We start from the raw sequence: 111,889 nt of genomic DNA, 5'->3' as shown, positions 1-111,889 counted from the left end.
GGGCGGCCAGGTGCCGCTCATGATCTTCTGCTCGATGTCTTCGAAAATGCGCTGGTGAAGCGAGGTCAAGGCACGGCTCTCCGGTCGGCGGACAGGCGGTGCGGACACGGCACGACGCTTGCATGTCACTCGCATGACAAGGGCAGCGGATGCCGCACACCGCGGGCAGTTTGTCGTTGACACCTTATGCAAGGACCTGTCTATTTGTATAGTCAAAATGCAGGACGCAGAAGCCTGCAGATCCAATTCTGAAGACGGGAACGCCGCGTGAGATGCGGCACGATACTGGAGAGACGACCATGAAATCCCATTTCCTGCTGAAGGGCCTCGTTGCCGCGGCCTTCCTGCTCGGCGCGACCTTCTCGGCCCACGCCGAAGACGCACTCGCCCGCATCAAGGCCGCCGGCACCATGAAGGTCGGCACCGAAACCGCCTTCGCACCCTTCGACTTCATCGATGCCGGCGAGCATGCGGGCCTCAACGTGGATGTCTTCGCCGAACTCGGCAAGGAGTTGGGCGTCGAGATCGAATGGATCGCCCTCCCCTGGGAAGGCGTCCTGCCGGGCCTCGAAGCCGGCAAGTTCGACATGGTCGCCGGCCCCGCCACGATCACCAAGGCCCGCATGGAGCGCTACCGCTTCACGCCGCCGGTGGCCGAAGCGACGGTCGCGATCCTGAAGAAGGCCGGCGACACCAGCATTACCAAGCCGGAAGACATCGCCGGCAAAGCGATCGGCGTCGGCAAGGCGACGGCGCAGCTCGCCCAGCTGCAGGGTTATTCCGAAAAGCTCCCCGCGAAGGTCGATATCCGCGAATATCCCGCCTTCACCGAATCCTACGCCGATCTCGCAGCCGGCCGCATCGCCGGTGTGGCAAACTCCCTGCCGAACATCGCCTTCGTCGCCAGCCAGCGCAAGGATACGTTCGAGGTCGTGATGCCGCCCTTCGGCCAGAAGGCCTATTTCGGCTTCATCGGCACAAAGGATGCGGACCACGCGCCGCTGATGGACGCGATCGACGCAGCGCTCCTGAAGATGAAGGGTGACGGACGCCTCGCCAAGCTGCAGGAAAAGTGGTTCGGCGCCAGCTTCGACACACCGGATGCAGTCAAGGACCCGGCATTCTAATCAGGACCGTTCCCTGATCCAAAGCGGGGCTGAACCGGCACGACGCACGTGCGCACAGTCGGCCCCGCCCTTCCGCTCGCCCCACTGCATCATTCCTGAAGTCGGAATCGATTTTTGGATCGGATGATGCAGCAGGTGTAAAGCGTTACAGCGAACTGAGGGCGTCCTATCTGACGCACCGCACTGTACCGCGTCCGACAGCCCACCCGACGAATTGGCCGGCAATGTCCTTCAAGCTGTTCGAACTCCTTCTCAAAGCCTCGCTCTACACGATCGGCATCAGCCTCGTGTCGATTCTGATCGGCTTTGCGATTGCCATTCTCCTCTCCGGCATGCTCCTGTCCGGCCGCCGCGTCATGGCGGTTCCTGCCCGAATTTTCATCAGCTTCTTCCGCGGCGTGCCTCTCCTCGTGCAGTTGCTGCTAATCTACAATCTCCTGCCCGTCATCGGCCTCAACGTGCCCAGCATCGTCGCTGCCATTATCGGCCTTTCGCTCTGCACCGCGGCCTATCAGGCGGAAAACCTGCGCGGCGGCTTTGCGAGCGTCCCCCGCGGCCTGATCGAGTCGGCCGAGATGGTCGGCCTCACGCCCTCCCAGGCCTTCCGCCGCATCAAGGTGCCGATCGCGCTGCGGCTGACATTTCCCGCGCTCGTCAACGAGGCGATCCTGATCCTCAAGGCCTCCTCGCTCGTCTCCGTCGTCGGCATCGTCGAGCTGACGCGCATGGCGCAGGATCTGGCGGGCAGCACCTTCCTGCCGCTGCAACTCTTCGCCTGCGCCGGCCTTATCTATCTCGTCATCAACTGGGTGGTGGCGCGTACCGGCAGCCTCATAGAGCGGTCCCTGCCCGGAGTGCCGCGATGACCTTCGATATCAACGTCATTCTCGCGCAACTCCCAGCCATCCTCTCCGGCGCCGGCGTCACGCTGCTTCTCTGGATCGCCGGCACCATCGGCGGCGCGGCCGTGGGCTTTCTCGTCGCCGTCGGCCGGCGCTATGGCGGCCGCATCATCGACTGGCCACTCGGGCTTGCCGTCGAAGTGCTGCGCGGCACGCCGTTCCTCATCCAGATCTTCCTTCTCTATTACGGCGGCCCCTTCATCGGCCTCGCGCTCGATCCGATCCCCGCCGGGCTCTTGGGCCTGACGATCTACGGCGCCGCCTATTTCAGCGAGATTTTTCGCGCCGGTTTTGCCGCCATCCCCAAGGGCCATATCGAGGCGGCGGAATGCGTCGGCCTCAGCCAGGGCCAGATCGTGCGGCGCATCCTTCTGCCGGAAATGACCATGCTGGTGCTGCCCCCCGCCATCAACATGGCCGTGATCCTGATGAAGGAAACCGCGATCCTCTCCATCATCACCGTGCCGGAGCTGACGCTCACCGTCAGCGCCATCGGCTCCCAGCAATATGCCTTCGTCGAATCGCTCTTCCTGCTCGCCGTGTTCTACTGGGTGCTGGTGGAAGTCACCGACAAGCTCGGCCGTTATGCCGAGCATCGCTTGTCCCGATACAGGTTTTCCCCGACATGACCCTTCCCGCCATCGCCGTCCGAAACCTCGTCAAGCGCTACGGCGACACCGCCGTGCTGCATGGTATCGATCTGGAGATCCCGCCCGGGCAGGTCTCCTGCCTCATCGGCCCGTCGGGCTCGGGCAAGAGCACGCTCCTGCGCTGCATGGCCTTTCTGGAGGAGGCGACAAGCGGCACCATCACGGTGGATGGCGAGGTGCTCGGGTTCTCGGAGAATTCGAACGGCATGCGCGAGCGCATTCCCGCCGCCACGAACCGCGCCATCCGCTCGAAGATCGGCATGGTCTTCCAGCAGTTCAATCTCTGGCCGCACATGACGGCGCTCGGCAATGTCAGCGAAGCCCTGCGTACCGTCCACAAGATGAGCCGGAAGGACGCCGAGGCCCGCGCCATGGAGCAACTGGTCAAGGTCGGGCTTGAGGCCCGCGCCGGGCACTATCCGTCGCAGCTGTCCGGCGGGCAGCAGCAGCGCGTGGCGATTGCCAGAGCTTTGGCGCTAAAGCCGAAGATCATGCTGTTCGACGAACCCACCTCCTCGCTCGATCCGGAACTGACCGGCGAAGTGCTGAACGTCATGCGGGATCTGGCGGCCGAGGGCATGACCATGGTCGTCGTCAGCCATGAGATCGGCTTTGCGGCGACCGTCGGCAGCCGGATCAGCTTTCTCGATCAGGGCCGCCTGCTCTTCTCCGGCCCGCCATCCGAGGTCTTCGGCAAGCCCCGCCACCCCCGCCTCGAGCAATTCCTCGACACCTACCTCGACCGCGGCGCCTCGATGCTCGTGTGATAGGGGCTGGTGTGATAGGCGGCCTTACGCCACCGGCAGAACCTTGCCCGGATTGAACAACCCCCTCGGATCCAGCGCCTGCTTGATCGCCCGCATCGTCGCCAGCTTCACCGGATCGCCCGTCGCCAGCAGCGCATGAATGCGCTTGGAGCCGACGCCGTGTTCGGCGGAGAACGACCCGCCCATCGCGCCGATCCCGTCATAGAGCACCTGCTCCACGGCATCGCGGCGCGCCTCCGTCATCCAGCTCCCCGGCCGGTCGAGCACGACATGCAGGTTGCCGTCGGCGACATGGCCGAAGATGAAGGGCGAAAGGCCGTCGATGGCCTCAAGCAGCGGCGCGACCCGCGCGAGATAGGCGCCGAGCCGGTCGATCGGCACGGAAATGTCATAGGAGGGCGCTGCCGGAAAGGCGCGATACATCAGCGCCGTCTCCTCCCGAAGCCGCCAGATCTCGTGCGCCTGCTGCACGGAGCCCGCAACCACCGCCGTCGTTTCCGGATAGGTCTCGCAGATCGCCTCGTAAAGCCCGGCAAGGACGGTGAGAAGCGCCTCGTCCGTCTCGCCGCCGAGCCCGATGGCCAGATGCACCGGCGTCGCATCTCTCGTTTCGCGCCAGCCGAAATGCTGCGCCGTAAAGCCAAAATAGCGCGACCACATCGCCTCGCAGGCCCGCAAGTTGCCCGTGGCCCGGGCAAGCCCCATCAGCGCCAATGCGGCGTCCGTCGAGGGCAGGCCGAACAGCGCCGTGGCGCTCGCCGCCGGCACCGGATCGAGCTTGACCACCAGCCCGGTGATCACGCCGAGCGTACCCTCGGCCCCGATCAGCAGATGTTTCAGGTCGTAGCCGGCGGAATTCTTCACCACGCGCACCATGTCGCGATAGATGCCGCCATCCGGCAGCACCGCTTCCAGCCCCAGAATGCGATGGCGCATGACACCGTTGCGGAACGCCATGACGCCGCCGGCATTGGTGGAGGCCATACCGCCCAGCGTCGCCGATCCCCGTGCCGCAAGGTCGATGCCCGGCTCCAGCCCGTGAACGGCGGCGGCCTGTTGCAACGCCTCCAGCGTCACCCCGGCTTCGACCACGGCCACGCTGCCGACCGGGTCGATCTCGATGATGCGGTCGAGATTTTTCAGCGAGATCACGACGTCGCCCGCCGCAGAGATACCGCCGCCGACCAACCCCGTCCGTCCGCCATGGGTGACGACAGGAATGCCGGCCTGCGCGCAAATGCCGACGATGGTGGAGAAGGAGGCAACATCGCGCGGCGCAATGACGGCGGAGCCGCCGAGATTGTCGGGATGTTCGCCGGGATGAAGCGCCGATATATCCGCCCCGATGCGCATGTCCACGCCGGGAACGGCCGCAGTGATGGCGGCGAGGACGGCGTCGATCTCGGGCATGTGGGTCGTCCTATTCGGGAAGCAGCGTGCGGAAGCCGCCATTGAAGTAGAGAAGCGGTGCCACGTTCTGCCGCACCCGTACGCTGCGCACGCGGCCGATGAGGATGGCATGCGTGTGGCGATGCAGCGCCTCGTCGAGGCCGCAATCGATAACGGTCAGCGCATCGGCAAGCGCCCATCCGCCGCTGTCGAGCCGGGTCCATTCGGCGCCGGCATAGCGCTCAGCCCCCCGGCGTCCGTCCGCGCCGGCAAAGGCCTTGGCAACGCCGTCCTGACCTTCCGCCAGCACGTTGACGCAGAAATGGCCGCTCCGCTCCAGCACGGGCCAGGAGGAGGATGTGCGGTTAAGGCTGACGATGACCGAGGGCACTTCGGCCGAGAGCGAGGTGACCGACGTCGCGGTAAACCCGGTCCGCGCCTCGCCATCGCCCACCGTGATGACGCAGACAGCGCCTGCGAGATGGCGCATGGAAAGCTTGAAGGCCGCGGCATCGGGGCCGGCCGCGTCCACAGGCGACGGAGAAACGGCAGCAGTCATGTCACGACACCTCGCATCTGGAGCATTCCGGTCGACGGCATATCCTCGGTCGGGGCTCCCTGTCTATCCGAATGCACTGAACATCTTCCTTCCACCAAAAACAGGACTGCGAAGGACGGAGCTCGATCTTCGCGTATGCTTTACGGAGCCTGAACGCCCGAGGTGCCGGAACGTTGCCGGGCGGCGGTGTGACGATTGATCGGTACGGAGATGCCGAGGTTCTCGCGCAGCGTCTCGCCTTCGTATTCCTCCCGGAACAGGCCGCGGCGGCGAAGCTCCGGCAGGACCAACCGAGAGAAATCCTCAAGGCTCGCCGGCAGGGTCGGAAACATCAGGATGAAGCCGTCGGCCGCGCGCGTCTCGAACCATTCCTCCATGAAATCCGCGATCTGCACCGGCGTGCCGGTGATACCGTTGCCGGTGTGCTTCTCGGCATAGAGCCGGATCAGCTCGCCCACCGTATGGCCCTTCTTCACGAAATCGGTCAGCTCCTCGAACAGCGCCTTGGAGCCCTTCGGCTGTTCGGGAAGCCGGTCCATCGGGAAAGGCTCGTCCAGCGGCACGCCGCGCAGGTCCGCCTCCAGGAATTCCGACAGCATCAGCCGTCCGACATCGGGATGCAGCCTATCGATCAGGAACGCGACCTTGGCCCGCGCCTCGGCCTCCGTCTCCCCCACATTCAGCACCACGCCCGGCATGATCTTGAGGTCGTCAGGATCGCGCCCCAGCGCCGGCATGCGCCCTTTGACGTTCGCGTAGAATGCCCGGTTCCGGTCGATGTTGGAGGCGAGGCTGAAGACGATCTCGGCCGTGCGCGCGGCGAGGTCCATGCCGGCCTCCGACCCGCCCGCCTGCGCAATCACGGGCCGCCCTTGCGCCGAGGGCGCGATGTTGAGCGGCCCGCGCACCTGATAGTGCTTGCCGACATGGTTCAGCATGTGATGCCGGGCCTTGTCGTAGTAGAGGCCGCTATCGCGGTCGAGCAGCAGCGCATCCTTCTCGAAACTGTCCCAGAGTCCGAAGACGACATCCACGAATTCCCGGCAGCGTTCGTAGCGCAACTCGTGCGGATCGAGCCCCGTGCGGTTGAAATTGTAGCCGGTCTCGTCATGATCCGACGTCACGACATTCCAGCAGGCGCGGCCGTTCGACAACTGATCGATGGAGGCGAAGATGCGGGCGAGGTTGAAGGGCTCGTAATAGCTGGTCGATGCGGTCGCCACGAGGCCCAGCCGCTCCGTCACCATGGACAGCGCGGAGAGCAGCGTCAGCGGCTCGAAACGGTTCATCTTCGTGGGGCTGCGGGCCAGCGCATCGGGATCGCCGATGCCGGCCGCCGGCGAATCCGCCATGAACAGGAAATCGAACTTGGCCGCTTCGGACATCTGCGCGACCTTTTTCAGATGCGCGATATCGTTCGCCCCGGTCACATCGCTGGAAGGGTGCAGCCAGCTCGCGGGATGGAACCCGAAGGTGTAGACGAACGTCCCGAGCTTGAGCTTGTCCTGCCGTGCCATGCGAGGTCCCTTCCTGTGATCGACTGCCCGGAGTATGGCGGGAACCGGCCGGCGGACAAGCCCGGGAAACGACGTTCTATGTGAGTTTTTCTAAACAGTCGCGGAAAGTCATTGCGGCGCCGACGCAAGTCCCTGCCGCCGCCCAAGCGCCGTCAGCCAGCCATGGAACGCCTGCCCATGCGGCTTGTCGAGGGCGGAGCGGTCCCAGGCGAGAAAATAGCTCTCCGGCAGCGGCAGCCGCAGGTCGAAGGGCAGGACCAGCGTGCCTGCGGCAAGCTCGTCCGTGATCATCGACATCTGCGCCAGCACGAAGCCGCGCTTGTTGACCGCGGCATCGATGGCGCTGGATGACAGCGTGAACGACAGGCCCGGCCCACCCTCCGCAAAGGCGACGCCAGCCGCATGCGCGAAATCCCGCCAGTGCGGAAATGTCGAGAAATGCTGCTCCCAGGCGATATGCAGCAGCGGATGGCGCAGGATCTCCGCAGGGCCAACAGGGCCGGCATGTTCCGCGATCAGGGCCGGCGCGCAGGCCGGCACCACCCAGTCGCGAAAAAGCGCGGTGCTGTGGGGATGCGGACTGCCGCGCAGGCCATAGGTGATCCGGAAATCAACCTCGTCGATGCCGAGCCGCGGCTCCGCATCCTGCCCGAGAATGCGGATCTGCGCGTCGGGATGCACGGCCTGCCAGTCGAAGATCCGGCGGCCGATCCATTTGTTGACGACGGAGGATAGCGCCGACAGGGTCAACCCGCCCGTATTGCGCGCCCGTGCCAGCACGCGGCCCGCCGCCTCGAACTGCAGGAAGCCCTTGGCGATTTCGGCATGATAGAGATGACCGAGCGCCGTCATCGCGATGCGCCGGCCGCGCCGCTCGATCAGGCTTACGCTGAGATGCGCCTCCAGCTTGCGCAGGTGCTGGCTGACGGCGCCCGGGGAAACGCCGAGCTCGACGGCAGCCGCCGTCACGCTGCCAAGCCGCCCCACCGCCTCGAAGGCTTGCAGAGCCCTGAGGGCGATGACCGTCATCCGCTGCCTTTCAGGTTCACACCACCTTACGCATCGCCGATCGGCAGACGCTGCGCGAGGCGCACGAGATAACCGTCCGGATCCTGTACCAGCAGCTCGCGCGACGCCCGGTCCTCACCCCCGACATTGTAAACGGCATCCTGAACGCCCCGGAAGAGCGGCCAGTCCGCCTGCGCCAGCCGTTCGGCGATGGCGGCGATATCGGAAACCGCGATCTGGAAATTCATACCGCGCCCGAGCGGCGGCTCCAGCGGCGCCGTGACCCAGGTGCCGTTGATCTGCGACAGCATGATCTGCGCACCCTCGCGCTCCAGATAGGCAAAGTTCGCGGCCTTGCGGTCGTAGGCAATGGCAAAACCGAGGAGGTCGCACCAGAAGGTCAGGCTGCGGCCAAGGTCCGTCACATCGAGTTCCGGCACGAGCGCGTTGAACCCGCCCGCCGGAAGCCCGCCGGCACTATCGGCGGCGTTGCGTTCGCTCTGCCCGAGGCGGGGTGGCGTTATATCGAGGCTCATGATGCCGACGCCTCGACCGGCGCATAGCGCCAGGGCTCCAGCGTGTCCGGTCGCCCGGCCAACGACAGCTTTGCCGTGCGCGGTGGCGTCTGCGCGATGACCTTGCCGCGGCGCAGCACCATCAGCCGGTTCGCCCGCATGCGCACGGCCTCCGCCGCGTCGCGCGCTTCGAGAAGCACGAGGTCGGCATGGCAACCCGGGGCGATGCCGTAGCCTTCCAGCCCGAAGGTGCGAGCCGCGTTTTCGGTCACCGCCCGGAACGAGGCTTTGACCGCCGCCGGGCTCGTCATGTGTCCCGTGTGGACGGCCATGTGCGCGACATCGAGCATGTCGGCATTGCCGAACGAATACCAGGGGTCCATGCAGCTGTCCTGCCCATAGGCGACGTTGACGCCGAGCGCCATCAGCTCGGGAACGCGCATCATGCCGCGCCGCTTCGGATAGCTATCGTGCCGCCCCTGCAGCACGATGTTGGCCAGCGGATTGGGCACGCAATGGATCTGCGCCTCCGCGATCAGCGGCAGAAGCTTGGAAACGTAGTAGTTGTCCATCGAATGCATGGATGTCAGATGCGAACCGGCCACGCGCCCCTGAAGCCCGAGGCGCTGCGTTTCGTAAGCCAAAGTTTCGATATGGCGCGACATCGGGTCGTCAGTCTCGTCGCAGTGCAGATCGACCAGCAGCCCCCGTTCCGCCGCGATCTCGCAGAGCGCGGTCACCGAGCGCCGCCCGTCCTCCATCGTCCGCTCGAAATGCGGAATGCCGCCGACGACATCGACGCCCATGTCGAGCGAGCGTTCGAGATTGCGGGCCGCCGTGGGCGAACGGAAATAGCCGTCCTGCGGAAAGGCCACGAGCTGCAGGTCGAGATAATCCCGCACGAGATCCTTCACCTCCAGCAGCGCCTCGACCCCGGTCAACCGCTCGTCGCAGACATCGACATGGCTGCGCACGGCAAGCAGCCCTTGCGAAACCGCGAGATCGCAATAGCGCAACGCGCGCTCGATCACCGCCTCCTTGGTCAGGAGCGGCTTCAGCTCCCCCCAGAGCTGGATGCCTTCGAGCAGCGTGCCCGACCGGTTGAGCCGGGGCGTGCCGAGCGACAGCGTCGCATCCATGTGAAAGTGAATGTCGATGAACGGCGCACTGACGAGCCGGCCACCCGCATCAATGACCTCGCCCGCTTCCGCCGTGATACCGGGTTCCACCGCGACGATCCGGCCTTTGGAGATCGCGATATCGACGCCCATCCGGTCATCGGCAAGGTTGGCATGGCGAATGATGGTGTCGAACGTCATAGACGGCTCCGTCAGTAAAAAGGCCCACCGGCATCTTAAACGGTCGCATCGCCCCGGCAAGCGCGCAAAGCCGGCAAAACGGCGCTTTCCCCACAGTCATCCGTGGCTTACGGAACTTTCGAAGAAAGCGTGAGTTGTGCCGAAAACCAGGAGAGATGCCATGTCGATACGATTTGCAGCCCTGACAGCCTATATCGCGCTGACCGCAACCTTCATGACGGCAACCGTGCTGTCGCAGCCGGATGCCCCTGTTGTCTCGATGAGCTCCATGTCGCTGGAAAAGACCAACCGCGTCCTGCAGGGCTCACCCGATAGCTTCGTCATGGAACGGTTCGCCGGCTGATTTTGCTGCACTGCAAAAAGTTAGCGACGACGCACCGTAATTTCTGATAGATTGCGAACTGTTGAGAAAATTCGAGGTCGTCAATGTCGGAACTCGCATTCGCAGCACGTCACCTTTCGACAACGCCGAAAGGCCTGAATACGGTCTTTCACTTTCGTGACGAGAACGGCAAGACGCTGGCGCTCCTTCTGGATGGCGACGTCGGCCGCGACTTCGTGGACCACTGCCGGATCTACTACGAGCCCGAGCCCGACCTTGTCTCCGCCGAAGAGAAGCAGATCGATCTTGCCGTTATCGAACTCTTCGAAATCGATGCCGCCTCGGCGGATGAGTCCGACCCGCGGCAGATTGCCGACGCGCTGGATCGGGAACTGCGCATTCTGCTGGCAGCCGGCGACGGCACAAATTAAAGCGCATATCTACCAGACGAGGCGAACCAGGGCGTAACCGCCGACCCACAGTCCGGCGGACAGAGCGAGGGCACCGGCAATCGCCAGAATCCTCAGTGTCGGCCGCACTGTTCGGCTTTTCTGGCCGCGAGCGGGCCGGGGCCGCAGCATCGGCATGGCATGGCCCTCCATTGTCTCTTGCATGACCTGCCTCTTTCCAACGACATCACATGAAACCGCACCGCAGGCACGCCTGGTGATGCACGTCACACCTCGTCTTGTAGGCCTCTTTCGGAATCAAAATCCTAAAGCAATCGGTCGCATTTTCAGCAGTTCTTCGAGATATGGCCAAAACAAAACAAAAAGCCCGACTGTGGAACAGCCGGGCTCGGAAATCTTGAAATGGCGTCAGCCTAAGCGTCTTCGACGACCCGCAAGGCCTGCGCCCGCGCAAGAGCGGCCTTCTGCACCGCGTCCTGCACCTTTTCGAAGGCACGAACCTCGATCTGGCGGACGCGTTCTCGGCTGATCTCGAATTCGGTCGAGAGTTCTTCCAGCGTCACCGGATCTTCCGTCAGGCGGCGCGCCTGGAAGATGCGGCGTTCGCGATCGTTGAGCACCTCCATCGCACCCGACAGAAGCGAACGGCGGTTTTCCAGTTCGTCCTGCTCGATCAGGATGTCTTCCTGGCTGTCGCTGGCATCGACCAGCCAATCCTGCCACTGTCCGGATTCGCCCTCGCCCGCCTTGATCGGCGCGTTCAGTGAGGCGTCGCCGGAAAGCCGCTGGTTCATCGAAATGACCTCGGCCTCCGATACGTTCAGAGTGGTCGCGATCTGCTTCACCTGATCCGGCTTCAGGTCGCCGTCATCCAGCGCCTGGATCTTGCCCTTGAGGCGACGCAGGTTGAAGAACAGACGCTTCTGGTTGGCGGTGGTGCCCATCTTCACGAGCGACCACGAGCGCAGGATATATTCCTGAATGGACGCCTTGATCCACCACATGGCATAGGTCGCCAGACGGAAACCGCGTTCCGGATCGAACTTTTTCACGGCCTGCATCAGGCCGACATTGCCTTCGGAAACGACTTCGCCGATCGGCAGGCCATAGCCGCGATAGCCCATGGCGATCTTCGCCACGAGGCGCAGATGGCTGGTCACGAGCTGATGGGCGGCCTTGCGGTCGTCATGTTCCTGGTAGCGCTTGGCGAGCATATACTCGACCTGCGGCTCCAGCATGGGAAACTTGCGGATTTCATCGAGATATCGATTGAGACCACCTTCGCCGGCGGTCAGTGTCGGCATCGTACTACGGGCCATGTTTGCACCCCTTTCTCGTTCCGGCCTCCATCTGGCAAGCCGGGCATGTGGGTCCTTCGACCCCACAGGTCACCAAGATAAGAACGCGCAGCGCACGATTCAAGTATGCAGCCGCGCGATTGCGACCCCATCCTTGGGCTTCGGAATATCTCGGTAAGATCGGCATCGAGGGGCTGAAATCAACCCCTCACGCCGGATTTTCCGGAAGTTCCGGACAGCGTCAGCGGATGGCTGCACCGTCATCTTCCTGCTCTGACAGGAACGCCTCGTCACTCTTGGCGCTGAGGCGAACGCGGTTGTCGTCTACGCTCTCGACGAGCGACAGGGCGATGAAATGATGATGGTCCTGATGACCGACCGGATTGTCCTTCTTCGTCAGCTTGATGCGGTCGCCCTCGACACCGTCGACGGTTCCGACATGAACGCCATCGGCGCTGATGACTTCGGCATGTTCCTTGATCTGGCTGGCATCGATCATGATGTCTCTCCTTGGCTATCGATACCGGAAAACGCCGGCATCGACAAAAGGATGCATGCAAGGCTTGAGATTTCACGAGTGCCCGCCAGAACGCCTGCGGACTTACGCTTTCAGGGCTGCAGCCAGCTCCAGCATATCGTCCGGCAGCGCCGAGGCGAAGCGCATCGTTTCCCCGGTCGCCGGATGTTCGAACGCCAGCATGAACGCATGCAGCGCCTGGCGCGGGAACCGGTCGACGACGGCCTTGGCGGCATCGGGCAAAAGGTTCGATTTCGTCCGGAATGCCGCGCCATAGTCGGCATCGCCCACCAGGGGATGCCCGATATAGGCCATGTGGACGCGGATCTGGTGGGTGCGCCCCGTCTCCAGCCGGCATTCGACCATGGCGGCCAGCGCCGTCGCATCCGGCTTTTCGTGGTAGCGCTCGGTCACCTCGTAATGGGTGATGGCCTCGCGCGCATCGTCCGCATCGTGCTTCTTCACCGCCCGCTTGATCCGGTCTCCGGCGCGCCCGAGCGGCGCGTCGATCGTGCCGCGCAGTCCCCGCGGTCGGCCCCAGACGATGGCGGCATAGGCGCGTTCCAGCGGTCCGGTGCGTCCGTGGTCGGCGAACTGGTCGGAGAGGTGCCGGTGGGCAAGATCGTTCTTTGCAACGACCATGACGCCGCTGGTGTCCTTGTCCAGACGGTGGACGATGCCCGGCCGCTTGACGCCGCCGATGCCCGAAAGACTGTCGCCGCAATGATGGATGAGCGCGTTGACCAGCGTCCCCGTCCAGTTGCCGGCGCCGGGATGCACGACGAGCCCCGGCGGCTTGATAAGCACGATCACGTCGTTATCTTCATAAAGGACGTCGAGCGGGATGTCCTCGCCCTTGGGTTCGGGATCTTCCGGCTCCGGCATGCCGATCTCGAACACGTCGCCCGGCTGCACCTTGCGCTTGGGCTCCAGCACCGGCTTGCCGTTGACGCGCACGGCGCCCTGTTCGATCAGTGCCTTGATACGATTGCGGGAAAAAAGTCCGTCCATCTGCTCGGTCAGCCACGCATCCATGCGCCCGGATGCATCGTCTTGCGCCGTCAGGACTTTCCCTGGGGCTGCCGTTTGTTTAAAGGGGTCGTTCATACTTACTCGATCCGTGAGGTCAAACCGCCCATGTCGCTCCAGGAACCTGACGAACAGGACGAAAAGCCGCTCGATCCGGTGATGGAAAACGTTCGCCGCAAGATGATCCGCCTGCAGCTGGTCTCGGCGGGGGTGATGTTGGTCATGCTTATGGCCGTGCTGGGCGCGATTGTCTACAAGGTCACGCGCCCGAGCGCCGCGCCGTCGCTGGCAAACAGCACAGCCGGTGTGCCGAGCGATGCGCCGCTGGCAGCCACCGCCGTGCTTCCGCAAGGCTTCGAGATCACCGACACCTCGCTTTCGGGCGGTCAGATCCTGTTCTTCGGCACGCTTGCCGGTGTCCGCAAGGCGCTCGTCTACGACATCGCCGCCAACCGCATCGTCGCCGATATCTCCGTACCCGCGAACTGACCGTGCCGGACACCGAGCGCGTCGCCGAGCGCATCACGGACCCGGCCGATCCGCGCATCGCCGCCTTCGTCTCGATCCGCGAGCGCGACCTGACCGGCCGCCACAACCGCTTCATCGCGGAAGGCACCGTGGTGCTGCGCATGCTGGCGGCATCGGCTGCCGGCGGCGGTCCGTTTACGGCCGAGGCGATCCTGCTTCTCGAAAACCGGCTTGCGGGCGTTGCCGACATTCTCGCGCAGTTCGAGGACACGGTGCCGGTCTTCGTCGCGGATGCCACGGTCTTCAACGCCATCGCCGGCTTCGACATGCATCGCGGCGTGCTCGCCATCGGCACGCGGCAGAGGCCGCAAACGCTGGACGGCCTGCTCTCGACCCTCCCGGACGAGGCTTTGATCCTCACCGCCTGCGGCCTTTCCAATCACGACAATGTCGGTTCGATCTTCCGCAACGCCGCCGCCTTCGGCGCGAGCGCCGTCCTCTTGGACGAAACCTGCTGCGATCCGCTGTATCGCAAGGCGATCCGCGTCTCGGTCGGCGCGGTGCTCACGGTCCCCTTCGTGCGGCAGGGCACGGCGGGTAACCTGCTTGCGGCCATCGAGGGCCGCGGGTTTGCGCTGTGGGGCCTATCGCCGCGTGGTGAAACCGATCTGGACGATATTTCGCCCGCGCCGCGCACGGCGCTGGTGGTAGGTGCCGAGGGCGAAGGCCTGCCGCCCGCCATCATGGCCGCGATCCGCACGGCCCGCATCCGGCAGAAGCCGGGCCTCGACAGCCTCAACGTCGCCACCGCCACCGGCATCGCGCTTCACCGGATCGCCAGCCTCAACGGCCTCGTCTAACGTTTCAGGAGATAGAGGACAGAAGCGACCGGGTCCGCGCGGCCAGCGTCGTCGCGCCGCCGTCCGCCTCCCGCGCCAGCAAGGCGGGGATGGGCGATGCCTCTCCTTCGTTCTTTGCCGTCAGAGCCGTCATCGCCGCCGCAATCTGCAGGAGGTCTTCGCGCAGTGCCAAGTCGTCGGCCGGATCGGACGCCATAAGGCGGTCGATGAAGGCGCCGGCATCCGCCGCCAGGCGTTCCGGCGTGGGGATGCCGGGCGGCGAGAGCAGCGTGGTCTCGTCCGGTGCAGGAAGTGCGATCGCGTCCTCTCGCCCAGTGGTTGGCAGGCCACCATCATCGGCCGCCTCTTTCGCAAGGGATCGCGGCTCAATCCCCGCAGCACGCAACGCCTGCATGGCGGCCGCCAGCTCCGCCGTCATCTCGCGAACGCGCGTGGTGAGGCGGTCGATTTCCGCGCTGCCGCGTTCCAGATGGGTCTCCCGGTCGGCCAGAAGCCCATTGGCCGTCGTCAGACGGGATTCGAGCTGCTTTGCCCGGATCTCCTGCTGCGCCAGCTTCAGTTCCAGGGCCTTCGCCTTCTCGCTCTCGCGGCGCCGCTCGTCGCGCAGGGTTTCGCGCTCATCGCGCAAGCCACCGGCCCGGGCATGGAGTTCATCGACCTGCGACGCTTCGGCGACCGATACGGCGCGGACCTCGTCGAGTTCGGCCGAAACGCGATCGAGCTGACGCGCAAGCAAGGCCGCCTGCTCGGTCTTGGAGGCGTAATCCATCTCCAGCGTGCCCAGCGCATCCTTCAGCCGCTCGATATGCTGCTCCAGAAGCCGGATGCCGGAGCGCAGGTCTCCCGCCTCCCCGTTCATCTCGTCCAGCTGCGCATGAAGCTCCTCATTCTCGGCGCGTATCGTCCGCACGTCCTGCTCGGCCTTCTCGCGGGCCAGCATGAGGGAGATCGCCTTGTCGCGCTCGCGCTTCAGCGTCTGGCTGGTGCGCACGTTTTCCGCAGCATAGATCGCGCGCGCCGCGTCCTTCTGGGCGCGAACCTCCTGTTGCGTCAGCGGCGTCGTCGCTTTCAGCCGGTCCTCCGCAAACCGCACGATCCGCCGATGGATGACGGGCGCGACCAGCGCGCCGAGAAGGATCGCGGTGAGGAAGCCCAGGGCGAACAGCAGTGCAAATTGGATCACGCGGAGGTCACTTCACAGGCGGTTGGGCAAGGGCATCCTTCTTGCGCATCATTATTCGCGCTCGGCCCCGGATTGGCAAGCGGTGGACCGGTTAGCAGCGCAAGCCAGGCACGCTCAGAAAGGGTTCCAGGTCGGCTGCTGGGTCAGCTTGAGGTAGCCGACATTGATGCCGAGGCGGGCGCCGACACCGGTGCGGATCGGCACGAGCACGATATGCTCGTCGGTTAGCACCGTCATGCCGACCCCGGCCACGACATAGGCCGACCCGGAGACGCCGCCGAACCGCTTGTAAAGGCCGGGCACGCTCGGAAGATTGTAGACGAGCATCATGATGCGGCTGCCCTGCCCGCCGGCATCGAGGCCGAGCGAAGGGCCCTGCCAGTAGACGCCGTGCTGCCCGGCATTCTTGGTGTTCAGGCTGCCCTCGCCATAGGTGAGGCCGGCGACGAAGGCACCGGAGCCCTCCTGGCCGAGAATGTAGCCGTTCGGCAGGCCATAGCTCTGGAACGCCCGCTCGACCACCTTGGCAAGACCGCCGGATGTGGACCCGAAGAAGCCGTGTCCCGCATCGACGATTTCCTGGATGGAATATTGCGACGTGTTGTTGGCGGATTGCGCGGCGGCAGTGGAGACGGCGACGCACAGCGCCAGCGCGCCGAACATAATGGCTTTCACGGCAGACAGCAGGCTGCGCCGCTTGACGCGGGCGGCAACGTCTTTCGATGGCGCAAATTTCGATCTCGGCAGCATCGCATCCTCCGTTATCCCAAGGCCGATAGGGTATCGGCAGGAGCAGGCCGTGCCTGTCTGAGGCCCCGGCCCGGGATTCCGACACTCTGAACCCATCATCTTAACAATTGGTTTACCAAACATGGTGTCATTATGGCCGGACGGAACACGAGACCGGACACGCCACGTCCGCGCAATCTTCACCCTCTAGACCATAGCCGAAAACAGCCCCGCGCGATGGCATTGCGCACCGGGATGCCAGATCAACATCGGCAAGGGCGACCTTAAAGGACAAGACGATGGAAAAGAATCCGAACCTGACCCTGACCGGCCCCGACCTCGCCGCCCTGCTCTGCAGCCGCGTCTGCCACGATATCATCTCGCCGGTCGGCGCCATCAACAACGGCCTGGAGCTTCTCGACGAAGGCGGCGCCGATGCCGACGCCATGGACCTCATCCGCACCAGCGCGCTGAACGCCGCCGTCCGCCTGAAGTTCGCCCGCCTTGCCTTCGGCGCCTCCGGCTCGGTCGGCGCGTCCATCGACACCGGCGAAGCGGAAAAGGCAGCGCGTGACTTCGCTGTGGTGGAAAAGAAGACCGAGATCACCTGGACGGGCCCGCGCGTCATCATTCCGAAAAACCGCGTGAAGCTGCTGCTCAACCTCTTCCTCATCGCCTACGGCGCCATTCCCCGCGGCGGCTCGCTGGATGTGACGCTGGAAAACCCGGAATACGACGCCGTCTTCAAGCTCGTCGTGCGCGGCAAGATGATGCGCGTACCACCCAGGCTTGTCGAACTTCTCTCCGGCACGCTGGAAGAAGCCGTCGATGCCCACACGATCCAGCCCTATTACACCGTGCTCCTTGCAGACGAAGCCAGCATGAAAATCGAGATCCTCCCGACCCCGGAAGAGATCGTCTTCATGGCCTCCTCCATCTAGCATCGAACGTCGTCGTCACTCTTCGCTGCTCCGGTAACGGTTTGTTTGCCAACGGCGCCTTATAATCCCGAGAAGAGCGTACACCTCCGGTCTCGCATGCGAGATCGTGAGAGTGCGCAACTGGACGTTGATGCAGCGCCGGGGCGGATATCCGCCTTCGGCTTTGTGTCGAGGTCTTACGTTCACGGGAATGAAAGGGCAAGGAGCTCCCATGCAGCGCTTGATGATCGCCGACGACTCCGACGTGGTGCGCAAGGTCGGAAAGCGCATTCTCTCCGGCATGGGCTTTCTCGTCTCGGAAGCCGCCAATGGCCTCGAGGCGCTGGCGCGGTGTGAAGCCGAGCTTCCCAACATCATCGTCGTCGATGCGGGCCTGGATGGCGCGCTGGAGCTGATCGCCAACATTCGGGTGATGTCCGAAGGCAAGTCCGTGCGCATCTACTACTGCGTCATCGAGGCTGACCTGCGCAAGATGATGGCGGGCAAGCGCGCCGGTGCCGACGATTTCCTGCTGAAGCCCTTCGACCGCAAGATCCTGACCAGCGTCTTCGGCGCCTACGCCGCCGCTGCCTGAGCGAGCCCCTTGGGGCTTCCCCTCCCCTGACCTGAGACCGGCCGCCCGCAAGGCGGCCTTTTTCGTGTCAGCAAAATCCCCGCGTTTTCCAGACCGCTGAAAACGAAAAACCCGCCACGAAGGGCGGGTCGGTCGGCGCCGATAACGGCGATCCTGCACTGCGGGATGCATGATCGCCGATGGCTCTCAAAACATCCGGAAGATCAGGCGCTCTCGGCGAGATCGCCTTCCGGTTCGCGCAGCACGTAGCCGCGGCCCCAGACGGTCTCGATGTAGTTCGCGCCGCCGGCAGCGTTTGCCAGCTTCTTGCGCAGCTTGCAGATGAAGACGTCGATGATCTTCAGTTCCGGCTCGTCCATACCGCCGTAGAGGTGGTTGAGGAACATTTCCTTGGTCAGCGTCGTACCCTTGCGGAGCGAAAGCAGCTCCAGCATCTGGTATTCCTTGCCCGTCAAGTGAACGCGCTGCCCGCCGACTTCGACGGTCTTCGCATCCAGATTGACGATCAACTCGCCGGTCGAGATGACGGACTGGGCATGACCCTTGGAGCGGCGAACGATCGCATGGATGCGCGCCACAAGCTCGTCCTTGTGGAACGGCTTGGTCATGTAGTCGTCAGCCCCGAAGCCCAGGCCCCGAACCTTATCCTCGATACCGGCCATGCCGGAGAGGATGAGGATCGGCGTCTTCACCTTGGACAGGCGAAGGGTCCGGAGCACCTCATAGCCCGACATGTCGGGAAGGTTGAGGTCGAGCAGGATGATGTCGTAGTCGTAGAGTTTGCCGAGATCGACGCCCTCTTCACCGAGATCGGTGGTGTACACATTAAAACTCTCGGACTTGAGCATCAACTCGATGCTCTGCGCTGTCGCGCTGTCGTCCTCGATAAGCAGAACCCGCATGTTTTTGTCCCCTTTTCCGCCGCTGAAAGGTAGTGCAAGGCTGCCTGACGCTAAACGGATCCAGTCGTTGCCTGATTTGGAGCTTGCCACCAAATGGTTAACAAATTCTGATTCCCTCTGGCAAGGTGCACAGCATTTGTTAAATATATTTCTCAGCCCCTTGATTTTGTTCGTTTTTGATAAAACGGCTTTCTCACCCTGAAAGTGAGCGAACCGCCTTATCGGATTCCAGAGACTCGCCAAAACACCAAAGCGTCACATTTCGCGTTGGCCATTTACCGGGCCTTAAATGATCGTCCCTAGGATTAACTATGCCCGTAAACGAAACGTTACCAGCGGTAGGCATTTGTTAAGATCGCTGGGGTTTTTTCGCGGAGCCGCAGGCATGAGCCTTCGGTAAGGGTTGCAAGTGAGATGCCGGGTCTCGCACCGCGGGAGTATTGCGTATGAAGTCACGTGAGAGCCTTGTCCGCCTGAAGGAATTTCAGGTGAAAGACAAACAGCGTCAACTGAAGCAGCTTCAGATGATGATGGCTGAATTCGAAAGGATGACCAAGGATTTGGAGCATCAGATCGCATTCGAGGAGAAAAAGTCTGGCATTTCGGATCCGTCCCATTTTGCCTATCCGACCTTTGCAAAGGCGGCCCGCCAGCGGGCCGACAATCTGCAAGTGTCGGTTCGGGAACTGAAAGTCCAGCAGGACGCGGCAGAACTCGCTCTGGAAGACGTCCAGGCCGAATTCGCCAAGGCCTCCGCGCTCGAAGAACGCGACGGTCTCGTGCGCCTGCGCGCCTGATCCTTATCTGCCGGCAGTCGAACCTGACCGGCAGTCCAGCCTGACGAACGACGCCGCGCCTCGCTCCGAAGCGCGGCCGTCGTCGTTTGTGCTTTCCATTCCCCGTCTTTCGCCGACGACCGCGCTCCCTCGCGCGACCGAACGGCACATGTGACGAACGGTAAGCTCAGGAGCTTGCGCGAAGCCTTCCCGCGGCCACACCTGGCCGCAGCCAAGCGTAGCCGCAGCCATGTCTCGAGGCTCGCCGGCGCGCGCGCGCAGTCGTGCCCTCTTCACCTCGATCGAAACGCGTCCATCACCGGAATCCAAAACGCAATCGAGCGGCCGCGACGAAGGTCGCGGCCGCTCGAGCCGATCGATGACGCCCTGATGATCTCAGTGGCGATATTGCTGGATGCGCGTCGTGCGCAATCCTGCGAGACCGTGATCGTTGATCGAAGCCTGCCAGGACAGGAACTCCTCGACCGTCAGCGTATACCGCTCACAGGCCTCTTCAAGGCTCAGCAGGCCGCCGCGAACAGCTGCCACCACTTCTGCCTTCCGTCTAATCACCCAGCGCCGCGTGTTCGCCGGGGGAAGATCGGCGATCGTCAGTGGGCTGCCATCCGGGCCGATGACATACTTCACGCGGGGTCGTACCATTTCGGTCATTGGACTCTCTACACATACTCAAGACCATATTCGGAGAGCCTAGCCTGCCACATTTAAGATTTGCCTAAGCTCGACGGCACAATTTATCCATCATTCGAATGACTTGCCGCAAAGGGCTCCTCCGATGCGGAAAGAAGGGCCATTTCCGGTCTCACGGCGGGACACCACGCCCCGATTGTATCGGGTCCCCGCACACCGCAAAGCCGTGGAAAACCTGCATTGTGCGAAGACTCCGCCGCATAGCTGCCATGCGAAAGCAGCGGGTAGGAAACGTCGTAAGATTTTCGTACAGATCGCCGCGAAGCAGCAGCATGCGGCGCGTCCGCAGCAGGCATCGACCGCATTTTTCGTCGTCACGGGGCCTCGAACGGTCTCCACGATAGTGCCGCGAGGCACGACGACGTCGGGAAACTGCAGGATATCAGCCTCGCGCCATCATAGGCTGCGAGATTTCACGCATGCGCATCCTTGGATGCCATCACGGTATTTTTCCGTTAGACTGCAATGGCCGATGCCGCCCGACGCGCCCGCCCAATGAGGTCGAGACGCCGGCCGCGCAACGGAACCGTTGCATTTGCAGGCGGAAGGACGCGCACGAAACAAGGAGCCGGCCGAGCCGGCAGTGGTGAAGACGCAATGCCCGACGTCGATGAAACGGTGAGCAGCGGGAGATCGAGCCTGCTCTTTCCGACCCCGGATCCGTCCTCCGTCCACACGGAATACGAAGTCCTGCGCCTCATGCGGCAATGCGCCGCCGAATTCGGCTTCGACAATTTCATGATCGTGCGCGCTCCCGCTGGCGACCAGCAGAATTTTGCCGAACGCCTGGTCGTCAGCAGCTGGCCTTCCGATCTTGTGCGGGGCTACGACGCGCTCGACATTTTCCGGCTGAGCCGGCTGGTGGAGGAGCTGCGCCACACCAAGTTGCCCGTGTTCAACGAGACGGCCACCCTTCTCGGCCTCCGCGGCAAGCCCGTGACCGCCGTCGAGATTACACCCTCCATGGCCTTCACCCTCGCCGTGCTGCTGCACACGACCTATGCCGATCCCTTCATCGTCACGCTGTCCGGCAGCCGCGACGCGCCGGAAGGCATCGAGGCGGCAGAGCTCTATTACGTCCTTCTGCAGCTGTTCGAGCGGCTGGAGCGCTCCATGGACGCCGGCGTCACCACGCGGGAAAAACTTTCCGCCCGCGAGATCGAATGCCTCCGCTGGGCCGCGGCCGGCAAGAGCAGCGACGAGATCGCCATCATCCTCGGCATCTCCGCCTATACCGTCAGCAGCTACTTCAAGACCGCCGCCCGCAAGCTCGACGCCGTCAACCGCATGCAGGCGATCGCCCGCGCCATGCGGCTGAAGATCATCTGACGGTTTTGTGCCCCGTCGCCGCGGCTTGCGCGGTGCGCATCGCCGGCCACGCGTGGCAGTGCTTGTAGACCCGGCCTCGACCTTTTATATTGGCGTCAAGCAAGGTGCAGGCGCGAACGCCGCGCCGGTCATCCGACAGAATCGGACCATCTCTCGTGAACAGCCTCGATTTCGACCGCAAGCCTGAAGATACCCGCGTCGTCGTCGCCATGTCCGGCGGCGTCGACAGTTCCGTCGTCGCAGGCATTCTGAAGCGGGAGGGCTACGACGTCTTCGGCATCACGCTGCAGCTCTACGACCACGGCGCTGCCGTCCACCGCGCCGGCTCCTGCTGCGCGGGCCAGGATATCGACGACGCACGCCGCGTCTGCGACGTGCTCGGCATTCCCCATTACGTGCTCGACTACGAGCAGCGCTTTCGCGAAACCGTCATCAATCCGTTTGCCGAGAGCTATATCGCCGGGGAAACGCCGATCCCCTGCGTCGCCTGCAACCAGACCGTCAAGTTCGCCGATCTGCTGGCGACCGCCCGCGACCTCGGCGCCGATGCGCTGGCGACGGGCCACTATATCCGCTCGCGCGCCAATCCGCAGCCGGGCTTCCCTGGTCGCCGCGCGCTCTATCGCCCGACGGACGCCGACCGCGACCAGAGCTACTTCCTGTTTGCGACCACGCAGGAGCAGATCGATTACCTGCGCTTCCCGCTCGGCCACCTGACCAAGGCGGAAACCCGGGCGCTGGCCGAGGATATGGGCCTCGTCGTCGCCAAGAAGGCCGACAGCCAGGACATCTGTTTCGTGCCGCAGGGCAAGTATAGCGACATCGTCTCCAAGCTGCGGCCGAATGCGGCGCTGGCCGGCGATATCGTCCATCTCGACGGCCGCGTTCTCGGCCGGCACGAGGGCATCCTGCACTACACCATCGGCCAGCGCCGCGGCATCGGCGTCGCCACCGGCGAGCCGCTTTATGTCGTTCACCTCGACGCCCGCTCCTGCCGCGTCATCGTCGGCCCGCGCGAGGCGCTGGAGACCCGCCGCGTCGCGCTGCGCGACATGAACTGGCTGGGCGATGTGGCGCTGGAAGACCTGCCGGCGGAAGGCCTTGCCTGCTACGCCAAGGTCCGCTCCACCCGCGTTCCCGCCCCGGCCCTGCTGAAGGTCGATGCGTCGGGTATCACCGTGGAACTCATGGAAGGCGAAGCCGGCATCGCGCCCGGACAGGCCTGCGCGCTCTATTCCGGCCCCGGCGAAGACGCCCGCGTCTACGGCGGTGGCTTCATCCTGCGCTCGGAACGCGAACCCGCCGCCGAACAGGCCCTGCGCCACCTCCTCGAAACCCCCGCCGCCGCCTGAACCGGGCGATGGCCAACCCCTGCCCCACAAGCGCTCGGCCCCCGCCCCGCACATCCTCCCGCTTTTTTTCCACCATCGCTTGACACCCCCCTGACCCACATCTTATAAGCCGCCCACCGCAAGCGACCGACCAAAGGTCGCATCCGGCGGCGGGGTAGCTCAGGTGGTTAGAGCAGCGGAATCATAATCCGCGTGTCGGGGGTTCGAGTCCCTCTCCCGCTACCAAATGGTTTTGCGAACGGCGACCAACAAGAGATCGCGTAATCCCCGCTTATGGAGCGTCCGGTTTCGGCCCATTGCGGAAATTCCGATCTGAAACTCTTAATCCAGCTTTGCGCGTCGTCTCATTCATACCTATGACCGGAAACTATCGTCGAAACCAGCCGGTCCTCTCGGTTTGATACTGGAGAGTGGGTAGGGTCGCGGCCTCTTGCTATATCGCTATGCTTACTCTGCATTTCTGAAAATGATGTCGCTGACCATCTCCGCGCCAAGGAAGAAGACCAACATGTTGGAATTTGCGATATCCTCATTCATTAGCGCCCCGATCGCCTGACCGACCACTACCTCCCAAGGCTTCTTACACCCGAGCACGGCACAGACGAGCTGACGAATCTTTTTGATCTTCTTGTGACGTAGCCGATCGTCCGATCCAGCTAGTTCGTGAATCGAGATTTTGTCCGGGTGCTCCGGGTTTTCCTCAACCCATTTCGTCGCCGCAGCTATAAAACCCTCCCAAGTCGTCCCCATCACAGCGAGGCAGGGATCACTTAGAAGGACATTTTCGATCGCATAGCATTGCAGGCGGTATCGCCTAATAGGCGGACGATGTTGGAGCGGCTGATCGATCACGCCGTCGCCGTCGCGAAGGGAAAACGCGATGGGGTTGTCGTAAAGCGTACCGAGCAGATCGACGCAGAAGCTCTCTAGTTCACCCTGCTGGTCTACGCTGCCTGCCAGCACAGGAAAGACCTTGATCCGTCCCTGCGATGTTCGCGCCGCCTGCTGCCAAACGCGTTCGTCGTCCTCGCCTTCAAGGATCAGCGCCGCGTCTTCGCTCAGCGAAAGTGAAAGGGGGTGGCCGAAGAACGGGGCAATCTTCCGAAGTTCCGCGCTGGTCGGTTTGAGTTCAACGGTATCCACCGCGAAGTTCTTGGTGCCAATCGATACATATTGCGAATCCGCGAGAGAACAGACTAGCGGGCTGCTATGTGTAGAGAGGCATATAGCGATGCTGTCCGCGTGGTTGTTGAACTCATCGAGCATGGCGATGATCAGTTTGCCGAGCCGCGCCTGAAGGTCAGGGTGAAGGTGCACGTCTGGCTCGTCAAGGAGAAGTACGTTGAACTTCGTTGGGTCAATTGTATCGAAGAAATAGAGAATCTCGGAGGCCAGAGCCACGGCTTCTGATTCGCCGCTGCTGATTGCGTCCGGGCTTATTGTTTGGCCGTCAGCGAGTGAACGAAACTCGAAATCGGCGTTGCCCATCTCTAGTGAGATATTAGTGAGCAACTGATTGACCTTGCTTAGCCGGTCCGTCTCGAAGTTGCGAGTTCGGTCCATCCGGATTTCAGGCGTACTAGCCAGGCGACGCAGGTAAAGTGTTTCGGCTTCGCGGAAAAGCATCGCCGATGCGGCTTTGAAGTTATTGGCCTGATTCACCGCCCGAGTTTGCCGAAGCCAACTGGGATCATTACTCATAGCTGTGAGGACGTTGCCATCGCGTTTGAACGTCCCAGCGCGCTCTGGGCTGACGTACCGGACAGAAAAGAGATGGTTGCTCTGACTGATCATTGCTTCGATGTCACGAAGGAAACGGCTCTTTCCCGCGCCATTGCGGCCCATGATTAAATTGATATTGTTGAGATTGATGAGATGGGCTGTTTGCCCCTTCAGTTCGTTTACATTCAACGTCGCACACCGTTCTTCATCGGCTATTATGGATTCGGACAATGCAACCTAACAGGGTTGGTCAAAGTTTCTAGACGTTTGCCGCCGCATCGACTGCAAATGTTCAGTCGCAGAGCAGTAGCGTCTGCCAGGTGAACAAGTGGAACTTGCGGAATGGACTAACGGAAGTAAGCATCAGCTTTTGAAATGCTTCTAGACCAAGCTGCTCGTTGACCCAAGGTCCGCTGTCCAGCTTCGCCGCCTGAAAGTTGCCAATCTCTAAACGGCGTAGATCGGACAACGCGCCGCCTGAAGCTAACGTCCGCTTGTGGCGCATAGCGGAAATACAGCCCCTGCAAGGATATTGTCACCGTCATTCTTATCTAGCGTGACCATTGGCTAAAATCTTGTTTTTGCGAGACAAAGACTAGAGATGACGCGGTGACACTATTAAAATTGGTTGAGATCGGCCAATTCGCCATTGCAGGCCAAAATCTGACAACGGAGTGGGTCGCGCCCCATCGTTACAAATCAATGATTTGAAGAATCCTAAAGGGCGTTTCGAGGGGTCTTGAAGCCCTCTTCACAGACGCCGGCAGATTTGGCGAAAATGGCCAAGTCGCGCGGATTCTGCCACTGCCTCGCTGTCAAGAACTCGTGCAGCGCGCCGTGAGACAGAGAGGCGCAAACTCCGCAGGACGGACGGTTGCTCCCATGGATTGCCGCAGCCACGCTGCTGGTCCGCGCGTCAGCATATGCTAGGGTTGCGTGAAGAACACCACTTTCTGCCCGATGGAATGTCGATGAACGAAACCTGGATTGCGCCTGCGATATTCGGATCTCTGTCTGTGGCGTCTGTCGGTGCCATGCTGTTGTCCCCGAGGATGTCGGTCCGGCACCGCGACGATGACACGAACACGGTCGTGAGACTTTTTGCCAACATCTTCGTGGTCATGTCCTCTCTTGTTTTCGGCCTGATGATCAATTCGGCGAAGAACACGTATGAGAGCATCGATACCAGCGTGCACGCTTTCTCGACGAACATCATCTTGCTCGATCGCACTCTGAGGACATACGGTCTCATGGGTAAGGAAGCGCGCGACAAGCTGCACGACTATGTCGTTCATGCTCTTGCCAATCCCGCCGCAGCGGATGTTCGTCGGCCGGATGACGGTGGGCGTGCGCTCGATGCCGTGGGGGACGCGATCACGGCCATCCAGCCCGCCGATGACTTTCACCAGAACCTGCTGATCGATATACGGCAGCAGTATCATCGCCTGGTGGAGCAGAGGTGGAGCATCGTTGGAAACGCCGAAGGTGCGATCCCCATGCCGCTGATCGCCTTGCTCGTCGCCTGGCTCACGCTCATCTTTGCCAGTTTCGGCTATCGCGCGCCGTTGAATGCCGTCGTGACGATTTCCTTCCTCGTTGGCGCCAGCTTGATCGCAACGGCATTTTACCTCGTCCTGGACATGGATGTTCCGTTCGAAGGCACCATTCAGATTTCGGACGCTCCGCTACGCCGCGCTCTCGCGGAGCTGCAGCCTTGAGTCTCAAAATGGCTCCGACGCCACCGCCCTCCCGCAAATAGACCATTCATGGACTGGACTTATATCCAAGCAAACCTCGACTGGCTCGGCCACATCGTCGAAGCCATCGTCATGGCCGCGATCGTGGCCCTGTTGCTCTGCGTTCTCTTCGAGCGGCGGGTGGCGGTTCTCATGGGATTGGCCTTTGCCCTCGGGCATTTCCATGGGCGGGAAAAGCGGGATTTCGAGGTCAGTGTGAATATGAAGCCGCCGCATCTCGAAGGGTATGAGATGTGGAAATGGTCGTTCGATCAGATGACGGACTTCTGGCCGACGGCGCTGGTGATCCTCGCGGTGGCCGTCGTCTTGCACAGGCGGTGGCGCTGACGCCGCGTCTCCCGAAGCCTCGCCAGATGACCGGGCCTCGATCCTTTACGGTGCTGTATCCGCGCGGATGATCGTGGAGTAATCCGGGCCGTTGCTGGGTTGCGCCAAGGCCTTGGCGCTGATGGCGGCTTTGGCGCGCAGCTCTTTTTCCGGCAGCCTCCAGAGCGTCGCATCCTGATCGAGGAGGTAGCTCGGGAGATAGCCGGACAGCAGGATGCGCCAGTCCATGGGAATGCCGGGCGAGACCAGGCGGGCGAGATCGAAAATGACGGTGGTGCAGTTGCTGGTCAGCGTATCGTAGAATTGCGGCGTCTCGGCGCGCTCGTTGGCGGCGTTGATATAGGTGAGGAAAAGGGCGGCGGCCGCCTGCCGGGGCAGCGCCAGCGGGTAGAGATAGGTATCCTCCCGGCGCATATTGGTCCGGAGATAGAGAATGTCGCTCTCGTCGGCGGCGATGAAGGCGAGCTCGTAACTCTTGAAAAAGCCGGCGATGGAGGAAAATTCTTCCGTTTTCTCGCGCCGGATTTCGACTGAGAAGGTCACGCGCTGGCCATCGGCAAAGCTGAAGCTGACGAGCGTATGGGCGATGGCGTCCATACCCCAATAGGACAGGACGAGATCCGTGCCGGTGATCGTATCGAGATCATAGCTTCGGGTTTCCCACAGCGGCTCGGCATCCCGGTCGCTTGTCCAGCGGAAATTGCGCACATTGCGGAGCGTGACGACATCGCCGCCGCTCCCCGCATTGCCGTTGCCGATCGTGCCCGTCACCGTGCGGGCGACATCGGGCGCCCAGTCGCGATCGAGCCGCGGGCGGATCGTCTGCCACCAGATGCCCACGGCGAGGAGCCCCACGAGGAAGATACCTGCGGCGGCAAGGGGATAGCGGCGACCGAACAGGATGAGGCCGAGGATGAAGACGACCCAGAGGAACACCGCCACGCCGCGCAGCAGCCCATCGCCGGGAATGCGATACCACAGCGCCAGCGCCGTCCACACGGTGGCCAGCAGTGCCGCGAGCAGGAAGAGCGCGCTGACGAGGCCGGTGGCAAGGGTCGTGAACAGTCGCATGCTTTGAACCTCTTCAGGGATATTGATGGCGGTGGTATTTGGTGCGCGGCCGCCGATGCTATTTCGGGGCGAGAATGCGGCCGGCGACGGTGAACGGGCTTGCCACCACCTGCCCCGCTGCATCGAGAATGAAGGCACCGACATCCCCAGGCGTCGCCGCACCGGGACGGCCGAGGGCGCTGACCTGCGGCGCAAGGGCCGCAAGGCTCGCATAGCGATCATGGCCGAGCCCATCCGGCGCATTCAGCGAGGTGATATCGACCACGAGGACGCCATAGGCCTTCGCCGTTTCCCGCACCTTCGGATCCTCGACATCCAGCCGACCGACCCGCGGCCGGGAACCGCTGAGCAGGCTCGATGCCGCCAGTGCTTCGTCCTTTGGCGAGACGAGCAGCACCAGCGGCGAGCGCAACCGGCCGACCACGTCCATCTGGCGGCGGAAAAGGTCCGCGTCGATATCGGGTGCCGCGAGGATCACCGTCAGCTTGTCGAGCACATCGCCGCGATCCGTCAGGCGCAGCTGGCGCAGCGATTCCATGATGAGAAAACCGCCCATGCTGTGGCCGAACACGAGGATCTGTCGCACCTTGCGGGTTTCGGCGAGCGCGGCCATCAGCGACACGAGGTCGTCGCGGGAGAAGAGCACGGCATCCCGATCGGCGAGATAGCCCGAAAGCGCGCCTTCGGACGGCCAGGAAAACAGCACCGGCGTCGCCTTGCTGCGCGAATCCACCGCCATCTGCGCCAGCCGGAACACGCCCTCCTGATAGCGATAGTTGAACCCATGCACGAACAGCCCGATCGTGCCGTCGAAGCCGGGCTGCGAGACGATGGCAGCCACCATGCTGCGCTGGTCGAGCGCGCGACGCTCGCGCACCGTCATCGCCCGTGTCGGATCGGCCTTTTTCGTGGGGTACTCGATGGCCGCGGGCTTGTGCGCCGCGGGTATGGACAGCCGGTAGCGCTCATAGGTCAGAGCACGGGCGCGACCGCTGTCGAAGCCGTCCCCGTCCCGCTCGCGATTGGTGACGGCAAAAAGCGTAAGCGCCTTGCCGCCGGACGCGGCCGCATCTCCGGGCGTGCCCCGAGCAAGGGACACGGGATCGAGCACCGAGGCCGCCGGCCGGCTGGCACAGCCGCCGAGGGTCGTCAGCAGGGAAAACAGGAAGATGAGGAAGGCGGGGCGGACACGCGGCAAGGCGGCGGCGGCGCGGATCGCGATCATCAGGCTTCCTCACGGGTTCGTGCGCACCGCTGCGCGGACAGTCTCGATACCCGGCATACGCTGCGGGCACCATGCTGGACAACATAGGGCCGCGCCGGCCAACTGACCATCTCGCGGTTTCGGAAGAACGACATGCGTCAAGACAACGGGCGAAAGCCCGTCGTACGTCGCTTTTTTCACGCAACGGGCTTTCGGCACTTTCTAACACACGCATGAGACGCATTCGTGACTTTCATGCAACAGCCCCATTTTTCGAGGTGAGCCAGACCGCATTTTGGCGCTGTCCCCTCTACTGCTCGCGTGAAAACCGACTACTTACCCACCATCCGACGCACACTTGCTGATTGCGCCGCTCTCTTTTTGAAGGATAGCTTCATGACCCGCTTTACCAAGATCTTGCTCGCTGGTGTCGCTCTGGCGGCTTCCGGCTCCATCGTCCGCGCTGCAGATCTGACCGAGCCGGTCGGCCCGGTGGTCGTTGAGACCAATGGCGGCTTCTACCTCGGCTCCGTCAGCAGCCTGACCTTCCTCGACGACACGTCGTTTGCCGCTGGCGGCGCACGCGTCGGCACGGACTACGACGTCGGCTACTACAGCGGCGTTCGCGCCGGTTACAGCTTCGGCGACATGGGTTATGTCTCTCCCCGCGTCGAACTGGAAGTCGGCTACGGCAACGCTTCGGTCGATAACCACCGCGTCAGCGGCGTCGGCGCCATCAGCTCCATCGACAGCTTCGGCGACGCAAGCACCATTCTGGGCTACGTCAACGGCTACCTCGACATTCCGCTCGGCGGCCAGCTTTCGGCCATTACGCCTTACGTCGGCGGCGGCGTCGGCGTCATGAACCTCGAATTGCGTCGCCAGGGCGTTGCCGGCGTTGCCACGCTGATGGACGATGACGACACGCGCTTTGCCTACCACCTGGACGCCGGCGTCGGCATCAACATCCAGGAACTGGGCCTGTTCACCAATTTCGCCCTGCTGACCAACACCACCTTCGACATCGGCTACCGCTTCACCGCTGCCGACGATTTCTCGTTCACGGCACGTGATGGCTCGCGTTCGGAAACCGATTTCCGCAGCCACGCCGTCATCGTCGGCTTCCGCAAGAGCTTCTAAGAGCCTTTCGGTCCTCGAACGCAAAAAGCCGGCTGGTTCACCAGCCGGCTTTTTCGTATGTGGAAGACATGGAAATCGGCGGGACATCACGGGCAGGAGGGTAGGATTCGTGACACGCCTCGATAGCACGCCACATACGACCGGCCTTCCGCCCGCAGACGCAACAGCGCGTGGCTGCCGCACGTGCACGCTCTGCTGTCGCCTGCCGGATATCAATGCGCTGGACAAGCCGGCCAATGCCTGGTGCCGCCATTGCGTGGCGGAGCGCGGCTGCACGATCTATGCCGAGCGCCCGGCACTCTGTCGCGACTTCCTCTGCGCGTGGATGACGAAGCCCGATCTCGAACCGGAATGGGACCCGCTGGTCGCGCATATGATGGTGTACGAGCAGGGACCGCAGACGACTGTGCTGGTCGATCCCGATCATCCGACGATATGGCAGCAGGCGCCCTATAAAGGGCTTCTGGAGCGCTGGGCCGCGCAGGCCGAGGCCAGCGGTGGCTATATCATCGTGTTCGTGGGCGACGATGTCTTCAAGGTCGAGCCTAAGCGGGCCTGATCATAGCATCCGGGACCGCAACGCGACCCCGGAACACATCATCCTATCAGTTGCCGGCCGGACGTGCCTGGCTCCAGGCGGCCAGAGCCTGCGTGAACGCTTCATTGCCGGCCGCACCCTTTTCCAGCGTCAGCAGCGCACGGCGGCCGTTGCGATAGGTCAGGGGAATATCGATCCACGAGCGGGTGCGCAGGAGGTCGAGATTGGTCGTCACGGCCTCCGGAAAGTCGTTGAGCGCAATCATGTGGAAGTCGTCGGTGATCTTGGCGGGGACCGCGATCAGCGGATCGCCACGATCCTGTTCGTTACGCTTCATCGCCACGCGTTGGACGCTGTCGATGCTGCCGCCCTCGAAATTCTCGGGCAGCGAGAACACGAACTCGATCGTGTGGCTGGCCGGCAGCGAGGTATCGGTGTTGCGCTTGATGGTCATCAGCGCGGTCAGGCCACGATCCGGCACGGTGATCTGCGCCTGGATGACGGGCTCGGGACGCTGCCCGGCTTCCGGTGCTTCTTCCTTCAGCGACCAAGCGACGCCGCCTTCGATGGCGGTCGGCGCCGTCTGGCCGAGGCGTTCCTCGTAGAGGAACATCTTCTGGGCGCCGGCCGGCATCTGGGTCGTCGCTTCATTCGGTGCGGAGGTCGGGCTCACCGGCGGTGTCGTTGCGGGTGCAGCGTCGGCACCGGGCGTGGCCGAAGGATCGGCCTGAGCCGCCGGCGTGGCGGGCGTGCCCGCCGTAGGCGGTGTCGCCGTCGCCCCGGCATCGGCCGTATCGACAGGGCGGCTCGCCTCCGTCTGGGCGGCGACGGATTTGCCTTCCTGCGCGGTAGCGGCGCCGGCCGGCGGCTGGGCCGCACCTTCGTCGATCTCGGTGCCGTCGGTCTGAAGGCGCTGGGTAAACTTGTTGCTCGGCTCGGCCGACGCCACGTCGGTCGTCGCATTGCCGTTGGCTGCGGTGCCGGAGGCTGCGCCGCCGGTTCCGGTCGCCGAGGTTCCGCCATTGCTGGCCGTCGGCGGCGCCGTGTTCAGGGAGGCGATCGTCTCGGAAACCCAGCCGTTCACCGAATCGCGGTTCGTCCAGTAGGCATAGCCGCCGCCGCCGAAGACGAGCAGCAGGACGAGGACGGTGGCGATCCGCTTGAGACTGAAGGCCGACTTGCGCGGCTCGGCGCGATAGGACGCCGGGCGACGCGGTGCGGGAGGCGCTTCTGCAGGATCGAGCGGAGGACGGCTCTGGGCTGCAGCCGCAGCACCGCCGGCAGCCAGCAGGCTGTCGATCTCGTCCCAGTTCTGCGGCGGCGGCGGCTCATCGCTCGGGCCCGCCTGTTCGGTCTCGTTCGTGCGATCGACCGGCCAGGACCAGTCCGACACGGCGGGCTCGGTGCCCTCGGGGCGAACATCGTGCTGGAACGGGTCCGTCTCGTCGAGCGCCCAGGAATGCGACGGCTCGCCCTCGGGCGTCAGCCCGCCGGAAACGGCGGGAAGGACGACGGGTGCGGCATCGGCGGCATAATTGTGATCGTCATGAGCGACCGGCTCGTCGGCCCAGCCGGCATCGTGAGCCGCGACGTCTTCGGCCGAATGCGTCCCGACGCTTTCCGTCCAGACAGGCTCGATATGCGCGGCAACCGGCGTGCCAGCCTGCTCGGCCGGCGCTTCGTTCCATTCCGGCAGATCCCAGTTGGCCGCCGGCATCGCGCTGGCGTCGCGCTCGGGCTCGATCGGCTCAATGACGGGCGCCGGCTCGTAGGGTGCAGGCTCCACATAGCTCTGTTCCGGCTCGATATAGTCCGGCTCGATCGAAGCGGGTTCGGCCGGTTCCGGTTCGTACGGTTCGACGGGCTCCATGTGCCGGGGCTCGGCCCAGGCCTGCGCCGGGTCCTCTGCGGAAGCGGGCTCTACGGCTGCGGGCTCTTCGAGCGCGACCGTGTCGTTCTCATCGACACTCTCCCATGCGGGCGATGCCGGCTGCTGAATCTGGGCATATTCTTCGGCCAGCACGTCTGCTGCGTCCAGCGTATCGCGATCGGCGACCGGCTCGGGCTCAAGATACGGCTCGGGTTGCGTCTCAGACTCTGGTGCATATTCCGGCGGCACATCTTCCGAAGGCGCCGGCTCATCCGCGTAGACCGGCTCCGGAGCGGGCTCTTCGTAAACCGGTTCGGGCTCGGGAGACACGTCCGCGACAGGTTCGGGCTCCGGCTCCGGCTGGGGCGCAGGTTCCGGGACGATGGGCGCGGCCTCGACGGCCTCCTGCCGATCGACATGCGTCACGTCATAGGGAACGGGCGGCTGCTCGAAGGTGACAGCGGCCGGTGCCGGCTCGGCGGGAACGTCTTCGGCCGGAAGTACGGCCACGGGGATAACGGCAGCGGCAACAGCTGCCGCGGGCACGACCTCGGGCGGCACATCCTCGACAGGGGCCGGCGCGTGGGTTCCCTCCACCTCCGTGATGGCCGCTTCGAGCTTGCCCATCTGGCGGTCGATCATCTCGTCGGAGGGACGAGGCTTCATGCTTTCAAGCTGGCGACGGACGGCGCCCCGGGCCTTTTCGTAAACCCTGGACCGCATGTCCGGACTGTTGTCGGACAAGCCGTCCACGGTCCTGCGAATAACTGCTACAAAATCCGCCATCGAAAACTTTCTTTCAACCCTTCGGGGTGATTAAGCCGATACTTGATATGGCGCAAGCGCGGGATCTCTCACAAAACCCGCGCTTTACGCCCTTGTCATCACCCCGTCACAGGTCCGTTAACCTAGTCCTCAAACGGATCGGTAACAAGTATGGTGTCGTCACGCTCCGGACTTGTGGACAGGAGAGCGACCGGCGCACCGATGAGTTCTTCGACCTGGCGGACATATTTGATCGCCTGTGCCGGCAGTTCGGCCCAGCTGCGTGCGCCGACGGTCGATTCCTGCCAGCCTTCCAGCGTGATGTAGACCGGCTCGACCCGGGCCTGGCTGGCCTGGCTTGCCGGGAGATGGTCGATCTCGACGCCGTCGAGCGTGTAGCCGACGCAGATCTTCAGCTCCTTCAGGCCGTCCAGCACGTCGAGCTTCGTCAGCGCGATGCCGGTGATGCCGTTGGTGGCGACGGACTGGCGCACGAGCGCCGCATCGAACCAGCCGCAGCGGCGCTTGCGCCCGGTGATGGTGCCGAATTCATGGCCCTTCTCACCGAGGAACTGGCCGATCTCGTCATGCAGCTCGGTCGGGAACGGGCCTTCGCCGACGCGGGTCGTGTAGGCCTTGGTGATGCCGAGGATATAGCCGAGCGCGCCCGGACCCATGCCCGAACCGGCAGCGGCCTGGCCGGCAACCGTGTTGGACGAGGTGACGAAGGGATAGGTGCCGTGGTCGATGTCGAGCAGCGTACCCTGCGCGCCTTCGAACAGGATGCGCGCACCCTTGCGGCGCAGACGGTCGAGCAGCAGCCAGACCGTATCCATGAAGGGCAGCACACGGGCGGCGATCGAGGACAGCTCGTCCATGATCGCGGTGTGGCTGACTTCGGCCTCGTTCAGGCCGCGGCGCAGAGCATTGTGATGGGTGAGCAGACGATCGACCTTGGCCGGCAGCGTCGAGAGATCGGCGAGATCCATGACGCGGATGGCGCGGCGGCCGACCTTGTCTTCATAAGCCGGGCCGATGCCGCGACGGGTGGTGCCGATCTTCGTGCCGCTGTTGGAGGCCGCGTCCTCGCGGATGCCGTCCAGCTCGCGGTGCAGCGACAGGATCAGCGTCGCATTGTCGGCGATGCGCAGGTTTTCCGGCGTGATCGTCACGCCCTGCCCGTCCAGCTTCTCGATTTCGGCGATCAGCGCATGCGGATCGATGACGACGCCGTTGCCGATGACGGCGAGCTTGCCCGGGCGCACGACGCCGGAGGGCAGCAGCGACAGCTTGTAGCTGGTGCCGTCGATGACGAGCGTATGGCCGGCATTATGCCCACCCTGGAAGCGGACGACGACATCGGCGCGTTCGGAGAGCCAGTCGACGATCTTGCCCTTGCCCTCGTCACCCCATTGCGATCCGACAACCACGACATTCGTCATTTCGTTTTTCCTGTCTGCAAGCGCACGTTTTCATCCGCGCTCATCTTCGCCTTGCACGCGATTGCCCTGCCTCAATCCGGCAATGGCATCCCGCACCGACCCATGGTGCTGCATCCCGACCCACGATCCGGGGCTGCAAACCCGCGCATCTATACTGTCTTGTTTTTTCAAAAGCTATTCCGTTCGCCCGGAAATCAGGGCTTTTTGCATGGCAGCATGCCGCTTTACGCGATATGCAGCGCAAAGGACGCGCCACGAACCCTCGCTCCTCTTGACCGAGACGGAATTTCAGCTTGAACATCCAGGCCTATCTGATCCTTGCGCTGACCACTTTCATCTGGGGCGGCAACTCCGTGGCCGGCAAGATCGCCGTCGGCCATGTCAGTCCGATGCTGCTGACGGGCATGCGCTGGGTGATCGCCTGCACCCTGCTTCTGGCCATCGCCATCCCCCAGCTCCACAAGGACTGGCCGCTCATCCGCCGGCATTGGCTTCTGCTGTTCAGCTACGGCGCCATCGGGTTTACCGCCTTCAATGCCTCGCTCTATTCCGCCCTGCAATATACCAGCGCCATCAACGCGGTGATCGAACAGGCCGCAATCCCCATGGTGATCTTCGCCATGAACTTCGTACTGTTCCGCACCGGCGTCTCGCTGGCGCAGTGGTTCGGCTTCGCGCTGACGCTGTTCGCTGTCGCGCTCACCACATCGCATGGCAATCTCTCGACGCTGCTCTCGCTCGATCTGAACCGCGGCGACGCGCTGATGATGTTCGCGGTGCTCGTCTATGCAGGCTACACCGTGTCGCTGCGCTACAAGCCGGGCATCCACTGGAAAAGCCTGATCGCCGTCTCCGCCTTCGCAGCCCTCTTGAGCAGCGTGCCCCTGATGATCTGGGAAAGCACCTCCGGCGCCATGATCTGGCCCGACACGACCGGCTGGATCATCGTCGCCTATGCCGGCATCTTCCCATCGCTGATCTCGCAAATCCTCTATGTGCGCGGCGTGGAGCTGATCGGCCCCAACCGCGCCGGACTGTTCATCAACCTCATCCCCATCTTCGGCACGCTCCTGTCGATCGCCCTCATCGGCGAGACGCTCCAAACCTTCCACATCGTCGCACTTCTGCTGGCGATCGTGGGGATCGCGGTGGCGGAAAAGGGGCGGCCCAAGGTGGCCGGTTAATACCAAATCGGACAATGAAAAACGCGCCGGACCCTGGGGATCCGGCGCGTTTTTTATGATCTTGACCTGGCTGCTGCCGGCTTACTCGACGTTGAAGACCAAGGGCTTCGCCTGGCGGATGGCCGGGTTGGCAGTCAGCGTTTCCAGCAGGCTATCCGGCACGGGGCCGTCGACATAGAGCAGCGCGATGGCATCCGAGCCCGCATCCTTGCGGCCGAGCTGGAAGTTGGCAATGTTGACGCCGGCGTCGCCGAAGGTCTTGCCGATGAAGCCGATCATGCCGGGAACGTCGGTGTTGGTGATGTAGACCATGTGGCTGCCGACGTCGGCATCGAGGTTGATGTCCTTGATCTGGATGAAGCGCGGCTTGCCATCCGAGAACACCGTGCCGGCGACCGAACGCGTCTGGGTTTCCGTCGTCACCGTCAGCTTGATGTAGCCGTCGAACACGCCGGTCTTGTCGCGCTTGACCTCGGAAAGGATGACGCCCTTTTCCTTGATCATGATCGGTGCGGAGACCATGTTGACATCCGAAACCTGGCTGCGGATGAGGCCGGCAAGGGCCGCACTCGTCAGGGCCTTGGTGTTCATGGCGGCCGTCGAGCCGTCATAGAGGATCTCGATTTCCTTGATCGCGCTTTCCGTGACCTGACCAACGAAGGCGCCGAGCACTTCGGCCAGACGAATGACCGGCTTGAGGATCGGGGCTTCCTCGGCCGTGATCGACGGCATGTTGATCGCGTTGGAAACGGCACCCTTGACCAGATAATCCGACATCTGCTCGGCGACCTGAAGCGCGACGTTTTCCTGCGCTTCCGTGGTGGCGGCACCGAGATGCGGGGTGCAGACGACGTTCGGCAGGCCGAACAGCGGGCTTTCCTTGGCGGGCTCTGTCTCGAACACGTCGAAGCCGGCGCCGGCAACATGGCCGGACTTGATGGCTTCGGCAAGCGCTGCCTCGTCCACGAGACCGCCACGGGCGCAGTTGATGATCCGCACGCCGGGCTTGGTCTTGGCGATCGCTTCGGCATTCAGGATGCCGCGCGTCTTGTCGGTCATCGGCACATGCAGGGTGATGAAGTCGGCCTTTGCCAGCAGCTCGTCGAGCTCGACCTTGGTGACGCCCATCTCCTCGGCGCGTTCCTTCGACAGGAAGGGGTCGTAGGCGATGACGTGCATCTTCAGGCCAATGGCACGCGAGATGACGATGGAGCCGATATTGCCGGCGCCGATGACGCCGAGCGTCTTGCCGGTGATTTCGACGCCCATGAACTTGGACTTTTCCCACTTGCCGGCCTGCGTCGAGGTATCGGCGGCAGGCAGCTGGCGGGCGACGGCGAACATCAGCGCGATGGCGTGTTCGGCCGTGGTGATGGAGTTGCCGAACGGCGTGTTCATGACGATGATACCGCGGCGCGAGGCGGCGGGGATATCGACATTGTCGACGCCGATGCCGGCGCGGCCGATGACCTTCAGGTTGGTCGCAGCCGCGATCAGCTTTTCCGTCGCCTTGGTGGCGGAGCGGATGGCGAGACCGTCGTAATTGCCGATGATTTCGGCAAGCTTGTCCTTGTCCTTGCCGAGCTGCGGCTGGAAATCGACATCGACGCCGCGATCGCGAAAGATCTGGACGGCGGTTTCCGACAGTTCGTCGGATACGAGAACGCGAGGTGCCATGAGAGGCCTCCACTGGTGAGAACGTCTTGAAAGGAAACGGGATGTAATGCGCGTAGGAACGTGGCGGAGACGGCGCGACGAGGCGCGGTCCCGACCCTTGTCCGGTTTAGGCGGCTGCCTTGATCTGCGTGGCCTTCTGGGTCGCGAACGCCCAGTCGAACCAGGGCATCAGCGCCTGGAGGTCGGCGGTGTCGATGGTCGCGCCGGCCCAGATGCGGAAGCCCGACGGGGCATCGCGGTAGGCGCCGATATCATGGGCGACGCCCTGCTTTTCGAGCAGCGCGACCATGCCCTTGGCAAAGGCGTCCTGCTGGTCGGGCGCAAGCGCCGTGACCTCGGGATCGACGATCTTGAGGCAGACCGACGTGTTCGAGCGGGTGTCCGCAACCTCTGCGAGGTTGGCGATCCAGTCGGTCTTCTCGACGTAATCGAAGATGACCTGCGCATTGGCATCCGCCCGCGCCATCAACGCATTGAGGCCACCGAGCGACTTTGCCCACTGCAGCGCATCGATATAGTCCTCGACGCAGAGCATGGAGGGCGTGTTGATCGTTTCGCCCTGGAAGATGCCCTCGACGATCTTGCCGCCCTTGGTCATGCGGAAGATCTTCGGCAGCGGCCAGGCTGGGGTGTAGCTTTCCAGCCGCGCAACGGCGCGTGGGGACAGGATGAGCACGCCATGGCCGCCCTCGCCGCCCAGCACCTTCTGCCAGGAGAAAGTGACGACATCGAGCTTGGAGAAATCGAGGTCCTGCGCGAAAGCGCCGGAGGTCGCGTCGCAGATCGTCAGGCCCTGACGGTCGGCGGGAATGAAATCGGCGTTGGGGACGCGAACGCCCGATGTGGTGCCGTTCCAGGTGAAGACGACATCACGGTTGAAATCGATCGTAGAGAGATCCGGCAGCTTGCCGTAGTCGGCGGTGATCTTGCGGGCGTCGGAGAGCTTCAGCTCCTTCACGACGTCGGACACCCAGCCGGAACCGAAGCTTTCCCAGGCGACCATATCCACGCCGCGCTCGCCGAGCAGCGACCACATCGCCATTTCCACAGCGCCGGTGTCGGACGCGGGCACGATGCCGATGCGGTAGTCCGCCGGCACGTTGAGGACCTCACGGGTCAGATCGATGGCTTGCTTGAGCTTGGCTTTGCCGACCTTGGCGCGATGCGACCGGCCGAGCGGTGCATCGGAGAGAGCGTCCAGCGACCAACCGGGGCGCTTGGAGCAAGGTCCAGACGAAAAATGGGTGTTTGCCGGACGCAGATCCGGTGTCGCAGTCGTATTCATGGTGGCTATCCTTCCAGATAGAAAGCACCTCGTTAGGGAGGCGTGTCCTGCCGCCGTGGTTACAGAAACTGCTCATGGAACGCAAGGAAAAATTCCATGTTCCGGACGCGGCCCGTCGTTATGAGCAAAGTGCAGGACGTTTTCAGGTCTGGTAAAAGGCCGGGCAAAGCGCCCGGCGCGGGCCCTATCGCCAGCCGTGTCCGGTGCTGGCCGAGCGGCCGCCCTGAAGGGCAAGAGCGATGCCGTAACCGGCGAGCAGGGCTGCGGTCAGGCTGACGAGCGGGCGTTCGCGGACGGTAGAACGAACCTTTGCCGCGGCATCCGAGCGATGCTCGGCGATGCGCGTTCGGAGCGTCTCGATTTCCGCCTTGAGGGCGGCCACCGTATCGGCGGCGTCGCTGGAGGACTGATCTTCTTTTGCGGCGAGTGCTTCATCGACGAGAGGTGCGTCGGTGTCGATCGTGCCGCGGGGGATGGGGTTTCCGATGTCGGTCATGGCGGGCTCCTTTTGCTGGAGCCTGAACCTGCGGACCGCGACAAGGTTCCTCTCGCCCGCCTACGGAAGGCTAGTAGAGTGAGAAACGCAGGCCGGCGCGGATTTCGTGGCGGGAGAGGCCGTCGTCGCGGGCTTTCTCGCGCGAGCGGGCGAACATGTCGCCATTGGCGATGTCGGAATAGCGGTAGCTGATATCGAGCTTCAGCCGCTCCGTGAGATCGTAGGATGCGCCGGCCATGAGGGCATAGGTGAAGCGCCAGCTGTCATCGCCCTCGTAAGCGCCACCGGCAACCGGGCCCGCTTCGGTGCGGGCGGTGACGTCCTGCCAATCCACATAGGTCGCACCGACGCCGGCGCCGAGATAGGGTGTGAAGCCGGCGATGGTTGCGAGATCGACATAGCCATTGGCCATGATACCGACGCCGCGCAGGTCGGCCCGGTAGCGCGTCGAAACGCCTGCCGTTTCCTGCGTGCCTTCGAAGCGGCCGTCGAAGAGGTCGGCGGTGACGTCGGCGCGCAGGATATCAGTTAGCTGGTAGCCGAGCCCGAGCGTGCCGGAAACGGGACGGTCGAAACGATCGTCATCGAAGCCGCGGCGGGCACCGCCCACCGACAGGTCGGGCGCGCCGTCATCGCGAAACGCCGCAGTGCCGAGATCGCCGCGCAGATACAGGCCGGTCGAGACGGTGTCCGTGGCGATGGTGACTTCCGGTGCCGAGAGCGGCGCGTCTTCGGCCTGTGCGGCCGGCAGGCCGACGCCCGCGCTCAGGACGGCACAGGCCAGGCCGGCCAGGTACGTTGCTGCCGATGATGCCTTGGTCGCCCGTGCTTTGGCCAGTGATGCTGTGGCCAAGTTTGAAAGACGCGTCATGGAGCCCTCGATTGCCCGGTGTCGCAGCCGGCCGGCGAATCACGCAGGCGACCGATATACAGGCGTTAACCTTTGGGCCGGTATGGTTAATGGCGCGTTAACGGAGCAACCCGCTCAGGCGGCAAGGCCGGAGCCGTAGGACGAGCGGAACTGCGGCGGGCGTTCCGTCATGACGCTCGCCTCGAAGACGACATCGGCGCCGGCAAGCCGGTACTGCAGCGGCGGACCGGGCTCCATGCGCACATCGAGCGGGCCGGCGCCTTGCGTGTCGGCCAGGCCGAAACCGTCGATCAACTGGTTGATATCCACCTCGCGGGCGAGCAGGCACTGGAGAAGCAGGCAAACGGCGGCGTCCGACAGGCTGTCCACGGGCACGATGCGCTCGAAGATCTGGTCCATGCCGGCATGGCCGGTGATCCGCCAGAAGTGTCTGTCCATCGTCGCGTCCCGTCAATTTTTCATCGAATCATCCGGTTCGACCCTAACCCGCGACGCGGTGGGAACAAGCAACCCCCGGCTACGCCCGCCATGCTGGTTAATGCCGCCTCACCAAGGCACCATCGAACCGTGCCGAAAACGCACGAAAGCCGCCCTTGCGGGGCGGCTTTCTCAAAGTGGCAAGACGGAATGGCTTATTTGTAGACCGGCTGTTCGACCGGGTATTCCGGGACATAGGCCTGCTCGCAGCCGCCGAAATTGTAGCGCAGGCCGGCGCGGGCTTCGTGGATGTTGATGCCCTTGTCGCGACCGGGGCCGCCGCTTTCCTTGTAGCCGAACATGTCGCCGCCGACGATCTGGCGGAAGCGATAGCCGACGTCGGCCTGCAGGTTGCAGGTGAGGTCGATGGCCGTACCGGCCATGAGGCCGTAGGTGAAGCGCCACTTGCGCTTGCCGCTATGCTCGAACTCGCCGTCGCAATTGTCGGGGTTGCCGGTTTCGCAGCTGGTGTTCTTCAGCTTGTCCCAGCGCACCTGCGTGCCGCCGATGCCGGCACCGACATAAGGGGTGAAGATGCCGTAGGTGCCGATATCAACATAGGCGTTGGCCATCAGGCTCCAGGCGGTCATCGAGGAAATGTCGCGCGAGGTGCAGAAATCGGCGACGCCGCAGCCGCCCGTGGTCGAGCCCTCGAAATCGGTCTTGCCGAGATAGTCGAGCGTGAGGTCCGTGCGCAGGTAATTGGTGACCTGGTAACCCACGCCGACGCCGCCGGTCCAGGTATCGTCGATATCGTAGCTGTCGAAATCGCGCTCGTAGGAATTGGAGCCCTGATAGAATTTCGCGCCACGCAGCTTGGTGAAGGCATAGCCGACATCGCCGCGCAGATACCAGCCGCTCGCAGCGCCGACCTCGACGGGGGCAGCTTCGACAACGGGTTCGAGCGGGGGCTGATAGATGTCGGCGGCGAAGGCGGCGGTGCCGGTCAGCATAGCTGCCACAACGCCGATCACGAAAGTCTTCATGGCTCACTCCATTAGAATGTTGTGTCAGCCCACCTTCGTCGTGCAGCCCGACCGTCCTATTGGAAAGCATCATGGAGGAGATTGGTTAAGGCTCGTTTAACCAAGAAAATTCACCGTATTTCGAAAGAAAAAAACCCGGCGCAAGGCCGGGGTTCTTCGTTCAACCGTCAATCCTAGAGAAACCTACGCCGCGTGGCGGACGGAGCCGATGACGGAGACGAGTTCGTCGACGATGCGCTCGACCTGGCCGCGATCGTCGCCTTCCGCCATCACGCGGATCAGCGGCTCGGTGCCGGAGGGGCGGATGAGGAGGCGGCCGTTCTTCGACAGGGCGGCCTCGGCATCGGCGATCGCCTGACGGACGACATTGTCCTCCAGCGGCTTGCCGGCGGAAATGCGCACGTTCTTCAGGACCTGCGGCACGGGCGTGAACTTGTGGCAGACCTCGCTGACGGGCTTGCCCAGCCGCTTGACGCTGGAGAGCACCTGAAGCGCGGCGACGAGGCCGTCGCCCGTCGTGCCGAAATCCGAGAGCACGATATGGCCCGACTGCTCGCCGCCGATATTGAAGCCGTTTTCGCGCATGTGCTCGACGACATAGCGGTCGCCGACCTTGGTGCGCTGGAGCGACAGCTTGCGGCTCTGCAGGTAGCGCTCAAGCCCGAGATTGGACATGACGGTGGCGACGATGCCGCCGCCGCGAAGCGTGCCTTCCGCCGCCCAGCTGTCGGCAATCACGGCCATCAGCTGGTCGCCGTCGATGATCGTACCCTTCTCGTCCACGATCAGCACGCGGTCCGCATCGCCATCGAGCGCGATGCCGATATCGGCGCGGACTTCGTGCACCTTCTTCGACAGGGCCGCCGGGCTGGTGGAGCCGCAATCCAGATTGATGTTCGTGCCGTTCGGCTCCGTGCCAATCGACACCACGTCGGCGCCGAGCTCCCAGAGGGCGGCCGGCGCAACCTTGTAGGCGGCGCCATTGGCGCAATCGATGGCGATGCGCAGGCCCTTCAGCGTCACATCGCGCGGCAGCGTGCGCTTGGCGTGCTCGATATAGCGGTCATGCACGCCGTCGATGCGCTTGGCGCGGCCGATCTCGTTGCTGCGCGCCAGCTGCATCGACAGGTCCTGATCGAGCAGTTCCTCGATCTGGCTCTCGATATCGTCGGAGAGCTTGTAGCCGTCGGGGCCGAAAAGCTTGATGCCGTTGTCTTCGAACGGATTGTGCGAGGCGGAGATCATCACGCCGATATCCGCGCGCAGCGAACGCGTGAGCATGGCGACGGCGGGCGTGGGAATGGGGCCGAGGACGAAGGCATCCACACCGGCCGCGGTGAAGCCGGCGACCAGGGCGTTTTCCAGCATGTAGCCCGACAGGCGGGTATCCTTGCCGATGACGACCCGGTGACGGTGCGCGCCGCGGCGAAAGATGGTGCCGACGGCAATGCCGACCCGCATGGCGAGATCCGGCGTCATCGGGAAAATGTTGGCCTGCCCGCGAATGCCGTCGGTGCCGAAATATCTGCGCTTCATGATCGCTCCATCGTCCAGAGCCGTTTCCGGGAAGTCGGGTTCACCGGACGGCTGTCTCTCATTTGTATTGCCGCATCGTCGGAAGGCGACGCTCTGCCGGGACCGGAACGCTCCGGTCTCCATGGCGCTTTCGGGACGTTCTGCCACAGACAGGCTGAAAACGGCATCCTCGCGGCCATCAGAAATGATTACACGCCGTTACCTTCGTAAAGCTTACCCGGATGGAGACCGAACGCGCCGATAACCACGCGCGCGAAAGCGCCGTGGAGATGAGGGCAGTTCGGACGAGGCGCTGGAAGCTGCCGCGTTGGGTAGTGAAGTGGAAGATGACATCTTCCAGCGCCTCGTTCGGTGGTTTTTCCCGCAGCCCGGCTGTCTTGAAGAAGATTCCATCGGCTCTCCCCGACGGCGCGTCCGGCAGTCACGGCGCGGCTTGCCGCCGCCTTGCCAGGTTTCACAGGACGACCGCGGTTTCAACGGTCGCCGCCTCTTCTATGACATCGCCACGCCGAGACCCTTTCGAGGTCCACGACGGACAGCCCTTTCACGAGCCCGGAGATAAGGACCTGCGTAAAATCCTTAACCCCGGCACCGGCCCCGCCTCGCCGGAACGCCTTCCGGTGCATCCGATAACGGGACGAGGCAAGTATGGTGGAGGAAATGTGGGCGGGGAAAAGCGAAAATGAAAAAATTTAGCAAAACAAAAAACCCTCCGGCGTGAGCCGAAGGGTTTCGATGGTCTGCAAGGCTTAGTAACCGGCTTATTGCGGCTGCGGCTCAAGGCCGCCTTCCGCTTCGCCCTTGGGCGTCGTACCGTCCTTCTTGGCACCGGCCGAGGGAACGGCGGGACCGCGATGGGGGGGCGAATCGTCGCCGAGGTCGCGGGCGGGCTTGTCGCCGCGCATCAGCGCCTTGATCTCTTCGCCGGTCAGCGTTTCATATTCCAGCAGGCCTTCAGCCACGGCCACGAACTCCGAATTCATGTCCGTGATGATCCGGCGGGCTTCGTCATAGGCTTCGTCGATCAGGCGGCGAACCTCGTTGTCGATCTTCTGTGCGGTGGCTTCCGACACGTTCTTCGACTGCGAGACGGAGTGACCGAGGAAGACTTCCTGCTGGTTTTCGCCGTAGGAAACCTGGCCGAGCTGGTCGGAAAAGCCCCACTGCGTGACCATGGCACGGGCAAGCTTGGTGGCCTGCTCGATATCGGACGACGCGCCCGAGGTGATGTTCTCCTTGCCGAAGGTGATTTCCTCGGCAACGCGGCCACCCATCATGATGGCGAGGCGCGAGACCATCCACTTGTAGCTCATCGAATAGCGGTCGCCTTCGGGAAGCTGCATGACCATGCCGAGCGCACGACCGCGCGGAATGATGGTCGCCTTGTGCAGCGGATCGGCTGCGGGGACCTTCAACGCGACGATGGCATGGCCGGCTTCGTGATAGGCCGTCAGCTTCTTTTCGGACTCGGTCATGGCAGAGTTGCGGCGTTCCGCACCCATCATGATCTTGTCCTTGGCGTCTTCGAACTCGGCCATAGTGACGACGCGCTTGTTGCGGCGTGCGGCCATGAGGGCGGATTCGTTGACGAGGTTCATCAGATCGGCACCGGAGAAACCGGGCGTACCGCGGGCGAGAATCTTCAGATCGACATTCGGTGCCAGCGGCACGTTGCGGACGTGAACCTTGAGAATGCGCTCGCGACCGTTGATGTCGGGATTGGGCACGACGACCTGACGGTCGAAACGGCCCGGACGCAGCAGCGCGGGATCGAGAACGTCGGGACGGTTGGTCGCGGCGATGAGGATGACACCCTCGTTCGCCTCGAAACCGTCCATCTCGACCAGAAGCTGGTTCAGCGTCTGTTCGCGTTCGTCATTGCCGCCGCCGAGACCGGCGCCGCGATGACGGCCGACCGCATCGATTTCGTCGATGAAGATGATGCAGGGCGCGTTCTTCTTGGCCTGCTCGAACATGTCGCGAACGCGGCTGGCGCCGACGCCGACGAACATTTCGACGAAGTCCGAACCGGAAATCGTGAAGAAGGGCACGTTGGCTTCGCCGGCAACCGAGCGGGCGAGCAGCGTCTTACCCGTACCGGGAGGGCCGACCAGCAGCACGCCACGCGGGATACGACCGCCGAGGCGCTGGAATTTTTGGGGATCGCGCAGAAACTCGACGATTTCTTCCAGATCCTGCTTGGCTTCATCCACGCCGGCAACGTCATCGAACGTGATGCGGCCATGCGCTTCGGTGAGAAGCTTCGCCTTCGACTTGCCGAAGCCCATGGCGCCGCGCGAGCCACCCTGCATCTGACGCATGAAGAACAGCCAGACGCCGAGGATCAGCAGCATGGGGAGCAGCGTGCCGATGAAGCTCAGGAAACCGTTGGAGCCATCCGTTTCCGGACGAACGGTGACCGTCACGTTCTTGGCTTCGAGCCGTTCGGTGAGCGCCGTATCCACGGAGGGAGCATAGGTCTGGAACGTCGCGCCGCTCTCGTTGAAGGTGCCGAGCACCTTGTTGCCGGTGATGACAACGTCCTTGACGCGGCTGCCATCGACATCCTTCAGGAACTGCGAAAACGGAACTTCCCGCGAGGCGCTACGCTCCGACGGCTGCTGAAACATGCTGAAAAGCGCAATCAGCAAGAGAGCGATAATGGCCCAGAGGGCAAGATTACGAAAATTAGGGTTCATCGAATTCCCCGGAACCGGTGCTGGCGCCCCGCGACCGGGGCCCATATTTCTTCGCTAACATAGGGTTCGCGACAGGCCTTGCCAAGGCAAACCGCCCTTTGCCCGATCATTTCGTCGAGATATCGTCAACCGGACATGTCGGAAACGGTGCGCGGTTGAAAAGCGCAGCAATGCTTTCCGCGATCATCAGGTCGAAACGCGGCAAAAAGGTGTCGTAGGGCGCGATGACGGGCGTGAAGGAAAAGGCGGTAGGATCGGCGGTTGCGCCGTCGGGCAAGTGCACGCCGGGAGACGCCTGCGCGATGCGCCCGGCAACGCCCGTGGGAAGACCGCCTTCCGTGAGCCTGTGGACAAGTGCACGATCCGCACCCGCCACGAGCGTGATCGCGGCCGCGCCGTGGTTGTCGATTGTAAAGCGGCCATCCCAGATCAGCGTCTGCCCCGGCTGGACGGTGACCGGTGGCGGGAGATTGCGGCGCTCGCGATAGACGAACAGCCGCCCGCCGCGTCGCTCGAAAACGCAGCCGCCAGCGGTGGTTGCACCCGGCGCGCCCGTACCAAGAGCTTTGAAGAGGCGGGCGGCGGTGTCCTGCCCGATCGGGTGCGGCTTTCCGGCAAGGGTGGCGGCGAGCACGGCAAGCAGCCGCTGCCAGTGAGTGTCGGTCACATCGAGGTCGGCAAGAGCGATCTCGGCCGCGATGGCGGCGTGAACGCGAACGTGATCGGCGAGAAGCTTCGATATCGCCGTGTCTGCCTTCAGGCGGTGGGAAATCGCGTCCTGGAGGATATTTTCGGTCCCCTGCCCCACGACAACAGGACCGGCCTGCCGGAAGCGGACGCGCTCGAAACGGGGATCGTCATTGCTCGGATCGTCGATCCACCTCTCCCCAAGAGATGTGAGGTCATCGCGGATGGCCTGTCGGCGAACGTTGAGGAAGGGGCGGCAGATCCAGAGGGTTCGATCGAAAAGGACGGCATCCGCCATGCCGGCGAGACCGATGGCGGGCGGTTCGCCTGCGTCTAACGTCTGGGGGCTGCGGGCGGCGCGCATGGCGATGGTCTCGGCCTGATCGTCGCGGGAATGTCCGGTGACAACGAGGTCGGCCTGAAAATCGCGCGCCGCCGCGCTGAGGAGCCGGTAGCGTGCAAGACGGGCCTCTGCCTGGAGGCCGGAGGCGATGCCGGAATGCGACCAGCGGGCGACCGTGTGGGGAATGCCGAGCGCGGCGCAGCGCCGGGAGACCGCCTCGGCCTCTGCAGCCGAACCGGATCGCAGGGCGTGATCGACGGTGCAGGCGACGAGGCGGTGGGGCGCGCCGGAGGTCTTCACGGCGTGATGGAGGCCGAGCAGGAGGCCGACCGAATCGCTGCCGCCGGAGATAGCGACGAGCACGGTGGACGGGTGGCGCAGGCGGGAGAGGAAGGCGTGGGCGGCGGCACGCGGCGCGGTGGCCGCACGGTCGGGGCTTGGCCGGGCCGGCAATAGCGGCTGCATCAGCAGGAAAGGCGGCCCTGCTCGGACGTGACCTTGGCCTTCACCGCGGGGGAGGCCTTGGGATAGCGTTTTCCGACTTCGCGGAGCGTCGCGCAGGCGGTTTCCTTGTTGTCGAGAGCGGCCAGCGACATACCGAGCTTCAAGAGCATTTCCGGCGCCTTGGGCGACTTGGAATAGGCCTGATGCGCGTTCAGGAACGTCTTGGCGCTGTCGTTGAATTTCCCTTGAGAATACTGGGCCTCGCCCATCCAGAAGCTGGCATCGGCCGCCTTCTCGCCCTTGGGGAAGGCTTCGAGATAGCCGCGGAACTCGTTTTCCGCCTGGCTGTAGTCGCCGGAGAGCACATGGCCATAGGCCGACTGGTAGAGATCGCCGGGATTGTCGAGGCTGGCCGTCTGCTGCTCGGTCTCGGGCGTGGCGTTCAGGCCCGGTGCGGCGCGCGTGCCGGGATCGGTCGAGGCGACGGCGCCCAGATCGGTGCTGGGATCGGGTAGGTTGTCGGCATTGGCACCGATCGGGTTGCCGGCATCGTCGAGGATGATCTGGCCGAGCGTCGTCGGCAAACCGCCGGGAGCAGCACCGGGCACGCCGGAGGCCGTCTCCGATCCCGTGCTTGCGCCGGGATCGGTAACGGTTGCAGGCGGTGCCGTGCGACCGGTGGTCGCCATGGCCTCGCTGGAGGTGCGCGGCGTTTCGAGCGCCCCGCTCTTGCGCGGCGCCGCAGGCTTGGCGCCTTCGAGATCCTGGAAGCGCAGCTCGTTGTCTTCCTGGAACTTCCGGATCTGTTCCTGCATCTGCAGGAGCTGGAAGCTCATCTCTTCGATACGCCCGTTGAGAGAGCGGATCGTTTCCTCGAGCTGCCCGATGCGTCCGGCCTCGCTGGCCTGCACCTTGAGCAGCGGCGCCTGTTCGACAGGCTTCGTTCCGTTGCGGTGGAACGTATTGTCCAGCCAGCCGGAAAGCGGCATGGCAGTCACGGGCTGGCTCAGCGACCCGAAGGCGCCAAGACCGATCATGGCTGCCACGACAATGTTCTTCATGTCATGTGTCCCGTTCGATACCGATCATGTCGCAGGCCGAAGCGAAGGAGTCCCGCCTCTACCGCACTGCAACCGCCGCACAGTTTTCCAATTGCCTGCAAAAAGCAACGGAGTTCGGTCAAAGTGTGACGAAAAAGAAAGGCGGCCCTTGCAGACCGCCTTCCCCCTTTCGAAACCTGTCGTCAGGATCGAGACTTACATGTTGCCGCCGCCGAGAACGGTAACCGAGCGGCGGTTCTGCGACCAGCAGGAAATGTCGTCGCAGACGGCGACCGGCTTTTCCTTGCCGTAGGAGATGGTGCGCATGCGGCCGGCCGGAACGCCCTGGCCGGAGAGGAACTCCTTGGCAGCCGCGGCGCGGCGGGCGCCAAGCGCCAGGTTATATTCGCGCGTGCCGCGTTCGTCGGCATGGCCTTCGACCGTGATCTGGTAGTTCGGGTACTTGGCAAGCCACTGTGCCTGGCGCGACAGCGTTGCCTGCGCGTCGGCGCGGATGGACGAGCTATCCGTGTCGAAGAAGATCCGGTCGCCGACATTGACCGTGAAGTCCTGCTGCGAGCCCGGCGTTGCCGAGCCGGCGCCGAGGCCGAGGCCGGCGGCATCGTTCGGCATGTTGTTCTTCTTGGAGGCGCAGCCTGCGAGGGCCAGCGACATGAACAGGGCGATCGCGACGGGATTGCGCGCGAGGGACTGAAGGCGGCCTGTGGCCGGGACGTGAATGCGGCTCATGAGCCGGTCTCCTTGGGTAAGCAAAGGTCGGGGGGTAACAAATATCAGGGTTGCCGAACTGTAACCGGAAGCGGTTAATCTTCATGCACCGGAGATGGTTAAAACTCTCTCAACGCGCGACCATCGAGCGGTCGTAATCAGCACTTTGCGGCGAGAAAGCGGCATTTTACCACGATTCCCGCCGCAATCGCGAGGTCTGGCTACTCCAGGAGCGGCGACCAGGCCGGGTCGGACGCGAAGCCCTGCGTGGCGACACGCTGTTCGTTATAGCCCGTGAGGTCGATGGAATAGAGCTGCGGACCGCCGGCCCCGCTCTCCTGGCGGAAGAACATCAGCACGCGGCCGTTGGGCGCCCAGGTCGGGCCTTCATTGTGGAAGCCCGAGGTGAGGATACGCTCGCCCGAACCGTCCGGCTTCATCACGCCGATCGAGAACTTGCCGCCCGACTGCTTGGTGAAGGCGATGAGGTCGCCGCGCGGTGACCAGACCGGCGTGGAATAGGAGCCGTCGCCAAACGAGATACGCGTCTGGCCGGAACCGTCGGCGCCCATGACGTAGAGCTGCTGGCGGCCGCCGCGGTCGCTTTCGAACACGATGCGCGCGCCGTCCGGCGCATAGGACGGCGAGGTGTCGATGGCCGGCGTCGAGGTCAGGCGCGTCGTGGTGCGCGAGCGCAGGTCCATCGTGTAGATATTGGCGTTGCCTTCCTGCTGAAGGCTCATGATGACGCGCTGGCCATCCGGCGAGAAGCGCGGCGCGAAGGTCATGCCGGGGAAGTTGCCGACCACCTCTCGCTGCCCGGTTTCCAGCTGCAGCAGGTAGACCCGCGGCTCCTGACCCTCGAACGACATATAGGTGATTTCCTGGCGGCTCGGCGAGAAGCGCGGCGTCAGCACGATATCGTTGGAATTGGTGATGGCGCGCGCATTGGCACCGTCCTGATCCATGATGGCGAGCTGGCGCTTGCGGGCCGTCTTCGGGCCGCTTTCGGCGACATAGACGACGCGGGTATCGAAATAGCCCTCTTCGCCGGTGATTTCCTTGTAGATCGCGTCGGCGATGATGTGGGCGAGACGGCGCCAGTTTTCCGGCTGCGTGAAATACTGCTGGCCGGTGATCTGGTTCTGCGCCGTGGCATCCCACAAGCGGAACTGCGCCTTCAGGCGGCCATCGGCCTCCTGCGTAACGCGGCCGGTGACGAGCGCCTGCACGTTCAAGACGCGCCAGTCTTCAAAGCGCGGCGCTGCGTCCGGATTGGTGATCTTCTCGATGAAGGCCTTGCGATCGACCGGCGCGAACAGGCCCGACCGCTTGAGGTCGGCGGCCACGACGTCAGAGATCTTCTGCCCCATCTCCCCTTGCAGGAAGTCAGTGATGGCGATCGGCAGCGGCTCGACATTGCCCCGGTTGATGTTGATCTCGACGCGCGCATGCGCAGGCACGGTCGCAGCAGCGACCAGACCCGTCAGCGCGACGAAGAGCCGGAAAAAGGTGCGTCTAAGCATGGTTACGGAGCCTCTCAGCAGTCCATTCGGTATGGTGACGGCCATCCCACGAAGCGATGGCCGGAGTGATTTCGATGATAGAGCCGGCGGTCACAGCAGCATGTCCGACGGATCGAAGTGGATGACGACTTCCTGCCAGGAATCGTACTTCTCGGCAGGCAGCTTGAAGGGCGCGGAGCGGCGCACGGCGCGCGTGGCGCTGCCGATCATCGCGCGCTGCGAGGTCGGCGTGCCCCCCGTCGCTTCGACCTCGGGCTGGCCGACGATCTCGCCCTGCGGATCGAGCTGGATCGTGACCGTGATCACCATGCCCTGAAGATCCGCCATACCGGGAATGATCGACCAGTTCTTCTGGATCATGCCCTTCAGTGCGTCCATCTCGCTCAGGGACAGCGTATTGCCGGTCGTCGTCTTCTTGCCGCCCAGCGCCGCCTTGTCCTGCGAGCGCTTGGCGCCACCGCCGGAGGATTCGGTCTTGTTGAGGAGGGCTGCCACCTCGTCGGCATTGAAGTCGCTTTCCTTCTGGGATGACGTCTTCTTCTGCTCCTTGGGCGCCGCATCCGTCTTGCGATCGGGCGTCTTGGCGGTCTGCGCGGCAGCGGTTTCCTCGACCTTCGGGCGTGCGGTCGGGGCTGGCACGTTCTGCGGCAGGGCCGCGGCGTCCGGGGCCTCTGCCGGCGTCGGCTCTGCGGGGGTCGGGGTCGGTTCCGGCGTCGGCTCGGCCTTCGCTTCCGGCTCCGGCTTCGGATCGGGCTTGGGGTCCGGCTTCACCTCTTCCTTGGGCGCCGGCAGGGCGGCGACCTCGGTTGCGGGTTCGGCAGGCGGCTTTTCGGACGGCTTGACCTCTTCCTTCACCGGATCGGGCGACGGCGGTGCATCCTCCGATTTCGGCGGTGCGGCGGAGGCCTGATTCTCGATCGGCTTGGAAACCGGCTTCGGTGGCGTCTTCATATCGACGTCGTTATCGCCGACATTCTCGGCTTCCGGCAGCGTCTGCGGCTTTTCGGAAGGCTTGGGCGCGGATTTCTCCGCCATGGGCGCCTTGAGGTCGCCCTGCTGGATCTGGCTCATCTCGCTGATGATTTCAACGGGAACGGATTCGACGGCCGCAACCTCGAGAGGCTTCGGACTGCCGAGCGAAACCAGCGCCCAGGTGAGCACCAGTCCGTGAAGCACAGCGGAGGTTGCGATGCTGCCCTTCATGTCAAAGGCTCACTTGTCCGTTTCCTGAAGGGTCACGAGACCCAAGTTCTTGAAGCCGGCAGACGAAATGCGCGCCATGACCTTCATGACCGTTCCGTAGTCCGCATTGGTGTCGCCGCGCACGTAGATGCGCTCCTCGTAGCCGGTCTTGGCGATGGCCTCGAGCTTCGGCACGACCTCCTCGATGGTGATCGGGCTTTCCTGCAGGAAGATCTCGCCGGCCGGATTGACCGAGATCGTGATCGGCTGCGTATCGGAATTCAGCGCCTTGGCCTGCGTTTCCGGCAGGTCGATCGGCACGCCGACGGTCATCATCGGTGCGGCCACCATGAAGATGATCAGCAGCACCAGCATGACGTCCACGAAGGGCGTTACGTTGATTTCGCTCATCACGGCCTTGCCGCCGCGTCCGCGACCACGCCCGCCGCGTCTGCCGCCCGAGCCCTTGGATCCGCCCACTGCCATACCCATCGTCGAGGTCTCCGTCAGTGTTCTTTATTGCGCCGCCTGGCGCGGCTGCAGCTTTTCGTCGATCTGGCGCGACAGAATCGCGGAGAACTCGTCGGCAAAGCCTTCCATGCGGGAATTGATCTTGCCCGCATCCGCCGTGAACTTGTTGTAGGCGATAACCGCGGGAATAGCGGCAAGCAGGCCGATGGCGGTGGCGAGCAGCGCTTCCGCGATACCCGGCGCCACGACCGCGAGGTTGGTGGACTTCGAACCGGCGATGGCCTGGAACGAGGTCATGATGCCGATGACGGTACCGAAGAGACCGACGAACGGACCGGCCGAACCGATGGTGGCGAGCGAGCCGAGCCGGGCTTCCAGCGCTTCGGATTCGCGCGACAGCGTCACGTCCATAGCGCGGTCGATGCGCATCTGCAGGCCGATCGGCGACCGTGCGCCGCGCTCGAAGCTCTTCTTCCACTCGCGCATGGCCGATACGAAGATCGCGCCCATGCCGGAGGTCTGGCGGTCGGACAGGGTGCGGTAGAGCTCTTCCAGCGACTGGCCCGACCAGAACACCTGCTCGAAACTATCGAGCTGGCGACGGATGCGGGCATAGCGAATGGTCTTGTCGACCACGATGGCCCAGGTCCAGACCGACGCGGCCATGAGCCCGAGCATGACCAGCTTCACGACGAAACCGGCCTCCATGAAAAGAGACCACAACGTCACGTCCGTGGTCACAGCGGCCAATCCAGCCTGTTCCATGCTATCAAATCCCCGAATCCGGACGCCCGGCAAGAGCCATCACATGCTCGACGCCAGGTCGCTCAAACGTCATTGTTATCAAGTTCGCCCCGGCAGCCCGCCGCCGATCGCACACGTGCAATCCAAGCTTCGGGCAAACCTTTCCCGCGTAATCTTGGTCAAAGGATGACGTGCACTGCACAAAATCCCGTGGCTTGATAAGACATCATTATGGTTAAGGGAGTGTTACCACGCGAGCGTCTGCCGCTTGCAACCCGCGTGAAAGCGCGGTCACGGGTCCGGCAAGACCGTCAGATATCCGCACCCAACGAGCGGAAGAGCGTGCGGTATTGGTCAGTGGCGCTTTCCCAGGAGAAATCGCGGGCGCGCAGGAGGCCGTCTGCTGCAAGCCGCGTCCGCAAAGCATCGTCACGCATGAGCGCCACGATGCCGTCCGCGATCGCGGTGTCGGAGGTGGGATCGACCAGAATGGCCGCGTTGCCGGCGATCTCGCCCGTGGCGGTGGCCGACGCCGTCAGCACCGGCGTGTTGCAGGCCATGGCCTCGACGATCGGCAGGCCGAAACCCTCGTAGAGCGAGGGAAACAGAAAGGCCTGCGCACCCGCCATCAGCGGCCCCATATGCGCCTCGTCGACATAGCCGATCAGCTTCGTGCGCGGCACGTCGGGAAGGGATTGGACATCGCCGAAGACATGCGCGCGCCCGAGATTGCCGGAGACGACGAGCGCGATATCCGCGTCAAGCGCACGCTGCGCCATCGCCCAGGCCCGCAAAGTCGCTGCCAGGTTCTTGCGCCGGTCGGCGGTCGCCTGCAGCAGGAGGTATCGTTCGGGCAGGTCGAGGGCTGCTCGGGTGGCCGCGATTTCGTGCGGCAGGTAGGGGCGGAAATGGCGGCTAACGCCGTTCGGGATGACGTCGATCCGGCTTTCATCGATCGGAAGCGTCGCCGCGATGCGCTGGCGCGAGAATTCCGACACCGTGACGACCCGCGCCACGCGCTTGACCAGCACCGGCAGCAGCGCCTTGTAGAAAGCCGTGAACGACCGGGCGAAAAATTCGGGTACATCCAGAAAGGCGACGTCGTGGAGGGTGACGACCTGGTTTCCCATGGCGACGGGCCCGGTGGCCGAGGGCGACCAGAGAAGATGACCGCGCGCGCGGACCGGCAGCACGCATTGCTCCCAGGCATGCGCTTTCATGCCGCCGAGCGGGCGATCCGGCACGATTTCCGTCATCGGCCCCAGCCGCGTGGCGATCTCGGCGGCAACCCGCTGCTGGCCACCCATGGCGAATTTCGTGACCCGGGCGTTGACGGCTATCTTCATGGACATCCCCTATCGCCTTATTCAGTAGCATCCGGGAATGAAGCTTCGGTTAGCAGCCGCGACCGCGCGAACGGGTTGCCTCAGCCCAGGAATTTCGCGGCCAGCGCTTCCGGCAGGCGTCGCGGACGCCCGGCGGCATTGATGACGGCGATGATGACCTTCGCGGCGATCAGCAGGCGATCGCTGCTGAGGATCTGCTGTTGCAGAACCATCTTCGCGCCGCCGGCCTTTTCCGTCACTGTGCGGATGTCGAGGATATCGTCCATGCGGGCCGGCAGGCGAAAGTCGATCTCCATGCGGTGGACGACGAAGACGAGGCCCTCGGCATCGGCCGTCAACAGCGCCCGCTGCTCGACGCCGAGGCAGCGCAGGTAATCCGTGCGGCCGCGCTCGAGGAAATGCAGGTAGCGGGCGTGATAGACGAGGCCGGAGAAATCCGTGTCTTCGTAATAGACCCGCTGGTGGAGCAGATGCCCGTCGTCGCCGAGCCGACCCGCAATCGAGAAATCCACGTCCTGCCGCCTCTTTGCCGCCGTCATCATCCCTGTGCGGTCGTTGTGGCGCAAAGAACGCATCGCGACAAGCATTGAACAACTGTCATGATTTCTAATTACAGCGGTGAAGGCGCAAAATTCGTTCGGGATACGGCTGCCGCCGACCGACATTCTCTCCAGGAGGCGACGTCATGAAGATTGCAGTGATGGGCGGAGACGGGTTCATCGGCTGGCCGACGGCCCTGCACCTTTCGGAAGTGGGCCATGACGTCCATATCCTCGACAATCTCTCCCGCCGATGGATCGACACCGAACTCGGGGTGCAATCGCTCACCCCCATGGACTCGATCCAGGAGCGCACGCGCATCTGGCATGCCGAGACCGGGCGCCGTATCCATTTCAACCTGATCGACCTCGGGCGCGACTATGAGCTTCTGAAGAACTGGCTGGCCGAACATCGCCCGGACGCCGTCATCCACTTCGCCGAACAGCGCGCCGCGCCCTATTCGATGAAGAGCGACCGGCACAAGAACTACACGGTCAACAACAACGTATCCGCCACGCACAACCTGCTCAACGCGCTGGTGGAGCTGAACCTCGACGCGCATCTGGTGCATCTGGGCACCATGGGCGTCTACGGCTATTCGACCGTCGGTGCCGCCATTCCCGAAGGCTACCTGCCGGTCGGGATCACCACCGAGAGCGGGGAAACGGTGAGCCAGGATATTCTTTATCCGGCGAACCCCGGCTCGATCTACCACATGACCAAGTGCCTCGATCAGCTGCTGTTCCAGTTCTACGCCAAAAACGACGCGTTGCGCATCACCGACCTGCATCAGGGCATCGTCTGGGGCACCCACACCGCACAGACCCGCCGCCACGAGCAGCTGGTCAACCGCTTCGACTATGACGGCGACTACGGCACCGTGCTGAACCGCTTCCTCATCCAGGCCGCCATCGGCTATCCCCTGACCGTGCACGGCACCGGCGGGCAGACCCGCGCCTTCATCCACATCCAAGACTCCGTGCGCTGCATCGAGCTGGCGCTGAAGAACCCACCGGCGCGGGGATCGCGCGTCGAGATCTTCAACCAGATGACCGAGACGCACCGGGTGCGCGACCTCGCCCGCATGATCGGCGACATGACCGGCGCCGAGATCGCCTGGCTGCCGAACCCGCGCAAGGAAGCGCCGGAAAACGAACTGGTGGTGAAGAACGACAAGTTCCTCGATCTCGGTCTTGCCCCGACGAAGCTGAAGGACGGCCTGCTGTCGGAGATCGTCGATGTGGCGAAGAAATACAGCTATCGCGTCGATCGCAGCCGCGTTCCCGCCGTTTCCGCCTGGACGAAGGACATCGCCGCCAAGATCGTCCACGATCCGGAAGGGCGCCGGCTGAAATCCGTTTCATGAGCGGGGGCGGCAAACACGCCTTCGTTACACTGGTGACCAATGCGGATTATGCGATGGGCGCGAAAGCGCTCTGCCGCTCGATCCGCTGCACCGGCACGGCGGCCGATATCGTGGTTCTCCATACGCCGGCCGTCGCGATGGCCGCGCTCGCGCCGCTGGGCGAGTTCGCTGTGCGGCTGGTCAAGACCGATCTGCTGCCACTGTCGGACGCGTTCAACGAGCGACATGCAAGACGCAACGTGCATGCTGCAGCGCCCTTCACCAAAGGCCGGAAGCCCGCCTTCCACTCGCCGCTCGACAATTTCTGCAAGCTGCGGCTCTGGCAGTTGACGGAATACGAGCGCTGCATCTTCATCGATGCGGATGCATTGGTGCTGAAGAACATCGACAAGCTGTTCGCCTATCCGGAATTCTCGGCTGCACCGAACGTCTATGAAAGCCTTGCCGATTTCCACCGGCTGAACTCCGGCGTCTTCGTCGCGAAGCCGTCGGAGGAGACGTTCCGGGCGATGCTGCAAAGGCTGGATGCGCCGGACGCCTTCTGGCCTCGCACCGACCAGAGTTTTCTGCAGGCCTTCTTTCCCGACTGGCACGGCCTGCCGGTGACGATGAACATGCTGCAATATGTCTGGTTCGCGCTGCCGGCTTTGTGGGACTGGCCCTCCATCGGCGTCCTGCACTACCAGTATGAAAAGCCGTGGGAGACGGATCACCCGAAGGCGGAGGCGCTGAAACCGCTGATCGACATCTGGCATGCCTTCCACGACGGCTACGACATTCCCGATATCGCGAGCCTTTCCGGCCCCTCCTCCGGCGAACGAGCCGGCTGATGCGGGTTCTGGTCTCGGGCGCAACGGGTATCGTCGGGCGGTTCGTGGTGGAGCATTTGCTGGCGCAGGGTCATGAAGTGGTGGCCGGCGTCAGAGATGTAACCACCGCCCTGCCCTTTTCGCAGCCTGTCGAGACCACGCTCCTCTCGCTGGACCCCACCGCGCCCCTCCCCGCCTTCGATGGATGCGACGCCTTCGTCCACGCTGCCTTCGAGCATGTGCCTGGTCGATATCGCGGTGGCGAGGGGGACGACCCTGATGGTTTTCGGCGCGCCAATGTCGGTGGCTCATTGCGGCTGTTCGAGGCCGCGAAGCAGGCCGACGCCCGGCGCTGCGTCTTCCTGTCGAGCCGCGCCGTCTACGGTCGCCAACCGGCGGGAGTCCTCCTGAGCGAGGATATGGAGCCTGCACCGGAGAGCCTTTACGGCATCGTCAAATGGGACGCGGAACAGGCGCTCGCGGCGCTTCATTCGGATAACTTCATCACGGCAAGCCTTCGCTCCACCGGCGTCTACGGCCTGCTCCCCGGCATGCCGCACAAGTGGGAAACGCTGGCGCGCGATTACCTCGCCGGCCGGCCGATGGAGGATCGGGTGGGGACCGAGGTGCATGGCGACGATCTCGCCGCCGCCGTTCTCCTGCTGCTGACCGCCGATGCAGCCCTCGTCGGTAACAGAGCCTTCAACGCCTCCGACCTCCTGACGAGCCACCACGACGTCCTCTCGGAACTCCAGCAGGCCACGGCCTGCATCCACCCGCTACCCGAGCCGCTCGACAAAAGCCTCTTCAGCCGGATGGACACGGCCCGCCTGCGTTCGCTTGGCTGGCACCCTGGCGGGAACGCCCGCTTCCGCGCTGACATCGCAGCCCTCGCAGAACGCCTTGCCACCGACCTGTAAGAGCCCGACTGCCGAAGCCCTCCTCACGGCTTACTGCTTACGGCTCACCACTCACTCTTTCCCCATCTTCCCCTTCTGCTTCTCCGCCCAATCCCGCCCGGCATCGCCACCCCAAAGCAACCAGGCGATGTATCCGGCGGACGGATCGCTGTCGTCGCCGAAATTCTTGGCGCGCTTATCGACCTTGTGGCGGGAGAAGTAGCTCGACATGCGTTTGATCGTATCGGCCGAGAGATTGACGCGGTTCTTCAGATCGCGGGCACGGGCGACGCCGATCTGGGTGCCGCCGCGCTTGAACTTTTCGCGAAGATCGAGGCCTTTCTCGGCTGCCTTGGCGACGGCCTCCGGGGGAACGTGATCGCCGGCCATCAGCTTGCGCTCAGTTCCGAATGGCTTTTGAGCACATGCGCGCCATCTTCCTGGCTGATGAGATAGGCCGGCTCGTCGGTCGAGGCCTTGCGCTTGATCTTATGGCCCTTGATCGTGCGCTCGACATCCTCGGTGAAGCTCTCGTCCACCTTGCCTTCCGCCATACCCTGCCCCCATTTCCACGAAACGGTGGTGCCCTTGGTAAATTTCTTCATCGCTCGCTCCTCTGACGCGACTGTCGGTCGCTTCAAGAAATGCGCGCGCGGGAAACGGGTTCCGTCAGATCAGGTCGAGATCGCCATCGTGCCAGACGACGTGCCGACTGGTCTCCGGCAAGGTCTCGATCTCCTCGGCGATGAAATAGGGCGGGATGTCGAGCGCCCGGAGTGCGGCGACCGTCGCCGGCACCCATTTGAACTCGAGATCGCTCTTGCCGTCCCGGTTGCGATGCACGATCTCGGTCGGGTGGAACGGAAAGACCGTGGGCACGGTCATGAGGTAGTAGAAACCGATCTCGTGAAAGTCGCGCGCCTCGTAGTGGAAGAAATTCTCGACTGTCCAGAGCAGCCGCCCGACGGTGACATCGACGCCCAGTTCCTCCTGCATCTCGCGGCGAAGCGTCGCCTCCGAGGTCTCGCCGATTTCGGCGCGACCGCCGGGAAAGGTCCAGAACGTCTCATGCACCGCCCGATGGACGAGCACATACCCGTCGCGAAAGCCGAGCCCGGCAATCCGGAAATTGAAACGCTTGCTGCCGGAATCGAGCCGGACCATCTTGCGCTTGCTCATCAGCCCAACTCCACGACGGTGATCTCCGGCGGCGAACCGAGCCGGACGGGAAGGATGGACGTGCCGAGCCCGCCGGAGACGACGAGATGCCGGCCGTCCTCGACGATATGACCATAGGCATAGCGGCTGCCATAGCGCGAGGGCACGACGGGAGAAAAGCCGAACAGCCGGATCTGCCCGCCATGCGTATGGCCGGACAGCGTAACCGCGACACGCTTGGGAACAGTGGGGAAAATATCCGGCTCGTGCGCCATAAGAATGACCGGTGCGTCATCCGTCACGCTTGCCAGCGTGCCGGCGAGATCGTCGAGCCCGGTGGCCGGAAAGAGTTGATCCGCGAGACCAGCCAGCCAGAAGGCGTGACCGTCTTTTTCGAGCCGCACTGCCCGGTTGCTATAGAGCGGCACGCCGAGGCGATCGAGCACGGCCTGGACGATCCCCGGCCTGCCCGTCTCCATGGCTTGGGGATCGTCGAGCCAGTCATGATTGCCAAGAATGGCGTGAACGCCGAGCGGCGCACTCAAGGGACGCAGCGCCTCGCCCCAGGCCTCCGGCGGCACCTGCGAGCCCAGACGCATGCCGGATAGAAAGTCCCCGAGCAGCAGGATCATGTCGCCGCTAAGGCCGTTCGCCTGATGGGCAATCTCGGCGATCCGCGACGCAGGCATATAGGGGTCGCAGGCGTGGATATCGCTGACCAGCACGAGCCGCAGCGTCAGACCCTGCGGCCAGCCCGGCGGCGTCATCCGGTGCGTGACGACACGGGGACGGCCGCGCGGCTCGATGCCGATCGCATAGGCGCCGGTGGACAAGGCCGCCAGCACGAACGCACCGAATGTCTTCAGGAGCCCGCGCCGGGAGAGCACTCAGTCGTCCTCCTGGAACAGGCGGAACTGCGAGGCTTCCAGATCCTTGGGCGGCACGAGGCCGAGATGCTTCCAGGCATTGACAGTCAGCACCCGTCCGCGCGGCGTGCGCTGGATGAAGCCCTGCTGGATCATATAGGGCTCGATGATATCCTCGATCGCATCGCGCGGCTCGGACAAGCCCGCCGCGATGGTTTCGATGCCGACGGGGCCGCCGCCGAAATTGAGCGCGATCATGGTGAGGTAGCGCGTGTCGAGCTGGTCGAAGCCCATATTGTCGACGAGCAGACGCGTCAGCGCCTCATCGGCGATCTGCCGCGTCACCGCCTCGGCCCGGGCGACCTGCGCGAAATCCCGCACACGGCGCAGAAGCCGCCCGGCGATGCGCGGCGTTCCGCGCGCGCGCCGCGCGATCTCGCGAGCGCCATCGTCGGTAATGGCAAGCCCCATCAGCCGCGCACCGCGCCGCACGATCAGCTCCAACTCTTCCACCGTGTAGAAGCTGAGGCGTACGGGGATGCCGAAGCGGTCGCGCAGCGGCGTGGTGAGCAGGCCGAGCCGCGTGGTGGCGGCAACCAGCGTGAACTTCGACAGGTCGATCTTCACGGAACGCGCCGCCGGGCCCTCGCCGATGATGAGGTCGAGCTGAAAATCCTCCATGGCGGGATAAAGGATTTCCTCGACCGCCGGGTTCAGCCGGTGGATTTCGTCGATGAAGAGCACGTCGCGCTCCTCGAGATTGGTCAGGAGTGCTGCGAGATCGCCAGCCTTGGCGATGACGGGGCCGGAGGTCGAGCGGAAATTGACGCCGAGTTCCTTGGCCATGATCTGCGCAAGCGTCGTCTTGCCAAGGCCGGGCGGACCGACGAACAGCACGTGATCCAGCGCCTCGCCGCGATGCTTCGCCGCCTCGATGAACACCTTCAGATTGGCGCGCGCCTCCGCCTGGCCGGTAAACTCGTCCAGCGACTGCGGCCGAAGCGCGGTATCGAGATCCTCCCCGCGTTTTTCGGGAGAGATCAGGCGGGTGTCGTCTGTCATGCGAGAAGTTCCATTCCGGGGATGAGGCTTGCAGCCTTCCGGTCAAACGTAACGATTTTCTCGCAGCCGGCTTGCTTGGCAAAACCTGCGATGAGGACGTCCGCAATATCGATTTTCGCAAATTCATCTGACGAAAAGACGCCTTTTATGACATCCGAATCCTCGAAAACGATCTCGCGACTGGCCATCAAGCCTTCAAACAGTGTTGCGATCTCATGGTTTTTGAAACCATAGCTCCTGCTCAGGACCCAACAGGCTTCGGCGAACACGAAGGTGGAAATATAGGCCGGATCAGCAGCCGATCTCGAACGGAAGAACGCGACTGCGCTTTGGTTCTGCCTAGGGTCATCCGTCATCAGAAAGCGGAGAAGCACGTTTGTATCGATTCCAATCACGCGTGATCCTCCGGTCGTCATCGGCCACCGCCTGGGCAATGGCATCGTCCATCTCTTCGATCGTCAGGCTCACGCCATTGGGAGCGCGACCGAGAATGCCGGCAAACTCCATGATGCTTCTGGTCTTCGCCCGGATTTTGACCTCGCCATCCTCGATGATGAAATCCATATGATCGCCCGGATTGAGGTCCAGATATTTCCGGACTTCGATCGGTATCGTCGTCTGTCCTTTGGATGTCAGTTTCGCAGAATAGCCCATAAGACGCTCCATTCCTTACCTTCACACTATAGTAAGGAATCCCCTCGCAGACAAGGAATCACTGCGACAACTCCCTCAGGCCCAGGCGGATCAGCTTGGCGCTATCGGCACCCTCGCCGCCGTTCCGGAGTGCCGCGGCAATGGCGTTGGCGGCCTGATCGCGGGAGTAGCCGAGATTGGTAAGGGCGGAGACCGCATCCGCGACGGGCGCCGGCACGGCGCCTTCGCCGAGTTCCTGCTTGAAGCCGATGCCGGCTGCGGCATCGCCGGCAAAGGCGGGTGCCTTGTTCTTCAGCTCGGTGACGATGCGCACCGCCACCTTCGGGCCGACGCCGGGTGCGCGCGAGATGGACGTCTTGTCCTGCAACGCGATGGCATTGGCGAGTTCGCCGGGGGTGAGGACGGAGAGGACGGCGAGTGCGACCTTGGCGCCGACGCCCTGCACGCTCTGGAGCAGGCGGAACCATTCGCGCTCCAGCGCGGAGAGGAAGCCGAACAGGCGCAGCTGGTCTTCCCGCACATAGGTCTCGATGAACAGCACCGCTGCCTCGCCGGACGTGCCGAGCTTGCCAAGCGTACGCGCCGAGCAATAGGCGACATAACCGACGCCATGGACGTCGATCACAACATGGTCGTCGCCGATCTCGTCGATCGTGCCCTTCAACTTGCCAATCATCCGCTGAGGTCCCCGAGAAAAAGAAGAAAGCTTACAGGCCATCCGTCATGACGGACGCGCCGCAGGCTGTCGAGAGCAACAGCGCCCTAGATGAAACCCCGTCACGCCGTGGCGGCCGCGATGCGATGGGCGAGACTGCCGGCGAAGCTCTGGCGGTTGTGCGCGTGGCAGATGGCGATCGCCAGCGCATCCGCTGCGTCGTTGCCCTTGAAGGTCGCCTTGGGCATCAGAACCTTGATCATCATGTGGATCTGCTGCTTCTCGCCATGCCCGACGCCGATCACCGATTTCTTGACGGCGTTCGGCGCATATTCCGCCACCTTCAGCCCGGCGCGGGCCGGCACCAGCATGGCGATGCCACGGGCCTGACCGAGCTTCAGCGTCGCCACCGCATCCTTGTTGACGAAGGTCTGCTCGACGGCCGCTTCGTCCGGCTTGTGGAGATGGATGATATCGGCCAGCCCGTCGTGCAACTGGCAGAGCCGCGAGGCGAGATCCGCATCGCCATCCGACAGGATGGTGCCGGAACCCACGAAGCGCAACGTGTTGCCCAGCGTGTCGATCACGCCCCATCCCATGCGCCGGAGCCCGGGATCGATACCGATAATGCGAATCGTGGATTGCATGAAAATATCCTAGCCTTTGCACCCGGACGCTGCCAGCAAAATGTGAACAAAACAAAAACATCCACTATAAGCGCGTTCGAGGCCGCCCTTGGATTTAGGGTGCGGGCCACTTACATGACCATCACGTTCATCAATTGAAGGCCGTTCGCCATGGTCCCCTTTTCCATTCTCGACCTGTCGCCGATCACCAGAGGCAGCACTGTTTTACACGCGCTCGACAACTCGCGGCGACTGGCGCAGGAGGCCGAGTTCGCCGGTTACGAGCGGTTCTGGCTGGCAGAACATCACGGCATGAGCGGCATTGCCAGTGCCGCGACCGCGCTCGTGATTTCGCATGTGGCGGCGGGCACGAAGACGATCCGCGTCGGCTCCGGCGGCATCATGCTGCCCAACCATTCGCCGCTCGTCATCGCCGAACAGTTCGGCACGCTCGCGGCGCTCTATCCGGGCCGTATCGACCTCGGCCTCGGCCGGGCGCCGGGCACGGACATGCGCACGGCGGCGGCGCTGAGGCGCCACATGGAGGGAAGCGCCAATGCGTTCCCGAACGATGTCGTGGAACTGCAGGGGCTGCTCGGCACGCCACGCGAGGGCGAGGTGATCGCCACGCCGGGTGCCGGCACCAACGTGCCGATCTGGCTTCTCGGGTCCAGCCATTACAGCGCACAGCTTGCCGGCATGCTCGGCCTGCCCTTCGCCTTCGCCTCGCATTTTGCGCCGGACATGCTTTTTTCGGCGTTGGAGATCTACCGCGAACGCTTCGAGCCATCGGCTATTCTCGACAAGCCCTATGCCATGGTCGGCATCATGGGCGTGGCCGCGGATACAGACGAGGAGGCGCACCATCTCTTCACCTCGATGCAGCAGTCCTTCGTGGCGCTGCGCCGCAATGCTCGCGGCCAGTTTCCACCACCGGTCGACAGCATGGACGGTCTCTGGAACGCGTCGGAGAAGGGCTTCGTCGATCATGCGATGACCTATGCCATCGTCGGCGGGCCGGAGACGGTGCGCCGGAAGACGCAGGCGTTCCTCTCGGATACGCGCGCGGACGAACTGATCATCTCCATGCCGGTCTTCGACATGGAGGCCCGGCTGACGTCGGTCCGTCGTTTTGCAGAAGCGCGGCAGGAACTTGCCGCCGCCGCATAATGTCGGCTCAGCCGCGCAGACTGGCGGCAGCGCGGCGAAGATCGCCGGTTACTGCCGTCTGCTCCCCGGCATCCACACTCTCCGCCACGACGACGCGACCGCGGCCGAGCGATTTCGCCTGATAGAGAGCATCGTCTGCCGACCGGAAGGCGACATCGCGGCTCGTTTCCGGGCTCATGACGTGGCAGAGCCCGAACGAGGCAGCGATTTCGATGCGATGGCCCGGCGGGTAGGCGCCCGGCAGATACATCGGCGCCGACAACGCCTCCCCGAGCCGCCAGCAGGCGGCTTCCGCATCTGCAATGGTGATCGACGGCATCAGAATGGCAAACTCGTCGCCGCCCAGACGGAAAAGGCGGTCCATATCACGTGTATTGGCGCGCAGCCGCGTTGCGACGGCGCGCAGCAGATCGTCGCCGATCGCGTGACCGAAGGTATCGTTGACACCCTTGAAACCATCGAGATCGAGGCAGGCCACGACGAACGGCCCCGACGAAATTGACTCCAGATACGCAGCGTCCAGCAGCGCCCGGTTTGCAAGACCCGTCAGGACATCATGCGTCGCGGCATGCGTCATCATGCGTTCGCGACCGACCAGCATCTGGGCGGTCGTCTGCGAGATGCGCACCAGCAGGAAGCCGCCGACGAGGAGCACGACGAAGACCGTGAGAACGAGCGGCGTCGCCTGATAGAGCATGTCGCGCGCGGGGGTCGGTGGCCGCCACGAGAGGACCTGTATCTCGCCATCGGGCCCGACCGCGATTTCCGACCGAGCGCGCTCCGGTGCGACCTCGCTCAAGGGGCTGACACGGGCATCATCGAGCAGGAACCGCGTTCCGAAGAAATCCTGCAGGCTGCTGCCGATGGGCATGGCGGTGATCAGCACGGGCGCGCGAGGGCCGCTGACCTGCGCCGTACCGAAATCCGGCTGGAAGAGGCTTGCCGACAGCAGCACGGCATCCTGCCCGATGACCTCGATCCGGCTGATGGCGATGGGCTTCGGGATGCCCTGCCCCTTCGGCCCGGCTTCGCGCTTGCGCACGTCGGCCACGAGCGGCTCGGCGTCGGCAACGATCCGCTCCGCGCCACGGGCGAAGAAAGGCCGCAATTTTACCGTCTCATCCGTGCGTGCGTAAAGAAGGGAGTCGTCGGGCTTCAGAACCGCGGCAAAGCGCGTTCGCGACGTTCCGATCAACGAGGAGCCGACGTTTCGATCCGTCCACTCGAAATCGAACGTGTTGTCGAGCTTGGCGATCGCCTCGTCCCAGATGGTCCACGAGGTCAGTGCGAATTCGATGTCGGCGATCCAGAGCGCGAGATTGCGCTCGACCAGCGTCTCCTGCTGAACCCGCGCCTCGCCGTCGATCCGCGCCGCGCCGTAATAGGGAACGGTCGCCATGGCGGCAATGAAAAGGGCGACGCCGCCGATGGCGGGCCCGATCAGTCTGAGGTGAACGAAACGCATCGCCCGGCCCGCTTTCCATCCAGCATTCAGGTTGGACCTGCGCGGAAACCGCGCATCGGAAGCAACATGGGCCTCCGCCAGTCCGTCGGCCGACGCGGGAAACGCCTCGATGACAACGAGGCGTCGGCAGCAGCAGACGGGCTGCATGCTGACCGACAGACATTACGATTAAGTTAGCACGGGCGTACTCTCACGCCGAAAACAACCACTGCGAGAGGTTATTGCAACCTGTGGATCAGGCGGAAAGCTTCGCCATGACCTCGTCCGACACTTCGAAATTGGCGTAGACGTTCTGGACGTCGTCGTCGTCTTCCAGCGTGTCGATGAGCTTCATCAGCGATTCCGCCCGTTCTTCGTCGACGGGAACGCTGTTCTGCGCCTTCCAGATCGCCTTCACCGTCTCGGCTTCGCCGAGCGTAGCTTCCAGCGCCTTGGCGACCTCGCCGATATCCTCGAAACCGCAGATGATCGTGTGGCCATCCTCGTCGCTGGTGACGTCCTCGGCACCGGCTTCGATAGCGGCTTCCATCACGGCGTCCACTGTCCCGACATCGGGCTTGTAGGTGATTTCGCCGACGCGATCGAAGGAGAAGGAGACCGAGCCGGTCTCACCCAGCGCGCCGCCGGCCTTGGTGAAGGTCGAGCGGACGTTGGAGGCGGTACGGTTGCGGTTGTCGGTCAGTGCCTCCACAATGACGGCGACGCCGCCCGGGCCGTAGCCCTCATAGCGGATTTCGTCATAGTTCTCGCTGTCGGCACCCGATGCCTTCTTGACGGCGCGCTCGATATTGTCGCGCGGCATGGACTGGGCCTTGGCATTCTGGATGGCAAGGCGCAGGCGGGCATTCATCGAGGGATCGGGAAGGCCGGCCTTGGCCGCGACGGTGATTTCGCGCGCGAGCTTGGAAAACATCTTGGAGCGCACGGCATCCTGGCGGCCCTTGCGATGCATGATGTTCTTGAACTGTGAATGGCCGGCCATGGCGCCCTCTTGGATAAACTCTGCCGATGATGGGATCGGGCCGCCTTATAATTTCATCCGGCCGGTTCGTCCAGCCTGTTGTCCGGCTCATCGCGGGTGCAAAGCCTCAAAGGCCCTGGAGAACCATGATCAGCGGCTTTTTGGGCAGAGTGCGCAGAGAGACGGTGACGGTGGCGCTGTCGGCCACTGTGCGGTCGAAGCCGGGACCGAAGAGGCCGAGGAAGCTTTCGACCGGCGGACCGCGCCGGTGCATGGGCAGGATCAGCGCGGAGCGCAGCCGGGTGACCACGCGCACCATGCTCTCCGCCCCCATGGTCAGCCCGCCATCCACAGGCACCATCACCACGTCGAGCCTGCCGATCTCGGCATAGTCCGTCTCGTCGAGCTCGTGATGCAGGTGGCCGAGATGGCCGATGCAGAGGCCGGCGACCTCGAAGATGAAGATCGAATTGCCGTCCGGCTCCATCGCGCCGCCATAGCCGGCGCGAATGTCGGTCGGCACATTGCGGATATAGGCGTCGCCCACGACGAGATCATGATCGGCGGCATTGCCGTCGTCGCTCCAGCCGTGCAGCACATGGGCGATCTCAGGCCCCGGCGTCAGTGTGTAATGGGTCGAATGCGCCTTGTTCATCGTCGCCACCATCGGCGGCTGCGGCGGCCGGTGAAAGCCGGAATAGTCGGTCGCGATCGTCACCCCACCCGGCGTTTCCAGGAGGAAGGTGGAGTGGCCGAGAAAGGTGATGGCGACCGTCTGGTCGCGGGCTGCGGCCTGCTGCAGAGAGGATGCAAAGGGATCGGCGCTCGCCAACTGGACGAAACCGGCGTCCGGCAGCGCCCGCGCGATGGCCTGGCACTGGCTGACCGCCGGCTGCTGCGCGAAGGTGGGCACCTGCAGGAAGGCGATGCCGGCTGAGACAAGAACAGCACAGGTGAGAACGGCAGATCGCAGCATGGCACATCCTGACCCCGGTTCGGCCTTGTTCGGCGGTGGCGTCAGGATATGCGCAGGCGCATTGCGGTAAAGAGGCGACGCGTCACGATTGCGTCATTGCAAGGCGGCTGGTTTCAGGGCTTGGCCGAGCGTAGCACCGTGTTGATCCGCTCTTCCCAACCCTCGCCGGTCGCCCGGAACTTGGCAAGCACGTCGCCATCGAGATCGAGGGAAACGCGTTCCTTCGACGCTTCCCGTTCCGCTTCCACTTCCGCTCGCCGGATGCTCTCTGCGAGATCGGGAAAGACCTCGGCGAAAGGGCGGCCGGTTGAGATCTGCTCGTCCGTCAGTTCCGGGTGATCGGGATCCGCGAGGATTTCCGCTTGGATATCGGCCTCCTCCTCGTCCGACAGGTTTTTGTAGGCTGGTTTAGACGATGCCATAAGCGCGCCTCTCCTTCTTGCTTGCCCGCCGCATGGAAAGGACCGACAATCCCTCACGACCCAACGGAACGAAGATCACGGAGATGAGATTGGGACCGATCGGTCCGATCGCAACCTTCCGACCCTGTTTCGCCTCGAAGATCCTGGCGGCAACGAAGAAGGAATGCTCGATCAGATCGAAGTCATATCCGTGCTTCCGGATATTGCTCCGGCGTTTGATCTCGTCGAACACACTCCGCCAGGCGCGCCAAGTGGTCTTGGTCGGCAACAGAAAATGCGCTCTGCCGGCTGATGTCAATATGCGAAACATCTCATATTCCGCATCGAGACGAACCCTCCCGTCACGCCCAGAAGGACGGCACCGTTTCCGCAAGACGCGGGCCGATACGCAAGGGGGCGATGGCTTCGGCGAGGCCCGTGCGGTCGGAGATCTCGACGCCGACGCCGCAGATCGTGGCGGGGCCGGATGCCGCTTCGAAGCGGCCCTTCGGCATCTTGGAGATGAAGCGGTTGAGCGGCTCTTCCTTTTCCATGCCGAGCGAGGAATCGTAATCGCCGCACATGCCGGCATCCGAGAGATAGGCCGTGCCGCCGTTGAGGATCTGGTGGTCGGCGGTCGGCACATGCGTGTGGGTGCCGACGACGAAGCTGGCGCGGCCATCGACGAAATGGCCGAAGCACTGCTTCTCGCTGGTCGCCTCGGCATGGAAATCGAACACGATCGCGTCCGCCTGCTCCGTCAAGGGGCATGCGGCGAGAATGGCCTCGGCCGACTTGAAGGGATCGTCGAGTTCGGGATGCATGAACACCCGGCCCATGATGTTGGCGACGAGCACGCGCGCGCCGTTGCGGGCGAAATAGAGGCCGGAGCCGCGGCCGGGCGTGCCGGCGGGATAGTTGGCAGGCCGCAAGAACTGGTCATGCCGCTGGCAGAAGGTCACGGCCTCTTTCTGGTCCCAGACATGGTTGCCAGTGGTGACGACATCGGCACCGGCATTGATCGTCTCCAGAAAGATATCCTCGGTGATGCCGAAGCCGCCGGCCGCGTTCTCGCCATTGACGATGACGAAGTCGAGTTTGAGGTCGGAGACGAGGCCCGGAAGCTTTTCCCAGACCGCCGTCCGGCCCGTCTTGCCCACCATGTCGCCGAGGAACAGAAGTCTCATATCAGATCGATCTCGCCTATGGAGCACCGCGCGTCGTTCATGACGCGCAAAGGTCGCTCCAACACGTTACACTTGCTGCCGCTACGTCTCGATCAGGCCCTCCTCCGTCAGGATGGCGTCAAGCGGGATGTCGTGCGGCTCGAAAGGCACTGATGCCACTTCCTGGCAGGCGAAAGCAATCCCGATCAGTCGCGGGCGCTTGCCCAGCGTGTCGAGACGCGCGATGGCGCGATCATAATGGCCGGCACCATAGCCGATCCGGTGCCCGACGCGATCGAAGGCGGAAAGCGGTACCAGCATGAGATCCGGATCGACCACCGCCGCCGTCTCGTCGGGTCCCGTGGTGCCGAACCCGGTCTTCACGACGGACGCGCCGGCAAGATATTCGCGAAAGACGATGGTTTCACGGTCGAGAACGACGGGAAGGCAAAGGCGGGCACCGATGGCACGCAGTCCCTCCATGAGAGGCCGGATGTCAGGCTCGGAACGGATCGGCCAGAAGCCGGAGACCATCGCGCCGGCAGGATCGAAGACCTGACGAAAGGACGGCGCACCTATGTGACGCAGCATGGCAGCGGCACCGTCGGCCCGCGCCTCCGATGATAGGGCATCCCGCAGCGCCAGCCGTTCGGCGCGCAGGCGGGCCTTCTGCTCTCTGGGTGGTAACGTCATGATCTCCCCTCACATCCGCCATCCGGTTTGAACGGTCTACCGGGCGAGATCAAGATGTCGCTTGCCGCGAGGACGTCGCCGCCGCACTGCCGGCAACCTGGACTGAAGAAAGGAGGTAAGGTGCGATCCGCACAACCGATGGATTTTTACGATCCTGGGTGCCTACAAACGTAGGTGGGCGCCATATGCCCAGGCCCACGAGCCTGGACAGGGACAGCTCCCGTTGGATCGAGTATGGCCCCAGGGATTGTGGTTCCTGTCGTGAAGCGCAGACCGCAAGAGGGAATATAGAGTGCTTCGGCGCGGCATGCCAGAGCCGATTGCGAAATCGGGCCAGAGCCGATTGCGAAATCCAGACGTGACGTCCGAAAACGGCTGCTTACCGCGGATGGGCCGGTGGCTGCGCAGGCTGGGCGGGCGGCGCGGGACGGTTGACGATGCGGGCGGCCAGGCCCTGGATCTGGGTGGTGACTTCGCCAAGCGCGGATGCCAGCGCCTCCTCGGCCTCGGCTTCTCTGGCGACGGCGGCGTCGCGGGCACGCTTCAGCCCATCCACTTCGGCCTCCAGCGCCTTCAGACGGCGATCCACCTCGGAAAGTTCGTCCGTCACCATGATGGCCGCCATCACCGTCAGGCGGAGATCGCCGATCTCGCCGAACTGGCCCTTGAGATGGCTGACATACTGGTCGAAACGCAGAGCGAGATCGGTGAGATGCCCCTCCTGCCCCTCCTCGCAGGCCATGCGATAGGCCTTGCCGTCGATCGTCACGGTGACTTGCGCCATTGGCTAACTCCCGGCCCGAGGCCCGTTGACGAATGATATCGGGGGGATCACCGGTCGAGAACCGCGCGGATGGTTTCCATGGCGGTCACGAGACGGCGTGAAACCTCGCGATTGACCTCTTCGAGGCGATTGGCGCGGAATTGCGACTGGTCGAGTTCCTGCGCGAGCCGCGCCCTGTCCGTGTTGACCCGGCGAACCTCGCCCTCGATCTCCACCCGGTCGCGCTCGCGGTCCAGCCGGCCGTCGATCACGCTCTCCAGACCGGCGACGGCCCCCTTCAGCTCGTCGATTGCCGCCCTGACTGTCTTCCCTGCCGCCATCGTGTCTGCTTCCAATCCATGGCCGGGGCACCGAATCGGCAAGGCGCGCCCTTGTCAAAGCCAATCGCACTATTAGACTCAATCCATCGGACGACACAACGCCAGCCTGTCAGCTTCAGGCTGGAAGCTGTGGATCAAGCACGATTTTTCGTGCTTCGACAGGGCCTCGACGCCTGCCGTCTTTGTTGACTCCACCGGGCGAGGTGCTATGTCTCACCCGCTTCCGATGCGGTCTTTGGAGGATAGAGACCGTTCCCTGATCATCAAGCTTAAGCGGAACAGTCATGATCTCGAATGAACAACACGACCGGATGGCGAATGCGATCCGTTTTCTGGCCATGGATGCGGTGGAGAAGGCCAATTCCGGCCACCCCGGCCTGCCCATGGGAGCGGCCGATATCGCGACCGTCCTTTTCACCAAATACCTGAAGTTCGACCCCAAGAACCCCAACTGGCCCGACCGCGACCGTTTCGTCCTGTCGGCCGGCCATGGCTCGATGCTGCTCTATGCCCTGCTCTATCTCACGGGCTATCCGGACATGACAATCGAGGACATCAAGCAGTTCCGTCAGCTCGGCTCCAAGACCGCCGGCCACCCGGAATTCGGCCATGCCACGGGCATCGAGACGACGACCGGCCCGCTCGGCCAGGGCATTGCCAATGCCGTGGGCATGGCGATCGCCGAGCGCAAGCTCGAACAGGAGTTCGGCTCGGACCTGCAGGACCATTACACTTACGCGCTCTGCGGCGACGGCTGCCTCATGGAAGGCATCAGCCATGAAGCGATCGCGCTTGCCGGCCACCTGAAGCTGAACAAGCTCGTGCTCTTCTGGGACAACAACTCGATCACCATCGACGGCGCCGTATCGCTGTCGGACTCGACCGACCAGATCGCCCGCTTCAAGGCGGTGCACTGGAACACGATCGAAGTCGACGGCCACGACCAGAAGGCGATCTCCGACGCGATCGAAGCCGCCCATAAATCCGACCGCCCGACCTTCATCGCCTGCAAGACCGTCATCGGCTTCGGCGCACCGAACAAGGCCGGCACCCACAAGGTTCACGGCTCGCCGCTCGGCGCGGAAGAAATCGCCGCAACGCGCAAGGCCCTGAACTGGGAAGCCGAAGCCTTCGACACGCCCGCCGACGTTCTCGACGCCTGGCACAGTGCCGGCGAGCGTTCGGTCCAGGCCCGCAAGGCCTGGGAAGCGCGCCTGTCGTCCACCGATGAGACGAAGAAGGCCGAGTTCACCCGCCGTTTTGCGGGCCAGCTGCCGGCCGGCTTCGACAAGGCGATCGACGACTACAAGAAGAAGCTCGCCGAGAAGCCGCCGACAATTGCGACCCGCAAGGCGTCCGAGGATGCGCTGGAAGTTATCAACGGCTTCCTGCCGGAAACGCTGGGCGGCTCCGCCGACCTGACGCCGTCCAACAACACCAAGACCAGCCAGATGACGTCGATCACGCCGACGGACTTCGGCGGCCGCTACATGCATTGGGGCATCCGCGAACACGGCATGGCCGCGGCCATGAACGGCGTCGCGCTCCATGGCGGCCTGATCCCCTATTCCGGCGGCTTCATGATCTTCTCGGACTATTGCCGTCCGTCGATCCGCCTCGCCGCGCTGATGGGCATCCGCGTCATCCACGTGCTGACGCATGACTCAATCGGCGTGGGCGAAGACGGCCCGACGCACGAGCCGGTCGAGCACATGGCAGCGCTGCGGGCGATCCCGAACCTCGTGATGTATCGCCCGGCCGATGCGGTCGAGACGGCGGAATGCTGGCAGCTGGCACTGGAAGACCACAAGCGGCCCTCGGGCCTGGCGCTCACGCGTCAGAACCTCGCCCCGGCCCGCACCACCTACACGAAGGAAAACCTATCCGCCAAGGGCGCCTACGAGCTGGTGTCCGACGCGGACGCCAAGGTTGCGATCTTCGCATCCGGCTCGGAAGTCGAGCTTGCGCTTCAGGCCGCGACGGCCCTGAAGGAAAAGGGGACCGCCGTTCGGGTCGTGTCCGTACCGTCCTTCGAGCTGTTCGAAGACCAGCCGGCCGACTACCGCAGGGCGATCATCGGCACCGAACCGGTCAAGATCGCGGTGGAAGCCGCCATCCGTCAGGGATGGGATCTGTTCATCGGTTCGGACGGCGACTTTGTCGGCATGCACTCCTTCGGCGCCTCCGGCCCGGCCAAGGAACTCTACAAGCACTTCGGCATCACCGCTGACGCGATCGTCGCGGCGGCCGAAAAGAAGCTGGCCTAAGTTCGGCGGGGCGCGTCCGACGCGCCCCGTTTTTCATCTCTGCCGGCGCACGGACCGCGCCTTTATCAATCGTGCCTTTTCTTAAAGGGAGAGCCCCCATATGACAGTGAAAGTCGCCATCAACGGCTTCGGCCGCATCGGCCGCAACGTGCTCCGCGCCATCGTCGAGTCCGGCCGCACCGACATCGAAGTCGTCGCCATCAACGACCTCGGCCCGGTCGAAACCAATGCGCACCTGCTGCGCTACGACTCTATCCATGGCAAGTTCCCCGCGACGGTCGAAGTCCAGGGTGACACGATCGTCATCAACGGCGGCAAGCCGATCAAGGTGACGGCCGTGCGCAACCCGGCCGAACTGCCGCACAAGGACCTCGGCGTCGATATCGCGCTCGAGTGCACCGGCATCTTCACCGCCCGCGACAAGGCCGCAGCCCACCTGCAGGCCGGCGCGAAGAGCGTCATCATCTCGGCCCCTGCCGATGGTGCCGACCTGACCGTCGTCTACGGCGTCAACCACGACCAGCTGACCAAGGAACATACGGTCATCTCCAACGCGTCGTGCACCACGAACTGCCTGGTTCCCGTGGTCAAGGTTCTGAACGACGTGATCGGTATCGACCACGGCTTCATGACGACGATCCACTCCTACACGGGCGACCAGCCGACGCTCGACACCATGCACAAGGACCTGTACCGCGCCCGCGCCGCAGCCCTGTCCATGATCCCGACCTCCACCGGTGCCGCCAAGGCCGTCGGCCTCGTGCTGCCGGAACTCAAGGGCAAGCTGGACGGCACGTCGATCCGCGTTCCCACGCCGAACGTTTCGGTCGTCGACTTCAAGTTCGTCGCCAAGCGCGACACGAGCGTCGCCGAAATCAACGATGCCATCAAGGCTGCCGCCGACGGCAAGCTGAAGGGCATTCTCGGCTACACGGACGAGCCGCTGGTCTCCCGCGACTTCAACCATGACAGCCATTCCTCGATCTTCGCCATCGACCAGACCAAGGTTCTCGAAGGCAATTTCGTGCGCATCCTGTCCTGGTACGACAATGAATGGGGCTTCTCCAACCGCATGTGCGACACGGCCGTCGCCATGGGCAAGCTGCTCTGAGACCATGACGAGCCCCGGGGCGCCACAGGCGTTCCGGGGCTTTTTCTATCGGTGGCTTGCCAACAGGCCTGACCGCCTTGAAGCAACGTCCCGGCATATCCAACGCAGGGTAAGGCAAGGATCCCATCGATGTTTCGCCCGCTGCAGCCGATGACCGTGCGCTGGCGTCCGTTCGAGGACGAGGGCCTGGAGCATCTGACGCTGATGCCGCTGTCCGGGCCGCAACCCGGCATCCGCATCTTGTCGGTGGTGATCGGCGCACGCGGCGGCACGACCTATGGCGTCCGCTATACGATCGACTGCGACCCCCATTGGACGACGACATCCCTGACGCTCGAGACCACGACCGGCATCAGCCTCTCGCTCGTCTCGGATGGTCTCGGCCACTGGCAGGACGGCGATGGCCATGCGCTGCCGGCCTTTGACGGCTGCATCGACGTCGATCTCGCCGGCACGCCCTTCACCAACACGCTGCCGATCCGCAGGCTGGGCCTGCGCCCCGAAGACGGCACCCGCAGCCTCGATATGCTCTATATCCCGTTCGACACGTTCGAGCCGTTGCGCGATGCCCAGCTCTATACCTGCCTTGCCGAAGACCGGCTCTATCGCTACGAGGCCGCCGACCGCAGCTTCACGGCGGATCTCCCGCTGGATGCGGACGGCCTCGTGCTCGACTATCCCACGCTTTTCATTCGAACCTGACCCGATCAGACGCAACCGGAGACGACACATGACCTTCAAGACCCTTGACGACCTGAGCGACATCGCCGGCAAGCGCGTGCTCGTGCGCGTCGACCTGAACGTGCCGACCAAGGACGGAAAGGTGACCGACGCGACCCGCATCGAGCGTGTCGTGCCGACGATCCGCGAATTATCGGAAAAGGGCGCGAAGGTCATCCTGCTCGCCCATTTCGGTCGCCCCAAGGGCGAGACGGTCGAGGAGATGTCGCTGAAGCCGATCGCCGCCGCCGTCGAGGACATCATCGACCAGCGCGTTCACTTCGCCGCCGACTGCATCGGCGAAACCGCGGCAACCGCCGTGGCCGGCCTTGAGAACGGCGATATCCTGCTGCTCGAAAACACGCGCTTCCACAAGGGCGAGGAAAAGAACGACGCCGAGTTCACCAAGGCGCTGGCCGCGAACGGCGATATCTACATCAACGACGCCTTCTCCGCCGCGCACCGCGCCCATGCCTCGACCGAAGGTCTCGCGCATCTGCTGCCGGCTTACGCCGGCCGCACCATGCAGGCCGAACTGGAAGCGCTGGAAGCCGGCCTCGGCAATCCCAAGCGCCCTGTCGTCGCCATCGTCGGCGGCGCCAAGGTGTCGACCAAGATCGATCTTTTGACCAACCTCGTGAAGAAGGTCGATGCCCTCGTCATCGGCGGCGGCATGGCCAACACGTTCCTTGCCGCCCAAGGCATCGACGTCGGCAAGTCGCTCTGCGAGCACGACCTTGCGGAGACCGCGCGCAGCATTCTCACTGAGGCGGAAACATCGGGTTGCGCCATCGTGCTGCCGGTGGACGGCGTGATCGCGCGCGAGTTCAAGGCGGGCGCCGCCAATGAGGTGGTCGATATCAAGGCGATCCCGGCCGACGCCATGGTTCTCGACGTCGGTGCGAAGTCGATCGCGGCTGTGAACGACTGGGTGAGCAAGGCGGAAACGCTGGTGTGGAACGGCCCGCTCGGCGCCTTCGAGATCGCCCCCTTCGACAAGGCGACCGTCGCGGTCGCCAGGCACGCGGCATCGCGCACCAAGAGCGGCGCGCTCGTCTCCGTCGCCGGTGGTGGCGACACGGTCTCGGCCATGAACCATGCAGGCGTCGCCGACGACCTGACCTATGTCTCCACGGCCGGCGGCGCGTTCCTCGAATGGATGGAAGGCAAGCCGCTTCCGGGCGTCGATATCCTCCACCAGCAGAAGTAACCAAGCCATCCATGGAGGCGCGTGGTCAGCCATGCGCCTCCAGCGTGCAGGCGATCCAAAGCGCTTGCACTCGCGTGGTCGGAACAAACCACTGGAAATCACAGACAATTCAAACGATTAAATTATTTTCAATCGTTTTAAATATTTTAATTTATTTTGCATCCTCTTCGACTTCTGCTATCGCCAGAGGTAGAGACAAAACGCCGCAGAGGATGGATCATGACCGAGAGACTGGAAGATATTGCCGCAGCGATGATGGCAAAGGGACAGGGTCTTCTGGCCGCCGACGAATCCACCGCGACGATCGGCAAGCGCTTCGACACGATCGGTCTTGCCTCCAGCGAGACCTCGCGCCGCGACTATCGCGAGATGCTGTTCCGCGCCGACGAGGCCATGAAATCGCATATTTCCGGCGTCATCCTCTATGAGGAAACCCTGTTCCAGAAGGCGGCCGACGGCACGCCCTTCGTCGATATCATCCGTGCGGCCGGCGCCGTTCCCGGCATCAAGGTCGATACCGGCGCGAAGCCGATGGCGAAGTTTCCAGGCGAGACGATCACCGAAGGCCTCGATGGCCTCGCCGACCGCCTGAAGTCCTATTACGAGGCCGGCGCCCGCTTCGCCAAGTGGCGCGGCGTCATCGCCGTCTCCGACACGCTGCCGACCTTCGGCTCGGTGAAAGCCAATGCCCAGGCGCTGGCCCGCTACGCCGCCCTCTGCCAGGAAGCCGGCATCGTGCCGATCGTCGAGCCGGAAGTGCTGATGGACGGCGTTCCCGGCGATCATTCGATCGAGCGCTCGGCCGAGGTGACCGAGGAAACGCTGCGCATCGTCTTTGCCGAGCTCGCCGACGCTCGCGTCTCGCTCGAAGGCATGATCCTGAAGCCCAGCATGGTCATCGACGGCAAGAAGGCCCGCAAGGCGAGCGTCGAGCAGGTCGCCGAGCGCACCGTCGCCGTTCTCAAGCGCACCGTCCCCTCCGCCGTCCCCGGCATTGCCTTCCTGTCCGGCGGCCAGTCCACGGAAGAAGCGACCGCCCACCTCTCCGCGATGATCGCCGGCTACGATCTCCCCTGGGCCATGACCTTCTCCTACGGCCGCGCACTGCAGACCGAAGCGCTGAACGCTTGGCACGGCAAGGCCGAGAACGTCGCCGCCGGCCAGCGCGCCTTCACCCACCGCGCCCGGATGTGCGGCCTGGCTGCCCAGGGCGGCTGGAAGAAGGATCTTGAGAAAGCGGCTTGATCACCCTTTCGCATACCCCATTCAGGGCGTCCGACAGGATGCCTTGCACACCTTCTGGGAGGGAGGAGACCTGGCCGCCTCGTGCGGCCGGGTTTTTTTGTGCCGATCGCTGGCGCAAAAGGGCGGCGCGCAGAGCCCTCCTCGAAATTGTCACGGTCACAAGTCTGCCGTTTCGTACCTGCCGGCATCCGGGATAGCTCTTAACCCAACATCACCGGAGCCCGTTCCCTATGACCCAGTTCGACTACGTCACCCTCGATGTCTTCACGAAAGAGCGCTTCCGCGGCAATCCGCTGGCCGTGATCGCCGATGCGCGGGGGCTCGATAGCGAGACGATGCAAGCGATCGCGCGCGAGTTCAATTACTCCGAGATTACCTTCGTGCTGCCGCCGGCGAACCCGGAGAATACGGCAGAGGTGCGAATCTTCACGCCGACCATGGAACTGCCCTTCGCCGGCCATCCCAATGTCGGCACCGCCTTCGCGCTCGCCCGCGCCAGCCATGTCTTCGGCAAGCCGGTCGGCGACCGGCTGCGCTTCGAGGAGAGGGCCGGCATCGTCGAGGTGACCGTGGAGCGCGACGCCGGCGGTGCTGCCACCGGCGCCAGCATTCAGGCGCCGCAAATGCTGACCGTCGCAGACGGCCTGTCCGTGGACACGCTTGGCCCCATGATCGGCCTTGCACCCGCAAAGATCGCCACCGGCAACCACGCCCCGCTGTTCCTCTCGGTCGCCCTGCCCTTCCTCGTCGCCGAGCTGCCCGATCTCGAAACGCTCGCCGCGGCGCACCCGGACACAAGCCTGTTCTCGGCGGCCGAGGCCGGCCTAGACCCGGTCGATGGCCGCCTGTCGGTCTTCCTCTATGTCCGCTCCGCCGAGAATCCGCTCTCGCTGCGCGCCCGCATGTTCGCGCCGCTCGACAACATCGCGGAAGACCCCGCCACCGGCAGCGCCTCGGCAGCCCTCGCCGCCTATCTCGCCACCACGGTGGCTTCAGTACCCGAAACGGTGGACCTGACGATCGATCAGGGCGTGGAAATGGGCCGCGCCAGCCACATCCGCCTGCGCGTCGCCATGTCGGACGGCAATCCCACCAGCGTGCTGGTCATCGGCGACTGCGTGGAGGTCATGCGCGGCACCCTCACGGTCTGACGCGCTCTCTGGATCGCCGCTACGGCCGGATCAGCACCGTCAGCATCATCACGGCGATGGCCGCCACCGCGATCTTCCAGAAATCCCGGCGATAGCGAAGCCCCGGCCAGCCCAGCGGCTTCACCAGTTGGACCGTCATCAGGGCGAGAAGCAGGAGGGAGAGCGCTTTGGACATCGCCGCGACCATAGAACAATTGTGGCCGGCATGCGACGCGCTTTCCGTCCGGTTTCGAGCGTCCTGGCGACCGGGCGGGAACGTTCGGTTGCCGCCGAAACCTGTCGCGGATGGCGACGCAGCCGCCATCTCGAACATTGGAGGAGATTGATGCTCAAACCGATTCCGGTTTCGGGAAATTTGCAGTAGGTTCGCCGGCACGTCCGGAACAAGCGAAGTCTCATGACCAGAAATCTCCTCCCCGTCGCGGCCCTTCTCCTTGGAACCCTGTTCCTGTTTCTCGGAAACGGCCTTCACAGCCTGCTCCTGCCGATGCGCGGCACCACGGAGGGCTATTCGGCCACGCTGCTCGGCCTGCTCGGCACCTCGTGGGCCAGCGGCTTCGTGCTCGGCTGCCTGACGGCGCCGGCCATCGTGCGGCGTGCGGGCCATATCAGGGCCTTCAGCATCTTTGCGGCCATCCTCGCCATCGTCGCGCTGATGACCGGCATCCATGTGGATCCGATCTGGTGGGTCGTGCTGCGGGCCTTCACCGGCTTCTGCACTGCGGGCACGTCGATGATCATCGAGAGCTGGCTGAACGAGCGTGCCACCAACGAGAGCCGCGGTGCGATCTTCTCGCTCTACATCGCCATCACCCTCTTCGGCGTGGTCGCGGGCCAGATGATCGTGCCCTTCGGCGACACCAACACGGCCGTGCTCTTCATGGTCTGCGGCATCGTCTATTGCGTGGCCATGCTGCCGACCCTGATGTCGACGGCGGTTTCCCCCCAGCCGTTGAAACAGGTTCGCCTCGATCTGGCCGGCCTCTATCGTAATTCTCCCGTGTCGTTCCTCGGCATTCTCATGGTCGGCATCGCCAATGGCGCCTATGGCACGCTTGCCGCCGTCTTCGGGCGCCAGGCCGGTCTGCCGGATGCGGATGTCGCCGTGATGGTCAGCACCGTCATTTTTCTCGGCGCCATCATGCAGTTTCCGGCCGGCCGGCTCTCCGACCGGATGGACCGACGCTACGTGCTGGCCGGCATCTCCGCCGTCGCCGCGCTGGCGGGGCTGCTGATCTTCCTGTTCGAGCCGGCGGGCAAGGTGTCGCTGCTCATCATGGTCGGCCTCTACGGCGCCATGTCGAACGCGCTCTACCCGATCGCCGTGTCCCACGCGAACGACTTCGCCGCACCGGAGGATTTCGTGAAAGTCTCCGGCGGCCTGTTGCTGCTCTACGGCATCGGCACGATCATCGGCCCGACCGTCGGCGGCCCGGTGATGACGATGATGGGCCCCTACGCGCTGTTCATGATCACCGCCTGCGCCCACATGATCGTCTTCGCCTATGCCCTCTTCCGCAGCCGCCGCCGGGCGGCGGTTCCCGTCTCGCAACGCGACCCCTATCCCGCCACCATATCGAACGGACCGCTGATGGCGACGCCGGAAAGTCTGCAGATGTCCCCGCGCGCCGCGCAGGCAACAGTGGTCGATCCGTCACTGGACGAGGCCGGAGAACGAGATTGTGCAACGGAGACCGTGAATCGGGAGGGCACACAGCCCAATCCGTAGAGGACCAGAGAACAGCAGACGAATCGCGATGCTGCCCGCTGTGTCGAAAGATGAACGAAACAATAATTTTGTGAAAAATGTCGCGGATCGAGGCCGGAACAATACACTTTTAACCGTCCGTTAAGCATTTCGGTTTATACATCATGACATCCAGTTCGCTCTGGACTCAGACATTTCACTTCGGCGAATGGTCTGATTTTCTCCCTGTTTTACCTTGAGAGCCGCTTTTGCGGCTCTTTTTTTTGCCTTCGTTACACCTTGGGCCAGGCGTCTTCATCAAGGTGTGGATGTTAACCCTTTCTTAAGAATATACTTGCGCGAAATGCGCTATGAGACCATTCTTCGTGTTGAGAAGAGCGGCGTTAGAAACTTTTTATCGACCCGCCCGTTACCTGACCGAGTGAATGCGTCTAACCAGGGAATGAAACATGTCCGAACGCGGATTGAACACCGTCAGTTTTGCAGGCCACGCCGCAGCATCGGCACAGTTCAAGGCGCTCTACGCTGAGGGCATGGGGCTGGTCGAGGAAACGGCGAGCTATCTCGATGGCCACGGCCGCGCAGCCTCCAAGGTTCTGCCGCGCATGGCGTCGGTTCTCTATGCGGCGGAATCCATGCGCCTTACCACCCGCCTGATGCAGATGGCCTCCTGGCTTCTTCTCCAGCGCGCCGTGAACAACGGCGAAATGACCCGCGACCAGGTGCTTTCCGAAAAGAACAAGGTTCGCCTCGACAGCTTTAACGTCGATCGCACCGCTCCGGGCTGGTCCGACCTCCCCGAGGGCTTCCGCGACCTCATCGACCGCTCGCTCCGCCTCCAGAACCGCGTCGCCCTGCTCGACCGCGAAATCTACCGCCCGCAGGAAGCCGGCAGCTTCGTGCCCGACAACCAGAACGGCGTTAAGGCCCAGTTAAACCTGCTTCAGACGGCGTTCGGCGCGAACTGAGGTTTCAGACGGTTACTATCGGAAGAAACGAGCCCGGCATGCCGGGCTTTTTCGTGTCTGGTGGGCGTTTTTTTGGCCATTGGCTGAGGACTTGGCAGCCCCTCATCCGCCTGCCGGCACCTTCTCCCCGCACGCGGGGAGAAGGGACGTGTGGCGCAGGTGCGGCAATACCGACACATCTTCCTCGCAAACTTTGTGTGCTATGAGGTTCGCGAAGCCCACCGCGCAGTCCCTTCTCCCCGCCTGCGGGGAGAAGGTGGCGGCAGCCGGATGAGGGGCTGCCGCACCCAGAGGCCTCTCTTTAAATTACCCAAACAAACGCAAAAAAGCCCGGCGAACCGGGCTTTTCCAATAAATCACTGCATCCAGCGCGCCGAAGCGACGCGCCAGCCAAAGCGGATCTTAGAGGCCGAGGCCTTCGAAGCGCTTCTTGAACTTGGAAACGCGGCCGCCGCGGTCCATGAGCTGCTGGTTGCCGCCGGTCCAGGCCGGGTGCGAATGGGGATCGATTTCAAGGTTCATGGTCTGGCCTTCGGAGCCCCAGGTCGAGCGGGTCTCGTACTCGGTGCCGTTGGTCATGACCACCTTGATCATGTGGTAAGCGGGATGGATATCAGCCTTCATAACACTCTTCCTGCAGTTCCCGGGTCCATTTGTCGCAACCACTTGCGGCTGCGGGACCGAACACGATAATGAAGCCGCAGACCGCATTTCGGCCAACGTCTTTTCAATTGGATGCGGTGCCTATACATGAAGGTCCAAGAGATAACAAGGGCCATAGCAAGGCCTGTCAGCAAAGCCGAATCTCGATGATCCGGCCGCAAGACGCGTGAAATGTTTCGTCCAGACGCTGGGCGACGGGAGGACAGTGTGGCGATCGACAACGACAAGGCGGCAGGGGCCACGCGAAAGGTCCGGCCGTTGGCCGGACTTCTTCCCTATGTGAAACGCTATCGCGGCCTGATGGCCGGGGCCGCCGTCTGTCTGGTGGCCGCGGCACTGACCACGCTGACGCTGCCGCTGGCGGTGCGCCGCATGATCGACCACGGCTTTTCCAATTCCGACAGCGCCTTCATCAACACCTATTTCGCCATGCTGATGGTGCTGGCCATCGTGCTGGCGCTGGCGAGCGCCGGGCGTTACTTCTTCGTCATCACGCTCGGCGAGCGAGTGGTGGCCGATATCAGGCGCGAGGTGTTCGACCATATCACCCGGCTGTCCCCCGCCTTCTTCGACGTCAACCAATCCGGCGAGATCGTTTCGCGGCTGACGGCGGATACGACGCAGATCAAGTCGGCGGTCGGCGCCACGGCCTCCGTCGCGCTGCGCAACATCATCCTTTGCCTCGGGGCCATCGCCATGATGGTCTATACCAGCCCGAAACTCTCGAGCCTCGTGCTGATGGCGATACCGGTCATCGTCTTTCCGCTGGTCGCCTTCGGCCGTAACGTTCGCCGCCGCTCGCGCGAGGCGCAGGACAGGCTGGCGGGCGCGTCCGCCTATGCCAGCGAGGCGATCGGCGCGATCCGCACCGTGCAGGCCTTCAATGGCGAGGCGACCGCCATGGCGCGCTATGGCAGCACGGTGGAAGACGCCTACAGGGCCGCACGCGGTGCGATCACCGCGCGCTCGGCGCTGACGGCCTTCGCCATCACCATGATCTTCGGCAGCGTCGTCGCCGTGCTCTGGTTCGGCGCGCAGGACGTGCTGGCCGGCACGATCTCGCCCGGCACGCTCGGACAGTTCCTGCTTTATTCGGTCTTTGCAGCCGGCAGCCTTGGTGCCCTGTCTGAAGTCTGGGGCGAGCTTTCGCAGGCGGCCGGCGCGGCCGAGCGGCTGAGCGAACTGCTGCAGGAACAGCCCGCAATCACCGAGCCGGCGCATGCCAAGGTGTTGCCGCAGCCCGCCATCGGCCGGGTGGCGTTCGAGACCGTCCACTTCGCCTACCCGACGCGGCCGCTCGAAAAGAGCCTCAAAGCCTTAAGCTTCGCGGTGGAGCCCGGCCAGACCGTGGCGATCGTCGGTCCCTCCGGCGCGGGCAAAAGCACACTCTTCTCGCTGCTGCTGCGCTTTTATGATCCCGACAGCGGGGTGATCCGTCTCGATGGTATCGACATCCGCGATCTCTCGCCGCGGGGTTTACGCGGCCGGGTGGCGATCGTGCCGCAGGACGTGACGATCTTTGCGGCCACCATCCACGAGAACATTGCCTTCGGCACGCCGGGTGCGACGCGGGCAGCGGTGGAAGCGGCGGCGAGCGCCGCGCAGGCCGACACCTTCATTCGGGCCATGCCCGATGGATACGACACACCGGTCGGCGAGCGCGGCATTACCCTGTCGGGCGGTCAGCGCCAGCGCATCGCCATTGCCCGCGCCATCCTCAAGGATGCGCCGGTGCTGCTCCTCGATGAGGCCACATCCGCGCTCGATGCTGAAAGCGAGACGCTGGTGCAGACGGCGCTCGACGGGTTGATGCGCACGCGCACGACCCTGGTTATCGCCCACCGGCTGGCGACCGTGCTGAAGGCCGACCGCATTCTGGTCATGGATCAGGGGCGCATCGTCGAGGACGGCACCCATGCCTCGCTGGTGCGTCAGGGCGGGCTCTATGCGCGCCTCGCGCGGCTGCAGTTCGACCATGGCGCCCAAGCGCTCAACGTCGCCAACCTTTAAGCGCAGCTGGGTATCTTTCCACCCATCTCGTTCGTGGGTGGGTGGAAGGTTACCCGTGAACGAAGGCCCGCGCGGCAAAATGCGGCAAGGCGGCGGCTTTCGACCAAAGAGGCGGTTGTCTCTGCCCTCCCCCCGATGTCACTCTCCATCCCGGCTGGCGCTTCGGAGGTTGCGCTGAGGCCAGATCTCAGACAGTGACGGGAGGAACGCGATGTCTGTCTTCAAATCCTTTTTGACCGGAACGCTGCCGGCCCTTGCTCTCGCCTTGCCGCTGGCAATGGCCACGGGCAGTGCGCAGGCGCAGGACTTTCCGGAGCGCACCGTGACCATGGTCGTGCCTTTTGCGGCTGGCGGCTCGACGGACGTGGTGGCGCGCATCGTCGCGCAGAAGATGTCGGACGATCTCGGCGAGCAGGTCATCGTCCAGAACGTCGCGGGTGCCGGGGGCAATCTCGGCGCGACGAACGTCGCCCGCGCCGATGCGGACGGCTACACGATCCTGATGGGCACCGTCGCCACGCACGCGCTGAACCCGCTGATCCTGAAGACCAAGCCTTACGACCCGGAGACGGACTTTGCGCCGGTGTCGCTTCTCGTGCTGGTGCCGAACGTCCTCGTCGTCAATCCGGAACTGCCGGCCAAGACGGTGGCCGAGCTGATCGCGCTTCTGAAGGCCGATCCCGAGAAATATTCCTATGCTTCTTCCGGCAACGGCACGCCGCTGCACCTGTCGGGCGAACTCTTCAAGAAGATGGCCGGCGTCAGCATGCAACATATCCCCTACAAGGGATCCGGGCCGGCGCTGAACGACGTGATCGGCAATCAGGTGCCGATCATGTTCGACAACCTGCCCTCGTCCTCCGGCCACATCAAGGGCGGCACCTTGCGGGCACTCGGCGTGACCACCGCCGAACGCGCGGCCTCCTTCCCCGACGTGCCGACGATCGCGGAGACCGTGCCAGGCTACGAGACCTATACGTGGAATGCACTGTTTGCCCCGGCCGGCACGCCTGAACCCGTCATCGCCCGTTTGAACGCGGCGGCGAAGAAAGCCATGGCCGATCCCGACGTCGTTGCCCGCATGAAGGATTTTAGCGCCACCATCGTCGCTTCGACGCCGGAGGAACTGAAGACGCATGTGAAGGCGGAGATCAACAAGTGGACGCCGGTGGTGAAGGACGCCAATGTGACGCTGGATTGATGGGGCGTTTGTAACCGGGGCACAGCCCCTCATCCGGCTGCCGCCACCTTCTCCCCGCATGCGGGGCGAACGGACTCGTGGCGGCGCCTCACCTCACATAAAACACCGAACAGGGCACGTCCCCTCGTCCCGCGCGCGGGGAGAGGGCTAGGGTGAGGGGCAATCCCCAGCGCGGAATGTTTGCTGTGCCCCGCTCCCCCTACTTCTCCGTCAGCTTCAGCTCGATACGGCGGTTCTGGTCGCGGGCTTCCTTGGTGTCGCCCTCGGCAATCGGCTGGAATTCGCCGAAGCCGGCGGCGACCAGGCGGCCGGGGGGGACGCCCTTGGAGATGAGGTATTTGACCACCGACGTGGCGCGGGCCGACGAAAGTTCCCAGTTATCGATGTAGCGACCGGCGCCCGACAGCGGCACGTTGTCCGTGTGGCCATCGACCCGCAACACCCAGTTGATCTCGGCCGGGATTTCCTTGGCAAGATCGAGCAGCGCCATGGCGAGCTTGCCCATCTCCTCCTGCCCTGCCGGGTTCAGCTCGTTGCCGCCGGAGGGAAAGAGGACTTCCGACTGGAAGACGAAGCGGTCGCCGACGATGCGGATGTTCTCGCGGTCCGACAGGATTTCGCGCAGGCGGCCGAAGAAATCGGACCGGTAGCGGTTCAGTTCCTGCACGCGCTGGGCCAGCGCTACGTTCAGGCGACGGCCCAGATCTGCGATCTTGGTTTGCGATGTCGTGTCGCGCGCCTCGGATGCCTGAAGAGCGCTTTCGATGGCGGCGATCTGGTTGCGCAGGGCGGCGATCTGCTGGTTGAGGAGATCGATCTGGCTCATCGCCCGGCCGCTTGCCTGCTGTTCGGCTTCAAGCCGTCCGGTGAGGTCGCCGATCCGCTGGTCGGCCGCAGCCGTGCTGCCGCTGCCCTGGTCGAGCAGCGATTGCAGCCGCGAGCGCTCGCCCTCCGACGTCTGAAGCGACGCCTGCAGATTGGCGAGCGAATCCTCCAGATCCTGCTTGCCGCTCTTTTCCAGCGCCAGAAGCTGGGTCAGCTCGTTGATCTGGCTGTTCAGCCGCGTCAGCACCTCGTCCTTGCCGCTGATTTCGCGGCTGAGTAGGAACTGCGCCATGACGAAGACGGAGAGCAGAAACATGATGGCGAGCAGCAGCGTCGACAGGGCATCGACGAAGCCGGGCCAGTAATCCACGGTGCGCTGGTGGCGACCCCTGCGTAGCGCCATCTCAGTCCTGTCCCGTCTCTTCGCTGGCCCGACGCGGCGTCGGCAGGGTCTTTCTGTCGTTGTCCGACAGTCGCGCGGCCAGCTTGTCGAGCGTGCGGCGCATGGAGCGCGCCTCTTCCTGCTGGGCCTCGATCCAGTCGCGCAGCATCTGCTGCTCGCCGCGCATGTTTTTCACCAGGCCCTGAATGCCCTCGGCAAGGCTGGCCATGGCAGCCGTCGTGCGCTGGCTCGTGCCGCCCTCCTGCGTCATGCGGCTCAGCTCCTCGGCGATAAGCCGCAGGTCTTCGGAGCGATCGCCCGCACCGACTTCGGAGCGCACATTCACATCCGAGCTGACATCGGTGACGGAAGACAGCCAGTTTTCGAGTTCGGTATAGAAGCGGCTCTGCGCGCGGCCGGCCTGCAGATCGAGGAAGCCGAGAACCAGCGAGCTCGCAAGACCGAAGAGCGAGGTGGAGAAGGCGGTGCCCATGCCGGTCAAGGGGGCGGACAGGCCTGTTTTCAGCGCCGAGAGCACATCTTCCGTGCTGCCGCTGCCAGCATCCAGCGACTGGATGACGGTGTTGATGGAGCCGATCGTGCCGAGCAGGCCCCAGAAGGTGCCGAGCAGGCCGAGAAAGACGAGAAGGCCGATAAGGTAGCGCGACGTATCGCGCGATTCATCGAGACGGGTGGCGATGCTGTCGAGAATGGAGCGGAGCGCGGCGGTGGAAATCGCCATCGAATGGCGCTTGCCGATCAGCGCGCGCATGGGAGCGAGCAGAACCGGATCGCGCCCGACCTTGTCGGCGCTGCCAGCGGCGCGGAAGTTGTTGAACCAGCGCACCTCGGGCCTGAGCGCCAGAACATGGGTGAAGACGAGGAGGATGCCGATCAGCAGCACGCCGAGGATCAGCCCGTTGAGGCCGGGATTGCTGAGAAAGGCGGCCTGCGCCTGCCGGAACAGGATGGCACCGACGAAACCGACGATGATGAGAAAGATCACCATGGTCCAGAAGAACACCATGGGGCTCGTCAGCTTGTTCGGATTGTAGTCCCCGCCCTGCTCCGCATCCCAGCCAGACAATGTCAGTTTCGCCATGCCGCTTCTCTCGATTCCCAGCCGGCCACCCGGTCATCTCTCGGCCGGGCCCGGCCATATGGCGCAGACCCTACTGTATAATTCTTCAAACCGGAACGGTTCGCGCACATATTCTGCGAGAGATCAACGACCTGGGCAGAGCAACCGCCGGCCCGGAAAAACCGCGCCGGCGCACCGATATCGACGCGGGAAAACGGCAGAAATGGGACGTGCCGGGTGCCAGGCGGCCGGCACGGTCCGGTCTTGTTTACTTGCCCGGCATCGGGCGGTGCAGGACCTCGTGCAGCGCCTTGCGGATATATTCGTTGCCGGCGATGATCGAGCCGTCTTCGATCGGCTTGTTGCCGCCGTCGATATCGGCGATCCAGCCGCCCGCCTCGCGCACCATCAGGATGCCGGCTGCCAGATCCCACGGCATCAGGCCGCGTTCCCAGTAGCCGTCGAACCGGCCGGCCGCGACATAGGCCAGTGCCAGGGAGGGCGAGCCGAGGCTGCGGACGCCGGCGACTTCGCCCATCACATGCCGCAGTTCGATAAGGTGGTTGCCGTGGTGCCCGCGGCCGAGGAACGGCGTGCCCGAGGAAATAACGGAATCCGCCAGGCTGCGGCGTGCGGCCACGCGCAGGCGGCGATCGTTGAGGAAGGCCCCGCCGCCGCGCTCCGCGGTGTAAAGTTCGTCGGTTGCCGGGTTGAGGATCACGGCGGTGACGATCTCGCCCTGACGCTCGAGTGCGATGGTGATGGCGAAATGCGGAATGCCGTGCAGGAAGTTGGTGGCGCCGTCGAGCGTATCGACGATCCAGCGATGCGCGCCGTCCGTGCCCTCGACCTCGTCACCGTCCTCGCCGAGATAGCCATAGGTCGGGCGGGCCTTCATCAGCTCTTCGCGAAGAATCTTTTCAGCCTTGCGATCGGCCTGCGACACGTAGTCGCCGGGTCCCTTCATGGAAACCTGCAGATTCTGCACCTCGCCGAAATCGCGGGACAACGACTTGCCGGCCTTGAAGGCGGCCTGGACCATGACGTTGAGAAGGGCGGAACGGGCCATTTCGGGCTTCCTCTGAAAAAAGCGCCGGAGAGAGGACCGGCAGATCGCGGGGCTGTCACAGAACGGTCGGCGACGACGGCGTCCATCGAGGAAACCGGGGATCAAGCCGACAACGCGGCGGATCGTTCTGACGATCCACCGGGCGGCGCCTCAAGACCACAGATCCCCGCCAATTTCAAGTCCCTGCAAACCTGCCGAACAGCACGGCTGCCGGAAGCGCTCAGCCGCGCACCGCGCGAAAACGGTTCGCGGCCTCGCGGGCCGCCTTCTGCTGGGCTTCGCCGATGCCAAGGTAGAAGTCCTCGAGATCGTCGTCCTTCAGGCCCGCACGGCGCGAAAGCACGTACCATTTGGCCGCCTCCACCGGATTGGGCCGCGTGCCGATGGCATTGATATAAAGGTGCGAGAGCTTGTTCTGCGCGACGACATTGCCGGAATTCGCCGCACGCAGCATCCAGCCGAAACCCTGTTCGAGGTTGCGGCTGCCGCCGACCCCGTCCACGAGCCAGATGCCGGCATCGAGCTGGGCCGTATCGACCCCGGCCGCCGCCGCCCGCAACAACCATTCCCGCGCCCGCGCCCGCTTGTCGTCGGGAATGCCGTCGACATTCAGGTAGATCTGCGACAGCGCATATTGCGCATCCGCAATACCCTGTACGGCAGATTTTTCGTAATAGGGCATCGCTGCCTTCAGCCCGGCCTGTCCCGGCTGGTCGGCCACGAGCAGCTGGGCATAGTTGAACTGGGCGGAGGCATTGCCGCGATCGGCCGCCTTCTTCATCAGTTCCTCGGAGCGGGCCTTGTCGCGCGGCACGTCCCGGCCCTCCATCAGGAGGATCGCATATTTGAACATGGCGGAGGGATCGCCGGAGGCTGCGGCCTGCCCGTACCAGAAGGCGGCATCCTTCGGTTTGCGCGGCACGCCGAGCCCTTGGGCGAAAATTTCCGCGACCAGCGTCTGCGCCGAGGCATCGCCCAGCTGCGCACGCGGCAGAGCGAGTTCCATGGCCGTGAGGTAATAGCCGCGCTGGAACGCGCCATAGGCATCGTCGGCCTTGCCCTCGAAGGGCTTTTCCGCCGGAAGCGCCGGAAGGGCGACGCCCATTCGCTCCAGCACGTTGACGCCGCCGGACGGCGCGATCTTGCCGTCGGCAGGCTTTCCTTCGCCGCCCGGCCGCCGCAGCGCCGGAATTTCGTTTTCCGGAAGGGCTGCGCCATTGAACGGGGTGATGCGGCCGCGCTTGGCCGTCACGCCGGTCTCGCTCGTCGCATCGTCCTCCGGCTCGGTCCCGGCTTCCGTATCAGGCGGCGCTTGCGTGTCGGCCGGAGCGATAATGGCTGTATCGGGCTCGACGCCCGGAAGCGCATCCTGCGCGCTCGCAGGCAGGCCTGCCATACTCACAGAGAACAGGGCAGCGGAAAAAAGGCAGAGACGGGGCGAACGATCCAGCATTCCCGGTCTTAAGCGCCAAACCGTGGCGCTTTTTCGTCAAGCAGTGCATTGACCTCCGCAATCACGGCAGCAGCCCGCTCCGGCACCTCGAAAACAGCCCGATGCAGCGCCACGAACTCCGCGCCGCTTTCCGCGACAACGAGGGCGGAGGCAGGGTCGGCACCGCCCATGACGATGCAGGGGATCTCGATCATCGAGGACCACCATTCGCCGAGCGCCACGTTCTTCCCATGCGCCTCCGGCTTGATGTCGCCGTTCAGCTTGCCAAAGAAGATATAGTCGGGCTTTGCCTCGCCGATCTCCAGCGCATGATGCCGGTCGGCCGCATTGCCGCCGCCAACGATGAGCTTCGGCGAGAATTTCTCCATCGCCTCGGTCATGGCCTCGTGATTGCCCTCGACATGCAAGCCATCGGCGCGGGCCCGTCCGGCGACGCGGGTATCGCCCGCGACGAGCGCCGCGGCGCCGGCCTCCTGGATGAGCGGAACAAGCGCTTCCGCATGTTTCTGGAAGGCCTGGTCATCAAGCCCGTATTGCGGCACGATGACGGAGGCAACGTCGCCCCCTTTCAACGCGTCGCCGACGATGCGGGCGCGCTCCGCGGCATCCGCGATATCGGGAACGATGAGGACGAGGCGGCAGCGATTGTCGGTCAGGCTCATGAAGGTGCTCCAGCAGGCCACAGGGGGCGTGCATCTGCGTGTTGTCTGTGTGCTCAGCGATAGCCGCTCGCGCGTCGGGGATCAACCATGCCAGGGCACGCCGCCCGAGCGCGCATCTCTACTTACAAGAGAAATTCACCAAAAATCATACTCGCAAATGGCGAGTATTAGAAGGTTGCGAAAAATAGGTTGTGGCAACGCACAATTTACTTGATGATAATGTGCATTTCTAATAACGTTCTAATATGTCAAATCTATCACCCTTCAATGCCATCGCAGACCCGAACCGCCGCTACCTGCTCGAGGAGCTTCGGCGCGCGCCGAAGACCGTCAATGAGCTTGCCGAAGGCTTACCAATCAGTCGTCCGGCCGTTTCGCAGCACCTCAAGGCTCTGCTCGATTCCAACCTCGTTTCGGTCTCGCCCAACGGGACGAAACGCATCTACCAGATCAACAAGCCGGGATTCGACGCCGTCAATCTCTGGTTGGATCAGTTCTGGGCCTAGTCGCCGCTGTGCATACGGTTATCAGCGGTAAGCCAACCGCCGAGAGTTGGCTACCGCTTGAAGATAGCTGCCAGAGCGAGGACAAGGCTTCTGTCCGTGACCGGAACGCGGCTTCGGGGCGTTTTCGGTAAAGGCATGCGTGTTTCAGCCGTGGAAGAATCGGTACGTGGTGTCCGATTCAAGGGTATGCTGCGTAAGTCCCTGAATCGGGATTGATTGTGCAGCAGGCATTGAGCGTTGCACCGTACCTGCGTGCGGTACGTCTGACGCACGCTCTATAACGTGTTCACGTCGAAGTCGCATATTCGCGACGTTTTTGGTTGCTTCATCGAACTGTTCGCGGGATGCGCCATTCTGTGTTGGCTCGTTCTCGTATCCCTTTGCGAACATGGTGTTTGCTTCACATTCCGCAGGCTCTGCGGCAGGCCGCACAGAATGTTCGTTCGTGGTGCGCCGAGACTGTAATTCCACTAGATGCACGACATCCGGTGTTGTCCCACCATTTTTGTATTCGTTCACTTACCATGCACTCTTCGGCGTGACGCCATGCGTCCCGAAGACCAGCCTTCCCGCAACGACGCACTTCAGACCCACTGCCTGATGCCAACAGCGCCAGCCGTAGATCGGCGGATAAAGAGGGTGCGGCCCGACCCGCCCGCATAAGGAGTCCGCACGCCTTGCCAACCCCCAGTCATCCTCGCCGTCGGGCAAGCGGGCAGAATCAGCGTGCAGGCTCTGAGATTTGGAGAGAATGGCAGACGGAGAGGCCGCGTGGACGACGGTCCGGCGGAGTACCAGCATTGACGACCCGGCAGCAGGTCGTAGACATCGGCACTCCTTCACAGCGCGCACCAATTCTGGCGGCCCAAAAAGCCGACGCCTCGCAGACGGGGTAAGCCGGTCTGCGAGGCGTCTTGCTTCAAAAGCGCGGATCTCGTGCCATCATGATTGGCTGGGTCCGGCTGTCACGTGAATTTCCCTGGAGAGAATGCTTTACGTAATCAATGAGTCGTCGAACGGATCTTCGAGATTTCGTCCTTCAAACGCAGCTTCCGACGCTTGATCGTGGCAATATACTCGTCTTCCACAGACGGTCTCGTCAGAGCCGAATGCAGTTCTTCTTCGAGAGCACCGTGTTTTTTCTCAAGCGTTGCAAGATGAGCCTCAATGTTCATGTGGCAGTCCCTTCCTTTTGCTTGCATCCGGTCGCCAGGCGCCGGATGTTCAGGTTCTAACTGGGGAAGTGTGCCATGCGTTTGCCGATTTGTCGAAGGCGAAATCGCAGAAACGGATAACTTCCCGTGAACGATCGTTCTATGCTAGAGGATCGCGCCTTGGATGAATCGCGCACGGGGCCGGAAGGTTCCCGCCGCGCCGTAATGATCCGAACAGGCCGCTTGAGACCGTGCGGCCACGCACCAACTTTCTTACCCGACGACAGTTCTGCCGCCGGATGCCGACAGGGAAATCCGCATGCCCGATCAGGACCAGGCCGAACTCAGACTGAGCGTTGCGCGTCTGCGGCAGGAGCACGAGGATTACGATGTCGCCATCAATGCAATGATCCAGACCGGCTGCGATGCGCTGCGAATTCAGCGGATGAAGAAAAAAAAGCTGGTCATCAAGGACAGGATCACCAAGATCGAGGATGTGATCATTCCCGACATCATCGCCTGAAATGGGCCTGATGCGGATGTGAGACACGACCGAGAGTGAACCCTTTATCGACCAGCGCGGGCTTGCATGAAGGCCGGCGCCAACCTCTATCCCGCGAACCTCTCTTCAAGGAGTGCGAGACATGACGACCCCCGGTCCGCCGCCCGTCGCCATCATCATGGGAAGCCAGTCCGACTGGGAAACCATGAAGAATGCCGCCGATATGCTCGATGCGCTCGACATCCCCTATGAAGCGCGCATCATTTCGGCCCACCGCACGCCCGACCGGCTGGTAACTTTCGCCACCTCCGCCCGCGAGGAAGGCTTCAAGGTGATCATCGCCGGGGCCGGCGGCGCCGCCCACCTTCCCGGCATGACCGCCGCCATGACCGCCCTGCCCGTCTTCGGCGTACCGGTACAGTCGAAGACCATGTCGGGCCAGGACAGCCTGCTCTCCATCGTTCAGATGCCCGCCGGCATTCCGGTCGGCACGCTCGCCATCGGCCGCGCCGGCGCCATCAATGCCGCACTGCTGGCGGCCGCCGTGCTCGCCCTGTCCGATCCGGATCTTGCCGACAGGCTGGATATCTGGCGCACAGAGCAGAGCGCCGCCGTCGCCGAATATCCGGTCGACCCGGCATGATCACGCTCGGCATCATCGGTGGCGGCCAGCTCGGCCGCATGCTCGCCATGGCCGCCGCGCGTCTGAACGTGCGCACCGTCATCCTCGAGCCGCAGGCGGATTGTCCGGCAGCGCAGGCCGCCAACCGGCAGATCGTCGCCGCTTACGACGATGAAGCCGCGCTCGACGCACTGGCTAAGGCCTGCGATATCGTCACCTACGAATTCGAGAACGTGCCCGTGGCCGCCGCCGCGCGCCTTGCCCGCAGCCGGCCGGTCTACCCGCCGCCGAAGGCGCTGGAGGTGGCGCAGGACCGGGTGACCGAGAAGCGCTTCCTCAATGCCTGCGGCCTGGAGACGGCACGTTTCCACACGATCGACAGCGCCGCGGAGCTGACGGCAGCCCTTGCCGATTTCGGCGGAAAGGGCGTGCTCAAGACCCGCCGTCTCGGCTATGACGGCAAGGGCCAACATGTCTTCCGCGATGGCAGCGAGAATGCAGCAGACGTCTACGAGCGCCTGGGCGCCGTGCCGCTGATTCTGGAAAGCTTCGTCACGTTCGACCGTGAGATCTCCATCATCGCCGCGCGCGGCACCGACGGAGCATTCGCCGCCTTCGACCCGGCGGAGAACGTTCACCGCAACGGCATTCTCCACACCTCCACCGTACCGGCGACGATCGACGAGGCAGCCACGCAGGCTGCGACCGCTGCGGCAAAAGCGATTCTCGAAACACTGGATTACGTCGGCGTCATCGGCGTCGAGTTTTTCGTGCGGCCGGATGGCGGGCTTGTCGTCAACGAGATCGCGCCCCGCGTCCACAATTCCGGCCACTGGACGGAGGCGGCCTGCGTTGTCTCGCAGTTCGAGCAGCATATCCGCGCCGTCTGCGGCCTGCCGCTTGGGGATACCGCCCGCCATTCGGATGCGGTGATGCAGAATCTCATCGGCGACGACATCCACGATCTGCCGCGCTGGCTGCAGGAGCCCCGTACGCTCGTTCATCTCTATGGCAAGGAGGATGCCCGTCCGGGCCGGAAGATGGGCCATGTGACGGTGCTTGGGCAGGCTTTGCGCCGGATGTCGCAAACCTGCTAAAAACCGGGCTTCGCGTCCGAAATCCCGGCCGTTATGGTTGACAGCAGCCCGGGCTCGGGGTATTTGCCAGCCACCGTAAAGAGCGCGCTCAGCCCTGACAGGCTCGCAGGCGCGCTTTTTGATTGTTTAGACCCTGTGCGAATGTGCATTCGCCGCAACTGCGGATCAGAAAGATGAAGATCAAAAATTCGCTTAAGTCGCTGAAGGCCCGTCATCGCGAAAACCGTCTGGTTCGCCGCAAGGGCCGCGTCTATATCATCAACAAGCTCAACCCGCGTTTCAAGGCCCGTCAGGGCTGAGGCATATCTGCCGAAACGGGACTGAAGTGACATGTGTTTCGACATTCGGTCGAGAAGCATGTCATAAAATTGATTTGATCTGAGGCCATGGCGGGATACCTTCTCACCATGGCCTTTTTCATGTCCCGTACCCTGATTCCCGCACCGTCTCGCCTGGCCCCTCTGGTTGCGGCATGTCTCGTCATGTCGTCCCTCGGCGCTGTCCAGGCGGCAGATACCGCGCAGGTGCCAACGGCAGAGATGTCCACGGCGAAGCCTGCCGAGCCGGAAAAGCTCCCGACGCGGGCCGAGAAGCTCGACACCCTGTTTGCCGCGCTGAAGCGCGAGCGGGACGCCGAGAAGGCGCGCGGCATTGCCGAGCAGATCCGTCTGGAATGGCAGGATTCGGGAAGTGCGACCGTGAACCTGCTCATGCAGTGGGCGGCAAAGGCCGTGGCCGACAGCAAACAGCCGAGCGCCCTTGACCTCTACGATCAGGTCATCGCGCTGGCGCCCGACTATGTCGAAGGCTGGAACCAGCGGGCGACGCTGCACTACCAGATGAGCAACTACCGGAAATCCATGTCCGACATCAACCGCGTGCTGGCGCTTGAGCCGCGGCACTTCGGTGCGCTCGCGGGAATGGCGGCAATCCTCACCGCCTCCGGCAAGGACGAACTGGCCCTGCGGGCCTGGGAACAGTTCCTCGCCGTCTACCCAGCCGAGCGCAAGGCGCAGGAGCAGGTGGGCGAGTTGGAAGAGAAGCTGGCGGGCAACCGGACCTGAGAGGGTCCGTTCACTCTACCTTCCGGAAATCGGCCGCTCTGCACGCGGGTGAACCGTTTCCCGCAGCGCTCCGTATGACATCGAAAATCCGATTCCAGACCGCAAGCCCTATCCTCGGTGTGGCCCATCGGCGCCGGGATCGCTAACGGTGTGACGACGACGGACCATGCCTATCTTCCCGACCCGCAGGATCATCATGCTTTCGACGCTCGCCGCCTTCCTCATCCTCATGGCCGTAGGTGTCGGCGCCGGAACCTATCAGGCATCCGCCTTCGAGCGGACCAGCGGCCATGAGGGCGACCTCACAGATGTCGGCGGCACCCTTATGAACAGCGTTCACGTGCCCCGCCCGCCCAGCGCAGACCTGCCGCCCATCGTCTTCATCCACGGCGCCAGCGCCAATCTCAACGACCCGATGGCAGCCTTTCGTGCGAAGCTGGAAGGCCGGGCCGAGATGCTGTTCCTCGATCGCCCCGGCTTCGGCTATTCGGAGCGCGGCGGGCCGCGCAACGCCTATCCGGATGGACAGGCGGAGGCGGTGGCCACCCTCATGAAGAAGCGCGGAATCCGCAAGGCGATCATCGTATCCCATTCCTTCGGCGGCGCGATTGCCGCGACCTTTGCCCTGAACCACAAGGACATGGTGGCCGGCCTCGTCTTCCTCTCCCCCGCCACCCATCCCTGGCCGGGCGGCGTCGAATGGTACTATAATGTCGCCAAGACGCCCCTGCTCGGCGATCTCTTCGCGACCCTCGTCGCACCCACCGTCGGCCGCCTGCTGGTGGACAAGGCCACCCGCAGCGTCTTTGCGCCCAACCACCGGCCGGACGATTATATCGCCGAGAGCAAGACCTATCTGGCGCTCCGCCCGGCGACCTTCCGTAACAATGCCGTCGATATCGCCAACCTGCTCGCCTATGTCACGAAGGTCGCGCCACGCTATGTCGAGATCACGGCGCCCACGGTCATCATCACCGGAGACCAGGACAAGGTCGTCCTGCCGGACATCCACTCCCGCCAGCTGCACGAGGCGATCGCCGGCTCACGGCTGGTCACCATCCATAATCTCGGCCACAAGCCCGACTATACCGTCACCGACGTCGCCATCGCCGCCATCGAGACCGTTGCCGGTGAGACGCCCGATCTTGAGGGAATCGCCCGCGCAGCGGAAAAACGCATCGCCGGCGACAACGAGGACTGAACGCGAAAACGCCGCGTCCCCAAGAGGGAACGCGGCGTTTTGCTACTGGATAGTCTAACGCTTAGACGCCGCCGGCGCCGTCTTCGCTGATATAGGCGATGCGCAGCATGTTGGTGGCGCCGGGCGTGCCGAGCGGAACACCGGCTGAGATGATGATGCGGTCGCCCGGATTGGCAAGGCCTTCCGAGGCGACGATGCGGCAGGCGCGGTTGACCATATCGTCAAGGTCGGTCGCATCGCTGGTAACGACGCAATGCATGCCCCAGACGACCGAGAGCCGGCGCGCCGTCTGGATGACGGGCGAGAGAGCAAGGATCGGCACCTGCGGACGCTCGCGCGCCGTGCGCAGACCGGTATTGCCCGAAGATGTGTAGCAGACGATGGCCGACAGCTTCAGCGTTTCGGCGATCTGGTGCGCGGCAAGCGAGATGGCATCCGCACCCGTCGCTTCCGGCGGCGTGCGCTGGGCGTAGATGATGCCGGAATAATGCGGGTCGGTTTCGACCTTGCTGGCGATCGACGACATGGTCGCGACGGCCTCGACCGGGTAATCGCCGGAGGCGGACTCGGCCGACAGCATGACGGCATCGGCACCTTCGAACACGGCGGTGGCGACGTCGGAGACTTCGGCGCGGGTCGGGACCGGTGCCGAGATCATCGATTCCAGCATCTGCGTGGCGACGACGACCGGCTTGCCGGCGCGGCGGCAGGCGCGGATGAGCTGCTTCTGCAGGCCGGGCACGGCCTCAAGCGGCATCTCGACACCAAGGTCGCCACGGGCAACCATCAGCGCATCCGAAAGCTCGATGATTTCGTCGATCCGCTCGATCGCCTGCGGCTTCTCGATCTTCGACATCAGGCCAACGCGACCACCGGAGATCTTGCGAACTTCGATCAGGTCTTCGGGACGCTGGACGAAGGAGAGCGCCACCCAGTCGACTTCATTCGTGGCAAGCACGGCATCGAGGTCGGCGCGGTCCTTGTCGGTGAGGACGCCGACGCCGAGCAGCGTATCGGGCAGGCTCACGCCCTTGCGGTCGGAGATCTTGGTGCCGGACACGACGGTACAGACGATGCTCTTGCCGTCGGCGCTTTCGGCGCGCAGATGCAGCTTGCCGTCATCGATCAGCAACCGGTCGCCGGCCTTGACCGCTTCGAGAATTTCGGGATGCGGCAGGAAGACGCGGGTCTTGTCGCCAAGCGCCTCGTTGTCGTCGAGCGTGAAGGTCTGGCCGGGAACGAGGTCGACCTTGCTATCGACGAACTTGCCGACGCGAAGCTTCGGGCCCTGAAGGTCGGCGAGAATGCCGATGGGGCGGCCGCAACGGGCCTCGACGGAGCGGATGCGCTCGATGAGCGTGCGCATCATGTCGTGGCTGGCATGGCTCATATTGATGCGGAAGAGATCCGCACCGGCCTCGTGCAGCTTCTGGATCATCGCCTCTTCGTTCGACGCCGGTCCCAGCGTCGCAAGGATTTTGGCTTTTCTATTCCGTCTCATCAATTCTGGCCTTCTTGAGTCCCGGGCGTATCGGAAAGCTGAACCATCCAGCTGCCTTGGCGTCCCGTGTCGTATTCCTTGAAGCCCATGCGCTGGAAACCGCGCGCAAAACAGTCCTGCACGCCGACGATCTTGAACTCGTTTTCAGCGGCGCACATGTTGACGTTGCCTGTCCACCGGCCACCACGCGCCGCATCCTCGGCGTAGAGATAATAGTAGCGGGATTGCAGTTCGCCCTCGATCAGCGTCGCGCAGGTGGTGGCAGGTACCTGCCACCAACCCTCGGTGATCCAGCCTTCCTTGGCGCGGTAGCCGATGGCCACCCCGACGAGGTTCTGCGTACCGTTGCAGACGCGAAATTCGGCGAGCGCCTCCGTTGCCACAAGGGGGGAGGCGAGCGCGAGCGCGAAGACAGTCAATCCACCGAGAGACAAGCGACGCATGTTCGACGGGGAGAGAAGATGTCGAGACACGGTTTCCAATGGTGCTCCATTGCATTTTGTCGAGGCACTTTCTTGCGACGGTGCGGGGCGAAAGTCAACGGAGGTGTAAGGCCTCATTTCCGGCTTTTTCCGGGCAGGCACGGCATAGTCCTAAAGCGCCTGCCTTGCGATCGCCTTTTCGACATGTCATCAAAATTGTAAAGGCATGCAAAGAGGTTGAACCCCATGGCCGACGAGGCGCCGTTCGAGATCATCAGAGGCGATATGGGCCGCGGGCTCGTGCTGCTTGGCGACCACGCGACCAACCGGCTGCCACCCCGCTACGGCACCCTCGGCTTGGCCGAAAGCGCCTTTTCCCGGCACATCGCCTACGACATCGGCGTAGAGCCGCTGATCCGAGGATTGGCCAAGCGTCTCAACGTGCCCGCCGTGATGAGCCGCTATTCCCGCCTGCTGATCGACCCGAACCGCGGCGAGGACGATCCGACCTTGATCATGAAGATTTCCGACGGCGCGATCATCTCCGGCAATCATCCTTTATCGCCTGAAGAAGCAGAGGCGCGCCTGGAGGGCTACCATCGCCCCTATCACCGGGCCGTGGCCGACACCATCGCCGAGGTTGCGCAGGCAAGCGGCAGCACGCCGCTCATCCTGTCGCTCCACTCGTTCACCCCGGCCTGGAAGGGCGAACCCCGCCCCTGGCATGTCACCGTGCTCTGGGACACCGACGCGCGCGCCGTGCTGCCGCTTCTGGCAGCGCTGCGTGAACCCGGCGACGTCGTGGTCGGCGACAACGAGCCCTATGACGGCGCCCTGCGCGGCGACACGCTCTACCGGCACTGCATGGAAACCGGCATGCCGCATGCGCTGATCGAGGTGCGCCAGGACGAGATCGGCACCCCCGAAGGCGTCGCCACCTGGATCGACCGTCTGGCGCCGATCTTCGAGCGGCTGAACGCCCGTGCCGACCTGCACCGCACGGAGCGACACCCATCCCGCACGGGACCTTACGCCGCGTAACACTTTGCATTGGGAGCCCCTGCCCGCTCCGCCGACCGAAAGGATATGCCTATGCCCGACACAAGCCCGATGCCCGAGCTCTCACCGGAACAGCGAACCGAATTCGAGGCGGCCGCCTTCCGCCGCCTGCTGGCGCACCTCGGCGAGCGCAGCGACGTGCAGAACATCGACCTCATGAACCTTGCCGGCTTCTGCCGGAACTGCCTTTCCAACTGGTATCGCGATGCGGCGGAGGCGAGTGGACAGCCGTTGAGCAAGGAGCAATCCCGCGAGATCGTCTACGGCATGCCCTATGACGAATGGCGCGAGAAGCACCAGCGCGAAGCCAGCACCGAAAAGCAGGCGGCCTTCGAGATCAACCGCCCGAAGGCGTGAGCACGGTGCAGGCGGAGGCAGTGCGCGGCAATCTTTGCGCAAAGTGACTTGACCTCGACGCTGCTTCACGGCAGGTGACGGCCCAGCCGGGCATGAGGCCCGAAAGCCTCCGAAATTCCCGCATCCCGTCTTCGCCCTCCCCGGCCGGACGGCGAGGCGTATGCTCAATCAAACAGCCTGAACGAAAAGGACAACAGGAATGGACGAGAGAACAATCCCGGAAACGGGCGTGGAAAACGTCGCCGCTGCCGAGCTTCGCCAGTTCATCGAGCGTATCGAGCGCCTGGAAGAAGAAAAGGCTGCGATTAACTCTGATTTGCACACATTCTGACGTTGCCTACCCGACTGATTTAGCCATGAAATTAATCGCTTAACGCCATCTGACGATGCGGTAGCCTATCGATAGCAAATGAGCTGCGCTTATTTTAGATAACAATCAATAAGACACGGCGTGGCTCTGGCTGTTGTGCAGTCAATCAACCTCAACATCGCGTAGTATGCCACCCTATGCTGCGTGCTGACCCAAGAATGAAAGGCCGAATGAATGACAGACGAAATTCAAACAGATTCCACTAACGTCGCGGCAGCAGAGCTTCGCCAGTTCATAGAGCGCATCGAGCGCCTAGAGGAAGAGAAACAGGCAATACAGGATGACATAAAAGACGTTTTTGGAGAATCAAAGGGCCGCGGCTACGATGTGAAGGCTATTAAGACGATCATCCGGCTTAGGAAAAAAGATGCGAATGAGCGCATTGAAGAAGAGACCATCCTACAAACCTACATGGCTGCCCTTGGAATGGAGTAATATCGCCGTTTATGAACAGCAGAGGCCCCAAATGGGGCCTTTTTAAATATTTGGAAGCTTTAATGCCATGCTTAACTTGAGGACTAGGTCGAGAATTTCCTCTTGTGCATTTATCAGTAGCTGCTTTTGGATCCTATTTTCCTCTCTCAACCTTTGCAGTTCGGCTCCCTCCGAAGAGACCTGGACCTTACGAATACTCTTAGTCCTAGATTCTTGAGGTCTACTTTTGCCTTTCGCTGCCTGCCCTCTAAGCCGTTGTCCAGCCACCCGCTCAAGGACCAACAGCCTGTCTCGGACCTTCTCGAAAAGATCGCTATTCGTTACTCGAAACGTCCCGGTACCAACGCGGATACGCTTGGCGAAGCCTTCGTGTGAAAACTGCAAACCGCGAGTGAGCGCCGCATCAATCTCGGCTTTCGTATTTAGCTGGTAAAGTTCATCCAGTGCGAGTTGGATACGGCGCCGAGGATCATCGATATCTTCGAACGCCGCTAGGTTTTCGTTGTCGCTAGAGCCGTGTCCCTCAACCTTACGCTTCAACCTAAATTTCTGCATACCTAAAATACCTTACTCAAAGCACGGCCGGCCATTTCAACGAAACGGTTTGCCACAGCGCGCAGAGCGCGAGATGCGCGAGGGTTTGCGGCGATGCGTGCGTGGCGCTCTGCACCGGCTTCGTAGAAGGGATCAAAAACGTGATCCCGTAAGAGATTTTGGCATCCATCGCAGTTGATGCAGGATCTCTCCGCATCAATTCTATCTGTGCCAGCTTTGCGCAACTCGAATTCTAAGCATTTTGCATATAAGGCGGCAGAGTGATGCCACGCGCAGTAGCCCCAAGCCATTGGAAACAATTCCACTCCTTGGTCCTCCACAAAGTCTGCCAGCTCCCTTGACATCTCCTCCAACGGTAGCGCGCGCACCCGAAGCTTGTCGAGAAAAGGAAGGATGCTTCCAGGCAGATTAGAAAGCTCGCCCGCTCCGTCCAGTAGTTTACGGTACAGAACCTTTGCCGACAGTTTTGCCTGAGCTTGCGACAGTCGCGGCACATCGTCTCTTCGGAGGCCATAACGGACAGTGGTCGTAATCCATGCATGGTTCAGGAACCGGCGCAACGACTCGTACTTACCAGCATATTCGTAGTAATTAACCCACATCGTGGCGAAGAATCTTCGCATCTCGTTGGGCACCACGGCTCGATGCCCTTCACCTTCTATGGAACTTGCCCCTGTGCGCCTGCCGAACAATTTAAGTCGCTGTCGAACGGTACTGTCTTCGAGATTCGACGCGCCGTGCCTGTGTTCCACGAAGAAAAGGTCTTTGGTATTATGCTTCTTTCGAGCCTCAGCACTTAGCTCCGTCAGCACTTGCACTGCGCGTACGACAATGTCAGGACATGGCCGCTCGACGAGTGAGCCCCCTTCCGTATTGGCAGCCTTGGAGGTGCGATACCTAATGTAAGGGCCGTCGATACGCTCGACAATGCAGTCGACCTTGATCGTCAAGCCTTCTTCTAGCCGAACTGCTATATATGCAAGGATGAGGAGGTAGCAGGACGTCCAAAGGTCGGTCACTGCCTCCTCAACGCTACTGCCAGAAACGCCACTCGACCCAAGCGCCGTTAGTGGCCACGGTGCAAACTCTCCATCTTCTCCAGAGAACGGTAGGCCGACGCACGCAGCGGTGTTCCGCTGTTTCGGGGTACGCGCGTCGAGCTTGTTAAATTTGTCGATCTCAGCAACAAGATAAGCTTGGGCTGAGGAGAATGCTGCGGCACTTGGAACATTTAGCCAACGTTCTACTGAGGATATCATGCCTGAATACCTCTCTTTATAGAGCGTTTGAACTTCGATGCCGCAAATGGACCCAAGCTTCCTTTTGTTTACGGTATTTCCAGAAAATATTCTTCTTCGATCCGATCTGAGTAAAGCATCCAGCAGTGTTCGAGCAACATATGCAATTATCTCACCTGGACGCGCTCGCTTGCTGTCCGGCACTTTTTGCTGTGCCTCCAGCCCTCGCCTCTTCAACTGCATTATGTCTTCCGAATAGAGCTGAACGTACTCCACTGCCGCAGCTACATGCGCGAAGACGACCTCCTCTGGGACATCGTCTGTCTGACCAGTGTCTTTCCCTTTTCGTGCCATAGCTCTCCGGTCGTCTGCAGAAAGAAGGCAAGCAAACCTGAAGCCGTCGTTCAACAAGAAGCGCCCATCTTCGAGGGGGCGAGCGAAAAGCGTATGAAGATCATCGAGAACGTTGAAGGTAGTCTGTAGCCGTCCCCGCGTTACGGTGTTTTGAGTAAAACCTGTCCTACCTTCGTTGAACTCGGCCAAAAGGCCTTCGTAGTGCCGGCTGTTAAATTCTTCTAAGGATGAAAGTCCCAACCTTATAGCGTAATCGCATATAGCCAGTACGGTGTATGTTTTTTGAAAAACAGTCGAGAGGGCAATCTTTCTGCCGTTCGGGTGCAGCTCGTTCCTAAGTACTGTTTGATATCTCCGGGCGAGCTCCCAATATTTCCGGTTGTCGTTGTGACGAATCGACTTGCCGTTCGCCATCACACGACGCCAGCGAAAGATCATCGGCCGCCCAGATCTCAACAAGCTGTATTTCCACTCGATATCATCCCATCCCCCCAAGAGACCTGCGGGTCGCTCCATAGGCACCAGCAGCCTTGCATTAGGGTCGCCCTCGATGCTGCCGATAACGGTGCGCGGAGCGGAAAGCCTTTCAGACAATTGGCGGCTCCAGATATTCAATTCCCATTTCCGCAGCCACTTTCCGGCCACGTTGGCGCACGTGTGGAAGCATGGCTTCGATAGCGGCATTCAGGAATACAAGAAGAGGAAGCCAACTGGTCTCATAGTCTGGATGTCCCTTCAAGGTCGGTAGCTCGGTCACGAGATGTTCCTTGAATACAATAAGTTCTGCAGCCACTTCCGGATCCTCGAGCACGATGATTTCACCGGTAAGAAAGAACCGCACGAGTTCCGACTGAACCTCCTCGCGAACATTTTCAGCTTCTTTGTTATGTTCCAGAAACCCGAGATTCGCGGCTTGACGCAGAACCCGCTTGGCGCTCTGCTCGTTGATCCGCAGGTCGCCCCTTAGTTCGGGGCGCTTCTCCAATATCTTTAAACTTATCGCGCCCTGTACGTTCCGCGCATCTTCGGCACTGAGCTGCTCGCTCACCTGCTCATTGAGATATCGCTGCGTCGTGCCTAGCAGCTTGTGCTGCGCCACTCTGTACGCTTCGAAGATGTCTCCCCCGGAAACGATATACGCTCGCAGGATTAAGGTAGGTCTGATCTTATCTAATGTGAAACGATAGCGGGTAAGTATCGGATCACCAGCCCTGAACCGGTCCCAGGCATCGAGCCAAGCCCTGGGAGAAACAGCTTTTACAGTTTTGCGCGTCCCACCGTTCCCGAGAACCAGGAAAAGCTTATCCGCATCCTGGGCCTCGGCGAATTTGATCAAAGGCTCTCGCATGCTCTGCACGCAGCGGAAAGCGGTTGCCGGATCGATGGATCGTCGGCTACTTGAAGCTAGGGAACGATCGTCTCCAGACGCCCAGATTGTTGTGATCATCCGGTGTCCTGCTCGCTTCTTGACGTAAGTAATCTTCATATTGTTGGGATTAGCCGTACTCCTCATCGCATCGACCGCAAATCCAGCCGCGTACGACACTTCGATCGGACGATCGATGAGCATGGTGACAAGAAAGGGGATCACGTTGTCTGGAGTTGAGTGAAGCAGATTCCGGATGTGACGAACCGAGTATTGATTATAGATCCAACGAACTAACGGGTTGCCAGGCTCATCGATTGGAATGATACCGTCGTAAAGATGCTGTAAGAGGGCGATCATGTCCGTGTCGTCCGTCAGCTCATACTTCCAACCTCGTCGCAATTTCAACGGCTCGCGGGAAACACAATGTCTCTCAAGGAAGCCGATGGGGTCGAAGATACCGCTTGAAACGATTTGACGAGCTTCCTGCCAATCGTACCAGAAATGTCGGATTCGGTTTTCGATCGCCTTCCTCGTCGCACCTAGAAGAAGGTCTATCCGCCGCAGAACCTGCGCGGAGTCGGTCAGATCGTTTAAGTTATCCAGTTCCGAAAGGGCTTCGCGAGTGGCAACGTCGATGATATGAATGTCTTCGCCGTCTCGAAGCGCCTTTTTAACGAGTGCGATAGACAGCTTCTTCCCCCCCTCCGGTTTTTTGATGCCGTTTAAGATTCTGAAGGCAGGAAGCACGCCTGCTGTCTGCATCCGAGCAACAAAGGCATGCACATTCGAACGGTACTGGTTCTTGGTTCTATCTCTGAGGTCAGGATCTGACAGGATAGAAAGCAACCACTCACCGGTTTGCAAACCCCACTTTTGGGCCGTCCAATCGGTAGTATTTGATCCGTCAACCCTGGCTAAGTCGGAAAGATATCTCATCCATCCCCGGATGGGGACCAAAGCGGCTAAAGCAGAGCCCTTCTCTTTTGGTGCCGTCCAGATTGTGAACTCTGCCGCCAGCTTCGCCGCCAGGGGTCCCAGACCAGAGCACGTTCTAAAGTTGAAGTAGACCCGAGTTCGTTCTGAACTGTGAGCTGAAGAGTAGACGAACAACTCGCCGTAACTCGTTGGGTTGATTTTCCCGGCCACAAATTTGAGCTTGTTAAGGTCGACATACTGCGTTGCCAAGACACCTACCTCCTTCGCTGGCGAAAGTCGCCTCCTAAGACGTCAGATAGGCTCCATCGAAGCTTCGCGAGATTGTCAAAGGCAGTCGATGCCTTCATGAACTCTGGGCTCTCCACGTTCATTTCCTCCTGTGCGATGTGCAGATAATGACACATAACATCAAAGGTCACGTCCATTTCGGCCTGAACTAACAGACAAGCTTTGACAACATCCATGCCTGCAGCCAGGTATTCTTTGATTTTCGTCGTGGCAGACCTGTGTCTGTAGAAATGAGGTCGGATCTTCTTTAAATGCTCTCCATTTTTAAGAGCCGCAACCTTCGCGGCGGCCTTCACCAAATTGGTGATCGACTGCGGGAGGTAACCCACGCCGCTTTTGGAAGAGACGAAGAGCTCGGGCGGGTCCAAGCCTTCCTTAAGCAGCCGTGGACGGATTTCATCACGAAACTCTATCAATTGCCGGACAAGGCTTACAGACATATAGGCGCGCCTTCGCCGATCTCGTTGCTTTTTAGCGCGCCAGAATGTGATCTCCATCACAGGCGGCTTGCCTTCCTTCTGAAGCTTTTCCAAGAGGCACCTAAATTCCGCAGCAGAGGGTATGTCGGCTTTTCCAAAGGTCGTGAGCTCCGATCTGCGAAGCGGTCCTCCATGTAAGAGCGCTATCATCGCGTGTCGCTGTTTCCGGAGTACCCAAGACTTGGCAGAGGTCATCTCCGCTTCGACAAGCGCAAATTCGCCATCCGCCGGAAGATCCGGGACGTCTTTCTTTTCGCCGCGCTGCTTGAGCAGTTCGTGTTTAACGCCTTCTCCGGACATCAGGGAAATACGAAAATCTCTGGATCCTTCGCGGTTAGTCCCGATCATTCCGTGACATAACCCTTGCGATTCCGCGAAAACGAGCATCCTTAGAAAGACCGAAAGTACATTCTTCCAACTGCGAACCTTTGCTCCTCTTACAGTGAGCGCATGAGCTTGAAGCAACAGCAGGGTATCTTCGCTGACCTCAAACAAAGCAATGGACGAAACTTCAAGAACTCTGAGCACAGACACAATCTGGCCTCCGTATTGAAGCACCGTCTTCGGAGACCTTCCGTATGTAAGAAGGTGCAAGAGGAACATTGTGGCTGCCAGCACGATCCTTCCCTGCCTGTCATAAACGATGAGCCGCTCTCCACGGCGGACCAGCTTAGTACGAGGGAAAACTATCGTGGCCGGCCGCATTCTCATGCGCCACCAATATCGTCTTGATCGGTATCTGAGAGTCGCTGGGAACCCGAGTAGTCATCAGAGGCCTCCAAACCCAAGACACGGCAACTTCGAAACCCAGCCAGGAAGTGGACGCTCCACTGTTCAGCTGTTGCCAGCGGACTACTCGATAGCGAGGCTTCCAAGTTGCAACCCCTAATCATTTCCCCTCCACGAATCGGTGACGAATGGAACATGTAGATAATAACTTATGATGTAAACGTCGATAATCATTATTTATATGAGGATATAATTGAATTTATACTTGACATACAAGGGAAATTGCAGTATGGAAAAACCATAATTGTTGACAATTTACACTATTTTCGGATAACCCGGCCAATCCTTTTCTTTTTAAACAAAAATCTCAATTTTATATAAATCGGTTAATCTTTACAGGATTCAAAAAAAGCTTTGAGTTCAGGAATCGCGTGGCAGTGTTTTGCAAATCTGTGAGAGATGCGCACTCGGCCATAGTGCTTCAAGGATTGCGGCCGTGTCCTGCCGGGATGTTGCTTCGTTCCCTCAAGGATTCGGTTAGTCTCCTGCTAATGGAAGTTCCGCGCCTTCACCTTCAGCGTATCGATATGCAGATCGGGTACGAAGATGTCCCGCGGCTGCGGCGCTTTCTTCGGCCGGTCCCGCGCATCGCCCCCGCCCACGGAGCCGTGCGCGAACTCGTCGCCACGCCCTGACGTGACCTTGAACGCCGCATCCATGTCGGCCAGAGCGGAGAGGTCGCCCGAGAGATCGAAGAGCTGCTGCGCCACGAGGTGAACGACCTCCCCTTCCCGCTGGATGCGCCCGTTGATCGCCATCATGGACGACCCCAGCACCACGCGCCGGCGTTTCTCAAACAGGCTCGGCCAGACCACGATGTTGGCCGCCCCCGTCTCGTCCTCGATCGTGATGAACATCACGCCCTTGGCTGATCCCGGCTTCTGGCGCACCAGCACAAGACCGGCGGTGTAGACCCAACGACCGTCGCGGCCCGTCATCGCTTCCTCGCAGGTGACCATGCTGCGCTTTGTGAGTTCTTTCCGCAGAAACGCGACCGGATGCTCGCGCAGCGTCAGCCCGACATGGCCATAGTCCTCGACGACATTATGCCCCTCGGTCATCTGGCGTAGCGCCACATGAGGCTCCTGCTGTTCGGCGATCGCCCGCATCTCGCGCTCGGCCGCGGCAGCAAAGAGCGGCAGGGGCTCGTCGCGCAGCGCCTTGATCGCCCAGAGCGCGTCCCGCCGCTCGAGCTTCAGGCTTGGCAGGAAGGCATCGGCCTCCGCCAATTCCACGAGAGATGCCGCCGGCACGCCGCAGCGCCGCCACATGTCGTCGACGCTTTCGAAGGGATCGTCCATCCGGGCGGCGACGATCCGGGCGGCATCGGCAGCAGCCAGTCCCCGCACCATCCGCATGCCGAGACGCACGGCCCGCATCTTGGTGCCGGATATCTTCTCCAGCGTGCAGTCCCAGCGGGAGCGGTTGACGCAGACCGGGCGGATTTCGACCCCATGGGCGCGCGCGTCCCCGACGATCTGCGCCGGCGCATAGAAGCCCATCGGCTGGGAGTTGAGGAGCGCTGCGCAGAAGGCATCGGGATGATGGCACTTCACGAAGTTGGAGGCGTAGGCGATCAGCGCGAAGGACGCGGCATGGCTTTCGGGAAAGCCATAGGAGCCAAATCCTTCGAGCTGGCTGAAGGTCTTCTCGGCAAACTCTGGCGAGTAGCCGTTCTTCACCATGCCGGAGACCAGCTTGTCCTTAAACCGGCTCACTCCGCCGGTGAACTTGAAGGTCGCCATGCTCTTGCGGAGCTGATCCGCCTCGCCGCCGGAAAAGCCCGCGCAGACCATTGCCACCCGCATGGCGCTTTCCTGGAAGAGCGGCACGCCGAGCGTCTTGCCGAGCACGGACTCGAGTTCAGGGGTCGGATATTCCACCTTCTCCTTGCCTTCCCGGCGCCGGAGATACGGATGCACCATGTCGCCCTGGATGGGGCCGGGCCGCACGATCGCTACCTGCACCACGAGATCATAGAAGGTCCGGGGCTTGAGCCGGGGCAGCATGGCCATTTGCGCCCGGCTTTCGATCTGGAAGGTGCCGAGCGTATCGGCCTTGCGGATCATCGCATAGGTCGCGGCATCCTCCTGGCGTATACTGCCGAGATCGAGATCTTCGTGCTTGTGCTCGCGGATGAGGTCGAAGGCCTTGGACATGCATGTGAGCATGCCGAGCGCGAGCACGTCGACCTTCATCATCTTGAGCGCTTCCACATCGTCCTTGTCCCACTCGATGATCTGCCGGTCGGCCATGCTCGCCGGCTCAATGGGCACGAGATCATCCAGGCGATCATGCGTCAGCACGAAGCCACCCGGATGCTGGCCCAAGTGGCGCGGCGCGCCCATGAGCTGTTGGGCGAGCGACAGCGTCAACACCAGTCGTCGGTCATCCGGGTTGAGGTTCAGCTCCTTGACGTTCCTCTCGCTGACGGCTTCAGACCATGACCACATGCCTGACGACAGCGCCTTGATCAGATCTTCCGGCAGGCCCAGCGCCTTGCCGACGTCTCGGATCGCGCCCTTCGCCCTATATCGCGTGACGGTAGAACAGAGCGCTGCCTTCTGATGCGTATAGGTCCTGTAGATCCACTGGATGACCTCTTCGCGCCGCTCATGTTCGAAGTCGACATCGATATCCGGCGGCTCGTCCCGCTCCTGGCTGACGAACCGCTCGAACAGGAGATCGTTGGTCTCGGGATCGATCGAGGTGATGCCAAGGATGTAGCAGACGGCGGAGTTAGCGGCCGACCCCCGCCCCTGGCAGAGGATGCCCTGCGAGCGGGCAAAGCGAACGATCGAGAATACGGTGAGGAAGTAGGGCGCATAGCGCATGGTGCGGATGAGTTCGAGCTCGTGGCGCACGGTCTTGAGCACGCTCGGGGGCAGACCTTCGGGATAACGGTTGGGGATGCAGTCCCAGACATAATGCTCGAGCGAAGCCTGCGGTGTCATGCCGGGAATGATCGCCTCTTCCGGATACTGGTAGGTTAGTTCTTCAAGCGAGAACGTGCAGCGGGACACGATCTTCATCGTGCGGGCGAGCGCCTCGCGGTGGCGCTGAAACAGACGCTCCATCTCCTCAGGCGGCTTTAGGTAGCGGTCGGCATGGCGCTCGCGTTCGAAGCCGACCTCGTCGATGGTGGTGTTGTTGCGGATGCAGGTGACGATGTCCTGGAGCTGCCGACGGCCCGGCTCGTGGAAAAGCACGTTGTTGGTGACGACGGTGCGCACATGGTAGCGGTTTCCAAGGATCTCCAGCTCATGCAGCCGCATCTGGTCGTTTGGTCGGCGGCGCAGCGACAGCGCGAGATAGGCACGATCCCCGAAGGCACCGGCCAGCTTGCGGAGCTGCACCGCGCAGGTCTCGTCGGGCAGATCGGGCACGAGCACGGCAATGAGGCCCTCGGCATAGAGTTCGAGATCCTCGAACGATAGAATGCAGTTGCCCTTGCCGCCACGCCCCTTGCCGAGCGTCAAAAGACGGGTCAGCCGGGAATAGGCGGCGCGGTCGGTCGGATAGACTAGCACGGACATGCCGTCGGCCAGATCAAGGCGACAGCCGACCACCAGACGAATGCCGGTCGTGCGCGAGGCCTCGAGCGCCCGCACGATGCCGGCAAGCGAATTGCGATCAACGATGCCGAGCGCCTCGATGCCAAGCGCATGGGCGGTCGCAAACAACTCTTCTGGGGAGGACGCGCCGCGCAGGAACGAGAAGTGGGTGGTGACCTGGAGCTCGGCATATCTCATAGCGCCCACCTCACGCGAAGATCCCGTGCAGGAACCAGCGGTGCGAGCCGGTCTCAAGGTTCTCGCCGTCGCCGCTGCGGAACACCCAGAAGCGTTCGCCGGCCTCGTCCTCCAGCGTGAAGTAGTCGCGCACCGCCGCACTCTCGCTGTCGCGCTTCCACCATTCGCCAAAGACACGCTCCGGCCCGTCCGCCCGCTTGACGCGTCTCCGCTTGCCCCGCCAGGTAAAGGACACAGGCGGCTGGTCGGGCAGGAGCGCGATGACGTCGATCGGGTCGGGGTGGGCCAGAAGACGCGTCGGGCGCGGCCAGTGCAAGGTCCATGTCTCCAGCACATCGGCGGCCGCCGCAGCAATCCGGCGCACGCTACGTTCCGGCACGTCGCTGGCAACCGCCGCATAGCGGTAGACCCTGTGACCGCGATTGCCGAAGATGTCGATCAGCGGCGTGATGTCGCGATCACAATCATCCACAAGGCTCGACGCGCTCTGTGTCTCCTCCAGCGGCTCCGCCATGACGGCGGCCAGCGACAGCTTCTCGATCCCAAAACCCGGCTCGATCTTCTCAGTGCGGTCGCGGAAGAGCTTTGTCAGCCAGGCGATGTCGCGCGCAGGTTTTGCCGTGCCGGCACGGATCGCCTGACGCGTGCCGTCGACCTTCTCGACAAGGAGATCGGCGCGCCGGATGCCAAGACCCTTCTCCTGCAGCTTTCCCACGAGCGCCACCACCAGACGGCCGACATATTTGTCGATGGTCTCGGCGGCTCCGATGGGCTCGGCAAAGGAGCGCGAGACGACGATGAGGTCGGGGTCACGGACCGGATCGATCGG

At 62.9% G+C, this 111,889-nt stretch carries 113 protein-coding genes, 1 tRNA gene, 1 other RNA gene and 1 pseudogene (1 of these 116 cut by a window edge); 44 read left to right on the top strand and 72 right to left on the bottom strand.

What is annotated here, in order from left to right:
* Positions 1–69, bottom strand: partial view of a histidine utilization repressor gene (hutC, locus tag C8J33_RS19795; RefSeq protein ID WP_132665096.1) — the 5' portion only. The gene continues 636 nt to the left of window position 1, outside the view; 69 of the gene's 705 nt are visible here — the first part of the coding sequence; its start codon is at positions 67–69; the stop codon falls past the left edge of the window.
* 230 nt (positions 70–299) lie between these two features.
* Between hutC and C8J33_RS19790 the strand changes: the two genes are divergently transcribed.
* From C8J33_RS19790 to C8J33_RS19775, 4 genes are all read left to right on the top strand, one after another.
* On the top strand, positions 300–1,127 hold the full coding sequence (locus tag C8J33_RS19790; protein WP_110730057.1) for a transporter substrate-binding domain-containing protein: 828 nt from the start codon (positions 300–302) through the stop codon (positions 1,125–1,127).
* A gap of 224 nt (positions 1,128–1,351) precedes the next feature.
* Positions 1,352–1,993, top strand: a complete 642-nt coding sequence (locus C8J33_RS19785; protein WP_110800721.1) for an amino acid ABC transporter permease — start codon at positions 1,352–1,354, stop codon at positions 1,991–1,993.
* Positions 1,990–2,658 (top strand): amino acid ABC transporter permease, encoded by a 669-nt coding sequence (locus C8J33_RS19780; RefSeq protein WP_110800722.1) that lies wholly within the window; start codon positions 1,990–1,992, stop codon positions 2,656–2,658. Before C8J33_RS19785 ends, C8J33_RS19780 begins: the two co-directional genes overlap by 4 nt.
* Positions 2,655–3,446, top strand: a complete 792-nt coding sequence (locus tag C8J33_RS19775; protein ID WP_110800723.1) for an amino acid ABC transporter ATP-binding protein — start codon at positions 2,655–2,657, stop codon at positions 3,444–3,446. Before C8J33_RS19780 ends, C8J33_RS19775 begins: the two co-directional genes overlap by 4 nt.
* Before the next feature lie 24 nt (positions 3,447–3,470).
* Here C8J33_RS19775 and C8J33_RS19770 read toward each other — a convergent pair whose 3' ends face one another.
* The 6 genes from C8J33_RS19770 to C8J33_RS19745 all read right to left on the bottom strand — a co-directional run bounded on the left by C8J33_RS19770 (position 3,471) and on the right by C8J33_RS19745 (position 9,753).
* Positions 3,471–4,856, bottom strand: a complete 1,386-nt coding sequence (locus tag C8J33_RS19770) for an FAD-binding oxidoreductase (protein ID WP_245507219.1) — start codon at positions 4,854–4,856, stop codon at positions 3,471–3,473.
* A gap of 10 nt (positions 4,857–4,866) precedes the next feature.
* Positions 4,867–5,394, bottom strand: coding sequence for a flavin reductase family protein (locus C8J33_RS19765; RefSeq protein WP_132448445.1), 528 nt, complete (start codon positions 5,392–5,394; stop codon positions 4,867–4,869).
* Between the two features lie 140 nt (positions 5,395–5,534).
* Positions 5,535–6,911 (bottom strand): LLM class flavin-dependent oxidoreductase, encoded by a 1,377-nt coding sequence (locus C8J33_RS19760; protein ID WP_132665094.1) that lies wholly within the window; start codon positions 6,909–6,911, stop codon positions 5,535–5,537.
* Positions 6,912–7,019: 108 nt separating this feature from the next.
* Positions 7,020–7,940, bottom strand: coding sequence for a LysR substrate-binding domain-containing protein (locus tag C8J33_RS19755; RefSeq protein WP_132665093.1), 921 nt, complete (start codon positions 7,938–7,940; stop codon positions 7,020–7,022).
* A gap of 26 nt (positions 7,941–7,966) precedes the next feature.
* A complete protein-coding gene (locus tag C8J33_RS19750; RefSeq protein ID WP_132665092.1) occupies positions 7,967–8,455 on the bottom strand; it encodes a bleomycin resistance protein in 489 nt (162 codons plus the stop codon).
* Positions 8,452–9,753, bottom strand: a complete 1,302-nt coding sequence (locus C8J33_RS19745; RefSeq protein ID WP_132665091.1) for an amidohydrolase family protein — start codon at positions 9,751–9,753, stop codon at positions 8,452–8,454. Before C8J33_RS19745 ends, C8J33_RS19750 begins: the two co-directional genes overlap by 4 nt.
* Before the next feature lie 160 nt (positions 9,754–9,913).
* Here C8J33_RS19745 and C8J33_RS19740 point away from each other — a divergent pair, with 160 nt between their 5' ends.
* Positions 9,914–10,096, top strand: a complete 183-nt coding sequence (locus C8J33_RS19740; RefSeq protein ID WP_132665090.1) for a hypothetical protein — start codon at positions 9,914–9,916, stop codon at positions 10,094–10,096.
* Positions 10,097–10,179: 83 nt separating this feature from the next.
* Positions 10,180–10,506 (top strand): hypothetical protein, encoded by a 327-nt coding sequence (locus tag C8J33_RS19735; RefSeq protein ID WP_132665089.1) that lies wholly within the window; start codon positions 10,180–10,182, stop codon positions 10,504–10,506.
* Between the two features lie 9 nt (positions 10,507–10,515).
* On the opposite strand, the gene C8J33_RS27105 is transcribed toward C8J33_RS19735, so the two are convergent.
* The 4 genes from C8J33_RS27105 to C8J33_RS19720 all read right to left on the bottom strand — a co-directional run bounded on the left by C8J33_RS27105 (position 10,516) and on the right by C8J33_RS19720 (position 13,407).
* Complete coding sequence (locus C8J33_RS27105) at positions 10,516–10,689, bottom strand: hypothetical protein (protein WP_165929844.1); 174 nt, start codon at positions 10,687–10,689, stop codon at positions 10,516–10,518.
* Between the two features lie 209 nt (positions 10,690–10,898).
* A complete protein-coding gene (gene rpoH / locus C8J33_RS19730; protein ID WP_092935526.1) occupies positions 10,899–11,804 on the bottom strand; it encodes an RNA polymerase sigma factor RpoH in 906 nt (301 codons plus the stop codon).
* A gap of 220 nt (positions 11,805–12,024) precedes the next feature.
* Positions 12,025–12,282 (bottom strand): DUF2171 domain-containing protein, encoded by a 258-nt coding sequence (locus tag C8J33_RS19725; protein WP_110730045.1) that lies wholly within the window; start codon positions 12,280–12,282, stop codon positions 12,025–12,027.
* Positions 12,283–12,384: 102 nt separating this feature from the next.
* Complete coding sequence (locus tag C8J33_RS19720; protein ID WP_132665088.1) at positions 12,385–13,407, bottom strand: RluA family pseudouridine synthase; 1,023 nt, start codon at positions 13,405–13,407, stop codon at positions 12,385–12,387.
* Positions 13,408–13,437: 30 nt separating this feature from the next.
* Here C8J33_RS19720 and C8J33_RS19715 point away from each other — a divergent pair, with 30 nt between their 5' ends.
* Both C8J33_RS19715 and C8J33_RS19710 read left to right on the top strand, forming a co-directional pair.
* Positions 13,438–13,818, top strand: coding sequence for a hypothetical protein (locus C8J33_RS19715; protein WP_132665087.1), 381 nt, complete (start codon positions 13,438–13,440; stop codon positions 13,816–13,818).
* Positions 13,819–13,820: 2 nt separating this feature from the next.
* Complete coding sequence (locus C8J33_RS19710) at positions 13,821–14,657, top strand: TrmH family RNA methyltransferase (protein WP_132665086.1); 837 nt, start codon at positions 13,821–13,823, stop codon at positions 14,655–14,657.
* Positions 14,658–14,661: 4 nt separating this feature from the next.
* Here C8J33_RS19710 and C8J33_RS19705 read toward each other — a convergent pair whose 3' ends face one another.
* Entirely contained in the window at positions 14,662–15,840 is a 1,179-nt protein-coding gene (locus C8J33_RS19705) for a hypothetical protein (RefSeq protein WP_132665085.1), read from the bottom strand.
* Between the two features lie 114 nt (positions 15,841–15,954).
* Complete coding sequence (locus tag C8J33_RS19700; protein ID WP_110730147.1) at positions 15,955–16,503, bottom strand: EipA family protein; 549 nt, start codon at positions 16,501–16,503, stop codon at positions 15,955–15,957.
* 365 nt (positions 16,504–16,868) lie between these two features.
* On the opposite strand from C8J33_RS19700, the gene chpT reads away from it, so the two are divergent.
* Both chpT and C8J33_RS19690 read left to right on the top strand, forming a co-directional pair.
* On the top strand, positions 16,869–17,510 hold the full coding sequence (gene chpT / locus C8J33_RS19695; RefSeq protein ID WP_110730040.1) for a histidine phosphotransferase ChpT: 642 nt from the start codon (positions 16,869–16,871) through the stop codon (positions 17,508–17,510).
* A 211-nt stretch (positions 17,511–17,721) separates the two neighbouring features.
* Positions 17,722–18,084, top strand: a complete 363-nt coding sequence (locus C8J33_RS19690) for a response regulator (RefSeq protein WP_110736227.1) — start codon at positions 17,722–17,724, stop codon at positions 18,082–18,084.
* Positions 18,085–18,287: 203 nt separating this feature from the next.
* Here C8J33_RS19690 and ctrA read toward each other — a convergent pair whose 3' ends face one another.
* Positions 18,288–18,986, bottom strand: coding sequence for a response regulator transcription factor CtrA (gene ctrA, locus C8J33_RS19685; RefSeq protein ID WP_056339603.1), 699 nt, complete (start codon positions 18,984–18,986; stop codon positions 18,288–18,290).
* 446 nt (positions 18,987–19,432) lie between these two features.
* Between ctrA and C8J33_RS19680 the strand changes: the two genes are divergently transcribed.
* Complete coding sequence (locus C8J33_RS19680) at positions 19,433–19,783, top strand: flagellar export protein FliJ (protein ID WP_092935538.1); 351 nt, start codon at positions 19,433–19,435, stop codon at positions 19,781–19,783.
* A gap of 375 nt (positions 19,784–20,158) precedes the next feature.
* Here C8J33_RS19680 and C8J33_RS19675 read toward each other — a convergent pair whose 3' ends face one another.
* Positions 20,159–20,434 carry a DUF1153 domain-containing protein gene (locus C8J33_RS19675; RefSeq protein WP_062474978.1) on the bottom strand — a complete coding sequence of 92 codons (276 nt, stop codon included), beginning with the start codon at positions 20,432–20,434 and terminating at the stop codon, positions 20,159–20,161.
* Between the two features lie 636 nt (positions 20,435–21,070).
* Here C8J33_RS19675 and C8J33_RS19670 point away from each other — a divergent pair.
* The 3 genes from C8J33_RS19670 (at position 21,071) to C8J33_RS19660 (ending at position 23,379) form a co-directional block, all read left to right on the top strand.
* Positions 21,071–21,802, top strand: coding sequence for a helix-turn-helix transcriptional regulator (locus C8J33_RS19670; RefSeq protein WP_110800738.1), 732 nt, complete (start codon positions 21,071–21,073; stop codon positions 21,800–21,802).
* A gap of 155 nt (positions 21,803–21,957) precedes the next feature.
* The gene (gene mnmA / locus C8J33_RS19665; RefSeq protein ID WP_110736223.1) at positions 21,958–23,154 is read left to right on the top strand and encodes a tRNA 2-thiouridine(34) synthase MnmA; all 1,197 of its coding nucleotides are present in this window, start codon (positions 21,958–21,960) and stop codon (positions 23,152–23,154) included.
* A 148-nt stretch (positions 23,155–23,302) separates the two neighbouring features.
* A tRNA-Met gene (locus C8J33_RS19660) sits at positions 23,303–23,379 on the top strand.
* A gap of 222 nt (positions 23,380–23,601) precedes the next feature.
* On the opposite strand, the gene C8J33_RS19655 is transcribed toward C8J33_RS19660, so the two are convergent.
* Positions 23,602–25,065 carry an AAA family ATPase gene (locus C8J33_RS19655; RefSeq protein WP_245507218.1) on the bottom strand — a complete coding sequence of 488 codons (1,464 nt, stop codon included), beginning with the start codon at positions 25,063–25,065 and terminating at the stop codon, positions 23,602–23,604.
* A 698-nt stretch (positions 25,066–25,763) separates the two neighbouring features.
* Here C8J33_RS19655 and C8J33_RS19650 point away from each other — a divergent pair.
* Positions 25,764–26,594: a DUF4239 domain-containing protein gene (locus tag C8J33_RS19650; RefSeq protein WP_245507217.1), complete on the top strand. Its 831-nt coding sequence runs from the start codon at positions 25,764–25,766 to the stop codon at positions 26,592–26,594.
* Between the two features lie 48 nt (positions 26,595–26,642).
* Positions 26,643–26,960 (top strand): hypothetical protein, encoded by a 318-nt coding sequence (locus C8J33_RS19645; protein WP_132665083.1) that lies wholly within the window; start codon positions 26,643–26,645, stop codon positions 26,958–26,960.
* Between the two features lie 45 nt (positions 26,961–27,005).
* Here the strand turns inward: C8J33_RS19645 and C8J33_RS19640 are convergent, their stop codons facing one another.
* Both C8J33_RS19640 and C8J33_RS19635 read right to left on the bottom strand, forming a co-directional pair.
* Positions 27,006–28,031: a DUF4105 domain-containing protein gene (locus tag C8J33_RS19640; protein ID WP_132665082.1), complete on the bottom strand. Its 1,026-nt coding sequence runs from the start codon at positions 28,029–28,031 to the stop codon at positions 27,006–27,008.
* A 58-nt stretch (positions 28,032–28,089) separates the two neighbouring features.
* On the bottom strand, positions 28,090–29,256 hold the full coding sequence (locus C8J33_RS19635) for an alpha/beta hydrolase (RefSeq protein ID WP_132665081.1): 1,167 nt from the start codon (positions 29,254–29,256) through the stop codon (positions 28,090–28,092).
* Positions 29,257–29,631: 375 nt separating this feature from the next.
* Between C8J33_RS19635 and C8J33_RS19630 the strand changes: the two genes are divergently transcribed.
* Positions 29,632–30,375 (top strand): outer membrane protein, encoded by a 744-nt coding sequence (locus tag C8J33_RS19630; protein WP_132665080.1) that lies wholly within the window; start codon positions 29,632–29,634, stop codon positions 30,373–30,375.
* Between the two features lie 109 nt (positions 30,376–30,484).
* The gene (locus tag C8J33_RS19625; protein ID WP_132665079.1) at positions 30,485–30,934 is read left to right on the top strand and encodes a hypothetical protein; all 450 of its coding nucleotides are present in this window, start codon (positions 30,485–30,487) and stop codon (positions 30,932–30,934) included.
* Between the two features lie 46 nt (positions 30,935–30,980).
* Here C8J33_RS19625 and C8J33_RS19620 read toward each other — a convergent pair whose 3' ends face one another.
* Together C8J33_RS19620 and C8J33_RS19615 are read right to left on the bottom strand one after the other, a co-directional pair.
* Positions 30,981–33,449: a hypothetical protein gene (locus C8J33_RS19620; protein WP_422038685.1), complete on the bottom strand. Its 2,469-nt coding sequence runs from the start codon at positions 33,447–33,449 to the stop codon at positions 30,981–30,983.
* 242 nt (positions 33,450–33,691) lie between these two features.
* Positions 33,692–34,990, bottom strand: a complete 1,299-nt coding sequence (locus C8J33_RS19615; protein ID WP_132665077.1) for an adenylosuccinate synthase — start codon at positions 34,988–34,990, stop codon at positions 33,692–33,694.
* Between the two features lie 293 nt (positions 34,991–35,283).
* Between C8J33_RS19615 and C8J33_RS19610 the strand changes: the two genes are divergently transcribed.
* Positions 35,284–36,174, top strand: coding sequence for a DMT family transporter (locus tag C8J33_RS19610; RefSeq protein WP_132665076.1), 891 nt, complete (start codon positions 35,284–35,286; stop codon positions 36,172–36,174).
* A gap of 81 nt (positions 36,175–36,255) precedes the next feature.
* Here C8J33_RS19610 and serA read toward each other — a convergent pair whose 3' ends face one another.
* The 17 genes from serA to ybgC form a co-directional block, all read right to left on the bottom strand.
* A complete protein-coding gene (gene serA / locus C8J33_RS19605; RefSeq protein ID WP_132665075.1) occupies positions 36,256–37,851 on the bottom strand; it encodes a phosphoglycerate dehydrogenase in 1,596 nt (531 codons plus the stop codon).
* A gap of 106 nt (positions 37,852–37,957) precedes the next feature.
* Complete coding sequence (locus tag C8J33_RS19600; protein ID WP_110800749.1) at positions 37,958–39,136, bottom strand: phosphoserine transaminase; 1,179 nt, start codon at positions 39,134–39,136, stop codon at positions 37,958–37,960.
* A gap of 184 nt (positions 39,137–39,320) precedes the next feature.
* Entirely contained in the window at positions 39,321–39,632 is a 312-nt protein-coding gene (locus C8J33_RS19595; protein WP_132665074.1) for a hypothetical protein, read from the bottom strand.
* 70 nt (positions 39,633–39,702) lie between these two features.
* On the bottom strand, positions 39,703–40,503 hold the full coding sequence (locus C8J33_RS19590) for an outer membrane protein (RefSeq protein WP_132665073.1): 801 nt from the start codon (positions 40,501–40,503) through the stop codon (positions 39,703–39,705).
* A gap of 114 nt (positions 40,504–40,617) precedes the next feature.
* Entirely contained in the window at positions 40,618–40,941 is a 324-nt protein-coding gene (locus tag C8J33_RS19585) for a hypothetical protein (protein WP_110736188.1), read from the bottom strand.
* Positions 40,942–41,135: 194 nt separating this feature from the next.
* The gene (locus tag C8J33_RS19580) at positions 41,136–41,966 is read right to left on the bottom strand and encodes an outer membrane protein (RefSeq protein ID WP_132665072.1); all 831 of its coding nucleotides are present in this window, start codon (positions 41,964–41,966) and stop codon (positions 41,136–41,138) included.
* A gap of 183 nt (positions 41,967–42,149) precedes the next feature.
* Positions 42,150–43,502 carry a phosphoglucosamine mutase gene (gene glmM, locus C8J33_RS19575; RefSeq protein WP_132665071.1) on the bottom strand — a complete coding sequence of 451 codons (1,353 nt, stop codon included), beginning with the start codon at positions 43,500–43,502 and terminating at the stop codon, positions 42,150–42,152.
* 761 nt (positions 43,503–44,263) lie between these two features.
* Positions 44,264–46,201 (bottom strand): ATP-dependent zinc metalloprotease FtsH, encoded by a 1,938-nt coding sequence (gene ftsH, locus C8J33_RS19570; protein ID WP_110730021.1) that lies wholly within the window; start codon positions 46,199–46,201, stop codon positions 44,264–44,266.
* A gap of 106 nt (positions 46,202–46,307) precedes the next feature.
* Positions 46,308–47,696, bottom strand: coding sequence for a tRNA lysidine(34) synthetase TilS (tilS, locus tag C8J33_RS19565; RefSeq protein WP_132665070.1), 1,389 nt, complete (start codon positions 47,694–47,696; stop codon positions 46,308–46,310).
* Entirely contained in the window at positions 47,696–48,736 is a 1,041-nt protein-coding gene (gene ybgF, locus C8J33_RS19560; RefSeq protein WP_132665069.1) for a tol-pal system protein YbgF, read from the bottom strand. Before ybgF ends, tilS begins: the two co-directional genes overlap by 1 nt.
* A 195-nt stretch (positions 48,737–48,931) precedes the next feature.
* The gene (gene pal, locus C8J33_RS19555; protein WP_110800757.1) at positions 48,932–49,465 is read right to left on the bottom strand and encodes a peptidoglycan-associated lipoprotein Pal; all 534 of its coding nucleotides are present in this window, start codon (positions 49,463–49,465) and stop codon (positions 48,932–48,934) included.
* A gap of 200 nt (positions 49,466–49,665) precedes the next feature.
* The gene (gene tolB / locus C8J33_RS19550) at positions 49,666–50,970 is read right to left on the bottom strand and encodes a Tol-Pal system beta propeller repeat protein TolB (protein WP_165910725.1); all 1,305 of its coding nucleotides are present in this window, start codon (positions 50,968–50,970) and stop codon (positions 49,666–49,668) included.
* A gap of 90 nt (positions 50,971–51,060) precedes the next feature.
* Complete coding sequence (locus C8J33_RS19545) at positions 51,061–52,173, bottom strand: cell envelope integrity protein TolA (protein ID WP_132665068.1); 1,113 nt, start codon at positions 52,171–52,173, stop codon at positions 51,061–51,063.
* Between the two features lie 9 nt (positions 52,174–52,182).
* The gene (gene tolR, locus C8J33_RS19540) at positions 52,183–52,644 is read right to left on the bottom strand and encodes a protein TolR (protein ID WP_092930245.1); all 462 of its coding nucleotides are present in this window, start codon (positions 52,642–52,644) and stop codon (positions 52,183–52,185) included.
* A gap of 24 nt (positions 52,645–52,668) precedes the next feature.
* Positions 52,669–53,388, bottom strand: a complete 720-nt coding sequence (tolQ, locus tag C8J33_RS19535; protein WP_110730015.1) for a protein TolQ — start codon at positions 53,386–53,388, stop codon at positions 52,669–52,671.
* Between the two features lie 290 nt (positions 53,389–53,678).
* Positions 53,679–54,713 (bottom strand): glycosyltransferase family 4 protein, encoded by a 1,035-nt coding sequence (locus C8J33_RS19530; RefSeq protein ID WP_165929843.1) that lies wholly within the window; start codon positions 54,711–54,713, stop codon positions 53,679–53,681.
* Positions 54,714–54,793: 80 nt separating this feature from the next.
* Complete coding sequence (ybgC, locus tag C8J33_RS19525; protein WP_422038677.1) at positions 54,794–55,225, bottom strand: tol-pal system-associated acyl-CoA thioesterase; 432 nt, start codon at positions 55,223–55,225, stop codon at positions 54,794–54,796.
* 173 nt (positions 55,226–55,398) lie between these two features.
* Here ybgC and C8J33_RS19520 point away from each other — a divergent pair, with 173 nt between their 5' ends.
* The 3 genes from C8J33_RS19520 to C8J33_RS19510 are packed head-to-tail and all read left to right on the top strand — an operon-like array spanning position 55,399 to position 58,348.
* Complete coding sequence (locus C8J33_RS19520) at positions 55,399–56,619, top strand: NAD-dependent epimerase/dehydratase family protein (RefSeq protein WP_110800761.1); 1,221 nt, start codon at positions 55,399–55,401, stop codon at positions 56,617–56,619.
* Positions 56,616–57,449: a glycosyltransferase gene (locus tag C8J33_RS19515; protein ID WP_132665066.1), complete on the top strand. Its 834-nt coding sequence runs from the start codon at positions 56,616–56,618 to the stop codon at positions 57,447–57,449. The genes C8J33_RS19520 and C8J33_RS19515 overlap by 4 nt, the downstream gene beginning before the upstream one ends.
* Positions 57,449–58,348: an NAD-dependent epimerase/dehydratase family protein gene (locus C8J33_RS19510; RefSeq protein WP_165929842.1), complete on the top strand. Its 900-nt coding sequence runs from the start codon at positions 57,449–57,451 to the stop codon at positions 58,346–58,348. Before C8J33_RS19515 ends, C8J33_RS19510 begins: the two co-directional genes overlap by 1 nt.
* Positions 58,349–58,399: 51 nt before the next feature.
* On the opposite strand, the gene C8J33_RS19505 is transcribed toward C8J33_RS19510, so the two are convergent.
* The 9 genes from C8J33_RS19505 to ruvC all read right to left on the bottom strand — a co-directional run bounded on the left by C8J33_RS19505 (position 58,400) and on the right by ruvC (position 63,369).
* Positions 58,400–58,717, bottom strand: a complete 318-nt coding sequence (locus C8J33_RS19505; protein WP_132665065.1) for a hypothetical protein — start codon at positions 58,715–58,717, stop codon at positions 58,400–58,402.
* Complete coding sequence (locus C8J33_RS19500; protein ID WP_132665064.1) at positions 58,717–58,932, bottom strand: DUF2945 domain-containing protein; 216 nt, start codon at positions 58,930–58,932, stop codon at positions 58,717–58,719. Before C8J33_RS19500 ends, C8J33_RS19505 begins: the two co-directional genes overlap by 1 nt.
* A gap of 64 nt (positions 58,933–58,996) precedes the next feature.
* Positions 58,997–59,506 carry an NUDIX hydrolase gene (locus C8J33_RS19495; RefSeq protein ID WP_132665063.1) on the bottom strand — a complete coding sequence of 170 codons (510 nt, stop codon included), beginning with the start codon at positions 59,504–59,506 and terminating at the stop codon, positions 58,997–58,999.
* Positions 59,506–60,372 (bottom strand): metallophosphoesterase, encoded by an 867-nt coding sequence (locus tag C8J33_RS19490; RefSeq protein ID WP_132665062.1) that lies wholly within the window; start codon positions 60,370–60,372, stop codon positions 59,506–59,508. Before C8J33_RS19490 ends, C8J33_RS19495 begins: the two co-directional genes overlap by 1 nt.
* The gene (ruvB, locus tag C8J33_RS19485; RefSeq protein ID WP_110800766.1) at positions 60,373–61,413 is read right to left on the bottom strand and encodes a Holliday junction branch migration DNA helicase RuvB; all 1,041 of its coding nucleotides are present in this window, start codon (positions 61,411–61,413) and stop codon (positions 60,373–60,375) included.
* Positions 61,410–61,808 (bottom strand): PIN domain-containing protein, encoded by a 399-nt coding sequence (locus tag C8J33_RS19480; RefSeq protein ID WP_165916991.1) that lies wholly within the window; start codon positions 61,806–61,808, stop codon positions 61,410–61,412. The genes ruvB and C8J33_RS19480 overlap by 4 nt, the downstream gene beginning before the upstream one ends.
* Complete coding sequence (locus C8J33_RS19475; protein WP_245507216.1) at positions 61,759–62,079, bottom strand: AbrB/MazE/SpoVT family DNA-binding domain-containing protein; 321 nt, start codon at positions 62,077–62,079, stop codon at positions 61,759–61,761. The genes C8J33_RS19480 and C8J33_RS19475 overlap by 50 nt, the downstream gene beginning before the upstream one ends.
* Before the next feature lie 46 nt (positions 62,080–62,125).
* Positions 62,126–62,743: a Holliday junction branch migration protein RuvA gene (gene ruvA / locus C8J33_RS19470; RefSeq protein ID WP_132665061.1), complete on the bottom strand. Its 618-nt coding sequence runs from the start codon at positions 62,741–62,743 to the stop codon at positions 62,126–62,128.
* Between the two features lie 101 nt (positions 62,744–62,844).
* Entirely contained in the window at positions 62,845–63,369 is a 525-nt protein-coding gene (gene ruvC / locus C8J33_RS19465; RefSeq protein ID WP_110730003.1) for a crossover junction endodeoxyribonuclease RuvC, read from the bottom strand.
* A 150-nt stretch (positions 63,370–63,519) separates the two neighbouring features.
* Between ruvC and C8J33_RS19460 the strand changes: the two genes are divergently transcribed.
* Entirely contained in the window at positions 63,520–64,518 is a 999-nt protein-coding gene (locus C8J33_RS19460) for an LLM class flavin-dependent oxidoreductase (protein ID WP_132665060.1), read from the top strand.
* A 7-nt stretch (positions 64,519–64,525) separates the two neighbouring features.
* On the opposite strand, the gene C8J33_RS19455 is transcribed toward C8J33_RS19460, so the two are convergent.
* The 10 genes from C8J33_RS19455 to C8J33_RS19410 all read right to left on the bottom strand — a co-directional run bounded on the left by C8J33_RS19455 (position 64,526) and on the right by C8J33_RS19410 (position 71,284).
* Positions 64,526–65,983 carry a diguanylate cyclase domain-containing protein gene (locus C8J33_RS19455; protein WP_165929841.1) on the bottom strand — a complete coding sequence of 486 codons (1,458 nt, stop codon included), beginning with the start codon at positions 65,981–65,983 and terminating at the stop codon, positions 64,526–64,528.
* A 235-nt stretch (positions 65,984–66,218) separates the two neighbouring features.
* The gene (locus tag C8J33_RS19450) at positions 66,219–66,965 is read right to left on the bottom strand and encodes a YebC/PmpR family DNA-binding transcriptional regulator (protein WP_132665058.1); all 747 of its coding nucleotides are present in this window, start codon (positions 66,963–66,965) and stop codon (positions 66,219–66,221) included.
* A 106-nt stretch (positions 66,966–67,071) separates the two neighbouring features.
* On the bottom strand, positions 67,072–67,920 hold the full coding sequence (locus C8J33_RS19445) for an MBL fold metallo-hydrolase (protein ID WP_132665057.1): 849 nt from the start codon (positions 67,918–67,920) through the stop codon (positions 67,072–67,074).
* A gap of 113 nt (positions 67,921–68,033) precedes the next feature.
* On the bottom strand, positions 68,034–68,342 hold the full coding sequence (locus C8J33_RS19440; RefSeq protein WP_132665056.1) for a BrnA antitoxin family protein: 309 nt from the start codon (positions 68,340–68,342) through the stop codon (positions 68,034–68,036).
* Positions 68,329–68,652, bottom strand: coding sequence for a BrnT family toxin (locus C8J33_RS19435; protein WP_132665055.1), 324 nt, complete (start codon positions 68,650–68,652; stop codon positions 68,329–68,331). The genes C8J33_RS19440 and C8J33_RS19435 overlap by 14 nt, the downstream gene beginning before the upstream one ends.
* A 31-nt stretch (positions 68,653–68,683) precedes the next feature.
* Positions 68,684–69,508: a TIGR00282 family metallophosphoesterase gene (locus C8J33_RS19430; protein WP_132448504.1), complete on the bottom strand. Its 825-nt coding sequence runs from the start codon at positions 69,506–69,508 to the stop codon at positions 68,684–68,686.
* 81 nt (positions 69,509–69,589) lie between these two features.
* Positions 69,590–70,180, bottom strand: coding sequence for a 5-formyltetrahydrofolate cyclo-ligase (locus tag C8J33_RS19425; protein ID WP_132665054.1), 591 nt, complete (start codon positions 70,178–70,180; stop codon positions 69,590–69,592).
* Between the two features lie 120 nt (positions 70,181–70,300).
* Positions 70,301–70,458, bottom strand: a non-coding RNA gene (ssrS, locus tag C8J33_RS19420) — 6S RNA.
* 101 nt (positions 70,459–70,559) lie between these two features.
* Entirely contained in the window at positions 70,560–70,964 is a 405-nt protein-coding gene (locus tag C8J33_RS19415; RefSeq protein ID WP_132448506.1) for a cell division protein ZapA, read from the bottom strand.
* Between the two features lie 47 nt (positions 70,965–71,011).
* A complete protein-coding gene (locus tag C8J33_RS19410) occupies positions 71,012–71,284 on the bottom strand; it encodes a DUF4164 domain-containing protein (protein ID WP_092935696.1) in 273 nt (90 codons plus the stop codon).
* Between the two features lie 284 nt (positions 71,285–71,568).
* Between C8J33_RS19410 and tkt the strand changes: the two genes are divergently transcribed.
* The 6 genes from tkt (at position 71,569) to C8J33_RS19380 (ending at position 78,988) form a co-directional block, all read left to right on the top strand.
* Positions 71,569–73,551, top strand: coding sequence for a transketolase (gene tkt / locus C8J33_RS19405; RefSeq protein WP_132665053.1), 1,983 nt, complete (start codon positions 71,569–71,571; stop codon positions 73,549–73,551).
* A gap of 100 nt (positions 73,552–73,651) precedes the next feature.
* The gene (gene gap / locus C8J33_RS19400) at positions 73,652–74,662 is read left to right on the top strand and encodes a type I glyceraldehyde-3-phosphate dehydrogenase (RefSeq protein WP_132665052.1); all 1,011 of its coding nucleotides are present in this window, start codon (positions 73,652–73,654) and stop codon (positions 74,660–74,662) included.
* 129 nt (positions 74,663–74,791) lie between these two features.
* The gene (locus tag C8J33_RS19395; RefSeq protein WP_132665051.1) at positions 74,792–75,364 is read left to right on the top strand and encodes a putative glycolipid-binding domain-containing protein; all 573 of its coding nucleotides are present in this window, start codon (positions 74,792–74,794) and stop codon (positions 75,362–75,364) included.
* A gap of 28 nt (positions 75,365–75,392) precedes the next feature.
* Positions 75,393–76,592: a phosphoglycerate kinase gene (locus C8J33_RS19390; protein WP_132665050.1), complete on the top strand. Its 1,200-nt coding sequence runs from the start codon at positions 75,393–75,395 to the stop codon at positions 76,590–76,592.
* Between the two features lie 219 nt (positions 76,593–76,811).
* Complete coding sequence (locus tag C8J33_RS19385; protein WP_132665049.1) at positions 76,812–77,837, top strand: class I fructose-bisphosphate aldolase; 1,026 nt, start codon at positions 76,812–76,814, stop codon at positions 77,835–77,837.
* Positions 77,838–78,067: 230 nt separating this feature from the next.
* Complete coding sequence (locus tag C8J33_RS19380) at positions 78,068–78,988, top strand: PhzF family phenazine biosynthesis protein (RefSeq protein WP_132665048.1); 921 nt, start codon at positions 78,068–78,070, stop codon at positions 78,986–78,988.
* 19 nt (positions 78,989–79,007) lie between these two features.
* Here C8J33_RS19380 and C8J33_RS19375 read toward each other — a convergent pair whose 3' ends face one another.
* Positions 79,008–79,163, bottom strand: coding sequence for a hypothetical protein (locus C8J33_RS19375; protein WP_092935698.1), 156 nt, complete (start codon positions 79,161–79,163; stop codon positions 79,008–79,010).
* Positions 79,164–79,385: 222 nt separating this feature from the next.
* Here C8J33_RS19375 and C8J33_RS19370 point away from each other — a divergent pair, with 222 nt between their 5' ends.
* Positions 79,386–80,717: an MFS transporter gene (locus C8J33_RS19370; protein ID WP_110800783.1), complete on the top strand. Its 1,332-nt coding sequence runs from the start codon at positions 79,386–79,388 to the stop codon at positions 80,715–80,717.
* Between the two features lie 428 nt (positions 80,718–81,145).
* Positions 81,146–81,664 carry a DUF1465 family protein gene (locus tag C8J33_RS19365; RefSeq protein ID WP_062475155.1) on the top strand — a complete coding sequence of 173 codons (519 nt, stop codon included), beginning with the start codon at positions 81,146–81,148 and terminating at the stop codon, positions 81,662–81,664.
* A 402-nt stretch (positions 81,665–82,066) separates the two neighbouring features.
* Here the strand turns inward: C8J33_RS19365 and rpmE are convergent, their stop codons facing one another.
* Complete coding sequence (rpmE, locus tag C8J33_RS19360; protein WP_092930322.1) at positions 82,067–82,288, bottom strand: 50S ribosomal protein L31; 222 nt, start codon at positions 82,286–82,288, stop codon at positions 82,067–82,069.
* A 210-nt stretch (positions 82,289–82,498) separates the two neighbouring features.
* On the opposite strand from rpmE, the gene C8J33_RS19355 reads away from it, so the two are divergent.
* Both C8J33_RS19355 and C8J33_RS19350 read left to right on the top strand, forming a co-directional pair.
* Positions 82,499–84,337, top strand: a complete 1,839-nt coding sequence (locus C8J33_RS19355; protein WP_110800784.1) for an ABC transporter transmembrane domain-containing protein — start codon at positions 82,499–82,501, stop codon at positions 84,335–84,337.
* Between the two features lie 277 nt (positions 84,338–84,614).
* Complete coding sequence (locus C8J33_RS19350; protein ID WP_245420089.1) at positions 84,615–85,538, top strand: tripartite tricarboxylate transporter substrate binding protein; 924 nt, start codon at positions 84,615–84,617, stop codon at positions 85,536–85,538.
* 199 nt (positions 85,539–85,737) lie between these two features.
* Here the strand turns inward: C8J33_RS19350 and C8J33_RS19345 are convergent, their stop codons facing one another.
* The 5 genes from C8J33_RS19345 to C8J33_RS19325 form a co-directional block, all read right to left on the bottom strand.
* Positions 85,738–86,766 carry a peptidoglycan -binding protein gene (locus C8J33_RS19345; RefSeq protein WP_110736127.1) on the bottom strand — a complete coding sequence of 343 codons (1,029 nt, stop codon included), beginning with the start codon at positions 86,764–86,766 and terminating at the stop codon, positions 85,738–85,740.
* Position 86,767: 1 nt separating this feature from the next.
* The gene (locus C8J33_RS19340; protein ID WP_110736124.1) at positions 86,768–87,847 is read right to left on the bottom strand and encodes a MotA/TolQ/ExbB proton channel family protein; all 1,080 of its coding nucleotides are present in this window, start codon (positions 87,845–87,847) and stop codon (positions 86,768–86,770) included.
* A 247-nt stretch (positions 87,848–88,094) separates the two neighbouring features.
* Entirely contained in the window at positions 88,095–88,895 is an 801-nt protein-coding gene (locus C8J33_RS19335) for an inositol monophosphatase family protein (RefSeq protein WP_110800786.1), read from the bottom strand.
* Positions 88,896–89,115: 220 nt separating this feature from the next.
* On the bottom strand, positions 89,116–90,291 hold the full coding sequence (locus C8J33_RS19330; protein ID WP_132665047.1) for a tetratricopeptide repeat protein: 1,176 nt from the start codon (positions 90,289–90,291) through the stop codon (positions 89,116–89,118).
* 65 nt (positions 90,292–90,356) lie between these two features.
* The gene (locus tag C8J33_RS19325; protein WP_132448514.1) at positions 90,357–91,010 is read right to left on the bottom strand and encodes a thiamine phosphate synthase; all 654 of its coding nucleotides are present in this window, start codon (positions 91,008–91,010) and stop codon (positions 90,357–90,359) included.
* A gap of 245 nt (positions 91,011–91,255) precedes the next feature.
* Here C8J33_RS19325 and C8J33_RS19320 point away from each other — a divergent pair, with 245 nt between their 5' ends.
* Complete coding sequence (locus C8J33_RS19320; protein ID WP_092989283.1) at positions 91,256–91,516, top strand: ArsR/SmtB family transcription factor; 261 nt, start codon at positions 91,256–91,258, stop codon at positions 91,514–91,516.
* A 1,001-nt stretch (positions 91,517–92,517) separates the two neighbouring features.
* Here the strand turns inward: C8J33_RS19320 and C8J33_RS19315 are convergent.
* Positions 92,518–92,691 carry a YdcH family protein gene (locus C8J33_RS19315; protein ID WP_110800788.1) on the bottom strand — a complete coding sequence of 58 codons (174 nt, stop codon included), beginning with the start codon at positions 92,689–92,691 and terminating at the stop codon, positions 92,518–92,520.
* A gap of 298 nt (positions 92,692–92,989) precedes the next feature.
* On the opposite strand from C8J33_RS19315, the gene C8J33_RS19310 reads away from it, so the two are divergent.
* The 6 genes from C8J33_RS19310 to C8J33_RS19285 all read left to right on the top strand — a co-directional run bounded on the left by C8J33_RS19310 (position 92,990) and on the right by C8J33_RS19285 (position 97,156).
* A complete protein-coding gene (locus C8J33_RS19310) occupies positions 92,990–93,193 on the top strand; it encodes a YdcH family protein (protein WP_092930336.1) in 204 nt (67 codons plus the stop codon).
* A gap of 121 nt (positions 93,194–93,314) precedes the next feature.
* Positions 93,315–93,815, top strand: coding sequence for a 5-(carboxyamino)imidazole ribonucleotide mutase (purE, locus tag C8J33_RS19305; RefSeq protein WP_132665046.1), 501 nt, complete (start codon positions 93,315–93,317; stop codon positions 93,813–93,815).
* Positions 93,812–94,891 carry a 5-(carboxyamino)imidazole ribonucleotide synthase gene (locus tag C8J33_RS19300; protein ID WP_132665045.1) on the top strand — a complete coding sequence of 360 codons (1,080 nt, stop codon included), beginning with the start codon at positions 93,812–93,814 and terminating at the stop codon, positions 94,889–94,891. Before purE ends, C8J33_RS19300 begins: the two co-directional genes overlap by 4 nt.
* Positions 94,892–95,064: 173 nt before the next feature.
* The gene (gene ykgO, locus C8J33_RS19295; protein WP_034855034.1) at positions 95,065–95,190 is read left to right on the top strand and encodes a type B 50S ribosomal protein L36; all 126 of its coding nucleotides are present in this window, start codon (positions 95,065–95,067) and stop codon (positions 95,188–95,190) included.
* A gap of 120 nt (positions 95,191–95,310) precedes the next feature.
* On the top strand, positions 95,311–95,955 hold the full coding sequence (locus C8J33_RS19290) for a hypothetical protein (RefSeq protein ID WP_422038659.1): 645 nt from the start codon (positions 95,311–95,313) through the stop codon (positions 95,953–95,955).
* 166 nt (positions 95,956–96,121) lie between these two features.
* Positions 96,122–97,156 carry an alpha/beta hydrolase gene (locus C8J33_RS19285; RefSeq protein ID WP_245507215.1) on the top strand — a complete coding sequence of 345 codons (1,035 nt, stop codon included), beginning with the start codon at positions 96,122–96,124 and terminating at the stop codon, positions 97,154–97,156.
* Positions 97,157–97,217: 61 nt separating this feature from the next.
* Here the strand turns inward: C8J33_RS19285 and pyk are convergent, their stop codons facing one another.
* Together pyk and C8J33_RS19275 are read right to left on the bottom strand one after the other, a co-directional pair.
* A complete protein-coding gene (gene pyk, locus C8J33_RS19280; protein WP_110729975.1) occupies positions 97,218–98,657 on the bottom strand; it encodes a pyruvate kinase in 1,440 nt (479 codons plus the stop codon).
* Positions 98,657–99,100 (bottom strand): DUF1036 domain-containing protein, encoded by a 444-nt coding sequence (locus tag C8J33_RS19275; RefSeq protein ID WP_165929846.1) that lies wholly within the window; start codon positions 99,098–99,100, stop codon positions 98,657–98,659. Before C8J33_RS19275 ends, pyk begins: the two co-directional genes overlap by 1 nt.
* A 225-nt stretch (positions 99,101–99,325) precedes the next feature.
* Here C8J33_RS19275 and C8J33_RS19270 point away from each other — a divergent pair, with 225 nt between their 5' ends.
* From C8J33_RS19270 to C8J33_RS19255, 4 genes and pseudogenes are all read left to right on the top strand, one after another.
* The gene (locus C8J33_RS19270) at positions 99,326–100,120 is read left to right on the top strand and encodes an N-formylglutamate amidohydrolase (RefSeq protein WP_132665044.1); all 795 of its coding nucleotides are present in this window, start codon (positions 99,326–99,328) and stop codon (positions 100,118–100,120) included.
* Between the two features lie 69 nt (positions 100,121–100,189).
* Positions 100,190–100,495, top strand: a complete 306-nt coding sequence (locus C8J33_RS19265) for a DUF1244 domain-containing protein (RefSeq protein WP_132665150.1) — start codon at positions 100,190–100,192, stop codon at positions 100,493–100,495.
* Positions 100,496–100,694: 199 nt separating this feature from the next.
* Positions 100,695–100,814, top strand: a pseudogene (locus C8J33_RS19260) (GapR family DNA-binding domain-containing protein); the annotation flags it as partial.
* Positions 100,815–101,039: 225 nt separating this feature from the next.
* Positions 101,040–101,300 (top strand): DUF2312 domain-containing protein, encoded by a 261-nt coding sequence (locus C8J33_RS19255; RefSeq protein ID WP_062595812.1) that lies wholly within the window; start codon positions 101,040–101,042, stop codon positions 101,298–101,300.
* Between the two features lie 42 nt (positions 101,301–101,342).
* Here C8J33_RS19255 and C8J33_RS19250 read toward each other — a convergent pair whose 3' ends face one another.
* From C8J33_RS19250 to C8J33_RS19225, 6 genes are all read right to left on the bottom strand, one after another.
* A complete protein-coding gene (locus C8J33_RS19250; protein ID WP_132665043.1) occupies positions 101,343–101,840 on the bottom strand; it encodes a hypothetical protein in 498 nt (165 codons plus the stop codon).
* A gap of 17 nt (positions 101,841–101,857) precedes the next feature.
* A complete protein-coding gene (locus tag C8J33_RS19245; RefSeq protein ID WP_162242440.1) occupies positions 101,858–104,062 on the bottom strand; it encodes a tyrosine-type recombinase/integrase in 2,205 nt (734 codons plus the stop codon).
* Positions 104,034–106,001 (bottom strand): hypothetical protein, encoded by a 1,968-nt coding sequence (locus C8J33_RS19240; protein WP_062595815.1) that lies wholly within the window; start codon positions 105,999–106,001, stop codon positions 104,034–104,036. The genes C8J33_RS19245 and C8J33_RS19240 overlap by 29 nt, the downstream gene beginning before the upstream one ends.
* 5 nt (positions 106,002–106,006) lie before the next feature.
* The gene (locus C8J33_RS19235) at positions 106,007–107,137 is read right to left on the bottom strand and encodes a hypothetical protein (protein ID WP_132713574.1); all 1,131 of its coding nucleotides are present in this window, start codon (positions 107,135–107,137) and stop codon (positions 106,007–106,009) included.
* Between the two features lie 659 nt (positions 107,138–107,796).
* Complete coding sequence (locus C8J33_RS19230) at positions 107,797–111,060, bottom strand: error-prone DNA polymerase (RefSeq protein ID WP_132665041.1); 3,264 nt, start codon at positions 111,058–111,060, stop codon at positions 107,797–107,799.
* A 10-nt stretch (positions 111,061–111,070) separates the two neighbouring features.
* Positions 111,071–111,889 (bottom strand): DUF6504 family protein (locus C8J33_RS19225; RefSeq protein ID WP_422038654.1); only part of this gene is annotated, 819 nt, incomplete at its 5' end.

The organism is Rhizobium sp. PP-CC-3G-465, assembly GCF_004343445.1.
GTDB lineage: Bacteria > Pseudomonadota > Alphaproteobacteria > Rhizobiales > Rhizobiaceae > Ferranicluibacter > Ferranicluibacter rubi.
This window is presented reverse-complemented; position numbering and strand designations above follow the sequence as displayed.

Excerpts from the sequence above, each read along its gene's own strand:
- C8J33_RS19790 (WP_110730057.1), top strand. The coding sequence starts at position 300 with ATGAAATCCCATTTCCTGCTGAAGGGCCTCGTTGCCGCGGCCTTCCTG.
- C8J33_RS19785 (WP_110800721.1), top strand. The coding sequence starts at position 1,352 with ATGTCCTTCAAGCTGTTCGAACTCCTTCTCAAAGCCTCGCTCTACACG.
- C8J33_RS19780 (WP_110800722.1), top strand. The coding sequence starts at position 1,990 with ATGACCTTCGATATCAACGTCATTCTCGCGCAACTCCCAGCCATCCTC.
- C8J33_RS19775 (WP_110800723.1), top strand. The coding sequence starts at position 2,655 with ATGACCCTTCCCGCCATCGCCGTCCGAAACCTCGTCAAGCGCTACGGC.
- C8J33_RS19770 (WP_245507219.1), bottom strand. The coding sequence starts at position 4,856 with ATGCCCGAGATCGACGCCGTCCTCGCCGCCATCACTGCGGCCGTTCCC.
- C8J33_RS19765 (WP_132448445.1), bottom strand. The coding sequence starts at position 5,394 with ATGACTGCTGCCGTTTCTCCGTCGCCTGTGGACGCGGCCGGCCCCGAT.
- C8J33_RS19760 (WP_132665094.1), bottom strand. The coding sequence starts at position 6,911 with ATGGCACGGCAGGACAAGCTCAAGCTCGGGACGTTCGTCTACACCTTC.
- C8J33_RS19755 (WP_132665093.1), bottom strand. The coding sequence starts at position 7,940 with ATGACGGTCATCGCCCTCAGGGCTCTGCAAGCCTTCGAGGCGGTGGGG.
- C8J33_RS19750 (WP_132665092.1), bottom strand. The coding sequence starts at position 8,455 with ATGAGCCTCGATATAACGCCACCCCGCCTCGGGCAGAGCGAACGCAAC.
- C8J33_RS19745 (WP_132665091.1), bottom strand. The coding sequence starts at position 9,753 with ATGACGTTCGACACCATCATTCGCCATGCCAACCTTGCCGATGACCGG.
- C8J33_RS19740 (WP_132665090.1), top strand. The coding sequence starts at position 9,914 with ATGTCGATACGATTTGCAGCCCTGACAGCCTATATCGCGCTGACCGCA.
- C8J33_RS19735 (WP_132665089.1), top strand. The coding sequence starts at position 10,180 with ATGTCGGAACTCGCATTCGCAGCACGTCACCTTTCGACAACGCCGAAA.
- C8J33_RS27105 (WP_165929844.1), bottom strand. The coding sequence starts at position 10,689 with ATGCAAGAGACAATGGAGGGCCATGCCATGCCGATGCTGCGGCCCCGG.
- rpoH (WP_092935526.1), bottom strand. The coding sequence starts at position 11,804 with ATGGCCCGTAGTACGATGCCGACACTGACCGCCGGCGAAGGTGGTCTC.
- C8J33_RS19725 (WP_110730045.1), bottom strand. The coding sequence starts at position 12,282 with ATGATCGATGCCAGCCAGATCAAGGAACATGCCGAAGTCATCAGCGCC.
- C8J33_RS19720 (WP_132665088.1), bottom strand. The coding sequence starts at position 13,407 with ATGAACGACCCCTTTAAACAAACGGCAGCCCCAGGGAAAGTCCTGACG.
- C8J33_RS19715 (WP_132665087.1), top strand. The coding sequence starts at position 13,438 with ATGTCGCTCCAGGAACCTGACGAACAGGACGAAAAGCCGCTCGATCCG.
- C8J33_RS19700 (WP_110730147.1), bottom strand. The coding sequence starts at position 16,503 with ATGTTCGGCGCGCTGGCGCTGTGCGTCGCCGTCTCCACTGCCGCCGCG.
- chpT (WP_110730040.1), top strand. The coding sequence starts at position 16,869 with ATGGAAAAGAATCCGAACCTGACCCTGACCGGCCCCGACCTCGCCGCC.
- C8J33_RS19690 (WP_110736227.1), top strand. The coding sequence starts at position 17,722 with ATGCAGCGCTTGATGATCGCCGACGACTCCGACGTGGTGCGCAAGGTC.
- ctrA (WP_056339603.1), bottom strand. The coding sequence starts at position 18,986 with ATGCGGGTTCTGCTTATCGAGGACGACAGCGCGACAGCGCAGAGCATC.
- C8J33_RS19680 (WP_092935538.1), top strand. The coding sequence starts at position 19,433 with ATGAAGTCACGTGAGAGCCTTGTCCGCCTGAAGGAATTTCAGGTGAAA.
- C8J33_RS19675 (WP_062474978.1), bottom strand. The coding sequence starts at position 20,434 with ATGACCGAAATGGTACGACCCCGCGTGAAGTATGTCATCGGCCCGGAT.
- C8J33_RS19670 (WP_110800738.1), top strand. The coding sequence starts at position 21,071 with ATGCCCGACGTCGATGAAACGGTGAGCAGCGGGAGATCGAGCCTGCTC.
- C8J33_RS19645 (WP_132665083.1), top strand. The coding sequence starts at position 26,643 with ATGGACTGGACTTATATCCAAGCAAACCTCGACTGGCTCGGCCACATC.
- C8J33_RS19640 (WP_132665082.1), bottom strand. The coding sequence starts at position 28,031 with ATGCGACTGTTCACGACCCTTGCCACCGGCCTCGTCAGCGCGCTCTTC.
- C8J33_RS19635 (WP_132665081.1), bottom strand. The coding sequence starts at position 29,256 with ATGATCGCGATCCGCGCCGCCGCCGCCTTGCCGCGTGTCCGCCCCGCC.
- C8J33_RS19630 (WP_132665080.1), top strand. The coding sequence starts at position 29,632 with ATGACCCGCTTTACCAAGATCTTGCTCGCTGGTGTCGCTCTGGCGGCT.
- C8J33_RS19620 (WP_422038685.1), bottom strand. The coding sequence starts at position 33,449 with ATGAAGCCTCGTCCCTCCGACGAGATGATCGACCGCCAGATGGGCAAG.
- C8J33_RS19615 (WP_132665077.1), bottom strand. The coding sequence starts at position 34,990 with ATGACGAATGTCGTGGTTGTCGGATCGCAATGGGGTGACGAGGGCAAG.
- serA (WP_132665075.1), bottom strand. The coding sequence starts at position 37,851 with ATGGCACCTCGCGTTCTCGTATCCGACGAACTGTCGGAAACCGCCGTC.
- C8J33_RS19600 (WP_110800749.1), bottom strand. The coding sequence starts at position 39,136 with ATGAATACGACTGCGACACCGGATCTGCGTCCGGCAAACACCCATTTT.
- C8J33_RS19595 (WP_132665074.1), bottom strand. The coding sequence starts at position 39,632 with ATGACCGACATCGGAAACCCCATCCCCCGCGGCACGATCGACACCGAC.
- C8J33_RS19590 (WP_132665073.1), bottom strand. The coding sequence starts at position 40,503 with ATGACGCGTCTTTCAAACTTGGCCACAGCATCACTGGCCAAAGCACGG.
- C8J33_RS19585 (WP_110736188.1), bottom strand. The coding sequence starts at position 40,941 with ATGGACAGACACTTCTGGCGGATCACCGGCCATGCCGGCATGGACCAG.
- C8J33_RS19580 (WP_132665072.1), bottom strand. The coding sequence starts at position 41,966 with ATGAAGACTTTCGTGATCGGCGTTGTGGCAGCTATGCTGACCGGCACC.
- glmM (WP_132665071.1), bottom strand. The coding sequence starts at position 43,502 with ATGAAGCGCAGATATTTCGGCACCGACGGCATTCGCGGGCAGGCCAAC.
- ftsH (WP_110730021.1), bottom strand. The coding sequence starts at position 46,201 with ATGAACCCTAATTTTCGTAATCTTGCCCTCTGGGCCATTATCGCTCTC.
- tilS (WP_132665070.1), bottom strand. The coding sequence starts at position 47,696 with ATGCAGCCGCTATTGCCGGCCCGGCCAAGCCCCGACCGTGCGGCCACC.
- ybgF (WP_132665069.1), bottom strand. The coding sequence starts at position 48,736 with ATGAAGAACATTGTCGTGGCAGCCATGATCGGTCTTGGCGCCTTCGGG.
- pal (WP_110800757.1), bottom strand. The coding sequence starts at position 49,465 with ATGAGCCGCATTCACGTCCCGGCCACAGGCCGCCTTCAGTCCCTCGCG.
- tolB (WP_165910725.1), bottom strand. The coding sequence starts at position 50,970 with ATGCTTAGACGCACCTTTTTCCGGCTCTTCGTCGCGCTGACGGGTCTG.
- C8J33_RS19545 (WP_132665068.1), bottom strand. The coding sequence starts at position 52,173 with ATGAAGGGCAGCATCGCAACCTCCGCTGTGCTTCACGGACTGGTGCTC.
- tolR (WP_092930245.1), bottom strand. The coding sequence starts at position 52,644 with ATGGGTATGGCAGTGGGCGGATCCAAGGGCTCGGGCGGCAGACGCGGC.
- tolQ (WP_110730015.1), bottom strand. The coding sequence starts at position 53,388 with ATGGAACAGGCTGGATTGGCCGCTGTGACCACGGACGTGACGTTGTGG.
- C8J33_RS19530 (WP_165929843.1), bottom strand. The coding sequence starts at position 54,713 with ATGAAGATAGCCGTCAACGCCCGGGTCACGAAATTCGCCATGGGTGGC.
- C8J33_RS19520 (WP_110800761.1), top strand. The coding sequence starts at position 55,399 with ATGAAGATTGCAGTGATGGGCGGAGACGGGTTCATCGGCTGGCCGACG.
- C8J33_RS19515 (WP_132665066.1), top strand. The coding sequence starts at position 56,616 with ATGAGCGGGGGCGGCAAACACGCCTTCGTTACACTGGTGACCAATGCG.
- C8J33_RS19510 (WP_165929842.1), top strand. The coding sequence starts at position 57,449 with ATGCGGGTTCTGGTCTCGGGCGCAACGGGTATCGTCGGGCGGTTCGTG.
- C8J33_RS19505 (WP_132665065.1), bottom strand. The coding sequence starts at position 58,717 with ATGGCCGGCGATCACGTTCCCCCGGAGGCCGTCGCCAAGGCAGCCGAG.
- C8J33_RS19500 (WP_132665064.1), bottom strand. The coding sequence starts at position 58,932 with ATGAAGAAATTTACCAAGGGCACCACCGTTTCGTGGAAATGGGGGCAG.
- C8J33_RS19495 (WP_132665063.1), bottom strand. The coding sequence starts at position 59,506 with ATGAGCAAGCGCAAGATGGTCCGGCTCGATTCCGGCAGCAAGCGTTTC.
- ruvB (WP_110800766.1), bottom strand. The coding sequence starts at position 61,413 with ATGACAGACGACACCCGCCTGATCTCTCCCGAAAAACGCGGGGAGGAT.
- C8J33_RS19475 (WP_245507216.1), bottom strand. The coding sequence starts at position 62,079 with ATGGAGCGTCTTATGGGCTATTCTGCGAAACTGACATCCAAAGGACAG.
- ruvA (WP_132665061.1), bottom strand. The coding sequence starts at position 62,743 with ATGATTGGCAAGTTGAAGGGCACGATCGACGAGATCGGCGACGACCAT.
- ruvC (WP_110730003.1), bottom strand. The coding sequence starts at position 63,369 with ATGCAATCCACGATTCGCATTATCGGTATCGATCCCGGGCTCCGGCGC.
- C8J33_RS19460 (WP_132665060.1), top strand. The coding sequence starts at position 63,520 with ATGGTCCCCTTTTCCATTCTCGACCTGTCGCCGATCACCAGAGGCAGC.
- C8J33_RS19455 (WP_165929841.1), bottom strand. The coding sequence starts at position 65,983 with ATGCGTTTCGTTCACCTCAGACTGATCGGGCCCGCCATCGGCGGCGTC.
- C8J33_RS19450 (WP_132665058.1), bottom strand. The coding sequence starts at position 66,965 with ATGGCCGGCCATTCACAGTTCAAGAACATCATGCATCGCAAGGGCCGC.
- C8J33_RS19445 (WP_132665057.1), bottom strand. The coding sequence starts at position 67,920 with ATGCTGCGATCTGCCGTTCTCACCTGTGCTGTTCTTGTCTCAGCCGGC.
- C8J33_RS19440 (WP_132665056.1), bottom strand. The coding sequence starts at position 68,342 with ATGGCATCGTCTAAACCAGCCTACAAAAACCTGTCGGACGAGGAGGAG.
- C8J33_RS19435 (WP_132665055.1), bottom strand. The coding sequence starts at position 68,652 with ATGTTTCGCATATTGACATCAGCCGGCAGAGCGCATTTTCTGTTGCCG.
- C8J33_RS19430 (WP_132448504.1), bottom strand. The coding sequence starts at position 69,508 with ATGAGACTTCTGTTCCTCGGCGACATGGTGGGCAAGACGGGCCGGACG.
- C8J33_RS19425 (WP_132665054.1), bottom strand. The coding sequence starts at position 70,180 with ATGACGTTACCACCCAGAGAGCAGAAGGCCCGCCTGCGCGCCGAACGG.
- C8J33_RS19415 (WP_132448506.1), bottom strand. The coding sequence starts at position 70,964 with ATGGCGCAAGTCACCGTGACGATCGACGGCAAGGCCTATCGCATGGCC.
- C8J33_RS19410 (WP_092935696.1), bottom strand. The coding sequence starts at position 71,284 with ATGGCGGCAGGGAAGACAGTCAGGGCGGCAATCGACGAGCTGAAGGGG.
- tkt (WP_132665053.1), top strand. The coding sequence starts at position 71,569 with ATGATCTCGAATGAACAACACGACCGGATGGCGAATGCGATCCGTTTT.
- gap (WP_132665052.1), top strand. The coding sequence starts at position 73,652 with ATGACAGTGAAAGTCGCCATCAACGGCTTCGGCCGCATCGGCCGCAAC.
- C8J33_RS19395 (WP_132665051.1), top strand. The coding sequence starts at position 74,792 with ATGTTTCGCCCGCTGCAGCCGATGACCGTGCGCTGGCGTCCGTTCGAG.
- C8J33_RS19390 (WP_132665050.1), top strand. The coding sequence starts at position 75,393 with ATGACCTTCAAGACCCTTGACGACCTGAGCGACATCGCCGGCAAGCGC.
- C8J33_RS19385 (WP_132665049.1), top strand. The coding sequence starts at position 76,812 with ATGACCGAGAGACTGGAAGATATTGCCGCAGCGATGATGGCAAAGGGA.
- C8J33_RS19380 (WP_132665048.1), top strand. The coding sequence starts at position 78,068 with ATGACCCAGTTCGACTACGTCACCCTCGATGTCTTCACGAAAGAGCGC.
- C8J33_RS19375 (WP_092935698.1), bottom strand. The coding sequence starts at position 79,163 with ATGTCCAAAGCGCTCTCCCTCCTGCTTCTCGCCCTGATGACGGTCCAA.
- C8J33_RS19370 (WP_110800783.1), top strand. The coding sequence starts at position 79,386 with ATGACCAGAAATCTCCTCCCCGTCGCGGCCCTTCTCCTTGGAACCCTG.
- C8J33_RS19365 (WP_062475155.1), top strand. The coding sequence starts at position 81,146 with ATGTCCGAACGCGGATTGAACACCGTCAGTTTTGCAGGCCACGCCGCA.
- rpmE (WP_092930322.1), bottom strand. The coding sequence starts at position 82,288 with ATGAAGGCTGATATCCATCCCGCTTACCACATGATCAAGGTGGTCATG.
- C8J33_RS19355 (WP_110800784.1), top strand. The coding sequence starts at position 82,499 with ATGTTTCGTCCAGACGCTGGGCGACGGGAGGACAGTGTGGCGATCGAC.
- C8J33_RS19350 (WP_245420089.1), top strand. The coding sequence starts at position 84,615 with ATGGCCACGGGCAGTGCGCAGGCGCAGGACTTTCCGGAGCGCACCGTG.
- C8J33_RS19345 (WP_110736127.1), bottom strand. The coding sequence starts at position 86,766 with ATGGCGCTACGCAGGGGTCGCCACCAGCGCACCGTGGATTACTGGCCC.
- C8J33_RS19340 (WP_110736124.1), bottom strand. The coding sequence starts at position 87,847 with ATGGCGAAACTGACATTGTCTGGCTGGGATGCGGAGCAGGGCGGGGAC.
- C8J33_RS19335 (WP_110800786.1), bottom strand. The coding sequence starts at position 88,895 with ATGGCCCGTTCCGCCCTTCTCAACGTCATGGTCCAGGCCGCCTTCAAG.
- C8J33_RS19330 (WP_132665047.1), bottom strand. The coding sequence starts at position 90,291 with ATGGCAGGCCTGCCTGCGAGCGCGCAGGATGCGCTTCCGGGCGTCGAG.
- C8J33_RS19325 (WP_132448514.1), bottom strand. The coding sequence starts at position 91,010 with ATGAGCCTGACCGACAATCGCTGCCGCCTCGTCCTCATCGTTCCCGAT.
- C8J33_RS19320 (WP_092989283.1), top strand. The coding sequence starts at position 91,256 with ATGTCAAATCTATCACCCTTCAATGCCATCGCAGACCCGAACCGCCGC.
- C8J33_RS19315 (WP_110800788.1), bottom strand. The coding sequence starts at position 92,691 with ATGAACATTGAGGCTCATCTTGCAACGCTTGAGAAAAAACACGGTGCT.
- C8J33_RS19310 (WP_092930336.1), top strand. The coding sequence starts at position 92,990 with ATGCCCGATCAGGACCAGGCCGAACTCAGACTGAGCGTTGCGCGTCTG.
- purE (WP_132665046.1), top strand. The coding sequence starts at position 93,315 with ATGACGACCCCCGGTCCGCCGCCCGTCGCCATCATCATGGGAAGCCAG.
- C8J33_RS19300 (WP_132665045.1), top strand. The coding sequence starts at position 93,812 with ATGATCACGCTCGGCATCATCGGTGGCGGCCAGCTCGGCCGCATGCTC.
- ykgO (WP_034855034.1), top strand. The coding sequence starts at position 95,065 with ATGAAGATCAAAAATTCGCTTAAGTCGCTGAAGGCCCGTCATCGCGAA.
- C8J33_RS19290 (WP_422038659.1), top strand. The coding sequence starts at position 95,311 with ATGTCCCGTACCCTGATTCCCGCACCGTCTCGCCTGGCCCCTCTGGTT.
- C8J33_RS19285 (WP_245507215.1), top strand. The coding sequence starts at position 96,122 with ATGCCTATCTTCCCGACCCGCAGGATCATCATGCTTTCGACGCTCGCC.
- pyk (WP_110729975.1), bottom strand. The coding sequence starts at position 98,657 with ATGAGACGGAATAGAAAAGCCAAAATCCTTGCGACGCTGGGACCGGCG.
- C8J33_RS19275 (WP_165929846.1), bottom strand. The coding sequence starts at position 99,100 with ATGCGTCGCTTGTCTCTCGGTGGATTGACTGTCTTCGCGCTCGCGCTC.
- C8J33_RS19270 (WP_132665044.1), top strand. The coding sequence starts at position 99,326 with ATGGCCGACGAGGCGCCGTTCGAGATCATCAGAGGCGATATGGGCCGC.
- C8J33_RS19265 (WP_132665150.1), top strand. The coding sequence starts at position 100,190 with ATGCCCGAGCTCTCACCGGAACAGCGAACCGAATTCGAGGCGGCCGCC.
- C8J33_RS19255 (WP_062595812.1), top strand. The coding sequence starts at position 101,040 with ATGACAGACGAAATTCAAACAGATTCCACTAACGTCGCGGCAGCAGAG.
- C8J33_RS19230 (WP_132665041.1), bottom strand. The coding sequence starts at position 111,060 with ATGAGATATGCCGAGCTCCAGGTCACCACCCACTTCTCGTTCCTGCGC.